A 113447-nucleotide genomic window follows, 5' to 3' on the forward strand; every position below is an offset into this window, starting at 1 on the left:
CAGAGGGGCTTGGTCCTCCAGATGCATCACTGAGATCCGCGCGGTGCGTGGATGCGCGGCGGGAATCACGCCGTAGTGACCCTGTACTGATCTGGCGCGGGACGCGACGCGCTCTGCGCGTCGCCCCACACGTTGCTGCGCAACGTGTGGGCCCCTCCCTTTGCCGGCCTCTCCCCGCCCCTGTCGGGGCAGCCCCTCAACAGAGGGGCTTGGTCCTCCAGATGCATCACTGAGATCCGCGCGGTGCGTGGATGCTGTTCCTGCTGGCAGGCTCATCCACGCATGGCGTGGATCTACCGGGGATATCCGTGCGGACGCTGCGGGTTACCATGTACGCATCACCTGCTGGAGCTTTTCCCCATGACCGCTGAAATCCTCGTTCCCGTTTCTTTCGGCGAGCTGCTGGACAAGATTTCGATCCTGCAGATCAAGTCCGAGCGCATCAGCGACGAGGGCAAGCTGGCCAACGTGCGCAGGGAGCTGTCGGCGCTGGAGCAGACCTGGATGGCACACCCGGCGGCCGTGAAGGACATCGCCAGGCTGCGTGCCGAGCTGAAGGTGGTCAACGAGCAGCTGTGGGAAATCGAGGACGACATCCGGCTGAAGGAGAAGGCGCAGGCGTTCGACCAGGGCTTCATCGACCTGGCGCGCAGCGTGTACCTGCGCAATGACGAACGCGCGCGCATCAAGAAGGCGATCAACCTGGCGCTGGGCTCGGCGTACGTGGAGGAGAAGTCCTATCAGGATTACGCGCAGCGCGTGTAATCCCGGGCGGCCTGCCGCTCACCCCAGGTGGTCGGCGACGTAGCGTTCGAAGGCAGCGATACCGTCTTCCACGGTAATCAGTTCCATCACATCGTCGAACTCGATCTTGGTGCCCCACTTCAGATCGGTGGCCTGCTTGGCGAGGTACTTGCGTGCCGCATCGTCGTAGCGGTCCACGCAATAGCGACGATCCGAGTACGGGCCGCTGCGGTTCGGATTGCTGGCCGCATGCAGGCCCAGCACCTTGGCGCCCATCGCGTTGGCGATGTGCATCGGGCCGGAATCGGGCGTCATCACGAGGTTGGCGCGGGCCAGCAGGGCGGGCAGCTGCTTCAGCGTGTCCTTGCCTACCAGGTCCAGCGCCGGCGTGTGCAGCTGTGCCTGGATGGCGTCGGCCATGCTGCGCTCAAGTTCGCTGCGGCCGCCGCACAGCACCACCTGCCAGCCGCGCGTGACCGCGTGGTTGGCCACGGCGGCGTAGCGGTCGGCGTACCAGTTGCGGCGCACGTGGCTGGAGCACGGCGAGATCATCAGCACCGGGCGACCATCGTCGTGCCACTGCGCGGCGGCCCACTCATATGCCGACTGCGGCACGGCCAGGTCCCAGCTGACCTCGGTCTGGCGCAGGCCCAGCGGTTCGCAGAAGCTGCCGATGGCATCGAGCACATGGATGCCGGGACGGTCGGGAATGCGTTCGTTGATGAAAAGCCCATGCAGGTCCTTCGAGCGGCTGCGGTCGTAGCCGATGCGGCGCTCGGCCGGAATGAAGGCCGACAGCAGGTTGGCGCGGAACGCGACCTGCATCTGCAGCAGCGCTTCGAAGCGCCCCGGCGGCAGCTGCCTGCGCAGTTCCTTGACCCCGGCCATGCCGCTCTTCTTGTCGTAGGCATGGAAGGTGACGCCGGGCAGGCCGTCGAGCAGCTTGTGGCCGACCTTGTCGATGATCCAGTGGATCGGCGTGTCCGGGCGCGCGGCCTGCAGGGTACGCACCAGGGGCACCACGTGGGTGACATCGCCAAGTGCGGACAGGCGCAGGAGGCACAAGGAGGAGGACGCTGATGCCATGTGTTGTTAGACTCAATGAAATGGTCGCATTCGACGCCAATGAAGCGCTGACGCCATGCCGCGAGGGTCGCGGCATCGGGGCCATTCTGTTCGACCGCGAGCGGCTGCGGCAAGCCGAGATCGGCCTGTTCTCGCCCCAGCACTGGGGCAGCAGGGCCCGGCCGGTGGGCGAGGGCGGCCGCGGCAGCGCCTGGTTCGTCGATGCGCCGTTCGGTGCCAGCGTGCTGCGCCACTACCTGCGCGGCGGCATGGCGGCCCGTATCAGCCATGACCAGTACCTCTGGCGCGGCTCGGACCGGACCCGCAGCTTCGCCGAATTCCGCCTGATGCGCGCCCTGCGCGAGAAAAAGCTGCCGGTGCCACGGCCGATCGCCGCGTTCTACATGCGCGAGGGCCTGCGCTACCGGGCGGCGATCCTGATGGAGCGGATCGAGGGCGTGCGCTCGCTGGCCGACCGCGCACTGGTGGCCGGCCGGGGGGCTCCCTGGGAGGAGACCGGGCGCCTGATTGCCCGTTTCCATCGTGCCGGCCTGGACCATGCCGATCTCAACGCGCACAACATCCTGTTCGATGGCAGCGGCCATGGCTGGCTGATCGATTTCGACCGCGGCGTGATCCGCATCCCGGCGACCGCCTGGCGCGAGCGCAACCTCAAGCGCCTGCTGCGCTCGCTGATCAAGCTGCGCGGCGAGCGCAGCGTGGAAGACGTGCAGAAGGACTACGCGCGGCTGCGCCGTGCCTATGACATGGCCTGGAACCGGGGCACCTGATGGACTGGGCGTTGCGTTTCCTCGGCGTCGGCAATGCGTCGGCGGTCGAGCTGGGGTCGCCGATGTCGGTGATCGAGCGCGATGGGCGCCCATGGCTGACCATCGATTGTGGTGGCGAAGGCCTGACCGCGTTCAAGGCGCACTACGGGCAGATGCCGCAGGCGCTGTTCGTCACCCATGTGCACCTGGACCACGTGGCCGGCTTCGAGCGCCTGTTCGTGGATACCTTCTTCAATGCGCACCGGCGCGGCAAGGTGCGCCTGTACGTGCCCGCCACGGTGGTGCCGCTGCTGCACAAGCGCATCGGGGATTACCCGAACGTGCTGGCCGAGGGCGGTGCGAATTTCTGGGATGCCTTCCAGCTGATCGTGGTGGGCGAGGCGTTCTGGCACGAGGGCGTGCGCCTGGAAGTGTTTCCGGTGCGCCACCACTGGCCGGAGACGGCCTATGGCCTGCGCCTGCAGGGCGCGCTGACCTGGAGCGGCGATACCCGGCCGATTCCGGAGATGCTGGCACGCTTTGCCAGTGACAACGAACTGATCGCTCACGATTGCGGCCTGCACGGCAATCCCTCGCATACCGGCGTGGACGATCTGGAGCGTGAGTACAGCGCCGAACTGCAGGCGCGGATGATGCTGTACCACTACGCCAGCGCGGCCGATGGTCTGGCGCTGGCTGCGCGTGGGCACCGCGTGGCGCAGCCGGGGCAGTGCGTGCCGCTGGCGAGCCCGACCGCCCCGCACGTGCTGGCCCAGGACCCGCCGTGAGCGGTACCGGCCAGCCCGCAGGTGCGGCGTTGGCTGCCGGGCTGGAGGCGCTGGAGCGTGCACTGCATGCGCCGCAGGTGCGTGCCGACCGCGAGCAACTGGCCGCATTGCTGGATGAGGATTTCAGCGAGATCGGCAGCTCCGGCCAGTGCTACGACCGTGCGGCCGCGCTGGTGGAGATTCCGCTGGAGCGTGCCCAGGTGCAGATCGAATCGGAGCAGTACGCCGTCTGGCTGCTGTCGCAGGACCTGGCCCAGGTGCGCTACCGCAGCCGCCATCACCTTGATGGGCAGCTGCAGCACTGGGTGCTGCGCAGTTCGCTGTGGCGCCGGCACGGGGACAGATGGCGCATGGTGTTCCACCAGGGCACGCCCGAGGCAGGGTAGCGCGGCGCCATGCCGGGCCAAGAATGCGAAGCCGGGGTCAGATCCCTTTGCCATGCAAAGGGAACTGACCCCAGTGCGGAAAAGGCGGTGGCCCCGCCGGCTGACCTCGGCGCCCGCGTCGATCGATACCGTTGCTGCCTTCCGGCCCTGGCGGGGTTTTCGACCTAGCGTCGCGAGGGGCCGACGGGGCCACCATAGAGACGTTGGCCGCCCGATGGGCGGCCAGTTCACGGATCAGGGGAAACAGCGCGCGGCGCGCCGGAGACCACAGCCGGACTGCACATCGGGCTGGCCGATGGCAGACGCGCATTCTAGCGCAGGCAGGCCCATCGACGCCAGCTTCATGCACTGAATCGGCTGTAACCCGCTCCCGGCGGCGGCGGCCGGTACCCACCCCCGTTGCTAGAATGCCGGCCAGGAGGAACGACCTCCCCCACATCGGGAACCAATGACCAGGACGGCCTGGCCCTACCAAGAGGAGGGCCGTCATGGCCTGGATCTATCTGTTGTTTGCCGGCCTGCTGGAAATCGTCTGGGCCGTGTCCATGAAGCAGTCCGAAGGCTTCACCCGGCTCACCCCCACCGTGGTCACCATCATCGGCATGATCGCCAGCTTCTGGTTGCTGGCGGTGGCCATGCGCAGCCTGCCGCTGGGAACCGCCTATACGATCTGGACCGGCATCGGCGCGGTCGGGGCGTTCGTGGTTGGCATTGTGTTCCTGGGCGAGCAGGTCAGCCCGATGCGGATCGGTGCGGCGGTGTTGATCGTTTCCGGCCTGGTGCTGATGAAACTCTCCAGCAGCTGAATTTATTTACTCATGGCGGGGAATGGATTCTCCGCCACATGCAGCAATATGCATTTTCGGCAAAACAATTTTGTCCGCCCCTGTTATTTGACGCACGTCATAAAAATAGCGCGCGTGATTCACATGCCGCTGGCACCGTCGGTCGCACAGTGCCGCCATTCGTCGGGCGAAATCGGGGAGTTTTCGCCTTGACGGACGCGCTGGCGCACCTGTCCCCGGGTGCGATCGCGTGAAGATGTGAAGATTTTCAGGAGTTAATGCCTTCAGGCCTTGTTCCCGTTCGGGGAGCCGGGGTGGGCCGCATTGTCTCCAAAAAACCTGCCAGCTGTGCCATCCGGTCTTTTCATGGAGATTTACCGATGAACCGCATTTACCGTCTGGTTTTCAATCGTGCCCTTGGGGTAATGCAGGTTGCTTCGGAGGTCGCCCAGAACCCCGGCGGAAGCGCGGTCAGCGCAGGGCGGGTGCCGCGATTGCGGGCGCACCAGCTGGCGGCGGCTTTGGCCGCCACACTGGCCAGCGGATCGGCATTCGCAGCGTGCACCGGCACCACAACCGTAAACTGCGACAGCACCACCAGCATCAACAACTACTCCAACGCGACCAACGGCCTCACGCTGAACATCGACGCGGGTGCATTGCTGCGTACGCCGCCGATCGTAGGCGGCGGCAACGCAGCAACGCTGACCGGCGACAACGTGACGGTCAACAACAATGGCACGATCGATCCGAGCTCGATCATCCTCGCCTCGCCCGGCCTGGTCATCGGCAATGGTTCTGCCAACAACAGCGCGATCGTCGTCAACAACAACGCCAGCGGACAGATCAAGGGTGTCGTCAACATCGCAACGCTGCTGGGCTTCGGTGGACAGGCGCTGGTGGCACAGAATGTCAACGGCACCACCACCATCAACAACGCCGGCCTGATCAGCACGTCGCTGATCGGTGCAGGCAGCGTTTCCGACGCGACCACGGTAGTGACCTATGGTGGTGCAGCCGCCAATGTGACCAACACAGGCACCATCGACGGACGCGTCGGCCTGGGTGCTTCTGGCGGTAACACGTTCCTCAATGCGGGGGCGGTCAGTGGCAGCGTTCACCTGGGTGATTCAACCGGTGGCAACACCTTCACCGCAGTGTCGGGTTCCAGCGTTGTGAGCGGCGGCGGCAGCGCTCTTGCCGGCGTGATTACCGGTGTCACCGGGGTAAAGGTTGCGGCTGCGGGATCGGTCGACGCCGGTACCGGCAGTGGTGCGGCCAACAACACGCTGGTGTTGCAGAACGTCGTCAGCGGTCCGGGGTCCGGCACCGGCGGAGCGGTGACCACGCTGGGCTGGAACCAGTACCTCAACTTCCAGAAGCTCACCGTCAACAGCGGCACCTGGAACCTGCAGGGTGCGTGGGCGGGTGCAGGTACGACTACGCTCAATGATGGCCTGGTCAATTTCAACAATGCCGGTTCCTTCGGCACAGGGCTGTTCACCGCCAACGGCGGTGCCATCGCCTCCGCCACGGCCGGTCTGAACCTGGCCAACCCTTTCAGCCTTGGTGGAAATCTGTCCCTGGCAGGGACCAATGCGTTCAGCCTGGGGGGCTTGCTGTCCGGTACTGGCGGGCTGACGGTCAACAACACCGGCATCGTTACTCTCGGCGGCGCAAACCTGTTCTCCGGCGGCGTCAACCTCAATGCCGGCGGCCTGGTGCTGGGCAATGCCGGTGCACTGGGCAGCGGCAACCTGACCGTGGGTGGCAGCGCTTCACTGGATACGACGGCGGGCTTCACCCTGGGCAACAATCTGGTGATCAATGGCGGGGGCTCGCTGAACCTGCTCGGCAGCAATGCGTTGTCATTGAACGGTTCGATCTCCGGTGCCGGCAACCTGACCAAGAGCGGCGCCGGCACCCTCACCTTGAACGGCGCCAATGCGCTGACCGGCAGTTTCAACCTGGCCGGAGGCGCGTTGGCGCTGGGCGCGGGCGGCAGCCTGTCACCCACCGGCGCGATCACGGTCGGCGTCGGTACCACCCTGGACCTGTCGGCGGCCGCCAACCAGACCATCGGTTCGCTGGCGGGCCTCGGCGGTTCGGTTAACCTGGGCAGCCACACGCTCACCCTCGCGGGGCTGGGCGATACCACCTACAGCGGTACGTTCGCCGCAGGCACGGGTGGCCTGGTCAAGCTGGGCACCGGCGTGCAGACCTTGTCGGGCGTGAACAACCTCAGTGGCGGCGTGGCACTCAACGGCGGTGGCCTGCTGCTGGGCAATGCTGCTGCGCTGGGCAGCGGTGCGCTCAGTGTCGGCGGCAACGTGACGCTCGATGGAACCACGGGGGCGCTTGCACTGGCCAACGCGGTCAACCTCGGTTCGGGTGCCAGCCTCAATCTGCTCGGCAACCAGGCGTTGACGTTCAACGGCGTGATCGGTGGCGCCGGTGGCCTGGTCAAGAGCGGTGCGTCGTCGCTGACGCTCAATGGCGCCAACACCTTCGGCGGCGGCGTGGCGTTCAATGCCGGCAGCCTGGTGCTGGGCAACGCTGGAGCACTGGGAACCGGTGCGCTGAATGTTGGTGGCGTGGTGTCGCTCGACACCAGCGCGGCGCTTGGGGTCGGCAATGGCATCACGCTGGGCGCGGGTGGCTCGCTCAATGTGCTGGGCTCGAACGCATTGACGCTGGGCGGCGCCATCGGTGGCACCGGCAGCCTGGTCAAGAACGGTGCCGCCACGCTTACGCTGGGTGGCGCAAATACCTTCACCGGCGGCCTGGCGATCAATGCCGGCAAGGTTGCGGTGGGCAGCGGCGGAAGCCTGGCCGCCGGCGGTGCGGTCAACCTGGCCGGCGTTGGCGCGGACCTGGACATCTCGCTCGGCGGCAACCAGACCATCGGCGCGCTGTCCGGTATTGCCGGCAGCACGGTGACGCTGGGCAGCAGCACGCTCACCTTCGGTGATGCCACCAACCAGACGTTCGCGGGCGTGATCGGTGGTACCGGCGGCCTGGTCAAGCAGGGCACGGGCATCCAGACGCTGAGCGGCGCCAACACCTTCAGTGGCGGCGTGAATCTGACGGCGGGCGGCCTGCTGCTGGGCGACAGCAGTGCGATCGGCAGCGGGGCGTTGACGGTCAGCGGCAACGGTTCGCTGGATACCACGGCAGCGTTGAACCTGGGCAATGCGATCAACCTCGGCGCGGCCCTGACCCTGCCGGGCAGCCAGAACCTGGCCCTGGCCGGCAACATCACGGGCACCGGCAGCCTGGTCAAGAACGGCGCGGCGACACTGACCTTGAACGGTACCAACACCTTCAGTGGTGGACTGAACGCAAACGCTGGCGCCCTGCTGCTGGGCAACAGCGGCGCACTCGGCACGGGGACGCTGGGCATCGGTGGCAACGTCTCGCTCGACGGCAGTGCGCCGCTGAACCTGGGCAACAACGTGGCACTGGGTGCAGGCGCCGCGTTGTCGCTGCCGGGTTCGCAGTCGATCACGCTGGGTGGGGTGGTGTCCGGTGCGGGCAGGCTGGTGAAGAACGGTGCCACCACCTTGACCCTCAATGGCGCCAACAGCTTCGGTGGCGGGCTGACCGTCAACGGCGGCGGCCTGCTGCTGGGCAATGCCGGCGCGCTGGGCACCGGTGCATTGTCGGTGGGGGCCAATACCACGCTGGACAGTTCGGTGGCGCTGGACCTGGCCAACAGCGTCAACCTCGGCGCCGGTGCGGTGCTGGATCTGCTGGGCAGCCAGAACGTGTCGCTGGGGGGCGTCATCAGCGGCACCGGCGGGCTGGTCAAGAACGGTGCGGCGACACTGGCGTTGAACGGCGCCAATACGTTCAGCGGGGGCGTCGGGCTCAACGCGGGCGTACTGCAGCTTGGCAACGCACAGGCGCTGGGTACCGGCCAGCTGGATGTGGGCGGCAACGCTTCGCTGGATGCCACTGCGGCGCTTTCCGTGGGCAACACCCTCGGCCTCGCCGCCGGCGCCAACCTCACCGTGCTGGGCAGCAATGACCTGACGCTGACCGGTCCGGTGTTCGGCGCCGGCGGGCTGATCAAGGATGGCGCGGCGCGCCTCACGCTGTCTGGCGCCAACACGTTCGGGGGTGGCACCACCGTCAACGCCGGCACGCTGGCGCTGGGGGCCGGTGGCAGCCTTGCCGCGGCCGGTGCGGTGGATCTTGCCGGTGCCGGTGCGACGCTGGACATCTCCGCAGCCGGTGCCGCGCAGACCATTGGCGCACTCAACGGCGTCGCAGGCAGCCAGCTGGCGCTGGGCGCGCAGTCGCTGACCTTTGGCGGCGCCGGCAACGGCAGCTTTGCCGGCGTGATCGGTGGCACTGGCGGCCTGGTCAAGACGGGTACCGGCGTGCAGACGCTGTCCGGTGCCAACACCTTCAGTGGCGGTGTTGCACTCAACGCGGGTGGCCTGATCCTCGGCAATGCCAGCGCGCTCGGCACCGGTGCGCTGGGCATCGGTGGCACCACCACGCTGGACAGCACGGTGGCGTTGAACCTGGCCAATGCAGTGAACTTCGGTGCGGGCACGCAGCTGACGCTGAGCGGCAGCAACGATGTCACGCTCGGTGGCGTGGTGGCCGGCAATGGCAGCCTGGTCAAGAACGGTACGGGCCTGCTGACCCTCAACAACACCAACACCTTCGCTGGCGGCCTGACCCTGAACGGTGGTGGCCTGGTCGTCGGTGCGGATGGTGCGCTTGGTACCGGCGCGCTGGCGGTGAATACCAGCACCACGCTGGATGCGGGCGCGGCAGTGACGCTCGGCAATGCGGTCACGCTGGGCTCGGGCGTTGCACTGACGGTGCCGGGCAGCAATGCGCTGACGCTGTCGGGCGTGGTCGGCGGCAATGGCAGCCTGATCAAGAACGGCGCTACCACGCTGACGCTGTCCGGTGCCAACACCTACACCGGCGGTACCACCATCAATGCCGGCACGCTGGCGCTGGGCACGGGCGGCAGCCTGGCCGCGGCGGGTGACGTCACGTTGGGGGCGGGCGCCGGCTTCGATATCTCCGGTGCCGGCAGCAGCCAGACCATCGGCGCACTCAATGGTCTGGGCGGCAGCACGCTGGCGCTGGGCGGAAACTCATTGACGTTCGGTACGGCCGGCAACGCCGCGTTCGACGGCGTGATCAGTGGCGGCGGGGGGCTGATCAAGGTGGGCGCGGGCGTGCAGACGCTGTCCGGTGCCAACACCTTTGGCGGCGGCGTGACCCTCAATGCAGGCGGGCTGGTACTCGGCAATGACGCGGCGCTGGGCACCGGTGCATTGACGGTCGGCGGTGCTGCCACGCTGGATACCACCGGCCTGGCAACGCTGGCCAACAACATCGCGCTCAACGCCGGGCTGACCGTGCTCGGGACCAACGCACTGACGCTCAACGGCGTCCTTTCCGGTGCCGGCAGCCTGACCAAGAACGGCAGCGCGACGCTGACCTTGAATGGCATCAACACCTATACCGGTGGCACCAACATCAACGCCGGCACGCTGGCGCTGGGGGCCGGTGCCAGCCTGGCGGCGAGCGGTACCGTGAACCTCGCCACAGGTGCCACGCTGGATCTGTCTGCCGGCAGCGGCACGCAGGTGTTCGGAACCCTGGTCGGCAACGGTACGGTGAACCTCGGCGCCAACTCGATCGAAGTCGGCGGCGCCACCAATGGCACCTTCAGTGGCTCGATCGCAGGCACGGGTGGCCTGACCAAGGTCGGTACGGGCATCGAGACGCTGACCGGTGCCAACACCTACACCGGCGGCACCTTCATCACTGCCGGTACGCTGGCGATTGGTCCGGGCGGCAGCCTTGCAGCCACCGGCGCGGTGACGCTGAGCGCTGCAGGCACCGGCTTCGATATCTCCACCGCAGGGGCCAACCAGACCATCGGCTCGTTGAACGGCGTGGCGGGCTCGACGGTGAGCCTGGGTGCACAGACGCTGACACTCGGTGGTGTGGGCAACAGCCTCTTCGATGGCGCGATTTCCGGCACCGGTGGCCTGGTCAAGAATGGCGCCGGCGTCCTCACACTGGGAGGCGCCAATCTGTTCAGTGGTGGCGTCGCAATCAACGGTGGTGGCCTGGTGGTCGGCAACAACGCTGCGCTCGGCAGCGGTGTGCTGGCAGTGGGCGGCAACGCGACGCTGGATGCATCGACAGGCGTCAACCTGGCCAACAACATCGGGCTCGCAGCGGGCGCGAACCTCGACCTGCTTGGCAGCCAGGCGCTGACACTGGGCGGTGTGATTTCCGGTACCGGCGGCCTGGTCAAGGACGGTGCGGCCACCGTGACCCTGAGCGGTGCCAACACCTACACCGGTGGTACCACCATCAACAACGGCACGCTGGCGATCGGCGCGGGTGGCAGCCTCGCCGCGACCGGCGCGGTGAACCTGGCCGGTGCCGGCACGTTCGACATTTCGGCGGGCAACCAGGCCATCGGCTCGCTGGCCGGCGTCGCCGGCAGTACGGTGGCGCTGGGTGGCAGCACGCTGACCCTGGGCGGCACCGTGGACAGCACCTTCAGCGGTGCGATCAGTGGCAACGGCGGCCTGGTCAAGAACGGCGCAGGCGTGCAGACGCTCAGCGGCGGCAGCACCTTCAGCGGCGGCGTAACGCTCAACGCCGGCGGCCTGGTGGTCGGCAACAATGCTGCGCTGGGCACCGGTGCGGTGACGGTCGCGGGCGCTGCGACGCTCGATTCGAACACAGCGGTCACCCTCGCCAACAACTTCACCCTCAACAACGCGTTGACTGTCCTCGGCAGCAACAACCTCACCCTCAACGGCAACCTGAGCGGCACCGGCAGCCTGACCAAGGAGGGAGCCGCAACGCTGACCCTGAACGGCACCAACACCTACACCGGTGGCACCAACATCAACGCCGGTACATTGGCACTGGGTGCTGGCGCGAGCCTGCACGCCAGTGGCATCGTCAACCTGGCCTCGGGTGCGACCTTCGATCTGTCGGCGGGCAGCGGCACGCAGCAGTTCGGCACACTGGTCGGCAACGGTACGGTGAACCTGGGAGCCAACACGCTGACGATCGGTGATGCCAGCAATGGCACGTTCAGTGGTTCGTTGGCCGGCTCGGGTGGCCTGATCAAGGAAGGCTCGGGGACCCAGACGCTGACCGGCACCAACACCTTCACCGGGGGTACCACCATCAACGCCGGCACGCTGGCGATCGGCGCCGGTGGCAGCCTGGCGGCGACCGGTGCGGTGAACCTGGCCAATGCCGGTACCACCTTCGACATCAGCGCGGGTGGTGCGCAGGCGATCGGTTCGCTGGCAGGCGTGGCGGGTTCGACCGTTGCGCTGGGCGGCAGCACGCTGACCCTCAATGGCGTGGGCAATACCACGTTCGCCGGCACCATCGGAGGGGCCGGTGGCCTGGTAAAGAACGGCGCAGGCATCCAGGGCTTGACTGGCCTCAACGTCTTCACGGGCGGCGTGACCCTCAATGCCGGTGGCCTGCTGCTGGGCAACGACGGTTCGCTGGGCACCGGCGCGCTGACCGTGGGCGGCAACGCCAGCCTGGACGGCACCAGCGCGCTGACCCTGGCCAACACCGTGCAGCTGGCCAATGGCACGCTGACCCTGGCGGGCAGCAACGCGCTGACCTTGAGTGGCCCGATCAGCGGCGCTGGCGGCCTGCTGAAAGATGGCGCGGCAACCGTCACCCTGGGCGGCGCCAGCACCTACACCGGTACCACCACCATCAACAGCGGCACGCTGGCGGTGGCGGCCGGTGGCAGCCTGTCCGGTGCCAGCACGGTGAACCTGTCCGGCGCCGGCACGTTGGACATCAGTGCCGGTGGCAGCCAGAGCATCGGTGGCCTGGCCGGCGTGACCGGATCCAGCGTGGTGCTGGGCGGTGCGACCCTGACCACCGGCGGCAACAACGGCAGCACCACCTTCGGCGGTGTGCTCAGCGGCACTGGTGGCCTGGTGCAGAGCGGCACCGGCACGCTGACCTTGAGCGGCGACAACGTCTATACCGGCGGCACCACCATCAATGGTGGCAGCACGCTGCAGATCGGCAACGGCGGCAGCACCGGCTCGGTGCTGGGCGACATCACCAACAATGGCAGCCTGGTCTACAACCTGGGCACGACGGCAACCGTGGGCGCGGTGGTCAGTGGCAGCGGCGGCCTGACCCAGGCCGGTAGTGGCACGCTGGTGCTGACCGGCAACAACACCTACACCGGCGGTACCACCATCAATGCCGGCGGCACGCTGCAGGTGGGCAATGGCGGTGCGACCGGCGCGATCGTCGGTGACATCACCAACAACGGTGCGCTGGTGTCCAACGTGGCCGGCAACACCTTGCTGGGCGGCACCATCAGCGGCACCGGTGGCCTGACCCAGGCCGGTGCCGGTACGCTGACCCTGACCGGCAACAACACCTATACCGGCGGTACCACCATCAATGCCGGTGGCACGCTGCAGGTGGGCAATGGCGGTGCCACCGGTGCGATCACCGGCAATGTCGCCAACAACGGCAGCCTGGTCTTCGACGTCGCGGGCAACACCACCGTCGGCGGCGCGATCAGTGGCAGTGGTGGCCTGACCCAGGCCGGCAGCGGGGTGCTGACCCTGGTCGGCAACAACACCTACAGCGGCGGTACCACCATCAATGCCGGCGGCACGCTGCAGGTGGGCAATGGCGGTACAACCGGCGCCATCGCCGGCGACATCACCAACAATGGTGCGTTGATTTCCAACGTGGCCGGCAACACCGCGCTGGGCGGCACCATCAGTGGCAGTGGCGGCCTGACCCAGGCCGGCAGCGGTACGCTGCTGCTGACCGGCACCAACACCTACACCGGCGGTACCACCATCAATGCCGGTGGCACGCTGCAGCTGGGCAATGGCGGTGCGACCGGTTCGATCGTCGGTGATGTCACCAACAATGGCACGCTGCTGTCCAACGTGGCCGGCAACACCACGCTGGGCGGCACCATCAGCGGCAGTGGCGGCCTGACCCAGGCCGGCAGCGGCACGCTGACCCTGACCGGCAACAACACCTATACCGGCCCGACCACCATCAACGCCGGTGGCACGCTGCAGGTTGGCAATGGCGGCGCGACCGGTGCGATCGGCGGCAGTGTCGTCAACAACGGCAGCCTGGTGTTCAACGTGGGTGGCAACAGCACCGTCGGCGGCACCATCAGCGGCAGCGGCGGCCTGACCCAGGCCGGTACCGGCACCGTGATCCTGACCGGCAACAACACCTATACCGGTGGCACCACCATCAACACCGGCGGCACGCTGCAGGTCGGCAACGGTGGCGCGAGCGGTGCGATCACCGGCAACGTCAGCAACAACGGCAGCCTGGTGTTCAACGTGGGCGGCAACAGCACCGTCGGCGGCACCATCAGCGGCAGCGGCGGCCTGACCCAGGCCGGTACCGGCACCGTGATCCTGACCGGCAACAACACCTATACCGGTGGCACCACCATCAACGCCGGTGGCACGGTGCAGGTCGGCAACGGTGGGGCCAGCGGCGCGATCACCGGCAACATCACCAACAACGGTGGCCTGGTGATCAACACCGGTGGCACCACCACGCTGGGCGGCAGCATCAGCGGCGGCGGCAGCATCGTGCAGGCCGGCCCCGGTGGCCTGAACCTCGGCGGCAACAGTGGTGGCTTCAACGGTACCGGCCAGGTCACCGGCGGCGGCCTGAATGTCACCGGCACCATCGGCGGCCAGTGGACCATCGGCAGCGGTACCACGCTGTCCGGCACCGGCACCATTGGTGGCACCGGCGGTGGCGTGACGGTGTCCAGTGGTGGCGTGCTGTCGCCGGGTAATGGCCCGGGCAACGGCAGCGGCACAGGCAATGGCACCGGCACGATCACCGTGGGTGGCAACCTGACCCTGTCGCCGGGCAGCACGCTGGGCATCGATCTGGGTGCCAGCGGCAGCGATACGGTACAGGTGGGCGGCAGCGCCAACGTGGGTGGCAGCACCGTAAAGGTGAACACCATCTCGCCGAGCACCAGCTACCAGCAGGGCCAGCAGTACACGGTGATCAACGCGGGCGGTGGGGTGAGCGGGCAGTTCGCCTCGGCGAACTCGCCGTCGGCCTTCCTGACCATCACCCCGGTCTACACCGCCAACACCGCCAACCTGCAGATCGACGTGGCGCAGACGGCGGCGTTCACCACCGTGGCCAACACGCGCAACCAGTACAACACCGCTGCGGCGCTGGACAGCCTGCCGCAGAGTGGCGCGGCGCTGGGCCTGTACAACACGGTGCTGCTGTATGACGCCAGCACTGCGCGCAGCGCATTCGACCAGCTCTCCGGCGAAGTGCACGCGGCCAGCCGCGCGGTGCTGCTGTACGACAACTACCTGGAAGAGGGCATCCGCCAGCGCCTGGGCAGTGAGCTGCCGACCGTGCGTGGTGAGCGTGCCTCGGCCTGGCTGGCCGGTAGCGGCAAGGTGTTCAAGCAGGATGGCGATGGCAATGGCGATGAGATCCGTTCCAACCGCAATGCGGTGATGGCGGGTGTGGACTGGCAGCTGGGTGAACACGTGGTGCTGGGTGCGGCGGCCGGCAACGAACGGCTGGATACGCGCCTGTACGATCGCAGTTCGCGCGCCCGCCTGCGCGGCAACACGTTCGGCCTGTATGCACAGGGACAGTGGAACAACGGCTTTGCGGTCGGTGGCAGCGTGTCGCGCGGTGACTACCGCACGCGCACCACGCGTGAAGTGCCTCTGCTGGGCCAGACCCTGTACAGCCGCCAGGATTCGGACGTGACCATCGCCCAGGTCGAAGGCAGCTGGACCTGGACCCATGGCAGGACCCAACTGCAGCCGTACGTGCAGTTCACCCGGCACTGGGTCGACAGTGATCGTGCGCTGGAGCAGGGTGGCAGTGCCGCACTGGTGCTGGAAGGCGGCAAGGACACGCTCAACGTCAGCACGGTGGGCGTGCGGGGCCGCTGGGACGTGGGTAGCGGCGCGCGCTTCCCGGCGCAGCTGACCGTCGGCCTGGGCTGGCAGCATGCATCGGGTGACACCGATGTGGCCAGCCGCAACCGCTTCGCGGTCGGTGGCGATGCCTTCGATGTCTACAGCGCGGTGATGGCACGCAATGCGCTGGTCAGCCAGCTCGGCGTGGCGGTCGGCCTGGGTCGCAACAGCCAGCTGTCGATGTTCGTGCAGGGCCAGCACGGTGATGGCCGCCGCGATGTCGGCGGGCAGATCAACCTGCGGGTAGGCTTCTAAGGGGGGCGGGCCAGCGGTAGATCCACGCGCTGCGTGGATCTACCGGCGCGGAGGGAGTGAGACCCCCGCGCCACGGTGTCGGCGCTGCAACCACCTCGCTCAGTTCGCCGCATCCTGCGTGCGTCGACGCAATCCGGCGGGCGGGTCGAACAGGCTCGACGGCACCTCATCGAAAGTGACCTCGGTAACCCGCAAGCCGCGTTCGGTACGCTGGTTGCCGGTGCGTCCGCGGTAACCCAGCAGCAGGCCCGTGCGGGTATCGATCCACAACGTGCCGGAGGTGGTGCCATCAGGGCCATGCGCACTGTCATAGCGCCAGCCGGCAGCGAGGCGACCCAGGATGAACTCGCCGGGTGCGGGAGAGCAGCGCCCTCCGATCGTGTGGCATGGGGCGGCAGGATCGTACCAGTAGGGACCACTGGCGTCGGCGACCGGCAGCGTGTAGTTGCCGCGCTCGCTCACCAGCCATGCCCGGCCGCGCTGGCCCTGGGTGGTCAGCCATGCATCGGGCGCATTGTCGCCGCGGAAATCAATACGGATGGCAGGCCCGCGCAAACGGATCTCGACCTCGACCTCACCACCAGGCGAGCTTGGACCGAGTGGGCCCAGGCCATAGGCGCGTGCCAGCAATCGCGCCTGTGGAGGTTCGTTGTCAGCAGCGTCCGTGGATTGCGCGGCGGCGGCCCAGGTTGCTGCCATCAACAGGCTGGCCAGCAGCACCTGCATGTCAGCGCGCCAGGTTGTTGCTGTCATGCACGGGGCTCTGCATGCGGACGATCGCGTAGGACTCGATCGGCATGCGGCGATGGCCGGTGATCGGGTCCTCGATCAGCATCGAGGCCGGGCGGAAGCTGTCGCCTTCGCTGACCAGGTCTGAAAGACCGGCAATCACCCGGTCGGCAAATGGAACGATCAGGGGCATCGGATAGGTGACCTTGATCTTGAGGATGTTGGCGTCCTGCACGCTGACGCGGCTGCTGCCGACACGTGCATCGCGGAAGGCAAGATTGTCGTTCGGCAGCGCATAGCGCCCATCGAACTGGCGCTCGCGGAACTCGTTGTACGCCGCGCGGCTGGGTGAAATGACCTCGATCTTCGGTGACAGCAACGGGTTCTTCCACAGCAGGGCGACCTTGGCGCGGGCGGCGACGGCACCGGCGGCATCCGGCGAGGTCGCGTACAGGGGAGCCATCGCCATTTCCAGTGCGCTGCGCATCTCGGAATGATTGACGCCACTGACCGCGCCGGCACGCGCGGCCTGCAGCGTGGCGAAATCCAGCAGCGACTTGGCGCGATAGATCAGGACGAACTGGAAGATGACCAGGATGAGGAAGACGAAGGCCGGAACCACGATGCAGAATTCAATCAGCGATTGGCCCCGCTGCTGGCGGATGGATGTGCGGATGTGCTTCATTGCAACGCCCTCGTGGATGGCGGTGCCGCAGGCGGAGAAGGGCACCATTGGAACGTCTCGCCCAGCACCGGGGCAATATGCCTGAGGCTGTCCACCGGCATTTCCAGCGTCGAGTAGGCGCCGCGGCACCAGGCGCCGCGCCATGGGCGCACGGCCTCGCGCCAGCCAACGGCGCGCTGATCGCGGTCCAGGAACAACAGGTCGAGTGGATACCCCATGGCCAGGGTGTGCACGCTCGAGCAGGGGGTTATCAGCAGGCCTTGCCCAGGCTGGAGTGGCGCGCGCAACAGCAGGCCGCGCAGCCGCTGGTGCCAGCGATCGGCATGCCAGACGCAGCTGAGCAACTGCTGGTGGTTGCGGATCAGGGCGCCGGTTCTCATGTGCGGGGACTCACAGGATGCCCTGCTGCTTCATCTGCAGGAAGATGAAGTAGGCCAGGACGACGAAGATCAGCGGGAAGAAGAACAGCACCAGCGGCAGCATCATCTTCACCGGTGCTTCCAGGGCCAGCTTCTCGGCGCGAAGGAAGCGCTCTTCGCGGCGCTGCATGGCCTGCGAGCGCAGTGTGTCACTCAGGCTGGCACCCACCCGGTCCGCCTGGATCAAGGCGCTGGTGAAGCTGGTCACCTGGGAAATGTCGGCGCGATCGGACATGCGCCGCAGCGCTTCGGCACGCGGAAGGCCGGCGCGCAGATCACGCAACATGCGCGAGAACTCCTGTGACAGCGGACCGGGTGGACCCTTGTCGACGGACTGTTCGATCGCACCGGTGATGTTCAGGCCCGCTTCGACGGCCATGGTGATGAAGTCGAGGAAGATAGGCAGGTCGCGGATCACATGCTTGGAGCGCGCTTTCCGCCGTTCGCCCAGCCACAGCGTGGGATACATCCACCCGAACGGTGCGCCGAATGCCAGGGCCATCAGCACGGAGCCGACTCCGAACCGGCCCAGCAGGATGATGGTGAGCAACAGGAAGGTACTGGCCACGGCGGCGGAGACGATGCGTGCGCCATACAGTTCTTCCGGTGACAGCACGAAGTCCTGGCCGGCCGACTGCAGGCTGCGATGCGCGCGCTCCAGCTGTGCCGAGGACAGGCGCGGCCCGGCCAGGCGCGTAGCGACCGTAATCAGCGGCCACAGGATGCGCAGCAGCAGCGGCAGCGGATCCTGGTAGTTGCGCTGGTCCACCTCGACCGACTGCACCAGTCCGCGCAGCGCGAATGCAAGCAGCCCAACAGCGGCAGCGGCAAGCAGTGCGACCAGGATGAGCAGGGCGTTCATATATCGATCGTCATGATCTTGCGGCACATGCGGTAGCCGAGGTATTCCAGTACCCCGATCAGGGCCATGACGCACCAGCCGATGAAGGTGTGGAACATGGGGTTCATCGTTTCTGGATAGAACAGCACGAGGAAGCCGACAAGGCCGGCTGGCAGCATCGCCATCACGATGCCCTGCAGGCGCCCCTGCGCGGTAAGTGCCTTGACCTTGCCTTCCATGATGAGCTTGCGCCGCAGCGTTTCGGCGAGCGTGGAGAGGCTCTCGGCGAGATTGCCACCAACCTCGCGCGAAATGCTGACGGCGGCCACGAACAGCTTCACGTCGGCAATGGGCACGCGGGCGGCGAAGTTGTCCAGCGCCTCCTCCGTGCGCACGCCCATGTGCTGCTCGCGCAGTACCAGTGCCAGCTCCTGGGCCAGCGGAGGCAGGCCGTCATGGGCCAGTGCTTCCAGCGCAGGATTGAAGCCGACGCCGGCCTTGAGGCTGCCGGCCAGCATCAGCAGCCCGTCGGGCAACTGCTGCTGGATCTGGTCGAGGCGGCGCTGCTTCAGCCACAGGTAGATCTTGCGTGGCGCTATGGCCAGCAGGATCAGGGCCAGGATCGGCAGCAGCAGGTTGCCGCCGGTGACGATCCACAGCAGCACGGGAATCGCCAGCAGCATCAGGACATTGGTCCTGAACAGCACGCGCGGGTCGACGAACAGGAACATGTCGGCCAGATTGACCCGCGCCTGGTCCATGAAGTTGGCGCGGTAACGGTCCATGAAGCCGGAGCTGGCACGCGCCAGCAACAGCACCGAGCCCGTCACGCAGGCAAAACACAGCAGGGCGATCAGCAGGATGTCACTCATTCCGCCGTCCCCCGGTACGGAAAATGTCCAGGTCAACGGCGACGCCGCGCTCGGCAAGCTCTTCATAGAACTCCGGCACTGCACCGGTCGCGACGAACTCGCCCACCACCTTGCCATCGCGTCCGGCAGTGGAGCGTGCCTTGAACAGGAACACATCCTGCAGCTGGATGGTTCCGCTTTCCATGCCCGTCAACTCAGTGATGTGGCTGACCTTGCGCGAACCGCAGGGGAAGCGCTTCTGGTGCACGATCAGGTCCACTGCCGACGAGATCTGTTCGCGCACCACCGTCATCGGCAGCTCCATGCCGGACATCATGACCATCACTTCCAGGCGCGACAGCGCCTCGCGCGGATTGTTGGCATGGGCGGTGGTCAGCGATCCTTCGTGGCCGGTGTTCATGGCCTGCAGCATGTCCAGTGCTTCGCCGCCGCGGCACTCGCCGACCACGATGCGGTCCGGGCGCATGCGCAGCGCGTTGCGCACCAGGTCGCGGATGGAAATATGGCCCTTGCCTTCCATGTTGGGAGGACGCGCTTCCAGGGCAACCAGGTTGGGCTGGACGAGCTTCAGTTCGGCCGCGTCCTCGATGGTGACGATGCGATCGGTATCGGGAATGAAGTTGGAAAGGATGTTGAGCAGGGTGGTCTTGCCGGAGCCGGTGCCGCCGGTGACGACGATGTTGCGCCGTTCGCGCACCGCAACGATCAGGAATTCCAGCATCGGCTGGCTGAGCGAACCGAAGGTGAGCAGGTCCTTTCCTTCCAGCTTGCGCTTGGCGAACTTTCGGATGCTGATGCTCGGGCCGCGCAGCGCCACCGGCGGAATGATGGCGTTGACGCGGGAGCCATCCTTCAGTCGCGCGTCGACCATCGGCGAGCTTTCGTCGATGCGGCGACCGAGGGGCGTCACGATGCGCTCGATGGCTGACAGCACCGCGCGGTCACTGGTGAAGACAATGGGGGACCGTTCGATCCGGCCCGCACGTTCAATGAAGATCTGGTCGTGCGCGTTGACCATGATTTCCGTCACCGTCGCATCGTCGATCAGGTCTTCCAGCGGGCCCAGGCCGATGGCCTCATCGAGCACCTCCTTGGCCAGCCTGCGTGGGTTGATCATCTTGGGCAGCTCGGAGAACTCCCGTTGCATCACTTCATCGATCAGCTTGATCGTGGCGTTGCGCAGCGACTCATCGTCCATGCTGCGCACGTCGAGCCGGCGCAGATCCATCTGCTTGACCAGCGAGGCATGCAGCTTTGCACGATAGACCGCCATGTCCGGCGGCAGCTGCTCCGGCCGCGCCAGCTGGCGTTCGCTGGATGGCTGCGCCGGTGCGGGTGCCGGTGCGGGCGTGGCGTCCACCGGTACATCGTTGGCGGCGCCCGCATTGAAACTTCCAGCATCGGCGGTGGGTTCGGCCGGCGGGTCGTCGTCCACCACCTGCAGCAGGTAGTCGCCGATCTGCACCCGGTCACGGCTGGTGAGCGGGCCACGGCTGCCTTTGACCTGTTCGCCATTCACCAGTACCGGCGAGCGGCCTCCCAGGCTCTCGATGAAGATGCCCTGGTCCTCGCGCTTCAGCGCCGCATGGCGTTGGGCGATGCTCCAGCCCTGCAGCACCACCAGGTTGCCGTCGCCACGGCCGATCCCGCATTCACGGTGCAGGCAGCGGACACGTCGCTGGTCGCGGTTGGGTGTGTCGATGAGGATGTTGAACATGCGACGGCTCCGGTCACTGCACGAAATCTTTGTTCCTGCGCGGCATGGCCTGCTGGCCGCGCTCCTGGATCTGTCGCGCACGCTCCAGGCCATCGAGGTTTTCCTGCGAGCCCGGCGTCACCACGCGCGGAGTAACGAACATCACCAGCTCGGTACGATTGCCACGGAAGCCATCGGAGCGGAACAGCTTTCCGAGGATCGGGATATCGCCCAGCAGCGGCAGGCGCTTGGCATCCTGCTGCGCGCTGGAGTCGATCAGCCCGGAGATGACGATGGTTTCCCCTGCGTGGACGTTGATTTCCGACTCGGTGCGGCGGGTGGTGAAGCCAGGCACGCCCTGCACGGTCACCGTCGGATCGACGCGGCTGACCTCAGCCAGGATGCGGGTGGAGATGTCCTCATTGAAGTTGACCAGGGGCTCGATGTCGAGCTTGATGCCGTATTCCTTGTAGTCGACGGTGACCTGGCCGAAGCCCTGCGGAACCGGGATCGGCACTTCGCCGCCGGCCAGGAACTTGGCCTGCCCGCCGCTGCGGGCGCTGAGTTGGGGCGAGGCCAGCAGGAACGCCTTGCCCTTGTTCATCATCAGGTTGATCGCCGAGCCGATCTGCGTGGCGATGCCAAAGAAGGCCTGGGTTCCCTGCAGCTTGTTCGGCAGCAGCACGCCGTTGGCCGGGCTCTGCTCGGGGTTGATGCGGTAGTAGTTGTTGTTGGTGAAATCCTTGACGATGCCCGCCACCGGGCCACGGATGACGTTGTCCCACTGGATGCCGAGTTCTTCCAGCGCATTGGTGTCGAATTCCATGATCTTCACGTCCATCTGCACCATCGGGCGCATGCCCACCGGGTCGGCGGTAGTGAAATTCAACACCGTCGGGTAGATCTTCTGTATCGCATCGATGCGGCTGCCGATGCCCGGGTTGATGTCCTGGCCGGTAATGACCACACGGTCGGCGACCGCATGCACATTGATCTTTTCCACGTCGGCCAGCAGGGTACGGATGGTCTCGGCCAGGCTGGCGGCATCGTTCTCGGAGATGTCCACCTGCACCTGCAGCTGCTTGCCGTTCTGCAGCCACAGGTGAACCGTGGTGGAGCCGGGCTTCATGCCCATCATGATCAGGTCGCGCGGGCCGACGTTGGTGACCTCGAGCATCTCGCCACTACCGACGGCCACGCGCTTGAGCCCGCTGGGCAGCGTGTAGACGGCGGCCTGGCCGGCATAGATCCGGGCGCGGGTGGGCAGTGGCACCGCGGGCATGGCCGACGCGCTGGTGCGATAGGCGGGATCGGGAACCGGCGCCGGGAAGGCGCTCTGCCCACCGGGTACCGGTGCATGGTTGGTATTGGGCTGCGGTTGCGCCTGGACAGCAGGGCGCGGTGCGGCCATGACCGGTACCGGGGTCAGCTGGGTGCCGGTGGTCTGTGCCACGGCCAGCAGTGGCGAGGTGACAACAGCGATGGCCGCAGTGGCGGCGATGAGGCTGCGGATTCCATTATTGCTGCGCATTCGTCGACCCTTTGCCCCCAATGATGAATTGCACGCCAGCACGACCCTGCGTGCCGTTGCCGAGCAGTTCCCTCTGCGTCATGCCACTGAGGCCGAACGCACCACGATCCTCCACCTGGCGAAGCATCACCCGCATCGAACCGGCCTTGGCGGCGACCGTGAGTCGCTGCGCCTGTGCCGGTGTCAGTTCCAGAGTGATGTTCGAATAGCCCTGCTGGTCTTCCGAGGCCGGCGTTTCGCCGACGCGGTTGCCGGTTGCCAGAACGTTGATGTCCTCAAGCAGCGGCAGCACCCGGGCACCGGTCTGTTCCTGCTCGACGGTGAGCAGGATGTCGACGTGATCCCCGGGAGCAATCATGCCGGAGATCGAGTTCGTCTCGTCCACCTGGAGGGTGTAGCCCACGTTGCCCTTGGCGATCACGCGCGAGAACTGGTCGTACAGCGGTACCAGTGCACTGGCACCCAGCGGTGCACCTTCGCGGATCGGCGCGCGCAGCATGCGGCCGCTGTACTCGGACACATTGTCCGGCGTGATCGCATCGGCAGGCGGCAGGTCGGCGGGGACTTCGCGCACTGCAAGGTCGGCAACGGTGACAATGCTGCCCGGCTCCATGTCGGTCTTGGGCACGGCTACCGGCACCATTTCCACCGGCGGAGCGGCACGCTCGTTCACTGCCTTCTGCACGTAGCGCACGGCGACCAGGGCCGCGAACAGGCCGAGCGCGAGGGCGATGATGATGAAGACGACGTTGCGGTTGGCTTTCAGCGGGAGCGCCTTCATACGACTCCCATCGACAGCATGTAGGTGAACCCCTGGTACGCCTTGCGCAGTGAATCGATCAGCTCGAGCACGATGTTCGGCTCGGCGACCAGGACCAGGACACCGACGGAAGCGACCACGGCGTACTCGATCAGTGCGGCCCCGCGCTGGCGGCGTAGGGACGGGGGAATGCGTTTTCTCATGGCGGTGGTCTCAGTGCTGCGACTGGTTGACGACAATCGAGGTTCCCTGCTCGTGCCGGTTGAAGGTCATGGTCATTTCCTGGCTGCCCTTGCTGTAGCGGACAACGCACTGCAGCGCGATCATCGAACACCCCGCAGGGCCGGAACTTCGGCTCCAGCCGTCCGCGGGGAGGCGGCTGGCATAGAAGGCATCGGTCTGGAACGGAGACAGCGTGCTTTCCATGGACAGGCTGCGCCCGGGCGTGTCCAGGTAGGTGATGTCATTGATCACCTGCGTCCCGGACGGTTTCGGGAAATCGGCGCCGGCCGCGGCATCGGGCTTGCGCTTGAGCAGGCGTGTAATGCCGATCTGTGACTGGCTGCCACTGCCCTTGGCCGATACCTCGATGGTCACGTAGTACTCGCCGTGTGCGTGGCCGATCACGGTCTTGCCGCCGACCTCGTTGATCACGGTCTGCCCGGGCCATTCGCGGTTGTAGTAGCTGACGATGGACGACACCGGCAATGCGGACGTGAAGCGCGAGATGCGCATGGGCAGGCCGTTGTAGAGCATGTCCTTGGCCACCCACTCGCTCTGCGCGCCCTCGGGCTCGGGAATGTCCGGCCAGGACGCGGCCAGCGCAGGCCAGGCGAACAGCAGCGCGGCCAGTGCCGCCAGCAGGTCAACGCGACGGCGCATAGGCAGGCAACTTGTCGACAGGCACCACGTCGGGCGCGATGTAACCGGGATCAAGCCTGCTCAGCGTCCCGATCATCGGAATGCCGGAGAGGCCGTCAAACGCCTTGGCGATGCCCGCCATGTGCTGGGATGGCACCAGTGGCTTGACCTGCGCGATCACCGAGCGTGACGAGTTGACCTTGAGCCCGGAACCGGCTGCATTCCAGGGGTCGGCCAGCACCACATGGGTGGCCTGCAGCTTCAGGCCCAGCGAATCGAAGGGTTCCAGATAGGCGGCAGCACTGCCGTTGGCACTTTTCAGATCCTGCACATCCAACCGCAGCTGGGCCTGGGTCAGGCCGTTGCGGTTGGGCGGGAACGAACCGAACATCGAGGTCACGTCGCCGATCTTCTTCATCATGCCGCCTGCCGACGTGCTGGTGTAGGAGACCAGGGCGAGGTCACCGCGCCGCACCAGCGGCTGGTTGGAGAAGGTATTCATCAGGACGTCGCCGACGGCGGCATCGCGTGCGCCGGTCTGCGCCTGGCTGACGATGGGATCGTTGGCACGCCCGAAATAGCGGTCGACGGCAAGATCGCGCTGGCGGCCGCTGGCCGGCAGCTTGTAGTCCGGCGATACGGTGGCTTCCCAGGCGATCGCGCGCGCGGCCTGCTGGGTGGCCTGGCGGGCGTGGATGTACTTGGCCAGGATCGGGATCAGCAGGAAGATCGGCACCAGCACGGCGCAGAGCACGGCGACTTCGGTGAGACTCTGGCCGCGCTGGCGACGCGCGCCGCGGAATGGGCGTTCCCTGTCCATGGCTACCTCAGCAGGTCATCGTTGGGAGGACGGTTCGCGCGGTACCTCGAGGTCGCCGCGTTCAAAGGGTTGGCCCACCGTCATGCGCTGCGTGGTCAGGCGGGTGCCATTGCCGTCGAGGGGTTCCTGCTCCAGGACAATGGCGTAGCGGCTCGGCCGGTAGTCGTTCAGCGCACCGGGGGTGAAGCCCCAGCTGGCACCAGCCGACCACACGCACTGGCTGAACCGTCCGTTCTCGTCCTTCCACACGTTGCACGGCTGGCCAGCGACCCTGCGGTTGCCCGCGCGCTGGAAGCCCGGCGAGGCGCTGCCCTCGTCGGCTTCGGCGGCAAAGCGGGTGAGCCCGTCGCTGTCGGCAGGGGACTGGCTACGCTCTCCCGTTGCCAGATCGACCTGCTCCACGCCGGAGGCGCTCTGGGTCTCCTGCAGGCCGGTGGCCTCCAGCCGGAACTGGCAGCTGGTCGCAGGGCCATCGTTGAGCAGGCGCCATTCGCGGGTACGGAACACTTCCTCTTTGCTGGAAAGCCAGGCTTCGTAACGGACGGTTCCCAGGCGGGCGACATCGGCGTCATCCAGTGCGCGGGTCGGCAATCCTGCTGCCTGGCAGTCGCTCAGTGCCTGCTGGTAGCTGGTGCGCGCCGCGTTGCGTCCATCCACCAGGGTTTCGGCAATCTGGTCAAGATGGATGCCCGGCATGTTCCTGGCAGCGGCGGGCTCGCCGTTGTCCGCCGCGCTGCCACAGCCGCTGATCAGCAGTGTGGCGATCGACAGGTGCAGGCGATTGAAAACAGCAAACGTCATGGCATCAAGGCTCCGGCTGCCGCGAGGGCAGCCTTGGTGGTGGCATCGGTCTTGACCAGTCGTGCCTGCCAGTAAGGACTGAACAGGTTTCCGGTTTCACGCTTGCGGTCATCGCGGCTGAACATGCGCAGCTGCACCGGGCGGTCGAAGAACACCTGCGCGGAGGAAAGTGCGGCGATCTTGTTGTTGGCCATCCTGTCCGGCAGTTCCATCTGCGAGCCGGCCGGGGCGCCGATGCCGGCGCCGGACGTGGTGCGCGCGCTGGTGCCGGCGGTCTCGGCATAGATGGTGAAGACCGGGCCGACCTTGTCGCGGTCACGATCATTCTCGGCGTAGGGCTGCAGTGCCTGCCCGGCCTTGACGTCGTGATAGTCGCGCAGGCCGTTGTAGCCGGTGAAGAAGGCCTTGCGATGCTGGCCATTGGCGAAGCGCACGTTGGCATCCTGGCTGCGGTCGACAATCCACGCCGCGCCGCGATTGCGGCGCACCGCTTCGCCATACGGGCGGTAGCGGCGGCGGTCCCAGTCCGAGTACCAGCCGTTGCCGTTGCCGAAGCCGTTGAGGAAGCGCTGGTTGCGATAGCTTTCCACGGCCTGCGCACCGCCCCAGCCGACCGGAATATCGATATCGGAAAGCGGCCATGGCAGCGGAAGCTCGACGGCCATGGTGTCCAGCGCTGCCCATCGGTTGTAGTCGACCATGTCGGTGCCGCCGGACTGCACCAGGAAGCCGAGGAAATCATCGCTGCGGCTCTTGCTGAAGCCATCACGCGACTGCATCACCACATTGCGGAAGCGGTCGGCGCCCTGGCGCTGCGTGGCCGAGCCACCGTTGGCGGTACGGGGAATGCTGTAGCGCTGCAGCAGCCGGTTCTCGGCCGTGGCCAGTTGCGTGCCGAGCACCGCGGTTCCGATGGTGCCCAGTTGTGCCTGCGGTGAGTTCCGCTGCAGCACATCCTTGGCGATGGTGTAGCTGTCCAGCCGCGATACGCCCTCGATGACGAGCTGCACCGAGGCGGCGAACATCATGTTGAGCTTGTCGATGGCGATGATGGCCGCCTGCGCGACAGGCTGGAACGTCTGGCGGGTGACCTTGAGAATGCGTTCGGCGACCTTGAAGGCGGTTGCCAATGCCTTGAACACCACGCCGATGTAGGGAATGGCGGAGAGCACATCCAGCGTGGTGCGGATGACGATGGAGGTGGTGTGCATCTGGTTCAGCCACGAATAGAGGCTGATCGTCTGTGCCACGGCCACTTCGTTGGCAACGCGGGCACGGTTCATGTAGGCCGCGTAGTTCAGTGCGCGTGCCTGCTGGATCGCAACGCTGTAGGCGGCGGCGTCGGCCGCATTGACCAGCTCCACCTTCTTGTTCACCACCTGCCCTGTGTTGAACAGCAGGACAATCCCGATGCATAGAACCAGAATGAGTGCCAGCCCGAGAACCATTGCTTGGCCGGCGACCGTTCGGTGGCTGGAAACGCCCCGGGCCGCACGGCTTCGTGCCAAAGCCAATGCGCTGCGCATAACGAATTCCTGGGCCGGAGGCCATGGCTGCCCGTCGCGCGCCGCGTGCGGTGCGCGCAGGGAGATTATGCTGGGAGGGCCCTGGCGGCTTCATGCCGCCAGGGCTGGGGTATTACTTGTTCTTGTACGCGTCCATGCCCTTGGTCTTGTCAGCTTCCTGCTGGGCGCTGTTGGCCTGGTTCTTGGCGCGGTTGATCGACTGCGTCGCGCTCTGGCCGGAAAGTTCCTTCGACATGCCTGCCACCTGGCTGCGGACCGTGCCTCCGAAGAAGGTGACGGCTCCGATCGCGGCGATGGCGATCAGCGCGGTGATGATGATGTACTCGGTCATGCCCTGACCGGCCTGCTTACGGGAAAAACGGATGTGACGACGGCTGCGTTCCATGTATTTCCTCCTTGATGGCAGGAATCCTCCCGGGTGTGCGGGATATTCGGCGTGTCCGCTGGGGGATCCTGATTAATGGCAGGGCGAGGTAAAGACAGGAAGCTCACACCCTGGTTCGTCGAAAATTTGTCGCTTGTTCGAGAACGGGGCCAAGCCTATCGACAGAAAATTGACGATACAAGTCAGGTTTTTCCGATATGCAATGAAATATTTGAAAATGTGATGCGCATTGCAGATTAACAATTGTCTGCACATAATCACGTCAAATTTGAGCTAGATGCACCGCTTTTCGTTAAGGAAATTAACACTTAACTGACATATTTGTGTCACGCAGGCGGCTTGTGGTGCCGGAATATTGGCGCGCCACAGAGGGCGCGTGCACGGCCTGCTGCTTGTTCGAACGGGATGAAAGATCCGCGTGTTTTTATCTCGTTGCATCCGCGGCAAAACAAATGACCGTGCGGCGCGGAAAAGAAAAAAAGCACATGCAGGGCATGTGCTTTTTCCGGAGTGCTTCAACGCAGTAATGTCGTGGTGATATCAGCGCTTGACCAGTTCCACGCGACGATTGGCGCGACGCCCTTCTTCGGTTGCGTTGTCGGCGACCGGCTGGCTCTGCCCATAGCCTTTCGCGCTCAGGCGTTCGGCTGCGATTCCACCGCCGACAAGACGCGTGCGCACCGACTCCGCACGCGCCTGCGAGAGCGTCTGGTTGTGCGATTGGCTGCCGCTGTTGTCGGTGTGTCCTTCAACGGAAAGGCGAAGCTGTGGGTCGGCCTTCAACAGCTGGGTGACCTGTGCGATCTGCGGTTCCGAATCGGGAAGGATCTCGGCAGCGTCGGTTGCGAAGTTCACCTGGATGGATACCTTGCCACTGCTGTCCAGTGCCTGTTTCAGCGTGTCCGCTTCAATGACCTTGGCCGTGATCTGCACCGGTTTTGTCTCTGCGACGAGCAGGCCGCCGGAGTTTCCACCCGAGCCCAGGTGAATCCAGATATCGCGATCTTCGCGATGGATGACATAGGTTTCTGCGGGTTCGTTGTAGATGTCGCCGATGCCGCCGACATAGGTGGTCGCCGCCTTGCTGTTGCCGATGTCACGCGATGCATCGGCCGGTATGGTGCCGGAGAAAATGCGCTTGCCCCCCAGGGCCTCGATCAGGCTCTGTACATTGCGGCTGAGCTCCAGCTGCGAATAAGGGTGATCGCTGCTGCTCTGCAGGACCGAAGAATGAACCTTGCCTTCAATCCATTCCACCCGATCGCCGGTCCAGAACGGTACGCGATCGAATTCGCTGTCTACGACGTCCTGGCTGGTGTAGCCCTGCGGCAGTCCGAGATAAGGGAAGCTGCCGATCGTTGCCTGCGATACGGGCAGCTCGGCAACATTGAATGCTGCGGCCTTCTGGCTTCCATCCGTGGCCGCAGCCGCCTGCGGTGATGGTTCGGCTGCGGTGCTGGAAGGTGCGGCCGAGGAAGCGCCACCCTCTGCAGGCGCTTCGCCAGCGCGCTTGCAGGCACCCAGTGCCAGTACCAGGCTGGCGGCCAACAGGCTCGCGCGCACTGCGGACATCGTCGATCCGTGCTTCTGCGTCATGAACGCACCTGCTTCATCAGTTCGTTGCAGACTTCGCTGGTGGGCTTGTACTGGCCCTTCTTCCAGGCATCGGTGATCTTCTTCTGTGTCTGCGCTTCGGCCGTGTCATAGGCCTGGTCGAAGCCTGCTTCGGCGCCGAACACGGTTTTTGCCTGTGCCTTGTGGCTTGCGCGCAGCTTGGCGGCCTGTTCCGGGGTTGCGCCGCACGCCAGGGCATTGCCTGCATGCGTGCCTCCCAGTGCGCCGAACTGCGCCGCACCGCCGCCCTGTGCGACTGCGGTGCCGCTGCCGATCAGCAAGGCGGAGGTGATCACTAGCTTCGTCATGAAATACCGCATGTTGATGTTCCTCATCCGGCCCGATAGCGGGCATCAATCCCCTGTGGCCCGAGCATAGCAACAGGCAGTGAGTGCCAGCGTGTCGTTGCATCGCCACGGCACGGCCAGTGGTCAGGGCGTGGACAGGAAGCGCGGGGTGCCACGACGTGGGGCAGATCCTGTCGTTGGACGGCCATCGAACGTGGAAGCGGGACGGTCGACCAGGCATCCCCGCACGACGGAAACCCATTGATGGATCTGGAGCAACAAGCCCCTCTGTTGAGGGGCTGCCCCGACAGGGGCGGGGAGAGGCCGGCAAGGGGAGGGGCCCGAACGTTGCGCAGCAACGTTTGGGGCGAAGCGCGCGCAGCGCACTTCGCATCCCCCGCCAGTGGCTTCTGCGAGGTACAGCCGACCAGGCATCCCCGCACGGCGGAAACCCATTGATGGATCTGGAGCAACAAGCCCCTCTGTTGAGGGGCTGCCCCGACAGGGGCGGGGAGAGGCCGGCAAGGGGAGGGGCCCGAACGTTGCGCAGCAACGTTTGGGGCGAAGCGCGCGCAGCGCACTTCGCATCCCCCGCCAGTGGCTTCTGCGAGGTACAGCCGACCAGGCATCCCCGCACGGCGGAAACCCATTGATGGATCTGGAGCAACAAGCCCCTCTGTTGAGGGGCTGCCCCGACAGGGGCGGGGAGAGGCCGGCAAGGGGAGGGGCCCGAACGTTGCGCAGCAACGTTTGGGGCGAAGCGCGCGCAGCGCACTTCGCATCCCCGCCAGATAACTGAAAAAGGCTGCCCGAAGGCAGCCTTTTTCAGTTATCTGGCGGAGAGAGGGGGATTGTCGGGTGCATCCATGCACCCGATCCCGGTGCGCGCTGCGCCCCGGGACCCGCCTTCGGCGGTCCGGTTCTGCTCCTGCAGAACCGTCGAACCCCGGCAGGGCTTCTCTCGCCCGATGCTCTCCGCCAGCCAAATAAAAAAGCCGCCCAGAGGGCGGCTTCTTCATTTGTCTGGCGGAGAGAGGGGGAAACAGTACCTTGACCGTCCCGCCTAGCTCCGGAGGCGTCCACAAACCGGATTTGTGTCCTGTGGTGTGTCCCGGATGCTACCCAAGTTCGCACCATGATGCGAGCAGGCGTACGGCCTGGAGTTCGTCGGCTTGGGCCGTCCTAAAGATCCCCGCAGGCGAGCCGCTATCTATGAGGGCTTCTAATCAATGGGTGTCTTTAGCTGGCGTCCTTGACCCGGCGGAGTTCTCGGTCGATGAGACGAGGCCGGTCTATGCTTGGCAACAGAGGGGTGGACTAGAAGGAAATACCGGAATGCAATTTCGGATGTGGTCAGCAGGAGTGCTTTTTCTAGGGTCGTATGCCCCGCTGGCCTTTGTACTGGCGGCGCAAGACATAAAAAAAGCGCTGTGGGGACAACCCGTATGTGGTTGGAGAGGACAGTTTGATTGCGAACTACAGATCTTCGAGCACCCTTGGGCATCCTTGGCAGCAATAGTGGTTACATCAGCCGCACTTTGGCTGACGATGTATTCCATGAAGGCTGTCCGACTGAAGAGCGAAGCTGAGGTTCTGTCCGCGAAGCCCGTTCCGAATGACCTGATTAATTATGTTTTCCCCTACGTTGTATCATTCATGGGGTTGAGTTACGGAGATCCACAGAAGTTGGCGGGATTCTTCGTTTTTCTTGTGCTCTTGTTTTTGATTACGTATAGGTCGGGGCAGATTCTGATGAACCCCGTATTGATTGCTTTCGGCTGGCGACTGTATGAGGTTGATATTGCTGTCGGTGGGAAACAGGTCCGTAAGACCGTGCGCGCGCTGAAGCAAGGAAAGCTGTTGCCTGGCAAGCAGCTTATTGAGGATGTTCAGGAAGTATATTTGATGGGGGACCCATGAGCGATTTGGCATTGAAAAGCCTCAAGGCATTTGACCTCGCCGGGTCAAACGTGTTCCTTTGGGTGTTTAAGAGGAGCGCTGGCACCAAGAAATTCAAGGCGTACTACATCAAGACGGATCCAGTCCTGGATAACGCTCTCAAGGGTTTTGCGGAAAATGAGAGGGCGCGCATTAACGAGTGGATTCCATATGGGCATCTCTCTCAGCCCACCGATGATGGATGCCTTACTATTGCTGTGGGTGATACCGACTTTCAGGTTCTAAAGGATCTCGTTGACGAGCCGGAGTCTGACCATGCGACTAATGATCTTAAGAAGCTCAAAGGCGCTGTCGGCTACCTGGTGAAGTTTGTAAAGGACGGGAAGACCCTCTACGCCACGCGGCGCACTCCGATGACGTGGAAGCCTGTCTACAAAAAGAAAAACGTGATTAATGCCATTTTTGAGAATGGACAGTTGTCCGCTGTAGCAGGTGATGAGTTCACCCTTGAGCCGCGATTTGACATCTTCGCCTTGGACGATGTTCTTCTGGTGTCGAACAAAAGGGGCTTTGAGTCAATGATGCAGTATCGCGCTGGTTACGTTCAGGCGTTTGGCGAGCTCAAGGCGGAGCCGTCTTTCTCCGCTCTATTTACTGATATGGCGCCGTTGTTGGAATATGTAGGTGAGAACGGTACGCACCTGAAGAGGATGGCGGTCATTCAGGAAAAATCCCTTTACTCTGACCCCAAGTATCTCAAGGCGCTCAAGGCCGTTGCGACGAAACGGAAGTGGGGCGTAACCTTCGATAAGGCTGGGAGAATAATTCCAACTGCAGCGACTGCGAAGGTCATCATTACTCTCTTGCTTGATCACCGTCTTGTGAGTGAGATCACTGACATCATGTATGACGTTCCTGATGGCACACCAGTAAAGTAAGATCAGCAGCAGTAAAGATTTTCAACAAGCCGCATGGCATGGAGGTTGTGGGGTGAAGTTTAAAATAAGTCTGCTTATTTCAAATGCACGGAAAAAGGTCGCTGAGGTGTGGCGGAAATTCCATCTTTTCGCAAATGGGCTGGAAGAAGTTATTGATGGTGGGCTTGATTCAATTAGTCTGCGCTGGCTCTCGCTGATCTCGGTTGTGACTTTGGGTGCCGAGATGATTATTTTATTTAACTGGGATAAATTTCCTGAAAAAGGTGTATTCGCAGCGACAAATTGGTTCTCAATATTTTTGATTGCATTCTTTTGCTCCGTCGGGTTGCGTAAGAGATTTAACTCCAGGTTGTGGACAATCATTGGGACTTTGGCGAGCCTGATGCTGTGGGCGTCGTCTTTGTGGATGAGCTAGCCGCGGCCCCTTGGCAAGTATGAGCATCCGTTCCGGGTGAGAGTGCGACGAAGGTAATGACCATTCCAAGCAGTATTCCGACCGTGAGTATGAATGTAAACATAATATTTATGGCTAAATTCGATTCTTTTTTTTCGGATTTTCTCTTGGCTTCGTTCATTCTCTGTCTCGTTAGCTGTTTGGAAGCTTTTAATTGATTTATGGAAAAAGTAAAGGGGTGGGGAATATTTGGATGGTGTCGCTACCATGTGCAGTTCGGCTCGCGCGGCATTAGATATGGCTGCTCCTTTGCCCCTGTCCCAATGGGAAAGGTGAAATAATTGACACGGACGCTTGCCGTTCCGAGTCTTGCCTGTGTTCAGCCAAGAGAAGGATCGGGGGACTGCAGCCTATGCAGGGGGCACGAGGCTGTGGGGACTGATGCCCCATCCAAGGAGAAGGAAATGAAAAAGCTGTTGCTCACCCTTGCCGCTGGTGTCGCTCTGGCGGGCTCTTTTGCTGTTTCGGCTCAGAGCCATTCGGTGAAGGGGCACTATCGCTCGGACGGTACCTACGTCCAGCCTCACCACCGTAGCAATGCGAACTCCACCAAGCTGGACAACTACAGCACCCAAGGAAATTACAACCCCTACAACGGGAAGTCCGGGACTGTAGATCCTTACAAGCCAACGCAGAGCAATCCATACGGTAGCCCCTACAACCAGCCGAGGACGCAGCCGCGTCGATCTGGTTACGGCTACTGAAGTCTAGGGCCCCGCAGACGCGGGGCCCTTTTTTGGTGCGATGCGCCAAGCGGCAGTAGTGGCCCGCGTCAGGCTGTCTCTGGCTTAGGCGCCAAGCTTACGGACCACTGCCCATTCTCTTCCTGCTTGAGTGACAGGAGATCGTAGGTCTTCACCATATTGAGAAGACCGGAATGCCCATAGATGCCAGGCGAGAAGCCGGAATCTGCTCGCTTCAGATAAGAGCCTAAAGAATTGAGGCTAACCTTGCCCTCTGGCGTGCTACCGGCAAGCAGCGAGACAGCCTCGATGACGAACCGAGGACGGCGTTTGGGGAGCGGCGCGCTGCCGTTGCTCTTTGCCTCGCTGCTGTGCTCAGCAGGGTGCGGCGGGTCCTGAAGATCTGGCGGCTCTGGCGATGAGGCTTCTTGGGCGGACCACTCGAAGAACTGGTCACAGGCATTGCGCAAAGCATCGGGAGTCTTGGCTTCGCCGACGATCAGAACCGTGGCGCCGCGCTCTCGGAGCTTCCTGCAGAGGTAGGCGAAGTCGGAGTCGCTGGTCACTAGGCAGAAGATGTCTGCCCGCTGATCGAAGAGCGCCTCCAGTGCATCCAAGGCCAGGGCGATATCGGAGGTGTTCTTCTTCGCTGCGTATTGGAACTGAAGGCATGGAGTGAAGGCCTGGCGAACCAGGGCCTCTTGCCAAGAGTTGCCCAAGGTAGCGCGATTGCCGTAGCCCCGTCGAAGCGTTACGCGCCCGGCCTGCGCAGCCATGAGGAGCGCGAAGTCCACGATTTCGGGGGCAACGTTGTCGCAGTCAATCATTACTGCGACGGTCGATTCCTGCGGTTGAGCCATGAAGGTGTCCTATGTCTTTACGCTGGTCTAGTTCGAAGTCCAGGCGCAGCGCCTATTGGTAGGAAGGCAACGCTCTCGTTTCAGGCTTGAAGTCTGGCCGCTAAAGCGTAGGTCGGGCTCGGATAGTCGGCGAACAGCTTGATGCGGATCACCGAAGCGCTGGAGCCATCACCGCCCGTCAATGGAACGTCTTGGAGAAGGTGCAAGCACTGACGATCAGATGGAAGCGGATCCTGCTCTGTGCAACCAATCCAGTTTCGCGCATCCCATCGCTTGCCAAGAATGATGGGCACCAGTGGGCTTTGCTCAATAGGAAAAGCACCGTGCACCGCGACCTGGTAGCCGTGTGCAATCTTGGCCAGCATCTGGACGAATGACCAGATGTCCATCCTGTCCTGAAACTGGATGCCGACAGAGGTGTGCTCGCGAACTGTCTCCCCCTCGCCAAGTCCCATGGTCAGCGTATCCATGGCGGAAACCTCTATGCCCTCTGCAGAAGGATCGGGCGGAAATTTTGGGTCGAGGAAACCGGGCAGAGGAAGGACGGGGAGGTGCATGACTTTGACGCTTTGATCCCAAGGGACATCGTGCTCAACCAGGGAATTATCGGCGCGTATGAAGGTCTGTTTCATCGATTCCGTGGCGGGCCGTCGATGAGATTTTCGACCCTTTATTCCCAAAGATTGGCGGCCGCGATCCAAAAATCCGCGAAGCACTCTCATTTCGAACTGGGACGTAAGCTTTGCACACGGATCGCAACTTGAATCTGGCAGTACGAGAGTTCCACCAAGGCCTTTCGGCACGATGTGCTCTTCGGTCAAGCGCCCTTGTGTAGCACCACAATAGATGCAGGCGCCGAATGGCTTGAAACGATGGGTAACAGGTGCCCGCAATCGAGTTGAATCCATTTAGCTACCAGCTCCTTCTGGGACCAGAAATGTCAGGGGCACGGCTCGGCGGCGTCCTAGCCTTGCCCATAGGCCTCGAATGTATCCCATGTAGCAAGGCTAGTCAGCGTGGAGGCTGGACTACCTCCCGGCTGGGCTGATTCTGCTTCGATGCTTAAGGATAGAACCTCTTTTTGTCCTTCAAGCATCGCTTGAATTGCCCCTTGGCATAGACTGGAAGCACCACGGCAGGCCTGTATTTCTCCAAGGTCTCTATCTGCTTCCTGCGCATCACGGCAGGCTTCTTGTGGAAGTAAGCATCGTGAAGCACGGGCACGCGCTTGCTGACAGAGTGGCCCGTGATCAGAGCAATGTCTTCGTCAGGGACGTTCTGGTGGTGGAGCTCTGTAGCGATGGTGTGGCGGAAGGCATGGAACCCGACCCCTCTAGGGAAGCCAAGGTCCTTCATGTAGCGGCTGAACTGGCTAAGCGCCGCCAGGCTGTAGCGAGCATTGGTCTCGCCGGTCTTACGGTTCACACCAGCGGATAGGTGTGGGAAGAGGCGAGGGTGGCCGCACTCTCTGATGTCATCCATGAAGTCTAGGAAGCCTGCGTCCAACAGGGGCTTCGGGATGGGGATCGTTCGGATAGATGCCTTGCCCTTTAGGCTTTGCCGACTCCTGAGCCGGGTCCGGTGCGCCAAGTCAGGATCCACAGTCTTCTGGATGCGGATACACCAGACATCGCTCTCCTGGACGATGTCGGCGACCTTCAGCTGAGCGACTTCGTTGATGCGTGCGCCTGTATACAGGCCGATTATGGGGAGCCACCATCGGTGGGGGTATTTGCTCGCCCAGGGAATGAACGTCTTCGGGTCGAAGATGCGGCGGAGGTCGTCTTCATCAAAGAGCCGCTCTGGCTTGTTGGGATCGGTGACCAGGTCTTTCTTGATCTCTGCGAACGCAGCCATGGGGGACGCATCAATAGCTTTGGTCTTGACCAGCTGATTGAAGAAGGAGACCAGGAAGCGTCGATGACGTTCAAGCGTTGCAGGGGCGAGCTGAGGAACATCTAGCTCCTTGCCGCAGGCAATTGCTTCGTCATAGCTGATCCCTCGATAGGCGGGATCAGAGAAGAGCCCTGGGGGTGACCAGCGCATGAGGTCCCAGAGGCGGTAAATGTGGGGGTGGTCAATGCGCGACACGGGGATGTCCCCGCAGGTCATCTGGAGAAGCCGCAGGGTTCGGGCCGTAGAGTCGATGGTCTCTTGTGCGAGGCAGCGGCGCTCTCTATCTCCCAGATAGTCCTTGATCTCTACGGAAAGAAGCCGGGCGGGGTGGCCTGCGGATAGGGGCTCAAGGTAGCGCGTGCCTGCGGCATTGATGCGAGAGCGTCGGGAGCGCTCCATAGCCGCGTTGAGGATCTCTTGCGCATGGATGGCCGCTTCGCGTCCGGTGATGACCAGCTCATCAATCCGGAAGCGCCCGATCCTGATGCCCTTAAGGTGAAGCGTGTCATCGGCGTCGGGATTAAAAGGGAAGTCTTGAAGGAAGTTCTTTACTGTTTTTGGCACGGCCCTGTCTCCTTGGATGATGGGAGCAGTGCTAAGGCCTGGCTTTGATTCGTCAAACGAGATCTAGAGCGTTGCCGCGTTGCTTAGGCATTCGCCGAACCGTAGAAATTAGCGCGAATACTTTTCTGGTGAATTAGTCCTCTGTGCCTTTTGGAGCCTTGTCGCGTAATGGTTTGCCTTGGGTGACCGCTTCTATCTTGCAGTCATTTGTGTACTGTACGATTTTGAGTGTGCTTACGCCTAAGCGTGCTTTATTACAGAATAGGCATGCAGGATCTTTTCGAATTTGCGATGGGCATCACCATCCTCCATTCTCTTTGTTGGGTCGCCTCGCCCAGGCTCTATGGCAAGTGGCAACCCCGGCTAGGTTGAATGGAGGGAACTCCATCCCTTCCAGACCCGGCCCGGTTGTCTAGAGGGAAAAGACCGTATAGCTTGTTTCCGGTGGAGGGACGGTGGCGCTTAGCGTCCAGAGCTTCCTATCTACCTTCTCTCTTTTCGCCACCAATTTCAGGTTTTTAAGAATGACCAAGCCGTCACTTGATTCGATTGCCTCCGCTAAAGCCAAGCTTGCAGAAGAGCTGCGCAAGTTGGAGGAGCAGGAAGTCCAGCTTCTCCAAGAGCAGGCCGCTGATGCCTTCGCGGAGGTCGCCAACCTCGTTTCCCAATACGGCAAGAGCTTCTCTGCGAAGCAGCGCGCCGAGATCGTCAGCCTACTTGGGGCTGATGCCCCTAAGAAGGCGGGAGGTGTGAAGAAGGAAGTCGCGCCCAAGTATTGGCTCCCACATACGGGCGAAACCTGGAGCGGCCGAGGCAGAACCCCTCGCGCGTTCGCTGCATGGGAAGGGACTTCCGCTTACACAACTTGGAAGGCTTCCCACCCTAACGAAAAATTCCCGGCTTTCCCTGGATAGTGCATCCAAGCAGGGGCGGCCTTGCGCCCCTGCTGTCTCATCTTGGGAGACCGCCTGATTGTCTAATGGAGCCTTGGCTCTTGGTCCGGCATAACGCTGGCGCTCAACCGTCGTATCTGGGGTGTCGAGATGAAGGTTTTCATTAGTTCGTTGATTTCCGGGATGGAAGCCGAGCGAGCCGCAGTGAAGCGTGCCGTCGAGAGGCTGGGGCACGCTCCCATCATGGCGGAGGACTTCGGCGCTAGGCCTAGCTCTCCGCAAGTTGCTTGCCTTGGCGGAGTGCGAGAGTCCGATCTTGTGATCCTGATCTTGGGGCCTCGCTACGGTGTGCCCCAAGCGGGCGGGGTTTCGGCCACTCACGAAGAAATTCTGGAAGCGCGAAACCGTAAGCCCATCCTTGTCTTCCTGCTGGCAGGTGCGGAGCCGGAAGATAGCCAGGTTGCTTTGATCAATGAAGTCGGAGGTTGGGAGGGAGGCCTCTTCCGACAGGAATTTGTGTCCCCAGAGGACTTGGAGGACAAGGTGACCCGCGCCATTCATCGGCATGAGCTAGCTCATGCCGTAGCGCCACTGAATCCTGAAGAATTGAAGGCTAGGGCGACTAGGCTCCTTCCCGCGCTGGAGCGGGGATATGGGGCGAACACACTTCAGCTGGCAATAGCCAGCGGTCCCGTCTCAGCCATCCTTCGACCCGCAGAGATGGAGGCTCCTTCCCTGATTGCGGAGATTCAGCAGAGCGCTCTCTTTGGCGCACACCCGATTTTTGATCGGGCGGCCGGTAGCCGATCTCGGTTGGAAGGTGAGGCACTCGTCGTGGATCAGGATGACGGCCACAGGTCTGGGGCATCGGTACGCCTTTGGCCAAACGGTGATCTGTTGATCAGTCTTCCCGTGCCGCCTCCGGCACGCGGGATGGGGCTGCCAGTGGTCTTGGAAGAAGACATAGCTAGCAAACTGGCCAGCGCTGTGGGGTATGCGGCATGGCTGCTCTCGCGGATCGATCCCACTGAGAGAATCACCCACATCGTGCCAGCCGTCAGGCTCAGTGGGGATGGTGGCGGCGCATGGCGCACCAGGGCGGAGCATGATGCGAGCCCCAATTCGGGACAGTTCCCATGGCGACAGGGTGAGCATGAGGAGCCTGTATTCCTGGCTCCCGCGCATCAAGTCAGGCAGGTGCTGTCGATTGACGCGCGTCGTGTGATCGAGGACTTCGTTGTTTTGCTGAGGCGGCGCTGGAATCAGGATTGATCAGGTTAGCTCACTACGGAGGAGTAGGCTCAATGGTCATAGCGGCGCAAGCTTTTTACGGAGCAGGCCATCAGTGAGCTTAAGCCAAGGAGCCTGTGTCAGAGCTTGACATTGCCCCTCCTGATGCTTTAATTGAGAGGAAAGGGGTGTTATGAATCTGCGGGCTAAGTCTAAGTCGTTCTGGCGTAACACTGGTGAGACCGAAGTGGGAGGAGGTCTCGATAGGGGCGCCCAATCTACGCTTAGCCCGTTCCTAAAATGGGCAGGGGGGAAGCGCTGGTTTGTCAGGCATCATGCGGGTCTCTTCCCGACTACCTATAACAGGTATTTCGAGCCGTTCCTTGGCGGCGGCGCAGTCTACTTTCATTTGCGGCCGCAACAGGCCGTGCTCAACGACGTTAACCCGGAAGTTATAGCCGCCTACCAGGCTATGAAGGATCACTGGGTTGGCCTCAAGAAAAGCTTGGCCTACCACCAACGACTTCACGACGCAGACGGCAATTACTATTACACCGTCCGTGCGCGAACGCCCACGAAGTTGGTCCAAAAGGCCTCGCGGATGATCTATCTCAACAGGACCTGCTTTAACGGTATCTATCGTGTGAACCGCCAAGGTGAGTTCAATGTGCCTCGCGGTAGCAAAGATAGCGTTTTGATGGAGACCGACGACTTCAAATCCATGGCTGCTTTACTGGCCACGGCCGATCTTCGTGTCGGTGACTTCGAAAGGGTGATCGATGAAGCGATGGAAGGCGATCTGGTCTTTGCCGACCCGCCATATACCGTTCGGCACAACCTTAACGGTTTCATCAAGTACAACGAAGTTCTCTTTTCTTGGGCTGACCAGGAACGACTAGCAAGAGCACTCAAGCGTGCAGCCGCGCGTGGTGCCAAAGTCGTGGCAACCAATGCCAATCATCATTCTGTCCGCGCACTGTATGAGAGCTGGGATTTTCTGACGCGTTCAGCAAGCCGGTTCTCTCAGATATCTGCTGATGGTGCGAGTCGCAAGCAATTCGAAGAGCTCATCATTACTTGCAATATTTAAAGGAGTCGCTATGTCCACGCTTGGAAGCTTGATGCATACCTCGGCCACGCAAGGCAATCCGATTGATGCCCTGCGAAGTTTCCTTGAGACGGAGGCGCGCAATGAGGCTGCAAAGCAGACAAGCAAGATGCGCTTTGTGGGCTACGTGCTAGAGCTAGGTTTCGACACTGCAAAGATCATCACGAGCGATCCCTACAAGCTGGCCGTGGGCGGAATCCCTCGCGGCTCATTTTTGATCATGACGCCGGTAAATACGGCGGCGGCACCGGCGCACTTCACCCTTCTTCGAGTGACTGGCGTGTCACCCACGCCACTGAGTAATCAAGTTCAGCAGACGTATTTTGAGCTGCACAAGAAGTCCATGCCAGAACTGGATGTTTGGACACAGAGCGAGTTGCAGTGGGGGGCTCTGGACTGTGATGTGCTGGGGATGTTTTACGCCGATCCTGCCGCTATGCAACGTCTCGCCTACTCCGGTGATGTGAACAATGTGGTGAGCGCACATCGATACAAAGTTTTTGCGCCGGATGACGCTCTGTTGAGAGTAATCGTCAATGGCATGGTCAAGCCAGAGAGCCAGATCGAAATCGGGGCGTTGAGGACGATGGAGTGCGGTCTGTCCAGCGCAACCGCAAGCAGAATCGGCGTATCAATCTCCATGCGAGATTTCAAGGGCTGCCGAACTGCGATGTTCGGCAAGACGCGGCTTGGTAAGTCCAACGTAGTCAAGCTCATTGCCAAGGGAATGCTTGATGCAACAGCAGATGACAAGTCAGTAGGCCAGTTGATCTTTGATGTGAATGGCGAGTATGCCAACGACAATCCGCAAGATGGGAACAAGTCCATCCGCTCGGCCAATGCAGACCGCTGCGAAGTCTATGCCTTGACGAGCCGAGCGGAAACTCCCTCTAAGCCTTTGCGACTGAATTTCTACGAGCAGACTGATTCAGCTATCCAGGTCATTGGCTCCATGCTTGCGCAAGCAAACAAGAGCGCAGATTACGTCAAAAGCTTCAGCAGCGTTGAGCTGCCCTCCATCGAAGGCATAAAAGCACTTCCTGATGGCGAAAAGGTCAGGCCAATTCGAAAGATTCAGATGTTCTGGGCAATTCTCTCAAAGGCTGGCTTTGAAATGGATGAGGCCAGGTTGAGGGCCTTGGGGCTTGTTTCAAAGAATGCAAAGAATTTCAATCCGCATTTCAATAAAAATTTGCGCAATGCCGCGTATCAGGCTGTTCGCGACACGGATGCGCCGGCAGCTATCGATTCACCTGATGGGTTGAGGGCTGAGCTTGAAGTTATGGCTCAGTTCGTTAGGGAGAATCCTAACCACCCAGAGCTTACTTCTTCATCTGGGAAGCCCATGTTCGAAGCGGATCATCTCGCGCTTCTAAAATTCTTCAGTCCCGGAGCCTTGGGGACAGGTCCAGCTATGCTGCGTCCTTACAGAGTCTTTCACTCTCCCCATGCTGGAGACTTCAATGCCGAAATCCTTAAGCTTTTGGACGACGGAAAGACTGTAATACTAGATCTGGGTAATGCAACGGATGAAATCCGTCGCTACTTTGCCGACATGTTGTCGAAGGCGGTGTTCGCCCATCAAGAGACTAAGTTTGTTAGCAACGCTCTGGGAGGTCGCTTCGTTCAGCTGTATTTCGAGGAGGCCCATAACCTATTTCCTCCTGATGCGCGTGATTTGACCGGAGTGTATGCTCGCTTTGCCAAGGAGGGGGCGAAGTTCCACATCGGGATGGTGTATTCGACCCAGTCACCCTCCACGATCAACAAGGACCTTTTGGCTCAGACAGAAAATTTCTTCGTCGGCCATCTATCCAGCCAGGATGAGGCCCGTGCGTTGGGACGAGTTCAGATCGCCTTCGAGGGTATCGAGCAGGACATCCTCAGAGCTAAGACACCTGGTTATATGCGCATGCTTACCATGTCGCATCGGTTCGTCATTCCAGTGCAGGCAAACAAGTTCGAGGCCATTTGACATGCCCTACAGTGCCGGAACGCGCTTACCCTTCGAATCCGCATCGAAGCTGGGTCATTTGTCAGTTGTTCAGAGCGCTTGGGTCAAGGAGTTGGTTCGCGATTTCGAACACGCCAAGCCGCTGCTGTCCGATACGTCCAGAACCTTGTGGCACTCCATCGATACCAAAGGGGCGCTTCCTCTCCGAAGTGTTTGGGCGGTCGATGGTTCGTTCGTTGCCGTTCGCTCAGAGGGCAAGCCGCCTAAAGAGGTGGCGTTCGTGAAAACGGCACTCCTATTGGTAGATCGCGCCAAACTTGATGCTATTGATAAGGAGAACCCGCACCCCCTTTTGCTGCAGGACGTTCTCAGGGGTAGTGCGATTTTCCATTCCACGGTGTTCCCGTTGAAGAATGTGCGAACCCCGCTAGGCAACAACTACGACGCTGTCCGTCACATCGTTAGGGACTCTTTTAAGATTGACCAAGATGGGGCTTTCTTTGACACTCTAAAATGGCTCGTCTACAAAAAATGGACCGATGGGACATCGTCGTCGCCCGCCTTTGAGTGCCCGCATTGTCACTCCATGATCGAAGGGCTGCCGCATGACGCAGACGAGGGGGGGTGTGCTCATTGCAATCAGACAGTCTTTGTCTCGGACCTGATTGGCTTTCATTTGGACATGGATGAGGACAGCGCTCCAGATTCAGTGGCGTCCTCCTACATGTTGGTTATGGAGCATCTGATGCTCTTTACAGCCATTCGAGTTGCGTGGGGTCATACGGATAAGTCCCTGGTAGGGGAGACCCTTTTCATCAAGGACGGGCCCCTATCGCTTCGCAGTCAGTATTCAAAGCTCGTCCCTAACATTCGTGAGTTCTTGGCATTCGCTGTGAGCCAGGGCCGTGGTGTGCACATCATCGGACAAGAAAAGAGCGGCGCCTTCGTAGATCACCTGCAATCAATTGTGCAGTTTGCGTCACCGCACGAGCGAGGAGAGCCTGGCAGCTATGCCGCACTCGATCACAACTATGTCCGTCGTGAGGTCTACCGCTCCCCGGACTTGTCCAACCCCTACGGCAAGCGGACCAACTGGGGAGAAAAGCTCTTTGTGAAGCTCGACCCAGGTATGTCTATGGTTCTTAATGTGCCAACCGGCAGCTATCTGGATGCGGGCGAACGTCCGCTTGCAGAGGATTTGATCGGGCTACAGCGGATTTTAGCCACCTTGCCATCTATCGTGAGCCATAAATTCGAAGGGGCACTGTTCCCCGTGGAGTTGGCAAATGGTATTGCCTCGATGTCCAGCTACCCGTCTGCTGCAATTCTTGCCAAGTTTTTGGAAGACCAGTCAGCGTAGATCCAAGGATAGCTGCTTGTCCGCCTGACGCCTGCCTGGGATGAACCCAGGCACTGACGGTGAGCTTTGAATCTTAAACGCCGGACTGGTAGTCATGGATCTCTTCACCAAAGGAGCCCGCATTGCTATTTTGCGAATCGTCGTGGGGCGAGACTAACCACTAACGCGCCAACAGGAGAACTGGGATGGCAGGAAAGAAGAGGGCTAGACTTTGGGAAGAATCGGTTGTGGTTGGACTTCGCGATATGCAGTGGCGCTTGCAGCTTCATGACATACTCTCCCGAGAGGATCTACTCAACTCGATTCGTGCTCGGTTTCAGGGGCAGGGCGGCGTTATCGATGATGTGGCGCTTCGCGGTGTTATTCCGCCGGGTTTCGTCACACTAGACGGCAACGCCGAGTCCTCGACTGCTGACGTAGCCCTTAGCTCGATGAAGGGATTTTGCTTCTTAGTAGAGGTTAAACCGACTAGACAAGGAATAAGAGATGAGTGGAAATTAAAAGAGAAGCGAAAGCGCAAAAGCAGAGCTAGTGTTCACTCGAAGGCAGCCTTCCGCACCTTAAAACGCTTAGTTGAGGACTTTGAAGCCAATCCTTCTGACAAGGAGAGGGCCAAGATGTTGCGACGCTCATTGAGAATTCATCAAGTTGCATACTGGGAAGGCGAAGATCGAGGAAAGCTGCGAGACGGAATGATTAAAGTTGAGCCCTATATCAACGCCTGCATCTCTATGCGCCGTGTAGATGAGCTAACCAGTGATCGGTGCATCTCAAGCCTTAAACATCTCTACTATCAGTTCAAGGGCGATACGCGTGGCACCCAGCGTCTGCCCGCGAAGGAAATGCTATCCACATCCACGCGAATTCAGTTTGACATCCAATCCAACGGATATATTGAGTCAATTGAAAGTGCGTATGGTGCAGAATATGAAGAATTCCAACAATATGTGGATTGGCTCTGCAAGAGCTGCAGCGAAGATGGCGAAGTTGATCAACCTATCAACTGCCTTGTTATGACTGACGATGGGTTTTTGCAAGCAGTGTCAAGTCTGCGAGAGCTCGCTACGTTGCTTAACATCGATTTGTCTTGCAAGCCGGAACCCGAATATTCGGACCCGACTTACTCCTGATGCCACTCACCCGTTCCAACGGGGCAGTCACTGAGGCTTGCCCATATCTGAACTTTTTTCGATAGCCTCATCCATCTTTTATTGCATGCCTCTAGCGCCCTATCTGCCTCGACCAAAGCCAATTCATGGTCCAGGCGATGAAGTGCTGCAATGTAGGCTTCAAACCAAAAATCTTTCTGACTAAGCGCTTTTCTCTTCCTCTTCATTTTTATTGCCACCCTTTAATATTGACTGGCATCGAAAGTAAGGCTATTTGATCGCACGTCAATAGATAGTTCTAATTTTCCCTGGATCATGACAAAATAAATCGTTATTCATGACTATCGCGCAAGCACTTCCGTCTTGTCAGTTAGCTTAAATTTCAGCAAGACAAAGATTGAAATGTAAACGCGATAGTTATCAATATCGACTCGTGGGTTATACGATCACTCCTTGGGTTTCATGCCCAATGCAGGTGAAGGTCTAACGGTGCGTCTGTGGCGTAGTAATCGTTGAAGCCATTTAGGCATACGTGGCGATGGTTGCGGCCACTATGAGGCGTCCATCAATCTCTTGATCAGCCCAAGTGCTTCCTTCTGCCTCCTAGCATCAAGCTGAGAAAGCAGCAGGATGGCCTCAGCCACTACATCCGACGCAGCAAGAAAGTAAGCCGCAGGAAGGTCTAGAAGCTCTGCGAGCTTCTCGATGGTCTCCAAGTCCGGCTTGTGCATTCCTCGTTCATATCTACTGATGCGAGGCGCAGTCGTGTTCGAGTCATCGACTCCCATCAACATCTCCCCTAGCTGCGCCTGCGTCCAGCCTTTGGCGACGCGCGCTGCGCGTAGGCGATGACCAAGGGCTGTAGGCGTGGGCTGAGGGGCGGGCATCCGGTAGAAACAAACACGTTGACTCTCCAGAGTTTGACCGCATAAGCTTAGCGGGTCATTTGCGTTCAACGCAAAAAATGGATCGGGAGGCAGTCGTATGGATATGAGGTGCTGGGCATTGGTGGGTCTCTTGGCGTTCGCCGCTTCTGCTGGGGCTGCGCCCAGCCTGTCGTGCCAACTGCAGAGCGGCCAGTTCAAGGTTGGTGGGGGAGGGAAGCCCAAGGTCTCCGAGTTCATCTGGTCCACAGGTCATGGCTCCGCGATCCCCACCGGTCCCGTGCGAACAAGCATTGGTCGGATCGACCCTGTGGAAGGCCGGGACTACAAACGCGCTATCAAGCTCGATGGAAAGCCGGTTCTGCTGCCTCCCGAAGCGCATAGCGTCATTGGCTTCGGCAAGGTCTATGACTTCAAGGACGCCATCGCTCTGGCTTACCTCGGCGAGCGTGAGGAGGACTCCTCTGCGCGGCCTAGTCAGATCGTGATCGTCATCAATAAGGCCGGGTCCGTGATCGATAGCGAAGTCCTGCCTGGTGCTGCAACGAATCCGGGCAGTCACTGCCTACTCATCGACTGATCTAGGAATTGACATGAAGAAGCTTTGGACGCTTTCCGCTACTGCGCTGCTGGTTGCTTGCTCGGGTGGTCCTGGGAGCGGCGATGTCGAGAGGGCGCTGACTGCATATTTCAAGGAAGCGACGGGAACGACGATGACCTTTGAACGTCTCAAGGTGGGCGAGTGCGTGCGAGGGGACAGTCCTGGCTATGCCTGCAGTGTCACTGGAACTGCGCGGTATCAGCTGGGCACTCGCACTGAGCAACAGCAGCTTGTCGGCACTTTCGTCATCGACAAGGTCGATGGCACTTGGACCGTCGTAGACCGTCGCTGAATTCAAGCTCGCCGCCAACCCCTGGCTAGGAGGTTCAGATGTGGACGTTTTTCAACGTGGTGCGTTGGCTCATCACGGTCGCGGCACTGTGGTGGCTTTGTAGCGTGGTGTTTGAGGAGGGCACTACCGCTGAAGGAGCAGTATTTGGGCTGATGCTCTTCGGCCAGGTTGTCTTCTGGCCCCTCTTGCTGTTGTGGGGGCTGCCGTGGCTACTCCGCCGCCGCTTTGCTCGAAGGGGGCGGCAGTCGATATTCTGATTGCAGTCCCGACACCTGGGTGCTTTCGAGCCGATTGTGATTGCCACCTGCTGAGGTGGCGGTCAGGTGACCTGAGGTACGGCTCATGTCTCAGTGTCCCGAGGGGCGAGGTGATCCTGGCCTGCTGAAACGGACACCAAGAGGCGATGATTTGATCGCACTTGGAGGTTCTTCATGTCATGTCTCACCCGCCGCCGCTATACGGACGACTTCAAGTCGCAAGTCGTCGCGCTGGTTGAGTCCAATGGCCCTGCCGTTGCAGCAAGGCATCTGGATATCTCGGTCAAGTCGACCTACAGGTTGATCGCATCGCGTACTGTTTAAGCCAAATGTTCTAACAAACAGCTTCCGATTAGTTTGGCTGAAGTTAGTTTTGATATTATAGTTATATGCTTAATTAAATTAAGCCGCTAGTCAAAGTCTAGAGGCTGGGTTGCTAGCAAGATCCCGGTCAGGTGCATCGCCTCATGACCCTTCTCGCGCCGTTCTCCAGTTAGCTCCAGTGAGAGCATGTTAATCATGTTTCCGTCATCATCAGAACGTTCGGTCATGATGCAACGCGGATCACGTGGATTCTTCACAATGGCAGAATGATTTGCTTCAATGATTGAAATGTTAATCCTGCGGCAAAGTCTGCCCGAATATATGAAGTCTTCAATATGGTCGCAGTGTTGGAATGGGGTGCTGCAGATCGAACAGTCGCCTATTGTGGATCGGAACGCGGGGCTGTTGAAGATCATGTTTTCAGGAAAGAGTAGTCGCCGCGTGTCTACGAGCAGTGCTTCATGTTTTCGGATTCCTTCGTAATCGTTGATCCTCAGGGCTATGTCTTTGTAGTCAATCGCATCCATAAGGGAGTGCCAAGCCTTCTCCGGCTCACTATTCTTTATGTTGATCCAAGTCTCTAGGGTGGATTGGACACTTCTGAGGAAGCACTGGAAGTGAAATAGATCGTTGGCAAATTGCTCGGCCTCCTTATCAGTGGCCCAGTTTTTGAAGCCCTTAAGTTCTGCGATGAAATCATTTATCTCTTTGATCTTTTCTTCTTGGAGTTTGCTTGAGCGAACGATGAGGTTGAGCTGGATTGCCGAGGCTATGTAGGCAAGGCACGTTTCCACGACTCCCTGAGGGGTGAAAGGAGCTGAGCCAAAAAATTTACTTTCCACGACGCACTGCCTCTTTTAGGGCGGCTTCAAGGGCGGATAGCCCGTCGACAGGCCCTTTGTAGTCCAGTTTGACGCTTCGCGCCCCCTCTTTTTCTTCTACCAAACAGGACAGTTCTACGGGTGCGCTTTCAGGTTTCCCTGAGTCTCGAATGAAGGCGATGATGATATCAAGTGTCGCCTTTACGAGTTCCTGGTTATCGATTAAGGCTTGGGCAACGAACAGTATCGGTGGCAGATAGATGGCCGAAGATCGTTGTTCATATAGGTCATCCATTTGCGTAAGGAAGTCGATCTCTACCTGTTTTTCAGCATACTTCTTCAGAGAGATGGAAGTGGATGCATATACATGGCTGCCGGATCCTAGGCTGGCCAATTCGGGTAGGATGATTACGTCTTTCTTTGCGGCCGTTTCGGAAAGGACAGGGGTAGGAATCGAGGTGATCGTGATGCGCTCATTGCTTTCCATTTTAGTCATAGCTCGCGTTCGGGAGTTGGCGGAGTCTGATAGGTGTTGCTATTTTTCATTTCCACTCAGACGGGCGTGCAACCCGCAAGAGCTGTCTGAGCATTTTGGGTGGTGGACACTAGATGCAGCCATATTGCTCTAACGATTTGTTCTAGGACGGCTGGCCATGTCCCATGCTCTCGTGCGCTCATCGTCACTCGTCAGACAACAGGCATAGCGTCGGCGGATAATAGCACTGGCCTATTTGTAGGGCGTCTCAGCCGGGGCGTCATTGGAGCAAGAGCGCACTTAGGCATTGCCCTTCGGGCAATGCGTGCGCAAGAGGCTGTGCCCCTTGACCCCCTAAAAAGCGCTTGCCAAAGCCTAAAACATAGGCATAAAGGCAAGTGCGGGGGCCGGGACGAGGAGCATCAATGGCCATTTATCACACCAGAGTAAAGACCTTCAGCCGTGCCCAGGGGCACGCATCCACCGCTGCAGCGGCCTATCGCGCAGGCCTGCTGATCCTCGATGAGCGAACGGGGCTTCGACACGACTACCGAAGGCGCGGCGGGGTCGTTGAGACCCGTTGCCTCGCTCCCGACGACGCTCCCGACTGGGCTTTCGACCCCCGACAACTCTGGCCTGCAGCCGAGGCTTCGGAGCGCCGAAAAGATGCCACGGTCGCTAGAGAGTTCGAGGTGGCCTTGCCACACGAACTGAGCAAAGAGCAGCGTTCCGATCTGGCAGCCGAGATATCGCGCTGTCTGGTCCAGCGGTACAGGTTCGCTGTCCAATCCAGCATCCATGAGCCACAGACCGCTGACGGGCTCAACTATCACGTCCACATCCTAGCCACGACTAGGCGGATGGACGCAGACGGGTTGAAGGACAAGACCAGGGAGCTGGATGGCGGCCCTTCAGGCCGAGGGGAAGTGGAATGGATTCGCCAGATGGTAGGAGAGGCTATCAATGCTCACCTGGCCGCTGCCGGTGTCTCGGCACGCGTCGATCACCGCAGCTTGAAGAATCAGGCCGCCGAGGCCGCAGAGCAAGGCGACGAGCTTACAGCGGCGGAGCTTTCACGCATCCCAGGGCTTCATTTGGGCAAAGATGCGACGGCGCTTCATCGCCGAGGCGCCGATACAGTCCTTAAGCAGGGCAATGACGGGATCCACCAGGCCAACAGCGCCGCTTGGGATCGCGCCGTGGCCGAGATGGCAGGAGAGGGCAGGTTGATGGAGCCCGCATCCGATCAAGCCACGCCGGTCGGCCCGCGCGAAGTTGCTTCGCATCCTCCCGTCCTACCAATGCTGTCACCTGGTGGAGCGACTCGTCTGGTTAACGGGGGTAGGGAAGCCATGCCGGTTGGGGCGGTTGCCGACGACGGGGCGCGGCAGCTGCAGGCCACCGCATCCAAGCAGGCGTTGAAGGCCGTGCTAGAAATTTGGGCCGAGGCGTGGATTGAGGCGCTGCGAGATCGGCTTAGATTTACGCGCAGGTTGCTGCGCAACAGTGCCACCTTGATATCCGCTCATGTCGCAGCGCCCAAGCTTCGTGGCGACTTGGAAGAGTTGCTCGTAAGACTGAAGAAGTTGAAGCGGGATGCGCTGCGTTTCAAGCGTAGGCTGAGAGCTGAAGACCGTGCTCAGCATGGGCTAGCACAGGCGGAATTTGCTCTGGAGAGCTTCGAAAGCCAGAACCCAAAGCCGGGCCTCTTGAATCGCTCAGACTGGTCGCGGCGTCGGGCGCGCCGGGTTCGGGCTTTCGAACTGGGGCGCCTGGAGTATCAACGCGCTCACGAGGCCACTGGTCCCGCCGCTCAGAAGGACTACAACCGTCAGACGGATGAGTCCCTCTCGCAGCTGGAGAATTGGAGTGAAGTGTTGCTTCGGAGATATCCGGTGTTGGAGGATGCGCCCATTGACGCTCCTGAAGCCCCTATTCCAGCGGACCCCTTGCTCGTAATGAATCCTGTCAGAAATCCTGGAGCACGGTTGCACTGATAGACAAGCGAAGGCCCCGGCGAACCGGGGCTTTAGCCAACCTCCTTTCGAAAACTCAGTGGTAGGTAGGTCCGCGAGTGGGCTTTGACGCTGCGCCACGGCGTTCTGAAATCATGTCGCTGAGCTGTACCTGGTCGCGTTCCACCACGGCTTCTTTGACCCTAACAGCAGGTTTCAGTGTGTGGTCGTCAGCAGGAGGCTTTGGGTGCATGCATCGGTTGATCAGCTCGTCGGCAATTTCGAGGGCATGGATGATGTCTTCGATCCGCTCTTGCGTGTCTCGTGTCCGGTCTTGGGCAATCAAAGGGCATAGCACTCGACTGGCGATAGCCAGCTTTCTTTCTAAGGGCATATGAAGCTCCTAACGTGGGGGAGCTTTCATAAAACCATCATTTGCGTTGATCGCAATAGTCGCGGCGTTTGTCAGTGCCAATGTTGGCCCGTTAGAGACACTCCTAGACGTTCCATGTAATTTTCCTGGCGCGGAGATCCGCTACCCCAGCAACTTCTTCAGTGCAGCGAGCTCAAGATTGAAGCTCAAGGATGAGAGCCCTGCTGTCTTGAATTCAGGGGTGACCAGCCCATTGAGCTTTTCTGCCGGGGTGAATTCCCGGCTGTAGACGGGATGGTGCTCATCATCAAGCTCGTGGCCGACGATCTGGGCGCGCATTTCTGAGGTGACACCGAAGCCCTGCATCTGCTGGATAACCGTCTTACGCAGGGAATGGAAACCGCGCTTGGCCTTGGGCCACGTTCTCCCGTGCTCAGCGAGGTGGCGGGTAAAGGCCTTGGAGATCCAGTTCCCAGCGCCATTGACGGCATTGGCCTTCGCTTGGGGGAAGAGACGGCTTGAGGTGGGCAGGCTGGCAACATAGTCGCCGAAGCCCAGGGCCATCAGGTCAGCATGGATCGGGACAGTCCGGATACTGGCCTCGCTCTTGAGGCGCTGGTGCTCCCCGTCGTCATTAATATGGATGTAGGCCACCCCTCCCTCCGTTTGCACATCGCTCACCAGCAGCTGCCCAACTTCAGAGGCACGGGCGCCCGTATACAGGCCCAACAACGCTGCCCAGCGCGCGGCAGGTGACAAGGTGGCAAAGGCCGATGGAGCAAAGAGGAGGCTGATCTGCTTCAGGTCGAAGGCCTTGAAGCCCAGCTTGCGCCGCTTTCGCTTGGCGCTATTGCCGTATGAGACATGGCTTCGGGCCGGATTGCTGTCTGTGTAATAGCCAGCGGCAATCAACCAATCGAAGAAGCCGCCCAGATAGGACTGCTTGTTCACTCGGGTCGGGGTTGAGATGCCAGCGTCGGCGAGTGACTGATAGAAGTTCGACAGGTCGATTCGGTTGATGCTCGGCAGGGGATAGTCAGGGCCGGTGACGCGCACGAACCCGTCAATGGCCGACTTCTTGATGCTGTAGGTCTTGGGGATGGTGTCTGGGGCAATGGCTTTGAGCCAAAGATCACGCGCTTCCATCAGCGACAGGACCTTGCTGGGCTGGGGCTTGGAGGGAACTGCCGGGGCGGCTGCCGCGCCGAAGAACGCAGGGTTGACCCGACCGATGCTCTCGATAGCGCGAGTCAGCGCCTCGGTGTCTTCGCCTGGCTCCGCCTGGATACGCAGGGCGCCATTGGCGTCTCGTTCCAGGGTGTAGTCCTGGAGCCGTTGTCCCCGAAGCTCCCGGAGCCATTGCTCTGCCGTCTTCTCGCCCATGCCGTTCTTCCTGATGGCGCTGAAGACCTCAGCATAGCGGGCGGCCAGCACCAGGGCGCAAGCCTGGGCGCTGCGCATTTCGCGCGTTCGAAGGCTTCGCTTGAGAATTCGGCAACCCAGAAGGGGCTGGAGGTCGACGGGCACGCGCTGACGGAACGAAAACCCCGCTGGCGTCTTGATCAAGTGATGGGGAACTCTCATCGGGATGTGTCCCGATTTGTGTCCTGCCCCTTGCTAGGCCCAGAAAAGCAAAACCCCTGATTTCTCAGGGGTTTGCAGAGTCTGGCGGAGAGAGGGGGATTCGAACCCCCGAAGCGCGGTTTAGACGCTTACACACTTTCCAGGCGTGCTCCTTCAACCACTCGGACACCTCTCCGGATCCCTGCCATCGGCAAACGCCTCAGCAGGGGCGCAGATTCTAGCGGGCGGCGCGGCCGGACACAAGCACCCTGATCAGGGGCGCATCCAGCGGCATTGTTGGCGAGGGGGCTGGACAGGCATGGCACAATGGAACATCCGATGGAAAACGGTGGCCTGATGTCCTATCTCGTCCTTGCCCGCAAGTGGCGTCCGAAGCGTTTCGCCGAGCTGGTGGGCCAGGAACACGTGGTCCGTGCGCTCAGCAACGCGCTGGACAGCGGCCGGGTCCACCACGCGTTCCTGTTCACCGGCACCCGCGGCGTGGGCAAGACCACCATCGCGCGCATCTTCGCCAAGTCGCTGAACTGCGAGCAGGGCACCAGCGCCGACCCCTGCGGCCAGTGCGCGGCCTGCCTGGACATCGACGCCGGCCGCTACATCGACCTGCTGGAAATCGACGCCGCGTCCAACACCGGTGTGGATGACGTGCGCGAGGTGATCGAGAACGCGCAGTACATGCCCTCGCGCGGCAAGTACAAGGTCTACCTGATCGACGAAGTGCACATGCTGTCCAAGGCGGCGTTCAACGCGCTGCTGAAGACGCTGGAAGAACCGCCGGAACATGTGAAGTTCCTGCTGGCCACCACCGATCCGCAGAAGCTGCCGGTCACCGTGCTCAGCCGCTGCCTGCAGTTCAACCTCAAGCGCCTGGATGAAGACCAGATCCAGGGCCAGATGACCCGCATCCTGGCGGCGGAAGCGATCGAGGCCGATGGAAGCGCCATCGTGCAGCTGGCCAAGGCCGCTGACGGCAGCCTGCGCGATGGCCTGTCACTGCTGGACCAGGCGATCGCCTATGCCGGCGGCGCGCTGCGTGAGGACGTGGTGCGCACCATGCTGGGTACCGTGGACCGCACCCAGGTGGCGGCGATGCTCGATGCGCTGGCCGACGGCGATGGCCCGCGCCTGCTGCAGGTGGTAGCCGCGCTGGCAGAGTTCTCGCCGGACTGGAGTGGTGTGCTGGAAGCGCTGGCCGAAGGGCTGCACCGCATCCAGGTGCAGCAGCTGGTGCCGGGCGCTGCCGCGGCGGAAGGCCTGGATGTCGCCGCATTCGCCGAGCGCCTGCGCCCGGAAGTGGTGCAGCTCTGGTACCAGATGGCCCTGAATGGCCGCCGCGACCTGCCGCTGGCACCCAGCCCGCGCGCGGGCTTTGAAATGGCCGTGCTGCGCATGCTGGCGTTCCGTCCAGCCGCAGCGGTACCGCCGGTGCCGAAGGCCGTCGACGGTGCGTTGGGCGGCACGCCGGGTGGCAACGCTGCCGGTGGTGGCGCCGGTACCGGTAGCCGCGATGCGACGCCGGCCGCTGCTGCCGCTTCGGGCAGCCCGGCGGTAGCGGCGCAGGCAGCCGCGCCGGTGCAGGCCGCGCCGCGCGAACCTGAACCCGAGCCCGAACCGGCCCCGCAACCGGAACCAGATCCGACGCCGGAGCCCGAGCCGGTTCCGGTGGAAGAGCCCGTGTCGCCGCCGCCGGTGAAGGCTGAGCCACAGGTGCCGGCGCCTGCCGTCACTGCAGAGGCAGGCGACGACCTGCCGCCGTGGGCCACTGACGAAGCCGAGGCGCGTGACGAGGCATTGGCGGCCGAGATGTCCGGCCCGGACGCCGCCATGGCTGCGCCCTGGCACGAACCGCCGGCTCCCGTCGCGGCTCCCAGCGAGCCTGCGCCGCCCGAGCGCCCGTTCCGCGCCGAAGGCATTGCCATTGCGCCGGCCGAACATGCCAAGCCGGCCCCGGCGCATGCCGCCGCGCCGCAGGAAGGTGTCAGCGAGCTGGCCACGGCCGAAGACTGGCTGGACCTGGTCGCCAACAGCGGCCTGAGCGGCCCCTCGCGACAGCTCGCCGCCAACGCCGCGTTCATCAGCTGCCAGCACGGGACCTTGAAACTGGGCCTTTCGCCCGGATTTGAATACCTGCGCTCGGAGCGCGCGCTGGCTGCCCTGGGCGAGATGCTGCAGAAGGCCCTCGGCCAGGCGCCGAAGATCGTGGTCGAGACCGTGGAAACCGAACACGTTCCGGCCGAGACCCTGCATCAGCGGGCCGACCGCCAGCGTGGCGAGCGGCAGCAGGTGGCAGAGGCCGTTTTCATGGACGACCCGGAAGTGCAGGTGCTGATCCAACAGCACGGCGCGCGGGTTGTTTCCGATTCCATCCGTTCTTTTGACGAGTAAGACACCATGCGCGGAAACATCGCCCAACTGATGCAGCAGGCCCAGAAGATGCAGGAAAACCTGCAGAAGGCCCAGGAAGAAATCGCCAAGATCGAAGTGACCGGCAGTGCCGGCGGCGGCATGGTCAGCGTGACCCTGACCGGTGCCAAGGAATGCCGCAAGGTGCGCATCGACCCGTCGCTGACCAGCGACCCGGAGATGCTGGAAGACCTGATCGCCGCCGCCTTCAACGACGCTTCGAACAAGATCGACGCCGAGTCGAAGTCGAAGATGGGTTCGGCCACCGCCGGCATGCAGCTGCCGCCGGGCATGAAGCTGCCGTTCTGATTGCCAGCGTGGCACCCGTGCAAGCGGGTGCCACAGAATCTGTAGCTGTCGAGCCTGCTCGACGCCATGAAAGCATGCCGCCGTGTCCGCACCCCTGCTTGAACAATTGATCGACGCACTGCGGGTGCTGCCTGGCGTGGGCCAGAAGACCGCACAGCGCATGGCCTACCACCTGCTCGAGCGCGAGCGCGAAGGTGGCCAGCGACTGGCCGAAGCCCTGGCGCTGGCGGTGGAGCGCATCGGCCACTGCGCGCAGTGCCGCGACTTCAGCGAAACCGAGCTGTGCCCGACCTGTGCCAACAGCAGCCGCGAGCGCAGCCAGCTGTGCGTGGTCGAATCGCCGGCCGACCGCCTGGCCATCGAAAACGCCACCGGCTTCCGCGGTGTCTACTTCGTGCTGCAGGGCCGGCTGTCGCCGCTCGATGGCATCGGCCCGCGCGAGCTGGGCCTGGAGCAGCTGGAGCAGCGTCTGGCCGACGGTGAGGTGCAGGAGCTGATCATCGCCACCAGTGCCACCGTCGAAGGCGAAGCCACCGCGCACTACCTGGCGCAGCTGGCGCGCGCGCGCAAGGTGCAGCCCAGCCGCCTGGCACAGGGCCTGCCGCTCGGTGGCGAGCTTGAATACGTTGACCGCGGCACGCTGTCGCACGCGTTCGGAACGCGCAGCGAATTCCGCGATTGAGCGCCACCCGGGCATCGCCCGGCGCGGCCGGCCTACAATGCGGAAGACACTCCCGCCGAGGCCGACCATGAGCAACGAAACCCTCTTCAGCAAGATCATCCGTCGCGAGATCCCGGCCACCATCGTCTACGAGGACGACGAGGTGCTGGGCTTCAAGGACATCGCACCGCAGGCGCCGGTGCACGTACTGTTCATTCCGAAGAACGAGATCATCCCGACCCTGGACGACCTGCAGCCGTCGCAGGCGCACCTGATCGGGAAGCTTGCCCTGGCTGCCGCCGAATATGCGCGCCGCGAAGGGTTCGCGCAGGACGGCTACCGCATCGTGATGAACTGCCGCGAGGATGCCGGGCAGACCGTGTTCCACATCCACATGCACCTGCTGGCCGGTGCGCCGCTGGGGCATTTCGGTACGCCGGGGCGCTGAGCGCCTGGCATCCACCATTGCCCGCAGTGGATCCATGCGATGCGTGGATGAAAAAAAGGCCGCCCGAAGGCGGCCTTTTTCGATCACGCATGGCCGGTGGCGATCACCACCAGCCCCAACGGCCGTAACCACCCCAGTACGGGCCATACGGGCCCGGGCCCCACGGGCCATAGGGGTAGGGCACCACATCGACCTGGCGCTGTTCCGGCCACAGGTAGATCACATCGGCCGACAGCTTCGGCAGGCGATAGTCGTACTCCCCGATGCGGGTGTTCTGGTAGCCGTCGATCTTGCCGATGAAGGTCACGTCGCGGCCGGCTTCAAACACGGCCGGGTCGTAGAAGCCGGCGCGGCAGGCAATGAAGCGGCCGTCGCTGGCGTCGGACGAGGTGGTGTTCGGGCGGCCACTGGCGTTGAGGGGGCGCGAGATCATCTGGAAGCAGGTCTCGCCCTGGCCGGGCTTGGTCTCAATGATGCGACCACCCCATCGGACCGGCGTGCCGACCTGCTGGGTGGCGACCGAGTCGCGCGGGGAGACCAGGCTGAACTGTCCCTGCAGCGGCTTGGGGGCCGTGGCGCAGGCCGACAGGGCCAGCGTGGCCACAGCGGTGAGGAGGAACTTGGTGTTCATGGGGAGGCTCCGGAAGTCGGGCGATGCCTGCGCAGGTCCCGCAATAATGAAGCGAGGTCGGTGCAAGTTCCAGCGTAACGCGCGTCGGCGAAACGCTGGCTGAGTGCCAGCAGGGCGGGGTCGGGGCGCACGGCGTGTACCCGTCGTGACCAGTCGCATGCCGTCTCGTGGGGTACGCGGGCCAGGCCAAGGCGTGCATAGCGCCGCCCCAGCCGGTGCCAGGCGCGCAGCAGCGGGTCGCGCTCGCGCTCGCCGCGGGCCAGCAGCCAGGCCATCCATGCCAATGCCAGCAGTGCGGCGACCACGAAGCCGGCCACCAGCTGCGCCGGCCCGAGATCATCCAGCCCGAACGGCCTGAGCAGCTGCTGCTGACGGCGTGCGTCGAAGGAAAGCACCAGGTCGTTCCAGCCACGGCGCAGCCAGTCACCCATCTGCCCCAGCTGCAGCCAGCGCTGCTGCAGCGGGGTGTCCGTGCCGGCCTGCAAGCGGTCGTCCAGCGTGTCCAGGATGCGTTCCGGTGCCACGGCCGCAGTCGGGTCGACCCGGACCCAGCCGCGCTGGGGCAGCCAGACTTCGGCCCAGGCGTGGGCGTCCATGCGCCGCACTACCCAGTAGTCCCCGATGCGGTTGCGGGTGCCACCTGCGAAGCCGGTCACCACCCGGGCCGGAATGCCGGCGTTGCGCATCAGCACCACGAAGGCCGAGCTGAAGTGCTGGCAGAAGCCGGCCTTGTAGTTGAACAGGAAATCGTCGACCGGATCGCGCCCGGCCACCGGGGTATCGAGCGTGTAGGAGAAGTCGCGGGTGATCCACTGCAGCGCTCGGCGGACGATGGCTTCGTCATCGTTGCCGGCCTCCTGCCGCCATTGCCGTGCCAGCTGGGCGGTGCGCGGATTGAAGCCGGGGGGAAGCTGCAGCGCGGCACGGCGCAGGTAGGGCGACAGATCGGTGTCGAACCGTTGCGGAGGCGCCGAATGCAACCGCCAGCGGCTGAGCGCGGACAGCGTGCGGTCGCTGCGCAGGCTCATGTCCGCATCGAAACTGCTGCCTTCCGGTGCGCGGCTGGGCAGGTCCAGGGCCACCAGCAGGCGACGGTCGGTGGGTTCGTAGTCGATCTGGTAGTCCCATCCCTGTGCGGTGGCTTCGACCACGGGGGCGGGGCGCCGGGCCGTCGCGCGATCGCGGCTCCAGCGGTGGCCATCGAAGGAAGTCAGCACCGGGCCGCGCCAATAGCGCTGCGTGGGCTCGGGCACCGCGCCGAAGAACTGCACGCGCAGCGCCGGGGTATCGTCGGCCATCAGGTCCAGCCATTGGTCCGGCGCCATGCTGTCAGCCAGGCCGGGCGTACCCACCGCTCGTTCGGGTACGCCCCACAACGGCGTGGACAAGCGCGGGAACAACCAGAAGCAGGCCAGTGCCAGCGGCAGGCCGATGCCAAGCAGGCGGCCGACGCCGCGCAGTTGACCGTGCAGTGGCAGGCGTGGGCTGCGGCCCTCGTCCTGGGCCAGGCGTTGCAGGGCCAGCAGTGCGGCAACCGCGGCCAGCGCAGCCAGTCCCGTGGTCAGCGGGCCCTGGTCGAGCAGGAAGGCCGCGAACGGCGAGAACAGCGCGAAACCGAGCAGGCTGCGCGCATCACGCAGGTTGCGCAGTTCGCTGGATTTGATGGCCAGCATCGCCGCCAGCAGCGCACAGCCGGTATCACGCCCCGGCCGCACCATGCCCATCTGCCAGACGATGGTGGCGAGCATGGCCAGCACCAGCAGCAGGCGCACCGGCATCGGCAGCACCCGCCGCCAGGAAAGCGCAGCGGTCAGCACGGCGGTGATCGCGATCACGACGGCCAGCACCGGCGGCAGCTGCAGCAGCAGTGGCAGCAGCGCCAGCGCTGCGCTGGCCAGGGTCCAGCTGCGGGCGTTGCGATCGAGCAGGACGGCAGGCTCAGTCATGGGGCATCAGCGCCAGTGCGCGCAGGCACAGGTGGTGGTGGCTGGCGCCCTGGCCGGGCCCGAACGGGGGATGGGCTGGAAGCAGCAGCGTGTAGCGCCGGCCTTCGCGCTCGGCCATGTCGACCCAGCGTGCCAACCGCGCGATGCGTGCTTCATGGCCCAGCGGCGCCAGCGTGCGCCAGTCCAGCACCACTTCGATGCCGATCGGCTTCTCGTATTCGCGTACCAGCAGGCTGTCGCGGCGTGCCGAGTGTTTCCAGGCAATGCTGCGCGGGGCGTCGCCGGCACGATAGGGGCGCAGCTGGTGCAGCTCGTCGCCACTGGCATGGGCGCGGGTGTGCAGTGGATCGCTGCCACTTTCCGGAAGGGGTGGTGCCAGTGCCTCGGCCAGTGGATAAACCAGCAGCGGCTGCTCCGGCCACACCCACGACCATGCCCGCACCAGCCCCAGAGGCTGCGTGCTGGACAGGCGGATGCGCGGCAGTTCCAGCCAGCCGCGGCGCTCGCTGGGGACATCCAGCTCCACTTCGCCGCGACCGTGTGCAGGCAGTGCGACCCACGCCTCGCTTGCGCCCAGCTGCAGGTGCAGCCCGTGGCGCGCGCGCGGGTCGCGCAACGACAGGTCCACGCGCAGGCGCAGGGGGTGCCCGGCCGGAACCGGCTCGGCGGAGATTGCATCGATCTGTATGCCGGACAGCTGCAGGTGCGCGGCAATGGCGCTGGCGATCGCTGCTGCGGCCAGCAACAGTGCCAGCAGCAGGGCCGGGTTGTTGTTGTAGTTCAATGCGCCCAGCAGCATCGCCGACAGCAGGGTGGCGACGAACAGGCCGAAGCGCGTCGGCAGTATATAGATGCGATGGCGATCCAGTCGCTGCGGCAGGGCTTCGGGCCTGCGTGGGCGTGCCAGCAGCTGCATGCGTGCCCAGCGTGTGGCCACCTTCAGTCCACCGCGACGGTCTGCAGGATCGCCCGCGCCAATGCCGGCCCGGAGCTGGATTCGGCCTCCGCCACCAGGCGATGGCCGGCCACTGCCACGAACAGGGTCTGCACGTCTTCGGGCACCACATGCCCGCGGCCGAGCAGCAGTGCATGCGCCCTGGCGGCACGCAGCAGGGCCAGCCCGGCGCGCGGTGACAGGCCCACGCGTACGCCGGCATGCTGGCGGCTGCGGGTCAACAGTGCCTGCACGTAGTCGATCAGCGCGTCGCTGGCGTGTACCTGGCCAACGGCTTCACGCAGCGCACGCACCTGGGTGTCATCCAGCTTCGGCACCGCGCGGGCGATCAGGTCGCGGCGATCGCTGCCACGCAGCAGCTCGCGCTCGGCCTGCACGCTCGGGTAGCCCATCGCCAGCCGCAGCAGGAAACGATCGAGCTGCGAATCCGGCAACGGGAAGGTGCCGGACAGGTCGACCGGGTTCTGCGTGGCGATCACGAAGAATGGATCGGGCAGTGGATGCGTCTGTCCATCCAGGGTGACCTGCTGCTCGGCCATCGCCTCCAGCAACGCACTCTGCGTGCGCGGCGGTGCGCGGTTGATCTCATCGGCCAGCAGCACGTGGGTGAACACCGGGCCGGGGTGGAACTGGAACTGGCGGCTGCCGGCCTCGTACACCGATACGCCCAGTACGTCCGCCGGCAACAGGTCGGAAGTGAACTGCACGCGCTGGAAGCTGAGGCCGAGGCTGCTGGCCAATGCATGCGCCAGCGTGGTCTTGCCCAGCCCGGGCAGATCTTCGATGAGCAGGTGGCCGCCGGAAAGCAGGGCGACAAAGGCCAGCCTGACTTCCGGCACCTTGCCCAGTACCAGTGCGTTCACCTGATCCTGTGCCTCCCGCAGGGCCTGGCGCAGTTGATCGGTTAGCATGCTGGGATTGGGGGACGAGGCTGGCATGATCGTCTCAGGTCTGGAATCCACTCGATTATCCATAGAGCAATGCAAGGCGAACAGCGCGCACGGGCAATATTTCTCTGGTTATGGACGCTGATCACAGCGGCCAAGCTGGTGGTGGCTGCACGCCTGCCGCTGTTCGTCGATGAGGCGTTCTATTGGCAGGAAGGCCAGCACCTGGCCGCCGCCTATTCCGACCTGCCGGGGTTGACAGCATGGCTTGCACGCCTGGGCGTGGAAATCGGTGGCCATCACGTGCTCGCATTGCGCCTGCCGTTCCTGGCCATCGGTGCGTTGCTGCCGTTGCTGGTGGTGCGCATCGCCACGCGCTGGTTTGGCAACGTCGCAGGGTGGCAGGCGGGCAGCCTGACCCTGCTGATGCCGCTGTCGGCCACGCTGGGCCTGCTGGCCGTGCCGGATGTGCCGATGGCGCTTGCGGCGGTGATCTGCCTGCAGGCCGGTGCGCGCCTGCTGCACAACGTGGATGCGTCGTCGGCGATGAAGCTGGCGCTGGGCCTGCTGATCGGTGCGCTCAGCCACTACCGTTTCATTGGCGTCATCGGTGTCGGCTTCATTGCGCTGCTGGCGCTGCCGCAGGGCCGCCGCATGCTGGCCGACCCGCGCGTATGGGTGGCGCTGGCGGTGGGTGTACTGGCCTGGCTGCCGTTGCTGGCGTGGAATGCGGACAACCATGATGCCGGCCTGAAGTTCCAGGTGGTCGAGCGCCACCCGTGGACGTTCGAGTGGGAAGGGCTGTGGTTCCTGGTGATCCAGCCGATGCTGGTGACGCCGATCCTGTGCATCGCGATGTGGAAGGTCGCCCTGGCGGGTACCCGCAGCGGTGGTGGTGTGCGGGTGCAATGGCGCTATTTCGGCCTGGTGGGCGGGGTGTCGACGCTGGGCATCTTCCTGCTGGGCTTCTTCACCGATGTCGAGCGGATCAGTTTCCATTGGCCGTTGCCGGGCTACCTGGCGCTGCTGGTGGCCGTGCCGGTGGTCCTCAACGGCTGGCCACGCTGGCTGCGCCGCACCGGCTGGTGGCTGGCAGCTGCAGGCACCGTACTGGCTTTCGGCTACTACCTGATGGCGTCCACGCCGGCGCTGCGCGAGCAGATGGCCGGCAGCAAGTACTACCCGCGCAACTTTGCCGGCTGGCAGCCGCTGGCCGTGGCGGTGCGCGACGAACTGCGGCAGATGCCGCCGGGCACGCGTGTGCTGGCGGGCAACTTCAAGGTCGGTGCCGAACTGGGCTTCCAGCTGGGCAACGGTGATATCGAGGTGCTGCCGCACCCGCTCAACGACAAGCATGGGCGGACCGCACAGCTGGCACAGTGGGGCCTGCTGCACGAAGGCCCGCGCAGTGCGCCGATGCTGCTGGTGCTGTCACCCAGCGACCAGCGCTACCGCGATCTGCTGGCGCGCTATCACGCGATCTGCGAGCAGGTGGGGCCGTTGCCGGCGCCGCGCGTGGTCAGCAGCGATCATGGTTTCCAGCGCTTCCTGCTGTTCCAGCTGCCGGTGCAGCGCGCGCAGGGGCCCTGCGTGACGCCGGCAATGGCCTGGCTGGATGCGCCGTCCAACGGTGAGAAGGTCTCCGGAACGCTCGCCATCAAGGGCTGGGCATTCAAGGATGGCGTGGGGTTGGCGCGCATCGAAGTGCTGGTCGATGGCCATTCGATTGGCGATGCGCGCTACGGGCGCATGTTCGACATCCGCCACACCTGGCCGGACAGCACCGATCCGCAACATCCGGCGGTGGGCTTCGACGCATCGCTGGATACCACCACGCTGGCGCCGGGGCGGCATTGGCTTGGCCTGCGCCTGCACGGCCGCGACGGCAGCGTGGAGGCGTGGCAGGAGCAGCCGTTCGAAGTTCGTTGAGGTCCCCTGGTCCTGTAGAGCCGAGCCGATGCTCGGCTGCTTCTGCTACAGATGGCGGGCAGCCTAAAAAAAAGGCGGCCGAGCAAGGGCTCGGCTCCACCGTTCACGGCACCGCGAATCCAGCCCTGCGCAGCAGGCCGCACACCGCGATCAGTGGCAGGCCGACCAGCGCGGTCGGGTCGCGGTTGTCGATTGCCTCGAACAGGCTGATGCCCAGGCCCTCGCACTTGAAGCTGCCGGCGCAGTCCAGCGGCTGCTCGGCGGCGACGTAGCGGACGATTTCCTGCGGGTCCAGCACGCGGAAGCGTACTTCGGTCAGATCCAGGGTGGCGAGGGATTCTCCATCCCGCCTGAGACTGATTGCCGTGTGAAAGCGCACCGTCTGTCCGGACATTGCCGCCAGCTGCGCACAGGCCGCCTCGACCGTGCCCGGCTTGCCCAGCGGCTGGCCGTTCAGGTCGGCCACCTGGTCCGAGCCGATCACCCAGGCGCCCGGATGGCGGGCGGCCACGTCGGCGGCCTTGGCGGCGGCCAGGCGCGTGGCCAGGGCCAGCGGGGTCTCGGCGCCCAGAGGGGTTTCATCCACGTCCGGGCGTGCGCAGTCGAAGGGCAGGCCCAGCCGTTCCAGCAGTTCGCGACGGTAGCGGGAGGTGGAGGCCAGGACCAGTGACATGTGACAATACCGGGGCAGGGCGCGGCAGTCTGGCCCCTCCACGGCGCCAGCGGCAAGTGCTGCAGGGCGGGCATTTGACAGCGGGCGGTGCGATCCTTAGTATTCAGCGGCTTATGTCCGCGAACGTGCCCGAAACGCTGGATGCCTGGCGGATGGTTGTAGCGCGAAGGCGCTTCGACGGTCAGGTCTCCCTGGCTGAATTGACCCGCCTGCAGGGGTTGGTCGCAGATACCGACGGCGAGTGTGTCTACTCGCTTGAATTCGGTCGCGACGACGTCTTGCGGGTATCCTATGTGGAACTGACCATCGACACCGCGCTGCCGCTGACCTGTCAGCGCAGCATGCAGCGATTCCTGTTGCCGGTGAAGGTGACCCAGAGGCTTGGCCTGATCCGCGACGAGGACGAGGAATCGTCCCTGCCGGAGGAATACGAGGCGTTGCTGGTGCCGGAAGACGGCCAGCTGCGTCCGCTGGATCTGGTCGAGGACGAATTGGTGTTGGCGGTGCCCGTGGTGCCGCTGTCGCCCGACGGTGAAGCAGTCGACAGGGACTGGGCACCGAGCGAAGAAGAAACGAAGAAGGCCAACCCGTTTGCGGCGTTGGCAGCACTGAAGAAACAATAGCAGCCGGATTGTCGTCGGCGGCTGCGGCGAAAGCGAAAGTGTGCTGGGCGCTGGCGTCCTGCGCGACGATACGACGAAGCAAATCGAACCGAGTTTGGAGCAATCCCATGGCTGTGCAGAAATCCCGTGTCACCCCGTCCCGCCGCGGCATGCGTCGTGCCCACGACGCCCTGAGCGCCAAGCAGCTGTCGACCGACCCGACCACCGGCGAAGTGCACCTGCGTCACCACATCACTGCCGACGGTTTCTACCGCGGCAAGAAGGTCATCCAGACCAAGACCTCGGCTGTCGAAGAAGATTGATGTGCCGGGAAGGCCGCTGCCTCCGGGCAGCGGCCTTTGCCTTCTTTCCCGGGCGTGCCGGTGATCGGCGGCCCGCGCAACAGGAAACATGATGAGCAAGCGGATCTATTCGAGGATCGCGGGCACCGGTAGCTATTTGCCGGAAAAAGTCCTGACCAACGCCGACCTGGAAAAAATGGTCGAAACCTCGGATGAGTGGATCCAGTCGCGCACCGGCATTCGTGAACGGCACATCGCGGCCGAAGGCGAAACCACCAGCGACCTTGGCTACAACGCCGCCCTGCGCGCGCTTGAAGCCGCAGGCATCGATGCCTCGCAGCTCGACATGATCGTGGTCGGCACGACCACCCCTGATCTCATTTTCCCGTCCACCGCGTGCCTGATCCAGGCCAAGCTCGGTGTGGCCGGGTGCCCCGCCTTCGACGTCAACGCAGCCTGTTCCGGCTTCGTGTTCGCGCTGGGCGTGGCCGACAAGTTCATCCGCTCCGGCGACTGCAAGCACGTGCTGGTGATCGGCACCGAAACGTTGACCCGCATGGTCGACTGGAACGATCGCACCACCTGCGTGCTGTTCGGCGATGGCGCCGGCGCTGTCGTGCTCAAGGCCGACGAAGACACCGGCATCCTCAGCACCCACCTGCATGCCGATGGCAGCAAGAAGGAACTGCTGTGGAACCCGGTCGGCGTTTCGACCGGCTTCAAGGACGGCGCCAATGGTGGTGGCACCATCAACATGAAGGGCAACGACGTGTTCAAGTACGCCGTCAAGGCGCTGGACTCGGTCGTGGACGAGACCCTGGCCGCCAACGGCCTGGACAAGTCCGACCTGGACTGGCTGATCCCGCACCAGGCCAACCTGCGCATCATCGAAGCCACCGCCAAGCGGCTGGAGATGTCGATGGACCAGGTCGTGGTGACCGTCGACAAGCACGGCAACACCTCCTCCGGCTCGGTGCCGCTGGCGCTGGATGCCGCGGTGCGTTCGGGCAAGGTCGAGCGTGGCCAGTTGCTGCTGCTGGAGGCCTTCGGCGGCGGCTTCACCTGGGGTTCGGCCCTGCTGCGCTATTGATAGTGCAAGTTACGACAATGTGAAGTCTTGTCGTTACGGCCCCTCCGGGGCCGTAACGCGTTTAAGGAGGACCTGTCATGGTTGAGCCCATCGTCATCGAAGGGCAACGTGCCTGGCTGAAGCAGTACGGCAAGGGAAGCCGGGCAATGGCCCTGGGCCTGCTCAATTTTGTTGCGCGCCGTTTCCATCTGGATGCGCTGCGCCCGCCGCCGCACCGCGGTGGCGACGCCGCACGCGAAACCGAGGCCCGCCGCCTCGCGGAACTGCAGGCGCAGGGTGTGAACGTGCCGGACGTACTGGGCACCGGTCATGCCGCGCTGGTGATCGGCGACAACGGCAGCTCGTTCAATACCTGCCTGCGCGAAGCCGACGAAGCCGGTCGCGATCAGCTGGTGATGGCGGCGATGCTGGCCATTGCTGAAGCTCATGCCCGCGGCGCCTATTTCGGGCAGCCATTGCCGCGCAACCTCACATGGGATGGCGAGAAGGTCGGCTTCATCGATTTCGAGGAAGATCCGCTGGAAGTGATGGATCTGTCCGAAGCGCAGGCCCGCGACTGGCTGATGTTCGGTTACGGCGTGGCCAAGTACTACGCCGACCGCCCCGGGCACCTGCAGGCGATGATGGCCGAGGCGATGGGTGACGTTCAGGCGCCGGTGCGCGAGCACGTGCATGCGGTCAGCGGCCGCCTGCGCAGCCTGGCCCGGGTCTGCATGAAGCTGGGCCGTTCGGCGCGCGCGCTGGCCCATTCCATCTTCATCGCCCACGGCGCCAGCACCGCCGGCGTGTTGATGCTGGTGGGCCTGTGCGTGGATTTCCTCGCCGACGGCGACCTGGACGTCCTGCAGCTGTTCTGCTGAGGCTGATAGGGGTCAGATCCCTTTTCCGCAGGAAAAGGGATCTGACCCCGTTGCGCTTGCCCGGCCATTCACCATACGCGTGCATACGCGCACGTACAGACGACACGGCATGTTCCCCCTTATCATGGGCCGCTTCGATTGCAACAAGCGGATGACCGCGTGACCGTATCCACCCTCGCTTTTGTCTTCCCCGGCCAGGGCTCGCAGTCTGTGGGCATGGTGGCCGAGCTGGCCGAACTGCACCCACAGGTGCGTGAAGCCTTCACCGAGGCATCCGATGGTGCCGGCGTCGACCTGTGGGCGCTGTCCCAGGGCGGCCCGGAGGAAATGCTCAACCGTACCGAATACACCCAGCCGGCCCTGCTGGCCGCGAGCATCGGCGTGTGGCGCGCCTGGAACGCCGTGGGCGGTCCGCGCCCGTCGGTATTGGCCGGCCACAGCCTGGGCGAGTACACCGCCCTGGTTGCCGCAGGCGCACTGAGCCTGCATGACGGTGCGCACCTGGTGCGCCTGCGCGGCCAGCTGATGCAGGAAGCCGCACCGGCCGGTGTCGGCGCCATGGCCGCCGTGCTCGGCGCTGAAGACCAGCTAGTGCTGGACGTCTGCGCCGAAGCGGCAGGCAGCCAGGTGGTGGTGCCGGCCAACTTCAATTCGCCGGGCCAGATCGTGATCGGTGGCGACGCCGACGCGGTCGACCGTGCGCTGGCGCTGCTGGCCGAGAAGGGCGTGCGCAAGGCGGTCAAGCTGGCCGTCAGCGTGCCCTCGCACACCCCGCTCATGCGCGAAGCCGCCAACCGCCTGGCCGAAGTGATGGCCGGCCTGTCCTGGCACGCGCCGCAGCTGCCGGTGGTGCAGAACGTCGACGCCCAGGTGCACAGCGGCATCGACGCGATCCGCACCGCGCTGGTCCAGCAGCTGTACCAGCCGGTACAGTGGACCGGGTGCGTGCAGGCGCTGGCTGCCCGTGGCGTCACCCGGATCGCCGAGTGCGGCCCGGGCAAGGTGCTGACCGGCCTGGTCAAGCGCATCGACAAGGCCATCGACGGCCGTTCGCTGGCCACGCCGGGCGACTTCGAAGCCGCCCGCGAGGCATGGTCGGCCTGATCCCCCCTGTTCCTGCCGACCGTACCGGTGGCCGCGGCAAGCGGCACGGGTGCGGCGGTCGCCCCAGCCTGAGGAAAACATCATGAGCAAGCCCCTGCAGGGTGAAATCGCACTGGTCACCGGCGCCAGCCGTGGCATCGGTGCCGCCATCGCCGATCTGCTGGCCGCCCAAGGCGCCACCGTCATCGGTACCGCCACCACCGAATCCGGCGCTGCCGCGATCGGCGAACGCCTGGCCGCCCACGGTGGTCACGGCCGCGCGCTGAACGTCACCGATGCCGCCGCGCTGGACAGCGTGCTCGATGGCATCGCCAAGGAATTCGGCCCGATCTCGATCCTGGTCAACAATGCCGGCATCACCCGCGACAACCTGCTCATGCGCATGAAGGACGAGGACTGGGCGTCGATCATCGACACCAACCTGACCAGCGTGTTCCGCACCAGCAAGGCGGTGATGCGCGGCATGATGAAGGCGCGCAAGGGCCGCATCATCAACATCGCATCGGTGGTGGGCGTGACCGGCAATGCCGGCCAGGCCAACTACGCCGCGGCCAAGGCGGGCATCATCGGCTTCAGCAAGTCGCTGGCCAAGGAAATCGGTTCGCGCGGCGTCACCGTCAATGTTGTCGCACCCGGCTTCATCGACACCGACATGACCAAGGCGTTGCCGGAAGAAGCGCGCACCGCGCTGATCAACGACATCGCCCTCGAACGCCTGGGGTCGCCGGAAGACATCGCCCATGCGGTGGCCTTCCTGGCCAGCCCGGCTGCCGGTTACATCACCGGCGAAACCCTCCATGTGAACGGCGGCATGTACATGCCGTAAGCAAGGGGCGCAGGGATTGCGCCGCAAGTGGTTGATCTGCGGAGGTTTTTGCTGCAATGCAAGGCCGCGCCGGTTTCCACTACACTATCCCACGGCCATCGCCTTTGATGGCGACCACTTTTGAACCACAACTCCATCTGGAGCGAGATCCCATGAGCACCATCGAAGAACGCGTCAAGAAAATCGTCGTCGAACAGCTTGGCGTCAAGGAAGAAGAAGTCACCAACAGCGCATCGTTCGTCGATGACCTGGGCGCTGACTCGCTGGACACCGTCGAGCTGGTGATGGCCCTGGAAGAAGAATTCGAGTGCGAGATCCCGGACGAAGAAGCCGAGAAGATCAGCACCGTGCAGGCCGCCATCGACTACATCAAGGCCCACGTCAAGGCCTGATGTCAGACGGCAGTGCGCGCGCGGGCCCACGCTCGCCGCGCACCGCACCCCATGGGGCCGCAGTTGCGGCCCCGTGTGTTTGAGCATCACACCGAAGCAAACCGAGTTGCCCGTTGAAATCAGCCGGGTCAGGAGAATCAGCAATGAAGCGTCGCGTCGTCGTAACCGGCCTGGGTATCGTCTCGCCGTTGGGCAATGATCTGGCCAGCAGCTGGGAAGGCATCACCCACGGTCGTTCGGGCATCGGTCCGCTGACCAACGTTGCGGATGCCTATCTGGATCGGTTCACCACCAAGATTGCAGGTGAGGTCAAGGGATTCGACATCACCGCCGACAATGAACTGTTCGGCAAATTCCGGGTCAGCGGCAAGGATGCCAAGAAGATGGACCCGTTCATCCATTACGGCCTCGGTGCCTCGTTCATGGCCCTGCACGACTCGGGCCTGGAGGTCACCGACGCCAATGCCGAGCGCATCGGCGCCATCGTCGGCGCCGGCATCGGCGGCCTGCTCGGCATCGAAGAGCAGACCATCGAGTTCCACGAGGGCAAGAAGATCTCGCCCTTCTACGTGCCCAAGACCATCATCAACATGCTGCCGGGCCAGCTGAGCATCATCACCGGCCTGAAGGGCCCGTCGTTCTCGGCGGTGTCGGCCTGCGCGACCTCGAACCATTCGATCGGTACCGCGATGCGCATGATCCAGTACGGCGACGCCGACGTGATGGTGGTTGGCGGTGCCGAACGTGGCTCGTCGCCGACCGCACTGGGTGGCTTCTGCGCGATGAAGGCCATGAGTACCCGCAACGACGCCCCGGAACAGGCCTCCCGCCCATGGGACAAGGACCGTGACGGCTTCGTGCTGGGCGACGGCGCCGGCATCCTGATCCTGGAAGAGTACGAGCACGCCAAGGCACGTGGCGCGAAGATCTACTGCGAACTGGCCGGCTTCGGCGCCAGCTCCGACGCGTACCACATGACCGCACCGAGCGAGAACGGCGAAGGCGCCGCGCGCTGCATGGCCATGGCCATGAAGGACGCGGGCGTGAGCCCGGAACAGGTGGGCTACCTCAACGCGCACGGTACCTCCACGCCGCTGGGCGACCTGGGCGAGACCATGGCGATGAAGACCGCTTTCGGCGACCACGCCTACAAGATGATGGTCAGCTCCACCAAGTCGATGACCGGCCACCTGCTGGGTGCTGCCGGCGGCGTGGAAGCGATCTTCTCGGTGATGGCACTGCAGGACAACGTCATCCCGCCGACCATCAACCTGCAGCAGCCGGGCGAAGGCTGCGACCTGGACTACGTGCCCAACGAAGCGCGCCAGGCCAAGGTGGACGTGGTGATGTCCAATGGCTTCGGCTTCGGCGGCACCAACGGCACGCTGATCTTCAAGCGCGTCTGACCGAGTTGTAGCGTCGGGCCATGCTCGACGCCGCGTTCTACGGAGCCGCCGCAAGGCGGCTTCCGTGCATCTGAACCCCCGAACTGGCCGCCATGACCCACGCACCGCTGATCCACCCGCTGCCGCACCCGATCGATCTGCTGGCCCTGCAGCAGCATGACCCGGCGCGCTTCCCGCTGCTGATGGAATCCACTGCTTCGGGCACCGCCCAGGGCCGCTGGAGCCTGCTGCTGGCCACGCAGGGCGACTGCCTGCGGCTGGATGCCGATGGCCAGGTGCGCGACCAGCACGACGCGGTGCACGCCGGCAGCTTCCTGCAGGTGCTGGACCGTGCCTGGCAGCGCGAACGCCTGCCGCATGACGGCAGCCACAGCCTGCCGTTCCGCGGCGGCTGGGCGTTGATGCTCGATTACGAAGTGGCCAGCCAGATCGAACCGGTGCTGCCGGCGCGTGCGCGCGAGGACGGCCGCCCGACCGCGCTGGCGCTGCGCTGCCCGGCCGCGGTGCTGCATGACCATCACAACGGCGCCAGCTTCGTCATCGCCGAGGCCGGCGAGCAGGCGTTGCTGGATGCGCTGGTGGCACTGGCCTCGGCCGCGCTGCCCGAGGCCGGGCAGGGCTGGCAGCCGCCGCAGGCGGTGGGCGAGGATGCGCCGCAACGTTTCACCGACGGTGTGCGCCGGGTAATCGAGTACCTGCGTGCCGGCGATGTGTTCCAGGTGAACCTGTCGCGGCGCTGGAGCGCGCAGTTTGCCGCGCCGGTCAGCCCGCAGGCGCTGTACGCGCAGCTGCGCCGCGCCAACCCGGCACCGTTCGCCGGCCTGTTCAGCGCGCACGGCCGCCATGTGGTCAGTTCCTCGCCGGAGCGGCTGGTGTCGGTGCATGCCGGCCACGCGCAGACCCGTCCGATTGCCGGCACGCGTCCGCGCTTCGAGGGGGACGATGATGCCGCGCGCATCCAGGAGCTGGTCGGCCACCCCAAGGAGCGTGCCGAGCACGTGATGCTGATCGACCTGGAGCGCAACGACCTGGGCCGCATCTGCCTGCCCGGCACCGTGGTGGTCGATGAGCTGATGACGGTGGAGAGCTACGCGCATGTGCACCACATCGTCAGCAACGTCAGCGGCCACCTGCGCCCCGATGTGACCCCGGGCGAGGTGATCGCCGCGACCTTCCCGGGCGGCACCATCACCGGCTGCCCCAAGGTGCGCTGCATGCAGATCATCAGCGAGCTGGAGCAGGTGCCGCGCGGCGCCTACACCGGCGCGTTCGGCTGGCTGAACCGCGATGGCGACCTGGACCTGAACATCCTGATCCGCACCGCCGAAGTGGATGGCCACCAGGTCAGCTTCCGCACAGGCGCCGGCATCGTGGTCGATTCGGACCCGGACAAGGAACTGGACGAGACCCGCGCCAAGGCCCGCGGCCTGCTGCGCGCGCTCGGCCAGCAGGGCTGATCCGGTCGGGGTCGGATCCCTTGCGCACCGCGCGAGGGCTCTGACCCCCGCAGTCATGCCGCCGGGCGTTCATCCACGCATGGCGTGGATCTACTGATCGACCGTTGGCCGGCACGCAGGCGCCACCCCGGTCATGACCCCAATCCACCGGCACGGTATCCTGCACGACGGAATCGAGTTCAGAGGTAGTCCATGGCGGGAGCCAAGCGCGGGTGTCTGTTCGTGGTAACGCTGGTGGTGGTGCTGGCCGCCGTCGTGGCCGGCGCGGGCGCGTGGTTCTTCTACCAGCAGACCCGGTTCGCCGATGCCCCGATCACCCCGACCGCCGAGAGCGTGGTCATCGCCAGCGGCGATGGCATGAACAGCGTGCTGCGCAAGCTGCGCGACGCCGGCGTGGACGAGGGCCAGGACACCCAGTGGCAGCTGTTGGCGCGGCAGCTTGATGCGGCCGGCAAGCTGAAGGTGGGCGAGTACGCGCTCGGTGGCGAGCTGACCCCGCGCGAGCTGCTGCTGCGCATGCGCGCCGGCAAGGTGCTGCAGCACCGCGTCACCATTGTCGAGGGCTGGAACATCCGCCAGCTGCGTGCCGCACTCAAGCGCGCCGAGCCGCTGCTGCACACCACCGACAACCTGGATGACGCCGCGTTGATGCAGCGCCTTGGCTTCGGTGGCCAGCACCCGGAAGGCCGCTTCCTGCCGGAGACCTACGTTTACCAGCGCGGCGACAGTGATCTGGACGTGCTCAAGCGCGCCCACGCCGCAATGGAAAAGGCGCTGGACGAAGCCTGGGAAAGCCGCGCGCCGGACCTGCCGATCAACACGCCCTACGAACTGCTGACGCTGGCGTCGATCATCGAGAAGGAAACCGCGCTGGCCAGCGAGCGCCCGCAGATCGCCGGCGTGTTCATGCGCCGCCTGAAGATCGGCATGCGCCTGCAGACCGACCCGACCGTGATCTACGGCATCGGTGCCGCGTATGACGGCAACATCCGCCGCCGCGACCTGACCACCGATACGCCGTACAACACCTATACCCGTGCGGGCCTGACCCCGACCCCGATCGCCATGCCCAGTCGCGACGCGCTGATGGCCGCGGCGCAGCCGGCCGCCGGTGATGCGCTGTACTTCGTCGCCGTGGGCGACGGCAGCGGCGCGCACGTGTTCTCGCCCAGCCTGGACCAGCACAACGCCGCCGTAGCCCGCTACCTGCAGCAGCTGCGCCAGCAACGTACCCAGGAGACCCCGGCGCAATGAGTCCCGCGCTGCTTCGCCACCCGCGTTTCGTCAGCCTGGAAGGCGGCGAGGGCGCAGGCAAGACCACCGCCATCAATGCCATCCGTGACTGCCTGCGCCGCCACGGCCACGAGGTGGTACTGACCCGCGAGCCGGGCGGTACGCCGCTGGCCGAGCGCATCCGCGGCCTGCTGCTGAAGCCCGATGCCGAGATCGCCGCCGAACCGCTCAGCGCCGAAGCCGAGCTGCTGCTGGTATTCGCCGCGCGCGCGCAGCATGTGCACCAGGTGATCCGGCCGGCGCTGCAGCGCGGTGCCTATGTGCTGAGCGACCGCTTCACCGATTCCAGCTACGCCTACCAGGGCGGTGGCCGCGGGCTTGACCCGCAGTGGATTGCCGACCTGGAGCGCCGCGCGGTCGGCCTGCTGCCAGGGCTGACCCTGCTGCTGGACGTGGACGTGGCCGTCGGCCGCGCGCGCGCCAACGGTCGCGACCTGTGGCCGGACCGCATCGAGAGCGAGCAGGACGATTTCTTCCAGCGCGTGCGCGCCGTGTTCCGCAGCCGCGCACAGCAGGACCCGCAGCGCTTCGCGCTGATCGACGCCGGCCAGGTGCAGGAACGCGTGGCCGCCGATGTGGTCGCACATGTCGAGCGTTGGCTGCAGGACGGGGAGGGCGCATGAGCACGTTTTCGCCGTGGCAGCAGCGTGCGTTCGACCAGACCGTGGCCGCGCTCGATGCGGGTCGCCTCGGTCATGGCCTGCTGATCTGCGGCCCGGCCGGGCTGGGCAAGCGCGAGGTAGCGCTGGCGCTGGCCGACCACGTGCTGGCGCAGGGTGATGCAACGCACGCCACGCGTACGCGCCAGCTGATCGCCGCCAGCACCCATCCGGACCTGCAGCTGGTCAGCTTCATTCCGAACAAGAGCGGCGACAAGCTGCGTACCGAGATCGTCATCGAGCAGGTGCGCGAGATCACCGACAAGCTGGCGCTGACCCCGCAGTACGGCGTGGCGCAGGTGGTGATCGTCGATCCGGCCGATGCGATCAACCGCTCGGCGGCCAATGCGCTGCTGAAGACCCTGGAAGAGCCGCAGCCCGGCCGCTACCTTTGGCTGATCAGCAGCGACCCGGCACGCCTGCCGCAGACCATCCGCAGCCGTTGCCAGCGACTGGAATTCAAGCTGCCGCCGCAGCACGAAGCACTGGCCTGGCTGCAGCAGCTGGGCCACAGTGAAGCATCGGCGCGCGAAGCGCTGGAGGCCGCCCGCGGCCATCCCGGCCAGGCCGACAACTGGCTGCGCGAAGACGGCCTGAGCCTGCGCCGCGAAGTCGGTCGAGATCTGGAACAGCTGGCCGCCGGCAAGACCGGCGCGGTGGAGCTGGTGCAGAAGTGGTGTGGTGATGACAACGCGGCGCTGCGCCTGCGCTTCGCTGCCGACCTGGCGCTGGCCCAGGCCAGCACCGATGCCTTGACCACGCCGGAGCGATTGCACAAGCTTGCAGCCTGGTTCGATGCGGCCAACCGCACCCGCGACCTGCTGCGCACCACGGTGCGTGCAGACCTTGCGGTGGTCGAGTTGCTGCTGGCCTGGAACAAGGTGAACGAGCGGCCTGCCGCAAGGGGAAATCGATGAGTGCCAGCAACGCCCGCCAGGGCATCCTGTCCCTGGCTGTGAAGGACAAAGCCGCGCTGTACAGCGCGTACATGCCGTTCGTGAAGAATGGCGGCATCTTCGTGCCCACGCCCAAGCGCTACTTCCTGGGCGACGAGGTGTTCCTGCTGCTGACGCTGCCCGATTCCAGCGAGCGCCTGCCGGTGGCCGGCAAGGTGATCTGGGTGACCCCGGCCGGCGCGCAGGGCAACCGCACCGCCGGCATCGGCGTGCAGCTGGCCGACGGTGCCGAAGGCGAGGGCGTGCGCCACAAGATCGAGACCCTGCTGGCCGGGCTGACCGGTTCGGACAAACCGACCCATACGATGTGATTCCGGTAGCGTCGGGTCATGCCCGGCTGCGTGCCCCGAAATGCCCGTGAACACGACTGTGAAAAACTGTTGACGGCCTCTGAAAAGCCCCTATAATGAGCGGCTCAGCAACACACCGGGCGGTTAGCTCAGCGGTAGAGCATTGCCTTCACACGGCAAGGGTCACAGGTTCGATCCCTGTACCGCCCACCAAATAGTAGACCTGACTTTTCAGGTGTTATGAAGAAGCCGGCTTTCAGCCGGCTTTTTCGTATGCGCAGAGTAAGTGCATGGAGGTCGTGTCGGCTCCAAGTAACCGGTGACTCGCCGTCAGATGGATATGGGACTCTACTAGCTTACCCTGGCCCGCTTTGACTTTTTCCCTAGCGAAAAGGCTTGTGCGTACATAGTCAAGCAGGTCTCTGCGTTCGATTACCCGCTCCACTATCAACTGTACGCTTTCGTACTCGAAACCCTTCGTGAACTCCACTATCCGTGTCCTTGCAAGTCGATGGTCGAAGTTCGAGGACGTCTGGATGACCGATTTTAGGTTCAGCGCTTTTCGATTCTCATTCGATTGTTGAGCGCAGCCCGACTTCAGAGGCCGATCATCGCCGATTGCGATACCGTCGTCGCTTTACTAGCTCAAATGCAGATATGGCAGCAAAGAAAACTGCATACGCCGCCCACAATCTGAATGATGCGCGAAAGGGATGCGGATTTCCTGATTGAATCGCAATGAAGTAGAGGGCGCCAAGAACGAGAATGCCCCCGGCTTGGTATGCGAGAAAGCCACGTAGTACTGGATTCACTTCTTCTTCTCCATCGTCTTTTGTGCCGCATCTACGGCGGCTCCGGCGGTGCTCTGCCCTAGCTGTGATGCTCCCGCTTGTGTGATCGACTGACGAGGAATTGCGACTCCTGTTGATGCGGTGGTGGAGGCGATGTTCGGGGCGCCGGGAGATGCGGAGCTGCTCAGCCTATTCAGAGCGCCTTTGGCGGCTGGTCCCGCGAAGTCGCCTGCTGCAGCTGCAACACCGGAACCTGCCAGACCACCAACAGCGCCTCCGGTCGCTGCCGTGAGCACTCCACCAGCGGAAATCGGCTCTCCCTTGAGGGCGCTCTCTGCGGCGGCACCGGCGCCGCCAGTGACGAAATTCGCCGCTGCTTGAATGGCAACGGCTCGGCCGACAGAAATCACTCCAGACTCCACGGCTGCGACAGCGATACCGCCCACGCCGCCTGAGACCGAACCCACCCCTGCTGCTATCAATGCCTGCGTCTGATCGATTGGTTTATCCGGATTCATCAGCTTCTGGATGGCAATATTGGACAGGCCCCCCGCTATCGCGCCATAGATGAATGGCAGGGCTGGATTTCGCCCATCTGGATCAGTGAATTTGTACGGATTCCCGTTGGCATACCGATAGCGATTGAACTGGCCTACAGGCTGGTCATACGCTGAGACCGGGTCCACTGAGAGGAAGACTCCCAGCTCCGGATCCATGTATCGCTGTTGCATGTAGCTCAAGCCCGTAGTCGAGTCGCTCACATGCCCTGTGTATCCGGGTCCGTCGGTGACCTGTCCTCCTACCAGGGTCCCATAGGGCTCGTAGTCATAACGCTTTATCACGTTGCCGTTGGCGTCGCTCTCAGCAACAAGGGAGCCAAGGGCGTCGGTATGAATGTAGGTAACCGTCTCCGGACCTGCAGCGTTCGCGGATGGAGGCAGGCCAAGCCCAATTGGCAGCGCAATGTGTAGCCAAGTACTTGCTGCAACCAGTGTTCGGAGACGAACTCCAACCCTTGATGCGCAGGCGGATTCATCGCCCGCGTTCCTTTTGAATGTATGCATCCTTTCTTTCCCCGAAAGCGCTGTCCAAGATGACTTGACTAGGCAGTATGACCGTGGCGTTCGTGCACCGATCCGAGTGGATCATATACCGCAATGGCCGCCTTCGCTGGGTAGAAGAGCCGCGTCCATCCCTGTGCCACCTACCATGTTGCAGAACAAAAAGGGCCTCCAGCAATGGGCCATCTTTGCTGCGCGTGCATCAGCCAGGTCTTCCTGCCGCGAATCCCATGGCATGGCCTAGCCCATCCTGTGCAGCGCGCGCGATCTGGCGTGCGGCAACGATCAATCCGTCCCGATGGAAGTCACCGAGTTGATCCTGCGGATCGCCATCCAGGCGCGCACGTTCGGCGGCATGCAGTAGATCCAGTACGGCATTCAAAGCGGCCAGCGAGCGGTCGAGCGAGCCGAAGCCTGTGGCGCTGAGTGTCTGCGGGGTACATGCGCGCCCGGCTTGGTCATCACCGGCGCGGATGGCATCGAGGCAGGAAAGGAACGTTGGGCGCGAAGGCGGCAGCAGTCGCTCCGCTAGAGCGCATTCGATCTCACGCGCAAGGTCTTCGGGCACGTCGGCTGCGACGTCGCCGATAAGCGCGTGCAGGCGGGGATGGATGGCGGTTCGGTTGGTCATGGCGAAACCCTCACTGGCGTAGGGCCACCTTCTGGAGTGAAGGTGGCGGACGGTGCGGGTTGGCGTGCCAAGGCAAACAAGCTTCAAGGGAGAAGAACGCCTGGCGGATCTTGCGATCCCCACGCACCGCCCGCCATTGAGGGCAGTCGGTGCATTCTCTCAACTGCGATTTCTCTCGCAGTCCTTGAAGCCTGTTCGTTTATTCGAGACGCCAATCCCGGCCAAGGCGTCTTGCCTCGGCGCGGCGATCTTCAAGCCGGGCCATCACATCAGTCTGTAAGGAAAGTTCTCAACTGGCCCTAGGCAGGCCAGACGTTTTCCGATGTGTGCCGTCGGACACCTGCGAGTAGTGCGGCCCATCACTGATGGCGCACATCGCCGCCCCTGCCGACCGTGCACGAGACGACTCCAGAGCGGCGCCGCCACGGCAATCGCGTCACCCTGCGCGGCGAGGCGGGACCATGCCACGCATGGAGCCAGAGGGTTCCATCCCTGCGCTGTCCCGCCGCCCCGGGCAGGCGTAGTCTCAGCCCGTTGCCGTGCCCATCCACTCTGGAGTGCCACCATGCCGCTCGCCCGCATCGATCTTCGCAAAGGTAAATCCGCCGACTACCTGCAACGCGTCGGCGAAACCATCTACCAGGCCATGCGCGCGGTGGGGGTGCCGGAAAATGATCGCTTCCAGATCTTCCAGGAACACGCGCCCGGCACGCTGATCCACGACCCCGGCTACCTGGGCGTGGATCGCACCGACGACTTCATCTGCATCCAGATCACCTGGAACGAAGGGCGCACGCTGGAGCAGAAGAAGGCGTTGTACCTGGGCATTGCCGATGGCCTGCATGCGGCGGTGGGTATCCGCCGCGAGGATGTGTTCATCAACCTGGTGGAGGTGAAGAAGGAGAACTGGTCGTTTGGCAATGGCGTGGCGCAGTACGTGAGTTGATGCGGGAACGGTGTCTGCGCCTGATGCGGCTGGGTCAGGCCATGCGCGGCGACGCCTGCTGTTGTGCCTGTTGCTCGTCCTGCGCCAGCCGGCTTGCGTCGCGGGATTGCTGCTGCACGTTGGCCTGCTGATACAGCGTATCCGCGTCGCCCTGCTGCGTATCGAGCAGGGACAGGCGCTGGCGATTGGCGGCAGGGTCCGGCGAGGCGGTGTCGCCGCTGCGATGCAGGAATACGTAGCCGGGTGCCTCGGCGGTGCTGTTTGAACTGAATGCCACCTGCAGCGTGTCCTTTTCGCTGAAGCCGGCCTGCACTGCCGCGTGGGTCAGATGGCCGGCCAGGCGTTCATGCTCCTGTCCGGGGGGCAGTCCCTGCTGTTCGCTGGCCTGGGCGAGTGCGGTACGCACTTTCTGGTCCAAGGCATGAAGGCTGTGCCCCGGTGCGCGCGCGTCCGCAGCCAGACGCTCGCCCAAGGGGCCATCAATGCCATCGGTTTCGCTGAGCAGTCGCTGCTTCAAGCTGCGCTCGGGCAGGGGATGGGTGATGGTGCGGTTGAGTTCGCTGTTGGGGAAGGGCGGTTCAATGCTGTCCACGCCATGGATGTTGCGCAGGGGGCGGTAACCGTCCTTGCCCTGTGACTGGATGCCCAGCGGAATGCGGACATCGGGCAGCAACTGGCCGACGGGGCCGCCGATGCTGTTCACGTCCAGGCTGTGCTTGCGCTGGATGCCGGCATGATTCAATGCGTCCCAGGTGAAGTCCACGCAGTTGTGGCGCACGTCGGCGTAGTGCTTGCTGAAGCCGTGCGCCACTGGATCGTCGCCGAACGCCTTGAGCTTGTTGTACTGGGCTTCGGTGATTTCGATGGTACGGACATGGGCGGGGTCCTTATAGACTTTCACGTCGTCTCTGACGATGCGCCCGGGACCATTCATGCTGCCATGCTCGACGGGTGCGAAGCCGAAACTCTGCGCCGCTTTACCTGGAGCGTGCAGAACATAGAACATGTGGCCAGGCCCGGAAGTATCAGGAGTGCCATCGGGCGTCAGCTGCTGCTTTCCCGAATCGGGATCGAGCAGTGGGGTGCCGGGTGCGGCAATGACAATGTCCAGGCTGTAGCGGGGCTTGTTCATGGAAACTCCTTCGTTCCTTCGAATGAATGGTGTCACTTCCCTGCAGGACGCGAGGCGTGCACGACTAGCCTTGCCGAATAGTCTTGCAGTCCTGATATGGCATGGACCGTTTGAATCTGCAGCCGGTATCTGCTGTCGAGCTCCAGCGGCAGCGCTGTCACGTTCAGGAGGTAGCTGCCGTCGCTGCCTGATGCGAGCGAGGCATAGCGCCAGCTCTCAGAGTGGTGCCACGAGGGGAGCGGCTCAACACCGTTGCGCGCGCGTGCCTGATAGCTGTCCTGTGTTGCAATCTCCTGCCAGGTAGTGCCTTCCCGACGCTGCAGGGATACTTCGAATGGGATGTTGATACTTGCTATATCGGGCGTGCCCGTTGTAGCTGGACTTCGCCGCTGCAGCTCCAGTTCCACCGCATAAGTGCGGTAGCTGGCAAAATTGCGCGCCGTGGTTTCGAACTCGAACTGCACCTGCTGGCCGGGCGCGTCCACGGCGATGGGCTGTGAGAGTTCCAGCGGCTCTGGCGGTGGGGGCGGCCCGTTGTCGGCGCAGGCGACAAGCAGCAGCCCGGACAGACCAAGCAGGCCGATGCGCAGGCGGGGCTTGATGGGGATGGTCATGCAGGTTCCTCTGGCTCCTTGCCGTGGCCTCTGAACCCTAACGTTCGCGATACGGGGCCTGCAAGCACGGGGAGCCCGGGAGCGTCACGCGGCGCGTTCACACGTCGCAGCCAACAGGGACTGCGTCACCGTGTCGCAGGGGCCAAACCCTGAACGGGGTCCAAGGTTGGCTATGGCCCCGTAGAATGGCGGCGTGCGCCATTCTGTTCTCCACCGCCGGTTCCAGGCCCTGGCATGGCTTGCCATGCTGCTGGTGCTGCTCGCCCCGCTGGTGAGCCGCTGGCTGGCGCATGGCCACGTGGCTGCCGCTGCGCCGGTGGCGGCCATGGACCACGCAATGCACGCAGAGCACGCGCTGCACGCGATGGAAGGGCACCACGACCATCACGCAATGGCCATGCCGCACGGCGGGGCCACGAAGAAGCCGCCCGCCGATCCACATGCCGATCATGAGATGGGTGTGGACTGCGATTACTGCCTGATCGCTGCACGGCTGATCACCCTGCTGGTGGCGGCCGTGCTGCTGTTGGCGCCGATGGCACCGGTGTGCCGCGCGCTGCGCGGTGCGGTGCAGACGTTGCCGCAACGGATCAGCGGCACGTTGGGAGCGCGTGGGCCGCCGGCCTTGATGGCCGCCTGAGCCGCACGCGCGCTGCATTGAACGTTCTTCCATGAGGTTGCCGGCCACGGCCGGTGCCCGCACGCGCGTGTCTGTCCCTTTCTGATTGCTGCCCTGCCATTGCGGGGTGGCCTTGCATGCCGTGAAAAAATGAAAACGAACCCCAACTCCGCGCGCCTGCGCCGGGCGACGCTGCCTGTCCTGTGCGCGTTGCTCCTGCACACCGCCCCCGTACTTGCCGCTGACGCGGCTCCACCGACCACGCTGGATACCGTGCGGGTGGTCGATACCCGCAGCGGTGAACTGTCGTCCACCGCCAGCGCGGGCTCTGCGTTGGGCCTGAGCGTGCTGCAGACACCGGCCAGCCTGACGGTGATTTCGCGCGAGCAGCTGGAGCAACGCGGCGACAGCAACCTCAACGATGCGATCAGCCGGGCGGGTGCGATCAGTGCCATGCCGCATCCGGGCAATGGCCTGAGTGCGCTGTCCAGCCGCGGCTTCACCGACGGTGCCTCGGTGATGCGGCTGTACGATGGGCTGCGCCAGTACGGCGGCGTGGGCATCACGTTCCCGTTCGATACCTGGTCGATCGAGCGCATCGAAGTGCTGCGCGGCCCGGCCTCGGTGATCCATGGCGACGGGGCGATCGGCGGCGTGATCAACATCGTGCCGAAGAAGCCCACGCGCGGCGCCATCGAGAACCAGATCAGCATGACCGTGGGCAGCGAGGACACCGCGCGGCTGGGCTTCGGCAGTGGTGGCGCGCTGACGCCTGAGCTGGCCTATCGGGTTGATGTGAGCGGCAACTACAGCGGTGGCTGGGTTGATCGTGGACGCAACAGCGACGCGACATTCTCCGGTGCGTTGCTGTGGCAGCCACGTGCGGACCTGCAGCTGATGCTCACCCATGCGCAGGGCTACCAGCAACCGATGCGCTACTTCGGCACGCCGCTGGTCGAGGGCCGCCAGCTGGAGGCGCTGCGCCACCGCAACTACAACGTGGACGACAGCGAGATCCGCTTCCGCGACCGCTGGACCCAGCTCGACGCGCTGTGGACACCGAACGCGAACGTGGAATGGCGAACCCGCGTCTACCAGATCGACAGCCAGCGTGATTGGCGCAATGCCGAGGCCTATGTCTACAACCGCGCTACCGGCCTGATTGATCGCTCGGGCAATACCGAGATCACCCACAACCAGGACCAGACCGGACTGACCTCGACGCTGCGCGTGCTGGGCAATGTGGGCGGTTGGGCGAACAGCTTCGCGGTGGGCCTGGATGCCAACCGCGCGCACTTCAAGCACACCAACAACACCTATGCCGGCAGCTCGGGCCCGGTCGATCCGTTCGATCCTGTCCCGGGCCAGTTCGCCAGCGACGCGCCGAACCTGCCGCGCTACCGCAACCGTGCCGAGCAGTACGCGCTGTTCGTGGAAGACCGGCTGGCGCTGAGCGAGCGCTGGTCGGTGCTGGGTGGCCTGCGCCACGACCGCGCGCGCATCGATCGCACCGATCTGATCAGTGGCCAGAATGCGTTCTCGAAGACCTACAGCAGCACAGGCTGGCGTGCGGGTACGGTACTCGCGCTGCAGCCGACGCTGAGCCTGTATGCGCAGTATTCGCAGGCGGCGGACCCGGTCAGTGGCCTGCTGATGATCAGCCCGGCCAACGGCGCCTTTGACCTGGCCAAGGGCCGGCAGATCGAGGTTGGCCTGAAGCAGGCCTTCGACGGTGGCGAGTGGACGCTGGCGGCGTATCGCATCCGCAAGACCGGGCTGCTCAGCCGCGATCCGCTGGTGCCGGATCGCCGGGTGCAGGTGGGCGCGCAGACCTCGCGCGGTATTGAAGCGTCGTTGAACTGGAACTTCGCGCCGCGCTGGTCGCTCGATGCCAACGCGACGGTGCTGAAGGCCGAATTCGAGGACTTCCTGGAAACCACGGGTTCGCCGGCGGTGTTGGTGTCGCGCGACGGCAACGTGCCGCCGAACGTGGCCGAGCGCCTGGCCAGTATGTGGTTGAGCTGGCAGTTCGCGCCGGACTGGAGCGCGGCGGGTGGCGTTCGCTATGTCGGCAAGCGCTACGCCGATAATGCCAACACGCTGGAGTTGCCCGGTTACAGCACCACCGACCTCGCCCTGACCTGGCAGGCGGCACCGCACACGCGGCTGTCCGCGCGATTGTTCAACGTGTTCGACAAGGGGTACTACGCCACCGCGTACTACACCAGTACGCAGTGGTTGCTGGGTGCGGACCGGCGCGTCGAATTCACCGTCGACCATCGCTTCTGAGGGCGCTGGCGATGACGATGCGTTCCACCGCCAAGCGCTGGACCTACCTGGTGCATCGCTGGCTGGGCATCGGCGGATGCCTGCTGATGCTGCTGTGGTTCGTCAGCGGCATGGTGATGCTGTTCATTGGTTACCCGAAGCTGACGCCCGGCGAGCGGCTGGCGGCGTTGCCGGTGCTGGGTGAGGCCCGCGACCTGCAGGGGCTGTCGGTACTGCCTGCCGCCGTGCAGGCCGAGCCGGAGGCTGTGGCATTGACCACGCTGCGTGGCGAGCCGGCGTATGTGGTGCGCAGTGGCAGCAACGTGGGCGCCTGGTCTGCCGTGACCGGCCAGGCGCTGCTGCCGGTGTCGGCACAGCGCGCCGAAGCATCCGCTGCGCAGTTCGCGGGCGGCCAGGCCTTCGTGGGTGCGATGCGCGTGAATGAGGATCGTTGGACGCATTCGCGTGCACTGGACGCGCATCGGCCGCTGTATAGGGTGGAGGTGGGCGGTGCGCAGCCGGGCGACCTGTATGTGTCCTCGCGTACCGGTGAAGTGGTGCTGGACGCTCCGCATGTGCAGCAGCGCTGGAACTATGTGGGCGCCTGGCTGCACTGGCTGTACTTCCTGCGCATGCAGTCGGTCGACCCGGTGTGGACGTGGGTGGTGATCGTGCTGTCCGCACTGTGCACGGTGGCGGCGATCAGCGGCATCGTGGTGGGCGTATGGCGCTGGCGTTTCCGTGGGCACTATCGTTCCGGTGCGAAGACGCCGTACGTGGAGTCGTGGATGCGCTGGCACCATCTGATCGGATTGTGTGCTGCGGCCTTCGTGTTCACCTGGATTTTCAGCGGCCTGATGTCGATGAATCCGCTGCAGGTGTTCAGCAGCCCGGCGGATGCGACGAATGCCGAGCGTTATCGCGGTGCGGTGGTGGCGCTGGATGATGCGCTGGCCCAGCCGCAGGCGTTGCTGGCCTCCGCGGCACGGGCGGGGTTTGCGCCGGTGGAGATCCAGTGGCGGCGTATCGATGGCCAGCTGTTTGCGGTGCTGCTGGACGGGCAGGGCGGTACGCGCATCGTCTCGCGCGTAGATGGGCAGCTGCAGCTTGCGAAGCAACTGCCGGTGGCGTGGCTGCAGCAGCGTGCACCGGTCTTGGGCACCGCACCGCTGCGTGCATTCACGATCCTGCATACACCGGATGCCTGGTTCTATCCCCGCGCGCCTGAGGCGATGAACGGTGCGGCGGTGCGGCGCTTCCCGGTGGCGGTGGCCGACTTCGGCGATGAACACGCCACGCGGGTGTACATCGATCTGGCCACCGGCGATCCGTTGCTGATCCTGGGCCATCGCGAACGCGTCGGCCGCTGGCTGTTCTACTTCCTGCACAGCTGGGACCTGCCGGGCATGCTACGGCAGGAGAACACGCGGCTGGGCGTGCTGTTGCTGCTGAGCGTCGCGGGTACGGGGCTGTGCGCGACTGGCGTGGTGATCGGCTACCGTCGCCTGCGGATGAAATTCGGCCGGCCGCGCCAGCGAAGGGGATGATGGCGGCCGGTCTCGCGTGGTGATACGCCCGTGCGTGATGATCGTTGCCACAGTCATTGTCATCCGCCTTCGCTATGATGGGTCGATCTGAAGTGGGTACGCATATGGAAGTACGACTCACGCGCGAGCAGGTACTCGCGCTTGCGCCGGATGCGGCGTCGGCCAAGGCCGGCGGCGGCCTGGCCATCGATGGCAAATGGGGCCTGCTGGGTGCCGATGACGAGGCGCTGTGGGGCGAATGCCAGGGCAGCGGCTCCAAGCCCTACCAGACCCAGGTGGACCTGGCCGCGCTGGTCAGCCGGTGTTCCTGCCCCAGCCGCAAATTTCCCTGCAAGCACGGGCTGGCCCTGCTGCTGTTGTATGCCGCCGGCAACCCGCGCTGCGTGCCACAGGCGCGACCGGCGTGGGTGGACGAATGGCTGAACGGACGCCGCGACCGCGCCGCGCGCAAGGAGGCTGCCGTGGAGGCGGCCGCTGTTGCGCCGCCCCCGGACCCGCAGGCGCAGGCTGCGGCTACCGCCAAGCGCGAGCAGGTGCGCTGGGGCCGCATCGAAGCCGGTGCAGCCGAGCTGCAGCGCTGGATTGCCGATCAGTTCCGCCAGGGCCTGGCCAACCTGCCCGCCGATTTCCACGCGCAGGGCCAGACCATGGTCGCGCGCATGATTGATGCGCAGGCGCCGGGGCTGGCCAGCCAGCTGGAGGCTGCGCTGGGCGAGGGCATACCGGGCCTGGCTGGCCTGGGCGAACTGGGCGCGCGGCTGGGGCTGCTGCAGCTGCTGACCCAGGCCGTGGCACGCCGTGCGCAGTACGAACCGGCGCGACTGGCCGACCTGCGCGCCGCGCTGGGCTGGCCGGTAGACCGCGAGGCGGTGCAGCGCGATGGCGAGGCGGTGCACGACCGCTGGCACGTGCAGGGGCAATGGCTGCTGGAACAGCCGGGCAACCTGGTCGAGCGCCGCGTCTGGCTGCATGGGCTGGACAGCGGGCGCAGTGCGCTGGTGCAGGATTTCAGCCACGGCGGTCGCGGCTGGCAGGAACAATGGCGCACTGGCAGCGTGCATGCGGCGCGGCTGCATTTCCATGCCGGCAGTGTGCCGCTGCGCGCTTTGGTGAGCGAATTCGAAGCGGCCCGCGCTGAAACCACCACGCCCCGCACCGATACCTTCGACGCGGCCTCGCAGGCGTACGCGCGCAACCCCTGGTTGCCGCAGGTGCCGATGCGCCTGCAGGACGTCCACATCGCCCATGACGGCACGCAGTGCTGGCTGCAGCATGCCGAAGGCGCGCTGCCGCTGCAGCTGCCGGGCCTGCAGGCGTGGGCGTTGATGGCGTTTGCCGGTGGTCATCCGGTGTGCGTGATGGGTGAGTGGGACGGCCAGGTGCTGTTGCCACTGTCGGCATGGAATGCGCGCGACGAGCGCTGGGAAAGGAGTGCCGCATGAACCAGGCCTGGTTGAAGCCGGCGTTGCTGGGCATTGACCGCCCGCAGGTGATTGCCGTGGGTGGCGCGCTGGATGTGCTGCTGCAGGCGGTGGCCGATGCGGACGAACCGGCATTGGCCTACAGCCGCCAAGTGGGCGTGCTCGCCGCCTGCGAGCGCGCCGCCGTGCGCACGGCCGCAGCGGTGAGCGTGCCGCCACCAGTGGCGGATGACCCACTGCAGTTGGCGGCCGACCACCCGTGGGTTGCGTTGCTGGCCACGGTGTTCCAGCCCGGCCAGTTCTCGCCTTGGGGCAAGCGGCTGCGGCTGCAGGCCTGCGCGCAGCTGGCCGCACACGGCCGGCACCTGCCGGTGGCGGTGCTGCCACAGGCGCTGGAGGCAGGCGCGCGCCTGGCCGTGCTGCGCGAGGCGCTGCGTGCGGTGCTGGGGGTGCGCGGTTACTGGCTGGCGGCCTGCAATCCGGAGTGGCGCTATGCGTCTGCACCGCTGGAAGCGCAGGCCAGCGCGGAGGAGGTCGAGCAGGTCTGGAAAGAGGGCAGCAGCGAGGCACGCCTGGCCGTGTTCCAGCAGCAGCGCCTGGAGGATGTAGCGGCGGCGCGTACGCGGTTGCAGGACAGCCTGAAGGAACTGCCCGCACGCGAGCGTGCCGCGTTCGTGGCCGCGCTGCAGGCGGGCCTGGGCGCGGACGATGCGCCGCTGTTGCAGGCCTTGTTGAAGGACCGCAGCCGCGAGGTGCGCGCGCTGGCCGGGCCGATGCTGGCGCGACTGCCCGACTCGGCGCACGCGGCATACCTGCAGGCGCAGATGGCGGCGTTGCTGCAGCAGTCGCGCAGCGGCCTGCTGCGTCGCCTGGCGTGGACGCTGGAGGCGCCGGCCACGCTTGACCCGGGCTGGGCCGAAGCGGCGATCGACGGCAAGCGGCCCAACGGCGAAGTGCTGGGCGAGCGGGCCTGGTGGCTGTACCAGCTGGCGCGCCAGCTGCCGCTGGCCTGGTGGTGCCGGACGCTGGAAAAGCCGGCCGCCGAGGTCGTGGCCTGGGCGCGCGAGGGCGACTGGTACCAGGCGTTGCTGCGCGCGTGGCTGGAGCGCGTGGATGCCAGCGAACCGGAGTGGGTGGAAGCGCTGGTCGCGCTGAAGGAAACCCATGCGCGCAAGAGCGAGCTGCTGGCGTTGCTGCCTGCGGCGCAGCGCGAGCGGTACTGGCCGGCCAAGCTGCAGGACCTGATCGCACAGGGCCTGCTCGATGATGTGCTGGACAGCACCGGCGCGGCGCAGTCGTTGAGTGCGGCCTATTCGCAGGCGCTGGCCCCCAGCGTGGGCGCACTGTTCGGCGATGAACGCCTGCGCTACGACTACCTGCTGCGCGACCGCCTGCTGGAACTGCTGGCGGTGCTGCATCCGTCCACGCTGGCCGGCGTGCAGATCGCCGAGCCGCCGGCCACGGCCACCGACGCGATGCTGCACTGCGCGCAACAGGCGCGTGCGCTGCTGGCCCTGCGCCAGGCCCTGTATTCCCCCTTCTGATCGAACCCCTTACACACGGAGCCACCATGACCACTGCCGTCCTGCGCCAGCACGCCGAACACCAATACGCCGAGGAACTGGAGGAGCTGCGCCGCCAGGACAACCGCCAGCGCCCGGCCAACTGGACGATGTCGCCGTGGGCGGTCGTCACCTATCTGGTGGGTGGCACGCTGGACAACGGCTTCGTGGTCAGCCCCAAGTACATCGGTGACCGCCGGCTGATGGAAATCGCCGTGGCCACCATCGCCACCGACCGCGCGCTGCTGCTGTTCGGCGTGCCGGGCACGGCCAAATCCTGGGTGTCCGAGCACATGACTGCGGCCATCAGCGGTGATTCGACCCTGCTGGTGCAGGGCACCGCCGGCACCAGCGAAGAGCAGATCCGCTACGGCTGGAACTATGCGCAGCTGCTGGCCAACGGCCCCAGCGAAAAGGCCCTGGTGCCCAGCCCGATGATGAACGCGATGCGCCTGGGCAAGATCGCCCGCATCGAGGAACTCACCCGCATTCCTGCCGACGTGCAGGATGCGCTGATCACCGTGCTTTCGGAAAAGACCCTGCCGGTGCCCGAGCTGGGCAGCGAAGTGCAGGCCGTGCGCGGCTTCAGCGTGATCGCCACGGCCAACAACCGCGACAAGGGCGTCAACGAGCTGTCGAGCGCACTCAAGCGCCGCTTCAACACGGTCATCCTGCCGGTGCCGTCCAGCGAGGAAGACGAAGTGGCCATCGTGCTCAAGCGCGTGGGTGAACTGGGTACGGCGCTGGACCTGCCGGCCGAGCCGCCGGCGCTGCAGGAAGTGGCGCGCGTGGTGCGTATCTTCCGCGAGCTGCGCAACGGCGTCACCGAGGATGGCAAGTCGAAGCTGAAGAGCCCGACCGCTACGCTGTCCACCGCCGAGGCCATCTCGGTCATCAACAATGGCATGGCGCTGGCCGGCCACTTCGGCGATGGCGTGCTGCGCCCGGCGGACATGGCCGCTGGCATGATCGGCGCCATCGTCAAGGACCCGGTGCAGGACGCGCTGGTGTGGAAGGAATACCTGGAGACGGTGGTGAAGGAACGCAGTGAGTGGAAGGATCTGTACCGCGCCTTCCGCGAACACGCCTGAGCAGGCCCGCGCCGATGAGTGAAGGGACTTCCCTGTTCGGCATCCGTCACCACGGCCCGGGCTGCGCGCGCAGCCTGCTGGCCGCGCTGGACGCGTTGCAGCCGGACTGCGTGCTGATCGAGGGTCCGGCCGGTACCGAGGACCTGTTGCCGCACGTGCTGGATGCGGCCATGCAGCCCCCCGTGGCCCTGCTGTCCTACAGCGTGGACGACCCGCAGCTGGCGGTGTTCCATCCGTACGCGCTGTACTCGCCGGAATGGCAGGCCCTGCAATGGGCCGCGCGCAATGCGGTCGAGGTGCGCTTCATGGACGTGCCACCGGCGTTGTCGCTGGAGTGGCTGGAGCAGGCGCGGCCGGCGCCGCCGCAGGACGAGGATGCCGAGGATGCCGAGGCAGACGATGCTGCTGAGGCCGCCGCCGAAGAGGCCGCCGAGGAGCGCCCGGCCGATCCGCTGGACTGGCTGGCACGGGTCGCCGGCCACGCCGATGGCGAGGCCTGGTGGAACCACATGGTGGAGGAACGCGGCGATGGCCAGGGGCTGTTCGAGGCGATTGCCGAAGCGATGACCGCGCTGCGCGAACACACCCTGGATTATCCCGGCCGCCGCGGCGAGCAGGAAGCGATGCGCGAGGCGCACATGCGCACGGCACTGCGCGCGGCAAGCAAGAACTTCAGCCGCGTGGCCGTGGTCTGCGGCGCGTGGCACGTGCCGGCGCTGCAGCCGGCGGCGCTGCGCGCCAACAGTGCGGCTGCCGACAACCGCCTGCTGAAGGGCCAGAGCCGGCGCAAAACGCAGAGCACGTGGGTGCCGTGGACCTACCGCCACCTGAGCGCAGGCAGCGGCTACGGCGCCGGTGTCGATGCACCGGGCTGGTACGACCACCTGTGGCGCAATGCCGGGGTGCATGGCCAGCGTGCGGTGGGCTGGTATGCGCGGGTGGGCCGCCTGCTGCGCGAACACGGCCTGGACTGTTCGTCCGCGCATCTGATCGAGGCGACACGCCTGGCCGATACCCTGGCGGCCCTGCGCGGGCGCCCGGCGCCTGGCCTTGAGGAGATCGGCGAGGCCAGCCGCAGCATCATCTGCAATGGCGACGATGCGCCGATGCAGTTGATCCGCGAGCAGCTGCTGATTGGCAATGCGCTGGGCCAGGTGCCTGACGGCGTGCCGGTGGTACCGCTGCAGCGTGACCTGGAAGCGCAGCAGAAGCGCCTGCGGCTGAAGCCCGAGGCACTGGAAAAGACCCTCGACCTGGACCTGCGCAAGGACAACGATCTGGCCCGCAGCCACCTGCTGCACCGCCTGCGCCTGCTGGGCATTGAATGGGGCCGGTTGGCGCGCTCCGGCCACGCTGCACGTGGCACCTTCCACGAACTCTGGCAGCTGGCCTGGCAGCCGCATTTCCTGGTGGCGCTGGTGGAAGCCAGCCGCCATGGACAGACGCTGGTGGATGCGGCGTCGAACCTGGCGGTCAGCCAGGCACGCGCAGCGGCTGACCTGCCGGCGTTGTCCGAGCTGGTCGACCAGGTGCTGCTGGCCGATCTGCCGCAGGCCGTGCAGGCCATTGCGGCCGAACTGGAAGCGCGCGCGGCCACCGATGCCGATCCGCTGGCCCTGCTTGGCGCGCTGCCGCCGCTGGCCAACATCCATCGCTATGGCAACGTGCGGCAGACCGAGGGCGTGCAGGTCGCGCACCTGTTTGACAGCATGCTGGAACGCGCGGTGATCGGCCTGTCGCTGGCGCTGACCGGACTGGACGAAGCACGCGCGGAAGCGGCCCGCGAGGTCGTGCTGGCTGCCGAGCGGGCGATCAGCCTGCGCGACGATGCCGACGGCCGCGATGCGTGGCGGCAGGCGCTGCGCCGGGTCGCGCTGTCGCAGGCCAGCACGGCGCTGCTGCGTGGTGTCAGCCTGCGCCTGCTGTTCGATACTGGCGCGCTGGACGCCGGCACCGTGCACACCCAGTTGCAGCAGCAACTCTCGCCGGGTGCCGAGCCGCTGCAGGCCGCGCAGTGGCTGGATGGCTTTCTCAACCGCAACGCCACCGTGCTGCTGCATGACGATGCGGTGTGGCGGATGATCGATGACTGGGTGGTGAGCCTGGATGAAACCCAGCTGGTGCGCGTGCTGCCGCTGGTGCGGCGCACCTTTGCCGCGTTCGAGGCGGCTGACCGCCGCGACCTGGGCACCCGGGTTGCGCGGGCCACTGTGACGAAGGCGGTGGCCAGCGAAGCCCCGGACTGGAACCTGGCACGCGCCGAGCGCGCGCTGCCGATGCTGCGCGAACTGTTGGGGATTGCCGGATGAGCACGCCAGACGACCTGTCCAATGACACAGTGGGCCAGCTGCCCACCACGCGCGAACAGCGCTGGCGGCTGATCCTGGGCCAGCAGGCCGATGGCAGCTGCGGCGCACTGCCCAAGCCCCTGCAGGGCATCGACCAGGCGCTCTCCGCGCTATACGAACCGGAGGGCCAGGGCGGCCTCAACCGGCGCGGCGGGCGCGGTGGATCGGCGCCGAACGTGGCGCGCTGGCTGGGCGACATCCGCCGCTACTTCCCTTCCTCGGTGGTGCAGGTGATGCAGCGCGATGCCCTGCAGCGGCTCAACCTGACCCAGATGCTGCTGGAGAAGGAAATGCTGGAGCAGGTGCAGCCGGACGTGCACCTGGTGGCCAACCTGATCGGCCTGGGCCAGGTCATCCCGGCGGAGACCAAGGACACCGCGCGCATGGTGGTGCGCGCGGTGGTCGACGACCTGCTGCGGCGGCTGGAAGAGCCCATGCGTTCGGCGGTGACCGGTGCATTGGACCGTGCCCGCCGCAACCGCCGGCCGCGCCTGGCCGAGATCGATTGGCACCGCACCATCCGCAGTAACCTGCGGCACTGGCAGCCGGAACTGCGCACGGTGGTGCCACAGGAACTGGTGGGTTATGGGCGCAAGGCGCGCAAGCCGCAGCGCGAGGTGCTGCTGTGCATCGACCAGAGCGGCTCGATGGCGGCTTCGGTGGTGTATTCGAGCATCTTCGGTGCGGTGATGGCCTCGCTGCCGGCAGTGTCCACGCGGCTGGTGGTGTTCGACACCGAAGTGGTGGACATGAGCGAGCAGCTGGATGACCCGGTCGATCTGCTGTTTGGCGTGCAGCTCGGCGGCGGCACCGACATCCATCGCGCGGTGAGCTATTGCCAGGGGCTTATCCGCGAACCACATGGCGCGATCCTCGTGCTGATTTCCGATCTTTACGAAGGTGGAGTGGAGGACAAGCTGCTGGCGCGTGCGCACGAGCTGGTGGAGTCGGGCGTGCAGTTCATCGTGCTGCTGGCGCTGAGCGATGAAGGTACGCCGTCCTACGACCAGCAGCTGGCAGGCAAGCTGGCCGCGTTGGGCGTACCCTCGTTCGCCTGCACGCCCGATGCGTTCCCCGGCCTGATGGCCGCTGCCATCCGACGCGATGACATCAACCAGTGGGCCGGCGCCAATGGCCTGCTGGCGACCCGTGGCCGCTGACGCGGCGCAATGACCGAACCCGATTGGATTCCATCGCATGACCCCCGCTGTCCATCACCGCCTGCGTATTGCCGGCGACCAGTACACCGGCCAGAAAGTGGTCGACCAGCAGTTCCATGAGTGCGATTTTTCCGGTGCCGACCTGACCGCCACCGAGTTCATCAACTGCAGCTTCTACGATGCCGACAGCCGCAGCGGCTGCCGCTTCAATGGCGCCACATTGAAGGAGGCCAGCTTCCGCAGCTGCGACATCAGCATGTGCCACTTCAACTTCATCAAGGCGCTGGGCCTGGAGATCAGCGAGTGCCGCGCGCAGGGTGCGGATTTCAGCAACGCCAGCTTCATGAACCAGATCACCACGCGCAGCTGGTTCTGCAGCGCCTTCATCAAGAAGTCGAACCTGCGCTATGCCAATTTCTCGCGGGTCACGCTGGAGAAATGCGAACTGTGGGAGAACCGCTGGGACGGTGCAAACGTCAGCGGCGCCAGCTTTGCCGGCTCGGACCTGTCCGGTGGCCAGTTCGAGGGAATCGACTGGAACAGCGCCAACTTCACCGACTGCGACCTGACCAATTCCGATCTGGGCGAGCTGGACCTGCGCAGCACCAACCTGCGTGGCGCCACGCTGGATGTCCAGCAGGTGGCGCTGTTGATGCAGCGCATCGGCATCACGGTGGTGCCGTAGGCATCAGCCGGCGTACGCCACCCAGCCCTTGAAGCTGAAGCCCGCATAGAACAGCTCCACATCGTCGAAGCCGGCCTCCTGCAGCAGGGCGACCTCCTGTTCGGGGGCCAGCAGCGGCAGCCGCTCGGCAATGGCGTCGATCGCGCGCTGTGCATCGGCGTGGGCAACGCCGGAGGCTTCGGCGAACGCGGCGTAGCGCTGCAACCAGCGCAGCTTGCCGGCCGGATCCTGCGGCACGCTGTGGTGGGCCACCACCAGCGGCGCGCCGGGCTGCAGGCGCCTGTGCAGCTCCCGCAGCGTGTGCAGGCGCTGCGCGCCGTCGAGGAAGTGCAGGGTCAGCAGGCAGCTGGCACCATCGAAGCGCACGTCGGGGGCATCGTCGATGTAGCCTTCCAGCAACTGCACGCGCGACATCAGCTGGCCCAGTGTCTGTTCGGCCAGGGCCAGCATCGGTGCAGCCGGGTCCACGCCCAGCAGCTGCCAGCCCGGCTGCGCCTCGGCAAATGCCTTCAGCTCCAGCCCGCCACCGGCGCCCAGCACCAGCACGCGGCCCTGCGCAGGAACGTGTTCGGCCAGCAGCAGGCGACTCATCTGCTGCAACGCGAGGAAGCCCGGCACCTGGCGCAGCGGGCCCTCGGCATAGCGGGCAACGGCCTGCGGATCGGAGAACGAAGACATGCGTGCATTCCTGCAACAGGGACATACCACTGTACCGTGGCATGCAAGTGCCTTTGCCGCGGGTCGCTCCTGCCTGCGCTGACCGGCTTGCATCCAGCTCAGCGCAACGCCCGCGCCAGCACCTGCCAGATCCTCGGGTCCTGGCACTGCGAGACGTTGAAGCGCAGATAGTCGGCCGCGCGCTGCGACTGGCTGAACGCGTTGCCCGGCGCCAGCACGATGCCCTCGCGCAGGCATTGCCGCGCCAGTGCGGCGGCGTCGCGGCCGTCGGGCAGCTGGCACCACAGGAACAGGCCGGCTTCCGGCTGCAGCCACGGCGTGATGCCCAGCGCCTGCAGTTTCCGCAGTGTGTGCCGGCGTGCATCGGCCAGGCGCGAACGTATCGACTGCATGTGGCGGCGGTAACCGCTATCGGTCAGCGCGATGTGCATCAACTGCGCGGCCAGATGGCCGCCGCCAAAGCTGGTGGCCAGCTTCAGGTCGGTCAGTGCTTCTATCCAGTCGTGGCGCGCAGCGATGTAGCCGCAGCGCGACGCTGCCGACAGCGTCTTGGAGAAACTGCCGACGTGGATCACCCGTGACAGTCCATCGAGCGCGGCCAGCCGCGGTGCCGGCTGCAGTTCGAAGTCGGCGAAGATGTCGTCCTCGACGATGATCAACTCGCTGCGTTCGGCCAGGCCCAGCAGGCGGTGCGCGGTGTTGGCCGAAAGCACCGCGCCGGTCGGGTTGTGCAGGCCGGAATTGGTGATGTACAGCCGCGGCGAATGCGCCTGCAGGGCTTGCGCGAACGCCTCCAGGTCCGGGCCGCTGTGCGTGTACGGCACGCCGATGGCCTGCACCTGGTGCGCCTTGAGCAGCGCGTGGTAATTGAAGTAGCTCGGGTCATCGACCAGCACGCAGTCGCCGGGCTTGAGCAGGAAACGGCAGAGCAGATCGACTGCGTGCGTACCGGATTCGGTCAGCAGGATCTGCTCCATCGGTGCATCGATGCCAAGCGTGGCGCTGCGCCTTTGCAGCAGCTGGCGCAACGCGGGCAGCCCGAGCGGACCGGCGTAGTCCACCAGTTGCATGGCATCGGCACGCGACAGCCGGCGCAGGCCGCGGCGCACGCCATCGTGATACAGCCAGTCACTGGGCATCCAGCCGCACCCTGGCTTGAGATCGCCCGCGGGCGTTTCCAGCGATTGCCGTGACACCCACAGCGGATCCACCGCGCGATCCAGCCGCGGCTCCATTTCGGCCAGCGCCAGCGGTGCGGCTGGGCCACTGACGTAGAAGCCCGAGCCTGCGCGCGCACTGATCAGGCCTTCGGCCGCCAGGCGCTCGTAGGCCTCGACCACGGTGGAGACTGAAACCCCCATGGTCGCCGCCTGCGCACGTACCGAAGGCAGGCGGGAGCCGGGGCCATCCACCCGTGCACTGATGCGGGTGCGGACGGTCTGGATGACCGATTCGATGCGGGTGAGCGGGCGCGGCATGGTGGAACCGTAGTGGAAGTGTGGGCAGTACAGTTACTTGCGGCTGTACTGGATTGTAGCTGGGGTCGTTCCGCGCCGGATGCTTCCATACAGGTGCAGCCGGGCATCGTCCGGCACCTTCAGGAGTACAGGCGTGGAACGGTCGGCGAGTGGTTGGATCAATGGCTTCATCGGTGTGGTGATCTTCGCCGGCTCATTGCCGGCCACCCGCCTGGCGGTGCTGCAGCTGGATGCCGGGTTCGTCACCGCCGCACGCGCCACCATCGCCGCGGTGCTCGGTCTGGGGCTGCTGCTTCTGCTGCGCCAGCCATGGCCGCGGCGCGGCGACCTGCCGGGGCTGGTGGTGGTCAGCCTCGGCGTTGTGGTCGGCTTCCCGCTGCTGACCGCGCTCGCGCTGCGTCACGCGTCGTCGGCGCACACCATCGTGTTCCTTGGCCTGCTGCCGTTGAGTACAGCGGTGTTCGGCGTGCTGCGCGGTGGCGATCGGCCGCGCCCGGCGTTCTGGCTGTTCTCGTTGCTGGGCAGTGCCTGCGTGGTCGGCTATGCCGCGCGCAACGGAATCGAAGCCTCGTTGCAGGCCGACCTGCTGATGCTGGCGGCGATCGTGGTGTGCGGGCTGGGCTACGCGGAAGGTGGTCGGCTCGCCCGTCATCTGGGCGGCTGGCAGGTGATCAGCTGGGCACTGCTGCTGGCGTTGCCGGTGATGCTGCCGCTGACGGTGCTGATGCGCCCGGCCTCGTTCACTGCGGTCGGTGCCTCGGCGTGGTGGGCACTGGGCTACGTGGCAGTGTTCAGCATGCTGATCGGCTTCCTGTTCTGGTACCGCGGGCTGGCCCAGGGCGGCATCGCTGCCGTCGGCCAGCTGCAGCTGCTGCAGCCGTTCTTCGGCCTGGCCCTGGCCGCGCTGCTGCTGGACGAGTCGGTCCGCCTCAGCATGGTGCTGGTGACTCTGGTCGCGGTGATCTGCGTCGCCGGCGCGCGCCGCTTCAGCCGCTAGGAAAAAGGGGACGGAGGGGATTAAGTCGTTTCAGGCACAGCAGGACCAATTACGACTTAATCCCCTCCGTCCCCTTTTCCGGGGGGCTGCGGAAAAGGTGCGCAACGGCGTAGTCGATGAACACCCGCAGGCGTGCACTGGGATGGCGCCCGCCGGGCCACAGCAGCGAGAACTGCCCCTGGTGCGTGGGCAGTGTGGGCAGCACCTGTTGCAGGCGGCCATCGGCCAGCGCGTCAGCGGCGAGGAAGTCAGGCATCCAGGCCAGGCCCATGCATCCGATCGCAGCGGCCAGCACGGCTTCCATGTTGTTGCAGGTCATCGCCGTGGAAAGGCGCGCCCCGGCGTCGCCTTCGATGCCGGGCAGCTGCCACGCATGCAGCTTTCCGGTGGTGGGGTAACGGAAGCGCAGCGCGGTATGCATGCGCAGGTCGCCCACATCGCCGGGCGTTCCATGCATCTGCAGATAGCCCGGCGCCGCACAGAGGATGAAACGAAAACCCCCCAGCCGCCGTGCGGTCAGGCTGGAATCAGCCAGTTCGCCACTGCGTATCACCGCATCCAGGCCTTCGCTGACCACATCGACGATGCGGTCGTTGAAGTCCAGTTCCAGCTGCACCTGCGGATAGCGTTGCTGGAAGCCGGGCAGCACCGGCAGCAGGAAGCGGTAGCCGATGGTGGGCAGGCCGATGCGCAGCAGCCCGCTGGGGGCGTGCTGTCGCTGCGCCAAGTCCGCCTGTGCTTCGGAAAGCTCGTCCAGTGCACGCCGGCAGCGCTGCAGCAGCAGTTCGCCTTCGTCGGTGAGATGCACGCGGCGGGTGGTGCGCTGGAACAGGCGCGTGCCGAGTTCCTGTTCAAGCCGGGCGATGCGCTTGCCGACGGCCGAGGCTGACAGGCCGAGTACGCGGGCGGCACCGACAATGCTGCCGGCCTCCGCGGTGCGGACGAAGGCGAGCAGGGCGGAGATGGAGTCCATGCTTGGATGATTGCGGAACATCTCGCCGCAATCAACATCCACCGAGCCTGTTTTTCTGGAATAGCGGCCTGTCCATCATCAATGCCCCTGATGGATGGAGGCCCGCATGGCCCCGGATTCGATGCTCCCTGTACCTGTCCGCGCGCAGCAGCGCTGGGCGCTGCTTGCGGTCTGCCTGGCCGCGCTGGCGTTGCCGTTGTCCTTCTCTGCCGGTGCAGTCGCGGTGCCGGCGCTGGCCCGTTCCGCGGCGGCTTCGCCCACCGCGCTGGCCTGGGTGACCAACGCCTTCATGCTCACCTTCGGCAGTCTGTTGCTCGCTGCGGGCGGCTTGGCCGATCGATATGGCCGTCGGCGGCTGTTCCTGCTGGGCACGGCGGGCTTCACCACCGCCACCGCCGCCGTCTGCCTTGCTCGCACGCTGCTATGGCTGGATCTGGCGCGCGGGTTGCAGGGCGTTGCCGCGGCGGCGGCGCTGGCATCCGGCACGGCGCTGCTAGCACAGGCCTGGCAGGGGCCGGCGCGTGCCCGTGTCTTCGCCCTGCTGGGCACCACGTTCGGCATGGGGCTGGCGCTGGGGCCCCTGCTCGCGGGCCTGCTGCTGCAGACATTGGGATGGCGCAGCGTGTTCGCCGCGGGCGGTGTGCTCACGTTGGTGGCCTTCGGCCTGGGGGCACGCGCGTTGCCTGAAAGTCATGGCGAGCGCCGACCGCTGGATATCGGCGGCATGCTGAGTTTCAGCCTGACGCTGGCGGCGTTGACCCTGGCGCTGCTGTGGCTGGGCGAGTTCGGCCTGCATGCCGCGCGCGTGCGGCTGGCGCTGCTGGTGACGCTGCTGTTGGGCGGGGTGTTCGTCTTCATCGAACGGCGGCACCCCTCACCGTTGCTGGACCTCTCACTGTTCTCACAACCGGCGTTCCTCGGTGTCCAGCTGCTGCCGGTGGCGACCTGCTTCGGCTACGTGGTGCTGCTGGTCGCGTTACCTCTGCAACTGCTGGGCGTGCATGGCCAGAGCGCGACGCTGGTGGGACTGCAGATGCTGGCGCTGTCCGCGCCGATGCTGGTCCTGCCGATGCTGGCCGCGCGTTGGGCGGAGCGCGTGGGAAGCGCGCGGTTGTGCACGCTGGGTCTGCTGGTGTGTGCCGCCGGCCTGTACCTGTTGTCGCGGCAGGCGTCGCACCCGTCGCCCGCGCAGTGGGTGCCGCTGCTGATGCTGGTCGGCGCAGGCACGGCTTTGCCGTGGGGGCTGATGGATGGACTGTCGGTGAGCGTGGTACCGGTGCAACGTGCCGGCATGGCCGCAGGCATATTCGGAACCGTGCGGGTGGCCGGCGAAGGCATCGCGTTGGCCGCAGTCACTGCCTTGCTTGCGCTGCTGATCGGCCATCAGCTGCAGGGCGCGTCGCCGGCACCGCTGGTGCGTGCCGGTGCCTATCTGGCCACGGGGGCGCGGGAACAGGCGCAGGCACTGCTACCGACGATGAGCCGCATGCAGCTGCAGCACGCCAGTAGTGAGGCGCTGGCGACACTGCTGCGTGTACTGGCGCTGCTGACCGCCGCCTGTGCCGCCGTGTTGCGCCTGTTGCTGCGGAAAAGGACAGGTGCCTTGGTCGGGGACATGGTGTAGCAGGCTCATCGCCGCCTCCGCCGTCATCCCGTTGTCGTGTCCCGCTCACGCCGCCTATGCCCACCCGGGCCTAGTGTTGATCGTCCCCGTCCCCCACGGAGACCTGCCATGTGGCTGCTCGACCATCTCTGGCCCAGCCGTCGACCGCTTCCTCCCCCGGTCGAGGACGCGCCACAGGCACCGTCACGCCGGCCCTGGCTGAAACGCCCGGCGCGGGCCGGGCGCAGCGGCGTGGCGCCCTGGCAGAAGGTGGCCACGCCACCGCGGCGCACGCGCCACTAGCCGGTGCGGTCTGATGGGTGGTTGACCCCGTCGCTGACCGGGATCACCCCCAGCGCGAACGGGTCGATGCCCTCCAGGCAGGCCACGTTGTAGCCGTACTGGTCGGGGTTGGAGCGGCGCCGGTGATGGGTGTAGATGCCGCACACCCCGCAGAAGTAGTGCTCGGCCACATGGGTGTTGAACTGGTACTTCTGCAGGTGATGCTGCCCGCGCACCACCTGCAGGCCCTGGCGGGGGACGCTGGCGGCGATGGCACCCCGGCGCCGGCACATCGAGCAGTCGCAGCGGCGCGGGTCGACGATGCCGTCCGGGAGGTCCAGCAACAGCTCGACCGTGCCGCAGTGGCAGGTGGCGCGGTGCTGGGGTTGGACCGGAACGCCGGCCACGGAAGTGATACCCATCGTTGCTCCTGTGAGGTGAACCTGGCCGCATGGACCGCCGCAGACGGTGCGCCGCGGTCCCTGAACGGGCCGTAGATGCCACGGTGAACCCGCTTGTGGCTAACTATGCGGCTTCGGGACCGCGACAGGATGCCAGTGAGAGCCGCAGGACGTTGGATGACAGGAAGTGCCATGGCGCTGGCAGCGTTGTGGGTGACCGGGCTGCTGGCCTATCAGATGCCGGGGCCGGGCTGGCTGGCCAATGGCATTGCGGTGCTGTGGCTGCTGGTTGCGCTGTGGGCGTCGTGGCAGGTCGCGCGTGGCCGTGGCCATCGTCGCCTGGGCATGGCGTTCGGCGCGTCGCTGGCGCTGGCCGGCCTGTGGTGGCTGCTGCTCACCCCGCGCCAGGACCGCGTCTGGGCCGATGACGTGGCCCAGCGCCTGCACGTGGTGTCCTTCGACGGGCGCCACGTGGTGCTCGACAACGTGCGTGATTTCACCTGGCGCAGCGAGACCGACTACGACGCGCACTGGGTGCGCCGCGCGTACGACCTGGACCAACTCCGCTCGGCCGATCTGGTGCTGTCGTACTGGATGGGCCCGGCGATCGCCCACACCCTGATCTCGTTCGGTTTCGAGGATGGGCGCCACGTGGTGTTCTCGCTGGAGATCCGCAAGGAACGCGGCGAATCGTTCTCGGCGCTGGGCGGCTTCTTCCGCAAATTCGAGATGACCCTGGTGGCCGCGGAGGAGACCGACATCATCCGCACCCGCACCAACGCGCGTGGCGAGGATGTCTACCTGTACCGCCTGCACGGCATGGACCAGGCGCAACTGAAGCAACTGTTCGCCGCGTACATCGCGCAGGCGCGCGAACTGGATGCGAAGCCGGGCTTCTACAACACGCTCACCAGCAACTGCACCACCATCGTCTTCGATCTGGCCCGCCACATCGCGCCGCGCCTGCCGCTGGACTACCGCCTGCTGCTGTCCGGCTACCTGGCCGAATACGCACAGGAGGTCGGCGCGCTCACGCCGGGCGTGCCTTATGCCGAACTGCATGACAAGGGCCGCATCACCCAGCGTGCGCTGGACCTGGGCAGCGGCGACCACTTCTCCACCGTGATCCGCCAGGGCGTGCCCGGCACCGAGCAGGACCCGCAGTAATGACCCGACTATTCCTGATCCGCTGGCAGCGCGTGCTGCCGGTGTTGTTCGCCGCCTTCCTGCTGCTGGGCAGCAGCGGCTGCGCGATGGTGACTGTCAAGCAGGTGAAGTCCAGCGATTCGCTGGTGAACAAGCGCGCCGATGTGCTCAACACCGGCAAGCTCAGCCCGGCCGCGCGCGAGACGCTCAGCGCGGCGGGCCTGGATGAGTCGCAGTGCGAGAAGGACTTCCTGGTCTGCCGCAGCACGTTGTTGATGACCGATGACCTCAACGTCGAGCAGCGGCTGTCGGCGCTGTCCGAACTGTGGGTGAAGGCCGCACTGGCGCTGACGCCGAAGAAGACCGCCGCCGGCGATCCGCCGATGAGCGATGCGGCGCTGGATGCCTGGCTGGAAGCCGCGCGCTATGCCTATGCCTACCTGTTCTACAGCGGCCGCTCGCCGTCCGACCGCGCCTTCGAGGACCGGCAGACGCAGGTGCGCGACTACTACAACTACGCCGCCGAGAAGGCGGCGGTGGTGCTGTTCGTGCGCGCGCGTGCAGCGGCACTGGCCGGCGAGGACTATACGAAGCCGATCTCGGTCGGCAGCTGGTCGCTGGCCTCCAACTACCAGCAGTTGAACCTGAAGAGCATTCCGGCGCAGTTGGTGCCGGCCGGCACGGTCAGCTTCGTCGGCCTGCGCAGCACCTATCGCCGCGATGGCTTCGGTGCTGAGCTGGTGATGGTGATGGACCCGCCCAAGCTGGTCGCGCCGGTGATCGCGGGCGATGGGCCGAAGGCGGAAACAGCGGCGGATGATGCTGACGACGAGCGCCGTGGCCGCCGCCATCGGCATGACGATTCGGTGCCGGAATTCAGCGAGATGTCCTCGATCAACGTCACCGCGCTGCTGCGTTTCGAAGGCAGCAGCCTGGAAGACGTGATGCGCACGCGCCGGGTCGAGCTGGACGCCTATTCGCCGGAGGCCACTGAACGCATCACCCTGCACGGCGAACAGGTGCCGCTGGCCGGCAATTTCACCGCTGCCTACGGCCTGTGGCTGGCGCAGAGTGGCTTCGCCCGGCAGTCACTGCGCACCCTGTTCGGCATGAGTGAGGGCATCGGCGAACCGCACATCTACCTGATGCAGCCGTGGGACCCGAACCGCCGCATCATCTTCATGCTGCACGGCCTGGCCAGCAGCCCGGAAGCCTGGGTGAACCTGGCCAACGAGATCATGGGCGACCCCGAGCTGCGCCAGCAGTTCCAGGTGTGGCAGGTCTACTACCCGACCAATGCACCGATCGCGCTGAACCGCTACGAGATCGCCAACGCGTTCAATGACACGCTCAAGCACTTCGACCCCAACGGCAGCACGCGCGCATCGAAGGACATGGTCTATATCGGCCACAGCATGGGCGGCGTGCTCGCGCGGCTGCTGGTGAGCGACTCGGGTGATGTGCTGTGGGATGACCTGCTGGCCAACTATGACCTGAAGGGTGAGCGGCTGAAGCGGGTGCAGGCCAAGCTGGGGCCACTGCTGCATTTCAAGGCGCAGCCGAACGTGGAACGCGCGATCTTCATCGCCGCGCCGCACCAGGGCACGGATATCGCCGGCAACAAGGTCGGGCGGCTGATCGGGCGCCTGGTACGCCTGCCGCTGACCATTCTCGGCAAGTTCGAGGACGTGTTCATGGCGCTGGCACAGGCCGAGCAGCAGGTCGACGGCACCGCCAAGCCGAAGATTCCCAACAGCATCGACAACCTCAAGGCCAGCGATCCGTTCGTGAAGGCCGCCGCACAGCTGCCGATCGAAGCGGGCCTGAAGTACCACTCGATCATCGCCCAGCGCAAGCCGGAGCTGCCGGTGGAGAAGTCCGATGACGGGCTGGTGCCGTACTGGAGCGCGCATCTGCCGGGCGCGCTGTCGGAGAAGGTGATCATTTCCGGCCACAGCGTGCAGGAGACCCCGCAGGCCGTGCTGGAAGTGCGCCGCATCCTGCATCGGGATATCGATGATGTGGGGGCCGGTACACGGTAATGCCGGCCTCTGGCCGTCGCCATCATGGGATTCCCGCGTGCGCGGAGGTTGCCGGCCAGCGGCCGGCACTACCGGAATCCGGCGGCGCTACACCCGCCGCGCGATCACTGCGGCCAGCACCGCCAGACCGAAGGTGATGGCCAGGCACAGCAGGTAGCCGGTGTGCGGCGCGCTTTCCACGAACATGGCGAACAACGCGCCGGACACCGCCAGCGCGGTGGTCACCGACAACGCCTCGCTCAGCTGCAGCGCCGAGGTATTGGCACCCTGCTCATGCGGTGCTGACAGCGACAGGGTCAGCACCGACAGGCTGGCGTAGATCATGCCCATGCCGAAGCCGGTCACGGCCCAGCCGACCAGCGCGACCGGCAGCGGCATCGGGTTGAACAGCACCGACAGCGTTGCGGCGATGCCGACCGTCATCATCACCGTGCCAACGCGCAGCAGCTGCTGGCGTGACCAGCCACGCTGCTGGTGGCCCTGCAGCCATGAACCGGCGAACCAGCCCAGCGCACCGAGGCTGAGCACGGCGCCGGCCCAGCTGGGCGAAAGCCCGCGTTCGCGCTGCAGCAGCAGGGGCAGATAGGCCTCGCAGGCGAAGAACGCCGCTGCAGCGATGCCGCGCAACGCGATCACGCTGGGCAGGCCGCGGCGCAGGATCAGGGTTCCGGCCGGCAGCAGCCGATGCACGCAGAACAGCAGCGCCAGCATCGCCACGCCGATGCAGAGCAGGGCGGCCATGCCCTGTTGCTGGCCGCCGACGTAGAGCAGTAGTGCGGCCAGTGAGGCGCCAGAGGCCCAGCGCACCACGTTGCTGCGCTCGCCATCGTTGCAGACCGCAACGGGAGGTTGCATGCGCGCCAGTGCCGGGCGCAGCAGCAGTGCGGCCGGTATCGCCAGCAGTGGCACTGCCAGGAATACCCAGCGCCAGCCCAGGTGCTGCACCATCAGGCCACTCAACGCCGGGCCGACCATCGAGGGCACCACCCAGCCTGCGGAGAACGCCGCGAACACCTTCGGCCGCAGGTGTTCGGGGTAGCTGCGGCCGACCATCACGTACAGCGAGACCGAAATCGCGCCCGCGCCCAGGCCCTGCATCAGGCGCCCGGCCACCAGCATGCCCATGCGCGTCGCAAAGCCGGCCAGCAATAGGCCCAGCACGAAGCAGCCCAGGCCGTACCAGAGTGGCCGCGCGGGGCCGTGGCGATCGGCCCAGCGCCCGGCCAGGGTCATGCCGATCACACTGGTGGCCAGGGTGCCGCCAAAGGCCAGCGCGTACAGGCGCAGTCCATCGAGTGCTTCGGCCACGGTGGGCATCGCGGCCGCGACGGCCAGTGCTTCGAAGGCGTGCAGCGCGACCAGCGCGACCATGCCGATGGTCGTGGCGCGGTAGCGCGCGGACAGGATCGAGCTGTCAGCCGGCAGGTGGGTGTCGGCGGGAGAGAGGGTCGGGGTCATACGGGTCAGGTGCAGGCCGCGCTTGTCAACGGGCGGCGAAGATAGCAGCATGCCACCTCAACTGTAGTTGAGGTCAAGCAATGGCATCCCAGGAACTCAGCGTTGGCGAGGTCTCCCAGCGCAGTGGCGTGGCCGTTTCCGCACTGCATTTCTACGAGCGCAAGGGGCTGATCAGCAGCCTGCGCACCTCGGGCAACCAACGGCGTTACAGTCGGGACGTGCTGCGCCGGTTGGCGGTGATCCGCGTGGCGCAGCGGGTGGGCATGCCGCTGGAAGCAGTCGGCCGTGCCTTCGAAAGCCTGCCTGACGGCCGCGCACCGACCAAAGCTGATTGGGCCAGGTTGTCCGCGCGCTGGCGCACCGAGCTGGAAGAGCGCATCCACATGCTGCAGCTGCTGCGCGACGAACTGACCGGCTGCATCGGTTGTGGCTGCCTGTCGCTGCAGCATTGCCGCCTGGCCAATCCCGGCGACGTCCTCGGCGAACGCGGCGACGGCCCGATGCGCTGGGAGTGAGCGACAAAAAGGGGACGGAGGGGATTATGTCGTTTGTGCACTTGCGACTTAATCCCCTCCGTCCCCTTTTTCTTACCATACCGTGATGGTTTCGCCGCTCTGGATGCCTTCCACCGCGCGCTGGAAGGCCAGTGCCGCGCGCTGTGCGCTTACCGCCTCGAAGCCCGGGAAGTAGGGGCCGTAGGCGGCCATCGATTCGATCAGTACGTTCGGGCTGACCACGTTGATGCGCAGGCCGCGCGGCAGCAGCTCCAGTGCGGCTGCGCGCACGAAGCCTTCCAGTGCGGCATTCACCGAGGTGGCGTTGACGCCGTCGCGGATCGGTTGTGCGCTGACGATGCCGCTGGTCAGGGTGATCGAGCCGCCGCTGTTGAGATGATGCTGCGCGGCCAGTGCCAGCCTCACCTGGCCCAGCAATTTGTCCTGCAGGCCGAGGTTGAACTGCGCCGGCGTCATCTGCTGCAGCGGGCCGAAGTGCAGCTTGCCGGCGGTGGAAATCACCGCATCGACCGGGCCGGTACGTGCGAACAGTTCGGCGACGCTGGCGTCATCGGTCAGGTCCACGCGCAGTTCGCCGCTGCTGCGGCCGGCGGCGAGAATCTGATGCTGTTGGCCGAGCTGGCGGGCGACTGCCTGGCCGAGGGTGCCGCTGGCACCAACGAGGAGGATCTTCATGGCTGTTCCTTGCGTAAGGGAGTGAGCGCAGTCTGCGCCCTCACAATGGGGTTAGGTAAGCGGCGTATGATTCGCAGATTCCTAACTAAGGATTAGTAATGGATACCCTTCGATGCATGCAGGCCTTCGTTGCCGTGGCCGAGCGTGGCAGCTTCGCCGGCGCCGCCGAACAGCTGCAGGTCTCGGCGGTGATGGTGGGCAAGTACATCCAGCAGCTGGAGGCGCATCTGGGTACCGCGCTGCTGCAACGGAACACCCGCCGCCAGCGCCTGACCGAAGCCGGCAGCGCCTATCTGGCCGGCTGCCGGCAAGTGCTGGAGCAGGTGCAGCAGGCCGAGGCCGATGTGGCCGGTCTGCAGGTACAGCCGCGTGGCCTGCTGCGGGTCAGTGCGCCGACCACCTGGGGCAGCTGCGTGCTGGCGCCGCAGCTGGCCGGCCTGCTGCGCGCGCAGCCGCAGTTGAACATCGAACTGGATCTGAGCAACCGCCGTGTGGACCTGATCGAGGACGGCTTCGACGTGGCGATCCGGGTCGGGCCGTTGCCATCGCAGGAGGTCGTGGCGCGGCCGCTGCCGCCGTATGCGATGAGCCTGTGCGCGGCGCCGTCTTACCTGCGCAGGCGCGGCACGCCACGCACGCCGGCGGACCTGCAGGGGCATGACTGCCTGAGCCATCTTGCCTGGCGTGGTGGCCATGGCTGGCAGTTGGCCAACGGTGAACAGGTGGATTGGGAGGCGCGGCTGACCTGCAACGACGGGTTCGCGCTGCGCGAAGCCGCCGTGGCCGGGGCCGGGTTGGTGCTGCAGCCGACCGCACTGCTGGCCGGCGAGATCGCGGCCGGGCGGTTGAAGCCGCTGCTGCGCGACTACCTGCCCGAACCGCGACCGATGCACCTGATCTACCTGCCCGATCGACGCCCGCGCCCGCGCCTGCAGTGCTTCGTGGATTTCGTCATGACCACATTGGGGCAATGAACATCCACGCCATGCGTGGATGATGGTAGGTGCCGACCGTTGGTCGGCACACATCGGGATCAATCATTCGCCGCAGACAATTCCTGCCCGCGCACCTGCGCAGCACGCAGCGCGTTGTCCACCAGCACTTCGAAACCACCGGCCTGGAAGCTCTCGATCGCGGCCTGGGTGGTGCCGTTCGGCGAGGTCACACGGCGGCGAAGCTCGGCCGGGCTTTCGCCGGCTTCATCCAGCATGCGCGAGGCGCCCAGCAGGGTCTGCACCACCAGCGTGCGCGCGGCGTCGGCCGGCAGGCCCTGGGCAATGCCCGCCGCTTCCATCGCTTCGGCCAGCAGGAACACGTAGGCCGGCCCGCTGCCGGACACGGCAGTGACCGAATCCATCAGCGCCTCGCGCTCGATCCACACGGTACGGCCGGCACTGGCCAATACCTGTTCGGCCTGCGAGCGCTGCTGTGCATCCACCGACGGCGTGGCATACAGGCCGGTCACGCCGGCGCCGAGCAGGGCCGGCGTGTTGGGCATTGCACGCACCACCGGCAGGTTGCCGCCCAGCCAGCGTTCCAGCTGCGCGCTGGTGATGCCGGCGGCGATCGACACCACCAGTGGCCGGCTTGCCTGGGCCAGTGCCTGCAGCGACTGGCAGACCTCGCGCAGCACCTGTGGCTTCACCGCCAGCAGCCAGGTGCGGCCCTGTGCGGCGGCATCGGCGGCATTGTCGTGCACCTGCACGCCGAAATCGGTGGCCAGCGACTCGCGCAGTGCTGCAACCGGTTCGGCCACGTGGATGTGTGCGGCGGGCACGCCCTGGCGGATCAGGCCAGCGATCAGGCTGCGCGCCATGTTGCCGCCGCCGATGAAGGTGATGGAATCAGCTGCCATGAAACTCTCCTTGCAAGATCAGGCCGGGCGCGGGCGCGCGCCGAACAGGGCGGTGCCGATGCGCACCAGGGTGGCGCCCTCGGCGATGGCGTCGGCGTAGTCGCTGCTCATGCCCATCGACAGCGTGTCGACCTGCGCGTGCTGGGCGGCCAGCGACTGGAAAAGTGTGCGCATGCGCACGAACGCATCCCGACGGCGTTCCGCCTCGGGCCATGGCGCGGGAATCGCCATCAGGCCACGCAGGCGCAGGGTGGGCTCGGCGGCAATCGCAGCGGCCAGCACCTCGACATCCTCCGACGCACAGCCGTGCTTGCTGGATTCATCGTCGATGTTGACCTGGATCAGCACATTCAGCGGACCACGCGCTGCCGGGCGATGGCGCGCCAGCGCCGTCACCAGCTTGGGCCGGTCCACGCTCTGCACCCAATCGAAGTGGGTGGCCACGGCCTCGGCCTTGTTCGACTGCAGGTGGCCGATCAGGTGCCACTCCAGCGCCAGGTGCTGCAGCGCCTGCATCTTGGCCAGCGCTTCCTGCACATAGTTCTCGCCGAAGGCCTGCTGGCCCTGCGCGGCCAGCGCAGCCACGGCCTCGGCCGGTTGGGTCTTGGAAACGGCCAGCAGGCGCGGATCGGGCCGGCCGGCCGCCTCGGCGGCGGCATGCAGGTTGCTCAGGATCTGGGGCAGGGGAGTGGCCACGTAACGCGTTCCGTTGAATCAGGAGGCTATACTGCCGCCCGGGGAAAGATCCTTCCAGTCGAAGCCGTTATTGGGGAGTAGCCGCTCATGGATATCGCCGAACTGCTGGCGTTTTCCGTAAAGAACAAAGCGTCCGACCTGCACCTGTCCGCAGGCCTGCCGCCGATGATCCGCGTGGACGGCGACGTTCGCCGGATCAACATCCCGGCCCTGGACCACAAGCAGGTCCATGCGCTGGTGTACGACATCATGTCCGACAAGCAGCGCCGCGATTACGAGGAATTCCTCGAAGTGGACTTCTCCTTCGAGATCCCGTCGCTGGCGCGCTTCCGTGTGAACGCGTTCAACCAGAACCGTGGCGCCGGTGCGGTGTTCCGTACCATTCCGTCCGAGGTGCTCACCCTCGAGGACCTGGCCTGCCCGCCGCTGTTCCGCGAGGTGATCCAGCAGCCGCAGGGCCTGATCCTGGTGACCGGTCCCACCGGTTCGGGCAAGTCGACCACGCTGGCGGCGATGATCGACTACATCAACAAGAACGAATACGGCCACATCCTCACCGTCGAGGATCCGATCGAATTCGTGCACACCTCGCAGAAGTGCCTGATCAACCAGCGCGAAGTGCACCGCGATACGCATGGTTTCAACGAAGCGCTGCGCTCGGCACTGCGCGAGGACCCGGACATCATCCTGGTCGGCGAACTTCGCGACCTGGAAACCATTCGCCTGGCGCTGACCGCCGCGGAAACCGGCCACCTGGTGTTCGGCACCCTGCACACCAGCTCGGCGGCCAAGACCATCGACCGCATCATCGACGTGTTCCCGGCCGGCGAAAAGCCGATGGTGCGTTCGATGCTGTCCGAGTCGCTGCGTGCGGTGATCTCGCAGGCGCTGCTGAAGAAGGTTGGCGGCGGTCGTACCGCAGCGTGGGAAATCATGGTCGGCACCCCGGCCATCCGCAACCTGATCCGCGAAGACAAGGTGGCGCAGATGTACTCGGCCATCCAGACCGGCCAGCAGTACGGCATGATGACCCTGGACCAGCACCTGCAGGACCTGGTCAAGCGCAGCCTGATCACCCGCAACCAGGCCCGCGAGTACGCCAAGGACAAGCGCCTGTTCGAGTAAGGCGGGACAACCACGGGCGGCGTGCACCAGTGCGGCGCCGTCTCCGTGCCGTTTCCTCCACCGACCGTTTCCTGGTACATGCCCTCTTGGGAGCCCGCCGTGAACAGCACCGCGACCACCATCGATTTCACTTCGTTCCTCAAGCTGATGGCGCACCAGCGCGCCTCGGACCTGTTCATCACGGCCGGCATGCCGCCGGCGATGAAGGTCAACGGCAAGATCTCGCCGATCACCCAGACCCCGCTCACGCCGCAGCAGAGCCGCGACCTGGTCCTCAACGTGATGACCCCGGCGCAGCGCGAGGAATTCGAGAAGACGCACGAATGCAACTTCGCCATCGGCCTGTCCGGCGTCGGCCGCTTCCGCGTCAGCTGCTTCTACCAGCGCAACCAGGTCGGCATGGTGCTGCGTCGCATCGAGACGCGCATTCCGACCGTGGAAGAACTGAGCCTGCCGCCGATCATCAAGACGCTGGCGATGACCAAGCGCGGCATCATCCTGTTCGTCGGCGCCACCGGTACCGGTAAATCGACCTCGCTGGCAGCGATGATCGGTTACCGCAACCAGAACTCGACCGGCCACATCATCACCATCGAAGACCCGATCGAGTTCGTGCACAAGCACGAGGGCTGCATCATCACCCAGCGCGAAGTCGGCATCGATACCGACAGCTGGGAAGCCGCGCTGAAGAACACCCTGCGCCAGGCGCCGGACGTGATCATGATCGGCGAGGTGCGTACCCGCGAAGGCATGGATCACGCCATCGCGTTCGCCGAAACCGGCCACCTGGTGCTGTGCACCCTGCATGCGAACAACGCCAACCAGGCGATGGACCGCATCGTCAACTTCTTCCCGGAAGACCGCCGCAACCAGCTGCTGATGGACCTGTCGCTGAATCTCAAGGGCGTGGTCGCGCAACAGCTGGTGCCATCGCCCGATGGCCGCTCGCGCAAGGTGGCGATGGAGATCCTGCTGGGCACGCCGCTGGTGCAGGACTACATCCGCGACGGCGAGATCCACAAGCTGAAGGAAGTGATGAAGGACTCGGTCCAGCTGGGCATGAAGACCTTCGACCAGAGCCTGTTCGAGCTGTACCAGGCCGGCGAGATCAGCTACGAGGACGCGCTGCGCTACGCCGATTCGCAGAACGAGGTGCGCCTGCGCATCAAGCTCAGCCAGGGCGGCGACGCACGTACCCTGTCGCAGGGGCTGGACGGCGTGGAGATCTCGGAGATCCGTTGACCTGGCCGGTATCGGTCGTGGCTGGATTGATGAATTCCGGTCATGACCGACTGCGGCCGGGCTGGCTCAATCCAGCGCCACGACAGGCGTATCGTCATCACTCCCCCTCTGGAGCACGACGATGCAGACACGCGAACTGGGCCGCAGTGGCCTGAAGGTTTCCGCCCTCGGCCTGGGCTGCATGGGCCTGACCCATGCCTACGGGCAGCCGGTGGAGCAGGGCCAGGGCATCGCCCTGCTGCAGGCCGCCGTCGAGCGCGGCGTGACCTTCTTCGACACCGCCGAGGTGTATGGTCCGTACACCAACGAAGACCTGCTCGGCCGGGCGCTGGCGCCCTACCGCGACAGGCTGGTGATTGCCACCAAGTTCGGATTCAAGGGCGCGCGCACCGATGACGGCCTGGACAGCCGCCCCGAGAATATCCGTGCCGTTGCCGAAGCCAGCCTCAAGCGCCTGCGCACCGACCATATCGACCTGTTCTACCAGCACCGCGTCGACCCGAACGTGCCGATCGAGGATGTGGCTGGCACCGTGCGCGACCTGATCGCCGAAGGCAAGGTCGGCCACTTCGGGCTGTCCGAGGCGAGCGCTGCCACCGTGCGCCGCGCGCATGCGGTGCAGCCGGTTGCCGCCGTGCAGAGTGAGTACTCGCTGTGGTGGCGCGAACCGGAGCGCGAGTTGTTGCCGACGCTGCAGGAGCTGGGCATCGGCTTCGTGCCATTCAGCCCGCTTGGCCGCGGCTTCCTCACCGGCACGATCAACGCCGACACCACCTTCGACGCCAACGACTTCCGCAATACCGTGCCGCGCTTCGAAGTGGAGGCGCGCCGCGCCAACCAGGCGCTGGTGGATCGCATCAGTACGATTGCCGCAGCACGGGGCGCGACGCCGGCGCAGGTGGCGCTGGCCTGGCTGCTGGCACAGGCGCCGTGGATCGTGCCGATCCCAGGCACCACCAAGATCCATCGCCTGGAAGAAAACCTGGGCGCGGCCGACCTGCAGCTGGCACCGGAGGAGCTGCAACGCATCGCACAGGCGCTGGACGAAGTGTCGATCGTCGGCGAGCGCTACAACGCGCAGCGCGCCGCCCAGGCCAAGGGCTGATCACCAGCTGGGTGCGGACCGTTGGTGGGTGCGCACCGTTGGTCCGCACGCCTTGCCCCTCACCCCAGCGGCCCGCGCAGCGCATCAAGCACCGTGCGCATCGCCACGGTGACGTGGCGGCGCGACGGGTAGTACGCGTAGTAGCCATCGAAGTGCGGGCACCAGTCGTCCAGCACCGACTGCAGGCGGCCATCGTCCAGCATCGGCTGCACCTGGTCTTCCGGCAGCCAGGCCAGTCCGCTGCCGGCCAGCGCAGCGGCGCGGGTCATGCCCATGGTGTTGAACGTCCATTGCCCGCCAACGCGCACACTCAGTTCGTTGCCATCCTGGCCGAAATCCCACGGCATCAGTCCCCCATGCGTAGGCAGGCGCAGGGTCACGCAGTTGTGCTTGGCCAGGTCGTCCGGATGCTGCGGCACCACGTGCTGGCGGAAGTAGCTGGGTGCACCGACCACGCGCATGCGCAGCGGCGGGCTGATCGGCACCGCGACCATGTCGCGCGCCAGGCGCTCGCCGAGGCGGATGCCGATGTCGTAGCGCTCGGCGACGATGTCGGCCAGGCCGTAGTCGGTGGTCAGTTCCACCTTCAGGTCCGGATAACGCTGCAACAACGGCGCCAGCCGCGGCCAAGCGATGTACTCGGCGGCATGGCCGGTGGCATTGATGCGGATGGTGCCGGCCGGGCGTTCGCGGTACTCGGCCAGTGCGGCCAGCCCGTCCTCGATCTCGGCCAGGCGTGGGCCCAGGGTGTCGAGCAGGCGGGCACCGGCTTCGGTGGTCGATACGCTGCGGGTGGTACGGGTCAGCAGGCGCACGCCCAGGCGCTGTTCCAGGCCGCGCATGGCATGGCTGAGCGCGGACTGGGACACGCCCAGCTGGGCGGCGGCCCGGGTGAAGCTGCCCTCGCGGGCAACGTGGACGAAGGCCTGCAGGTCGTTGAGGTTTTCGCGGGGCATGCTGGAATGATACGGCCGGGCTGCGCCCGGCACCTGCCGAAGCAACGTCAACGGCCACGTCAACTTCAAAAACTGGCTATCCGTGAGATGGCGGGGTGGGCCCGGTTGAGGGGGACGCCGTAAACCCATCCATGGGGGCTTGGTCGCGGCATCCATGCCGCTCACACCCCCCTCAACCGGACCCACCCCGCCTTCGACAGTTGGCTGCGGCCTGTCGGGCGAGGCGGGGTCGGACGTTTGGGTGTGTCGATTTCTGCGTCTGTGGTTCGTCGAATGAATGACTTCAACGGGAGCTGCACATGAGCACTGACACCAAGCCGAAAGGCCCGGCCTCGTATTTCCCCTCCATCGAGAAGACCTACGGGCAGCCGGTGGCGCACTGGTTCGGGTTGCTGGCCGGGAAGAAGGGCCTGAAACACATGGAACTGGTCAGCTTCCTGAAGAGTGAACATGGCTTGGGCCATGGCCATGCCAACGCACTGGTGGCTCACCATCTGGCCGGCAAGGGCTGAGCAGGCAACCCCGCGCTGAACGGTTGTCGGCGGCCTTGCTCCACCGGATGCAGGGGCGGGCAGACTGGGCGTCCATCCCCAGGCAGGACGCCCGCATGCAGGTCACGCTGGAAGCGATCACCCCCGACAACTACGAAGCGGTGTGCGACCTCGACGTCAGCGATGCGCAGCAGGGCTTCGTGGCCAGCAATACCTGGTCGCTGGTGCAGGCGGCGTTTCATCCCGGCTACCAGACCCGCGCCATCCAGGCCGATGGCGAGCTGGTCGGGTTCTTCATGTGGGTGCCGGAGACGCCGCAGCGGATGTCGATCTGGCGCTTCATGGTCGATCAACACTGGCAGGGCCGTGGTATCGGTCGACGCGCGCTGGAACTCGCGCTGGCGCAGATCCGGGCCACGCCCGGTCTGGCCGAGATCGAGATCTGCTACAACCCGCGCAATCCGGTGGCGGGCGCCTTCTACGGCAGCTTCGGGTTCGTCGAGACCGGGATGGACGACGACGGAGAGGACATGCTGGCCGTGCTGCCTGTAGCGGTCCCGGGATAACCTGAATGGGCGAATCTGACTGAACGATTTCATCTGCAACTGTCATGCAGATCGTGTCTAATACCGCTCCCCACCCGCTGTTCCCCACCCGCATGTCCCTTCCTTCCCATGGCCCCGCGCCGTGCGACGACGCTGACGGCCACCTGGTCACCGCCGGTCCGCTGACCCCGCCGCCCGACAGTGCTGGCACCACCGCCGACGAAAAAGCGCTGCGTCACTCGATCGCCGAGGACGTGCAGGGCATGGTGCTGGCCACGATGGTGGCTTCGCTGGGCCTGGCCATCTTCGCCAAGGGCGGGCTGATGATCGGCGGCATGGCGGGCATGGCCTTCCTGCTGCACTACGCGATGGGCTGGAACTTCGGCCTGGTGTTCGTGCTGGTCAACCTGCCGTTCTACTGGGTGGCGCTGCGGCGCATGGGCTGGGAATTCACCCTGAAGACCTTCGCTGCGGTCACCGCCTGTGGCGTGCTGACCGACCTGCTGCCGCGCTGGATCGACTTCTCGCACATCAACCCGCTGTATTCGGCGATCGTCGGTGGTGCGCTGTCAGGCCTGGGCATCCTGTTCTTCATCCGCCACCGCGCCAGCCTTGGCGGCATCGGCATCCTGGCGGTGTACCTGCAGCGCACCCGAGGCTGGAGCGCCGGCAAGGTGCAGATGTCCTACGACGCCTGCCTGATGGTAGCCGCGTTCTTCGTGCTGTCGCCATCGAAGGTGCTGTACTCGGCCATCGGCGCGGTGGTGCTCAGCCTGGTGCTGATGTTCAACCACCGCCCCGGCCGTTACATGGGCGTGTGACCGTTCAACGGGGTTGCCGGCCAGCGGCCGGCACTACCGGCACCCACGCGCGGAGATCCCTCAGCGGGCGGCGGCCTTCAGCCACGGCGGCGACAGCGTCAGCAGCCGCGCATGCACCGGGCAATCCTCGGCGTGCGCGCCGGGCAGGTAGCCCAGGCTCATCAGGAACTCGCCGGTGATCTCGCCGCCGGTGAAGCGGAAGGTCTTCTTGAACAGCTTCACCCAGTCGGCCTTGCTGCGCGGGTGGTGCGCGTCC

General features: G+C 64.7%; 101 protein-coding genes, 2 tRNA genes, 1 other RNA gene and 2 pseudogenes (1 of these 106 only partly in view). 60 read left to right on the forward strand and 46 right to left on the reverse strand.

Annotation, left to right across the window (positions count from 1 at the left end; translation table 11 throughout):
- Positions 1–360: 360 nt before the first annotated feature.
- Positions 361–765 carry a DUF6165 family protein gene (locus AC5JLE_RS19550; protein WP_014646159.1) on the forward strand — a complete coding sequence of 135 codons (405 nt, stop codon included), beginning with the start codon at positions 361–363 and terminating at the stop codon, positions 763–765.
- A gap of 18 nt (positions 766–783) precedes the next feature.
- Here AC5JLE_RS19550 and AC5JLE_RS19555 read toward each other — a convergent pair whose 3' ends face one another.
- Positions 784–1830: a glycosyltransferase family 9 protein gene (locus AC5JLE_RS19555; RefSeq protein WP_046429133.1), complete on the reverse strand. Its 1047-nt coding sequence runs from the start codon at positions 1828–1830 to the stop codon at positions 784–786.
- Between the two features lie 20 nt (positions 1831–1850).
- Between AC5JLE_RS19555 and AC5JLE_RS19560 the strand changes: the two genes are divergently transcribed.
- From AC5JLE_RS19560 to AC5JLE_RS19570, 3 genes are read left to right on the forward strand one after another with little or no spacing between them, the layout of a single operon-like run.
- The gene (locus AC5JLE_RS19560) at positions 1851–2600 is read left to right on the forward strand and encodes a 3-deoxy-D-manno-octulosonic acid kinase (RefSeq protein WP_032958195.1); all 750 of its coding nucleotides are present in this window, start codon (positions 1851–1853) and stop codon (positions 2598–2600) included.
- Entirely contained in the window at positions 2600–3367 is a 768-nt protein-coding gene (locus tag AC5JLE_RS19565; protein WP_046429135.1) for an MBL fold metallo-hydrolase, read from the forward strand. Before AC5JLE_RS19560 ends, AC5JLE_RS19565 begins: the two co-directional genes overlap by 1 nt.
- Entirely contained in the window at positions 3364–3753 is a 390-nt protein-coding gene (locus tag AC5JLE_RS19570) for a nuclear transport factor 2 family protein (RefSeq protein WP_049405685.1), read from the forward strand. The genes AC5JLE_RS19565 and AC5JLE_RS19570 overlap by 4 nt, the downstream gene beginning before the upstream one ends.
- A 90-nt stretch (positions 3754–3843) precedes the next feature.
- On the opposite strand, the gene ffs is transcribed toward AC5JLE_RS19570, so the two are convergent.
- Positions 3844–3940, reverse strand: an RNA gene (gene ffs, locus AC5JLE_RS19575) — signal recognition particle sRNA small type.
- A gap of 301 nt (positions 3941–4241) precedes the next feature.
- Between ffs and AC5JLE_RS19580 the strand changes: the two genes are divergently transcribed.
- Positions 4242–4559, forward strand: a complete 318-nt coding sequence (locus tag AC5JLE_RS19580) for a DMT family transporter (RefSeq protein WP_005415486.1) — start codon at positions 4242–4244, stop codon at positions 4557–4559.
- A gap of 359 nt (positions 4560–4918) precedes the next feature.
- Complete coding sequence (locus tag AC5JLE_RS19585) at positions 4919–15811, forward strand: autotransporter-associated beta strand repeat-containing protein (protein WP_496065555.1); 10893 nt, start codon at positions 4919–4921, stop codon at positions 15809–15811.
- A 99-nt stretch (positions 15812–15910) separates the two neighbouring features.
- Here the strand turns inward: AC5JLE_RS19585 and AC5JLE_RS19590 are convergent, their stop codons facing one another.
- The 16 genes from AC5JLE_RS19590 to AC5JLE_RS19665 form a co-directional block, all read right to left on the reverse strand.
- The gene (locus tag AC5JLE_RS19590; protein WP_238381415.1) at positions 15911–16564 is read right to left on the reverse strand and encodes a hypothetical protein; all 654 of its coding nucleotides are present in this window, start codon (positions 16562–16564) and stop codon (positions 15911–15913) included.
- On the reverse strand, positions 16539–17225 hold the full coding sequence (locus tag AC5JLE_RS19595) for a TadE/TadG family type IV pilus assembly protein (protein ID WP_032958205.1): 687 nt from the start codon (positions 17223–17225) through the stop codon (positions 16539–16541). The genes AC5JLE_RS19590 and AC5JLE_RS19595 overlap by 26 nt, the downstream gene beginning before the upstream one ends.
- A complete protein-coding gene (locus AC5JLE_RS19600; protein ID WP_041863110.1) occupies positions 17222–17605 on the reverse strand; it encodes a DUF192 domain-containing protein in 384 nt (127 codons plus the stop codon). The genes AC5JLE_RS19595 and AC5JLE_RS19600 overlap by 4 nt, the downstream gene beginning before the upstream one ends.
- 10 nt (positions 17606–17615) lie before the next feature.
- The gene (locus AC5JLE_RS19605) at positions 17616–18506 is read right to left on the reverse strand and encodes a type II secretion system F family protein (RefSeq protein ID WP_014646167.1); all 891 of its coding nucleotides are present in this window, start codon (positions 18504–18506) and stop codon (positions 17616–17618) included.
- On the reverse strand, positions 18503–19357 hold the full coding sequence (locus tag AC5JLE_RS19610; RefSeq protein ID WP_014646168.1) for a type II secretion system F family protein: 855 nt from the start codon (positions 19355–19357) through the stop codon (positions 18503–18505). Before AC5JLE_RS19610 ends, AC5JLE_RS19605 begins: the two co-directional genes overlap by 4 nt.
- Entirely contained in the window at positions 19350–21074 is a 1725-nt protein-coding gene (locus tag AC5JLE_RS19615; protein WP_496065556.1) for a TadA family conjugal transfer-associated ATPase, read from the reverse strand. Before AC5JLE_RS19615 ends, AC5JLE_RS19610 begins: the two co-directional genes overlap by 8 nt.
- Positions 21075–21087: 13 nt before the next feature.
- Positions 21088–22584, reverse strand: a complete 1497-nt coding sequence (locus AC5JLE_RS19620; protein WP_496065557.1) for a type II and III secretion system protein family protein — start codon at positions 22582–22584, stop codon at positions 21088–21090.
- Positions 22571–23365, reverse strand: coding sequence for a Flp pilus assembly protein CpaB (gene cpaB / locus AC5JLE_RS19625; protein WP_014036170.1), 795 nt, complete (start codon positions 23363–23365; stop codon positions 22571–22573). The genes AC5JLE_RS19620 and cpaB overlap by 14 nt, the downstream gene beginning before the upstream one ends.
- Positions 23362–23547 carry a hypothetical protein gene (locus AC5JLE_RS19630; protein ID WP_014646171.1) on the reverse strand — a complete coding sequence of 62 codons (186 nt, stop codon included), beginning with the start codon at positions 23545–23547 and terminating at the stop codon, positions 23362–23364. The genes cpaB and AC5JLE_RS19630 overlap by 4 nt, the downstream gene beginning before the upstream one ends.
- A gap of 10 nt (positions 23548–23557) precedes the next feature.
- Complete coding sequence (locus AC5JLE_RS19635) at positions 23558–24226, reverse strand: hypothetical protein (RefSeq protein ID WP_014646172.1); 669 nt, start codon at positions 24224–24226, stop codon at positions 23558–23560.
- Entirely contained in the window at positions 24210–25025 is an 816-nt protein-coding gene (locus AC5JLE_RS19640; protein ID WP_014036173.1) for a TadE/TadG family type IV pilus assembly protein, read from the reverse strand. Before AC5JLE_RS19640 ends, AC5JLE_RS19635 begins: the two co-directional genes overlap by 17 nt.
- Positions 25026–25040: 15 nt before the next feature.
- Positions 25041–25826, reverse strand: coding sequence for a hypothetical protein (locus tag AC5JLE_RS19645; RefSeq protein WP_014646173.1), 786 nt, complete (start codon positions 25824–25826; stop codon positions 25041–25043).
- Positions 25823–27352 carry a pilus assembly protein TadG-related protein gene (locus AC5JLE_RS19650; protein ID WP_321210539.1) on the reverse strand — a complete coding sequence of 510 codons (1530 nt, stop codon included), beginning with the start codon at positions 27350–27352 and terminating at the stop codon, positions 25823–25825. Before AC5JLE_RS19650 ends, AC5JLE_RS19645 begins: the two co-directional genes overlap by 4 nt.
- A gap of 112 nt (positions 27353–27464) precedes the next feature.
- The gene (locus tag AC5JLE_RS19655; RefSeq protein ID WP_014036176.1) at positions 27465–27737 is read right to left on the reverse strand and encodes a hypothetical protein; all 273 of its coding nucleotides are present in this window, start codon (positions 27735–27737) and stop codon (positions 27465–27467) included.
- Positions 27738–28277: 540 nt separating this feature from the next.
- Positions 28278–29333 carry an OmpA family protein gene (locus AC5JLE_RS19660; protein ID WP_164167236.1) on the reverse strand — a complete coding sequence of 352 codons (1056 nt, stop codon included), beginning with the start codon at positions 29331–29333 and terminating at the stop codon, positions 28278–28280.
- Positions 29330–29659 carry a hypothetical protein gene (locus tag AC5JLE_RS19665; RefSeq protein WP_126411778.1) on the reverse strand — a complete coding sequence of 110 codons (330 nt, stop codon included), beginning with the start codon at positions 29657–29659 and terminating at the stop codon, positions 29330–29332. The genes AC5JLE_RS19660 and AC5JLE_RS19665 overlap by 4 nt, the downstream gene beginning before the upstream one ends.
- A gap of 1314 nt (positions 29660–30973) precedes the next feature.
- Between AC5JLE_RS19665 and AC5JLE_RS19670 the strand changes: the two genes are divergently transcribed.
- The 4 genes from AC5JLE_RS19670 to AC5JLE_RS19685 all read left to right on the forward strand — a co-directional run bounded on the left by AC5JLE_RS19670 (position 30974) and on the right by AC5JLE_RS19685 (position 33633).
- The gene (locus tag AC5JLE_RS19670; protein WP_076739501.1) at positions 30974–31558 is read left to right on the forward strand and encodes a KwaA family protein; all 585 of its coding nucleotides are present in this window, start codon (positions 30974–30976) and stop codon (positions 31556–31558) included.
- Complete coding sequence (locus AC5JLE_RS19675) at positions 31555–32475, forward strand: Kiwa anti-phage protein KwaB-like domain-containing protein (protein ID WP_496065558.1); 921 nt, start codon at positions 31555–31557, stop codon at positions 32473–32475. The genes AC5JLE_RS19670 and AC5JLE_RS19675 overlap by 4 nt, the downstream gene beginning before the upstream one ends.
- A gap of 52 nt (positions 32476–32527) precedes the next feature.
- Complete coding sequence (locus AC5JLE_RS19680; protein WP_496065559.1) at positions 32528–32890, forward strand: hypothetical protein; 363 nt, start codon at positions 32528–32530, stop codon at positions 32888–32890.
- Between the two features lie 443 nt (positions 32891–33333).
- Positions 33334–33633, forward strand: coding sequence for a hypothetical protein (locus AC5JLE_RS19685; RefSeq protein WP_478445498.1), 300 nt, complete (start codon positions 33334–33336; stop codon positions 33631–33633).
- A gap of 68 nt (positions 33634–33701) precedes the next feature.
- On the opposite strand, the gene AC5JLE_RS19690 is transcribed toward AC5JLE_RS19685, so the two are convergent.
- From AC5JLE_RS19690 to AC5JLE_RS19705, 4 genes and pseudogenes are all read right to left on the reverse strand, one after another.
- A complete protein-coding gene (locus tag AC5JLE_RS19690; RefSeq protein ID WP_478445499.1) occupies positions 33702–34472 on the reverse strand; it encodes an NYN domain-containing protein in 771 nt (256 codons plus the stop codon).
- 80 nt (positions 34473–34552) lie between these two features.
- Positions 34553–35104 (reverse strand): hypothetical protein, encoded by a 552-nt coding sequence (locus AC5JLE_RS19695; RefSeq protein ID WP_478445908.1) that lies wholly within the window; start codon positions 35102–35104, stop codon positions 34553–34555.
- 120 nt (positions 35105–35224) lie between these two features.
- Positions 35225–35380 (reverse strand): annotated as a pseudogene (locus AC5JLE_RS19700) (hypothetical protein); the annotation flags it as partial.
- A gap of 154 nt (positions 35381–35534) precedes the next feature.
- On the reverse strand, positions 35535–36932 hold the full coding sequence (locus tag AC5JLE_RS19705; protein WP_496065560.1) for a site-specific integrase: 1398 nt from the start codon (positions 36930–36932) through the stop codon (positions 35535–35537).
- Between the two features lie 524 nt (positions 36933–37456).
- Here AC5JLE_RS19705 and AC5JLE_RS19710 point away from each other — a divergent pair.
- From AC5JLE_RS19710 to AC5JLE_RS19735, 6 genes are all read left to right on the forward strand, one after another.
- Positions 37457–37846, forward strand: a complete 390-nt coding sequence (locus AC5JLE_RS19710) for an H-NS histone family protein (RefSeq protein WP_496065561.1) — start codon at positions 37457–37459, stop codon at positions 37844–37846.
- 129 nt (positions 37847–37975) lie between these two features.
- A complete protein-coding gene (locus AC5JLE_RS19715) occupies positions 37976–39097 on the forward strand; it encodes a DUF4062 domain-containing protein (RefSeq protein ID WP_496065562.1) in 1122 nt (373 codons plus the stop codon).
- Between the two features lie 151 nt (positions 39098–39248).
- On the forward strand, positions 39249–40145 hold the full coding sequence (locus tag AC5JLE_RS19720) for a DNA adenine methylase (protein ID WP_005409140.1): 897 nt from the start codon (positions 39249–39251) through the stop codon (positions 40143–40145).
- Positions 40146–40155: 10 nt separating this feature from the next.
- Positions 40156–42138 carry an ATP-binding protein gene (locus tag AC5JLE_RS19725; RefSeq protein ID WP_005409141.1) on the forward strand — a complete coding sequence of 661 codons (1983 nt, stop codon included), beginning with the start codon at positions 40156–40158 and terminating at the stop codon, positions 42136–42138.
- Between the two features lies 1 nt (position 42139).
- Positions 42140–43477: a hypothetical protein gene (locus AC5JLE_RS19730; RefSeq protein ID WP_496065563.1), complete on the forward strand. Its 1338-nt coding sequence runs from the start codon at positions 42140–42142 to the stop codon at positions 43475–43477.
- A gap of 185 nt (positions 43478–43662) precedes the next feature.
- On the forward strand, positions 43663–44607 hold the full coding sequence (locus tag AC5JLE_RS19735) for a hypothetical protein (protein ID WP_005409143.1): 945 nt from the start codon (positions 43663–43665) through the stop codon (positions 44605–44607).
- A 530-nt stretch (positions 44608–45137) separates the two neighbouring features.
- Here the strand turns inward: AC5JLE_RS19735 and AC5JLE_RS19740 are convergent.
- Positions 45138–45710 carry a helix-turn-helix domain-containing protein gene (locus tag AC5JLE_RS19740; protein WP_308306881.1) on the reverse strand — a complete coding sequence of 191 codons (573 nt, stop codon included), beginning with the start codon at positions 45708–45710 and terminating at the stop codon, positions 45138–45140.
- Between AC5JLE_RS19740 and AC5JLE_RS19745 the strand changes: the two genes are divergently transcribed.
- Together AC5JLE_RS19745 and AC5JLE_RS19750 are read left to right on the forward strand one after the other, a co-directional pair.
- A complete protein-coding gene (locus tag AC5JLE_RS19745) occupies positions 45595–46050 on the forward strand; it encodes a hypothetical protein (protein ID WP_232282030.1) in 456 nt (151 codons plus the stop codon). The two genes, AC5JLE_RS19740 and AC5JLE_RS19745, sit on opposite strands and share 116 nt — an antisense overlap.
- Positions 46051–46063: 13 nt before the next feature.
- A complete protein-coding gene (locus tag AC5JLE_RS19750) occupies positions 46064–46363 on the forward strand; it encodes a hypothetical protein (RefSeq protein ID WP_099491478.1) in 300 nt (99 codons plus the stop codon).
- A gap of 667 nt (positions 46364–47030) precedes the next feature.
- On the opposite strand, the gene AC5JLE_RS19755 is transcribed toward AC5JLE_RS19750, so the two are convergent.
- Together AC5JLE_RS19755 and AC5JLE_RS19760 are read right to left on the reverse strand one after the other, a co-directional pair.
- A complete protein-coding gene (locus AC5JLE_RS19755; RefSeq protein ID WP_496065564.1) occupies positions 47031–47786 on the reverse strand; it encodes a hypothetical protein in 756 nt (251 codons plus the stop codon).
- Positions 47776–48252, reverse strand: coding sequence for a hypothetical protein (locus AC5JLE_RS19760; RefSeq protein WP_496065565.1), 477 nt, complete (start codon positions 48250–48252; stop codon positions 47776–47778). The genes AC5JLE_RS19755 and AC5JLE_RS19760 overlap by 11 nt, the downstream gene beginning before the upstream one ends.
- Positions 48253–48665: 413 nt before the next feature.
- On the opposite strand from AC5JLE_RS19760, the gene AC5JLE_RS19765 reads away from it, so the two are divergent.
- Positions 48666–50237 (forward strand): MobA/MobL family protein, encoded by a 1572-nt coding sequence (locus AC5JLE_RS19765; protein ID WP_496065566.1) that lies wholly within the window; start codon positions 48666–48668, stop codon positions 50235–50237.
- A gap of 493 nt (positions 50238–50730) precedes the next feature.
- Here the strand turns inward: AC5JLE_RS19765 and AC5JLE_RS19770 are convergent, their stop codons facing one another.
- Both AC5JLE_RS19770 and AC5JLE_RS19775 read right to left on the reverse strand, forming a co-directional pair.
- Positions 50731–52152, reverse strand: coding sequence for a DUF6538 domain-containing protein (locus AC5JLE_RS19770; RefSeq protein WP_496065567.1), 1422 nt, complete (start codon positions 52150–52152; stop codon positions 50731–50733).
- A gap of 82 nt (positions 52153–52234) precedes the next feature.
- Positions 52235–52327 (reverse strand) — tRNA-Ser (locus tag AC5JLE_RS19775).
- A gap of 143 nt (positions 52328–52470) precedes the next feature.
- Here AC5JLE_RS19775 and dnaX point away from each other — a divergent pair.
- The 4 genes from dnaX (at position 52471) to AC5JLE_RS19795 (ending at position 55973) form a co-directional block, all read left to right on the forward strand.
- The gene (dnaX, locus tag AC5JLE_RS19780; RefSeq protein ID WP_046429188.1) at positions 52471–54537 is read left to right on the forward strand and encodes a DNA polymerase III subunit gamma/tau; all 2067 of its coding nucleotides are present in this window, start codon (positions 52471–52473) and stop codon (positions 54535–54537) included.
- 6 nt (positions 54538–54543) lie between these two features.
- Positions 54544–54864 carry a YbaB/EbfC family nucleoid-associated protein gene (locus tag AC5JLE_RS19785; protein WP_005408298.1) on the forward strand — a complete coding sequence of 107 codons (321 nt, stop codon included), beginning with the start codon at positions 54544–54546 and terminating at the stop codon, positions 54862–54864.
- 82 nt (positions 54865–54946) lie between these two features.
- Positions 54947–55546: a recombination mediator RecR gene (gene recR / locus AC5JLE_RS19790; protein WP_014646178.1), complete on the forward strand. Its 600-nt coding sequence runs from the start codon at positions 54947–54949 to the stop codon at positions 55544–55546.
- 67 nt (positions 55547–55613) lie between these two features.
- Entirely contained in the window at positions 55614–55973 is a 360-nt protein-coding gene (locus tag AC5JLE_RS19795) for a histidine triad nucleotide-binding protein (RefSeq protein WP_014646179.1), read from the forward strand.
- Positions 55974–56076: 103 nt separating this feature from the next.
- Here AC5JLE_RS19795 and AC5JLE_RS19800 read toward each other — a convergent pair whose 3' ends face one another.
- The 4 genes from AC5JLE_RS19800 to AC5JLE_RS19815 are packed head-to-tail and all read right to left on the reverse strand — an operon-like array spanning position 56077 to position 60443.
- Complete coding sequence (locus AC5JLE_RS19800) at positions 56077–56604, reverse strand: Slp family lipoprotein (protein ID WP_014036182.1); 528 nt, start codon at positions 56602–56604, stop codon at positions 56077–56079.
- Positions 56601–58550: a transglutaminase TgpA family protein gene (locus AC5JLE_RS19805; protein ID WP_495233549.1), complete on the reverse strand. Its 1950-nt coding sequence runs from the start codon at positions 58548–58550 to the stop codon at positions 56601–56603. The genes AC5JLE_RS19800 and AC5JLE_RS19805 overlap by 4 nt, the downstream gene beginning before the upstream one ends.
- Positions 58543–59466, reverse strand: coding sequence for a DUF58 domain-containing protein (locus AC5JLE_RS19810; RefSeq protein ID WP_496065575.1), 924 nt, complete (start codon positions 59464–59466; stop codon positions 58543–58545). Before AC5JLE_RS19810 ends, AC5JLE_RS19805 begins: the two co-directional genes overlap by 8 nt.
- A gap of 23 nt (positions 59467–59489) precedes the next feature.
- Positions 59490–60443, reverse strand: a complete 954-nt coding sequence (locus tag AC5JLE_RS19815) for an AAA family ATPase (RefSeq protein ID WP_032958559.1) — start codon at positions 60441–60443, stop codon at positions 59490–59492.
- Positions 60444–60485: 42 nt separating this feature from the next.
- On the opposite strand from AC5JLE_RS19815, the gene AC5JLE_RS19820 reads away from it, so the two are divergent.
- The gene (locus AC5JLE_RS19820; protein ID WP_197606096.1) at positions 60486–62321 is read left to right on the forward strand and encodes a glycosyltransferase family 39 protein; all 1836 of its coding nucleotides are present in this window, start codon (positions 60486–60488) and stop codon (positions 62319–62321) included.
- 103 nt (positions 62322–62424) lie between these two features.
- On the opposite strand, the gene AC5JLE_RS19825 is transcribed toward AC5JLE_RS19820, so the two are convergent.
- The gene (locus AC5JLE_RS19825; RefSeq protein ID WP_049404888.1) at positions 62425–62994 is read right to left on the reverse strand and encodes a Maf family protein; all 570 of its coding nucleotides are present in this window, start codon (positions 62992–62994) and stop codon (positions 62425–62427) included.
- Between the two features lie 113 nt (positions 62995–63107).
- On the opposite strand from AC5JLE_RS19825, the gene AC5JLE_RS19830 reads away from it, so the two are divergent.
- The 14 genes from AC5JLE_RS19830 to AC5JLE_RS19895 all read left to right on the forward strand — a co-directional run bounded on the left by AC5JLE_RS19830 (position 63108) and on the right by AC5JLE_RS19895 (position 74444).
- Entirely contained in the window at positions 63108–63617 is a 510-nt protein-coding gene (locus tag AC5JLE_RS19830; RefSeq protein ID WP_164166527.1) for a YceD family protein, read from the forward strand.
- A gap of 107 nt (positions 63618–63724) precedes the next feature.
- On the forward strand, positions 63725–63919 hold the full coding sequence (rpmF, locus tag AC5JLE_RS19835) for a 50S ribosomal protein L32 (RefSeq protein WP_004154640.1): 195 nt from the start codon (positions 63725–63727) through the stop codon (positions 63917–63919).
- 91 nt (positions 63920–64010) lie between these two features.
- Complete coding sequence (locus tag AC5JLE_RS19840) at positions 64011–64988, forward strand: beta-ketoacyl-ACP synthase III (protein ID WP_014646186.1); 978 nt, start codon at positions 64011–64013, stop codon at positions 64986–64988.
- A gap of 77 nt (positions 64989–65065) precedes the next feature.
- Complete coding sequence (locus tag AC5JLE_RS19845) at positions 65066–65848, forward strand: BUD32 family EKC/KEOPS complex subunit (RefSeq protein ID WP_046429200.1); 783 nt, start codon at positions 65066–65068, stop codon at positions 65846–65848.
- A gap of 159 nt (positions 65849–66007) precedes the next feature.
- On the forward strand, positions 66008–66952 hold the full coding sequence (gene fabD, locus AC5JLE_RS19850; protein ID WP_032958546.1) for an ACP S-malonyltransferase: 945 nt from the start codon (positions 66008–66010) through the stop codon (positions 66950–66952).
- A gap of 82 nt (positions 66953–67034) precedes the next feature.
- The gene (gene fabG / locus AC5JLE_RS19855; RefSeq protein ID WP_005408312.1) at positions 67035–67778 is read left to right on the forward strand and encodes a 3-oxoacyl-ACP reductase FabG; all 744 of its coding nucleotides are present in this window, start codon (positions 67035–67037) and stop codon (positions 67776–67778) included.
- Positions 67779–67930: 152 nt separating this feature from the next.
- The gene (acpP, locus tag AC5JLE_RS19860) at positions 67931–68170 is read left to right on the forward strand and encodes an acyl carrier protein (protein ID WP_005415509.1); all 240 of its coding nucleotides are present in this window, start codon (positions 67931–67933) and stop codon (positions 68168–68170) included.
- A gap of 143 nt (positions 68171–68313) precedes the next feature.
- Entirely contained in the window at positions 68314–69576 is a 1263-nt protein-coding gene (gene fabF, locus AC5JLE_RS19865; protein ID WP_496065568.1) for a beta-ketoacyl-ACP synthase II, read from the forward strand.
- A gap of 92 nt (positions 69577–69668) precedes the next feature.
- Positions 69669–71033 carry an aminodeoxychorismate synthase component I gene (locus AC5JLE_RS19870; protein WP_164166523.1) on the forward strand — a complete coding sequence of 455 codons (1365 nt, stop codon included), beginning with the start codon at positions 69669–69671 and terminating at the stop codon, positions 71031–71033.
- A 192-nt stretch (positions 71034–71225) separates the two neighbouring features.
- Positions 71226–72287, forward strand: coding sequence for an endolytic transglycosylase MltG (gene mltG / locus AC5JLE_RS19875; RefSeq protein ID WP_014646191.1), 1062 nt, complete (start codon positions 71226–71228; stop codon positions 72285–72287).
- Complete coding sequence (tmk, locus tag AC5JLE_RS19880; protein ID WP_496065569.1) at positions 72284–72949, forward strand: dTMP kinase; 666 nt, start codon at positions 72284–72286, stop codon at positions 72947–72949. The genes mltG and tmk overlap by 4 nt, the downstream gene beginning before the upstream one ends.
- Complete coding sequence (locus AC5JLE_RS19885; protein ID WP_496065570.1) at positions 72946–73902, forward strand: DNA polymerase III subunit delta'; 957 nt, start codon at positions 72946–72948, stop codon at positions 73900–73902. Before tmk ends, AC5JLE_RS19885 begins: the two co-directional genes overlap by 4 nt.
- Entirely contained in the window at positions 73899–74252 is a 354-nt protein-coding gene (locus AC5JLE_RS19890) for a PilZ domain-containing protein (protein WP_005412452.1), read from the forward strand. Before AC5JLE_RS19885 ends, AC5JLE_RS19890 begins: the two co-directional genes overlap by 4 nt.
- Positions 74253–74369: 117 nt before the next feature.
- A tRNA-Val gene (locus AC5JLE_RS19895) sits at positions 74370–74444 on the forward strand.
- Between the two features lie 595 nt (positions 74445–75039).
- Here the strand turns inward: AC5JLE_RS19895 and AC5JLE_RS19900 are convergent.
- Both AC5JLE_RS19900 and AC5JLE_RS19905 read right to left on the reverse strand, forming a co-directional pair.
- The gene (locus AC5JLE_RS19900) at positions 75040–76086 is read right to left on the reverse strand and encodes an RHS repeat-associated core domain-containing protein (protein ID WP_080281850.1); all 1047 of its coding nucleotides are present in this window, start codon (positions 76084–76086) and stop codon (positions 75040–75042) included.
- Positions 76087–76285: 199 nt separating this feature from the next.
- A complete protein-coding gene (locus AC5JLE_RS19905; protein ID WP_014646194.1) occupies positions 76286–76714 on the reverse strand; it encodes a hypothetical protein in 429 nt (142 codons plus the stop codon).
- 565 nt (positions 76715–77279) lie between these two features.
- Here AC5JLE_RS19905 and AC5JLE_RS19910 point away from each other — a divergent pair.
- Positions 77280–77660: a tautomerase family protein gene (locus AC5JLE_RS19910; RefSeq protein ID WP_496065571.1), complete on the forward strand. Its 381-nt coding sequence runs from the start codon at positions 77280–77282 to the stop codon at positions 77658–77660.
- 34 nt (positions 77661–77694) lie between these two features.
- Here AC5JLE_RS19910 and AC5JLE_RS19915 read toward each other — a convergent pair whose 3' ends face one another.
- Together AC5JLE_RS19915 and AC5JLE_RS19920 are read right to left on the reverse strand one after the other, a co-directional pair.
- Entirely contained in the window at positions 77695–78792 is a 1098-nt protein-coding gene (locus AC5JLE_RS19915) for an XVIPCD domain-containing protein (RefSeq protein ID WP_496065572.1), read from the reverse strand.
- 32 nt (positions 78793–78824) lie between these two features.
- Positions 78825–79406 carry a hypothetical protein gene (locus AC5JLE_RS19920; RefSeq protein ID WP_049404899.1) on the reverse strand — a complete coding sequence of 194 codons (582 nt, stop codon included), beginning with the start codon at positions 79404–79406 and terminating at the stop codon, positions 78825–78827.
- A gap of 244 nt (positions 79407–79650) precedes the next feature.
- On the opposite strand from AC5JLE_RS19920, the gene AC5JLE_RS19925 reads away from it, so the two are divergent.
- From AC5JLE_RS19925 to smqnr, 9 genes are all read left to right on the forward strand, one after another.
- Entirely contained in the window at positions 79651–80046 is a 396-nt protein-coding gene (locus tag AC5JLE_RS19925; protein WP_134966205.1) for a DUF2946 family protein, read from the forward strand.
- Positions 80047–80175: 129 nt separating this feature from the next.
- A complete protein-coding gene (locus AC5JLE_RS19930) occupies positions 80176–82314 on the forward strand; it encodes a TonB-dependent receptor (protein WP_262216570.1) in 2139 nt (712 codons plus the stop codon).
- A gap of 11 nt (positions 82315–82325) precedes the next feature.
- Positions 82326–83840, forward strand: coding sequence for a PepSY domain-containing protein (locus AC5JLE_RS19935; protein ID WP_241884069.1), 1515 nt, complete (start codon positions 82326–82328; stop codon positions 83838–83840).
- 104 nt (positions 83841–83944) lie between these two features.
- Positions 83945–85282 carry an SWIM zinc finger family protein gene (locus AC5JLE_RS19940; RefSeq protein ID WP_049405062.1) on the forward strand — a complete coding sequence of 446 codons (1338 nt, stop codon included), beginning with the start codon at positions 83945–83947 and terminating at the stop codon, positions 85280–85282.
- On the forward strand, positions 85279–86805 hold the full coding sequence (locus tag AC5JLE_RS19945; RefSeq protein WP_049405060.1) for a DUF5691 domain-containing protein: 1527 nt from the start codon (positions 85279–85281) through the stop codon (positions 86803–86805). Before AC5JLE_RS19940 ends, AC5JLE_RS19945 begins: the two co-directional genes overlap by 4 nt.
- 26 nt (positions 86806–86831) lie before the next feature.
- Positions 86832–87914 (forward strand): ATP-binding protein, encoded by a 1083-nt coding sequence (locus AC5JLE_RS19950; protein ID WP_049405058.1) that lies wholly within the window; start codon positions 86832–86834, stop codon positions 87912–87914.
- A 14-nt stretch (positions 87915–87928) separates the two neighbouring features.
- Entirely contained in the window at positions 87929–90223 is a 2295-nt protein-coding gene (locus tag AC5JLE_RS19955) for a DUF5682 family protein (protein WP_049419215.1), read from the forward strand.
- Positions 90220–91422, forward strand: coding sequence for a vWA domain-containing protein (locus AC5JLE_RS19960; protein WP_049405055.1), 1203 nt, complete (start codon positions 90220–90222; stop codon positions 91420–91422). The genes AC5JLE_RS19955 and AC5JLE_RS19960 overlap by 4 nt, the downstream gene beginning before the upstream one ends.
- A gap of 37 nt (positions 91423–91459) precedes the next feature.
- Positions 91460–92107, forward strand: a complete 648-nt coding sequence (gene smqnr, locus AC5JLE_RS19965; protein WP_100449558.1) for a SmQnr family pentapeptide repeat protein — start codon at positions 91460–91462, stop codon at positions 92105–92107.
- 3 nt (positions 92108–92110) lie between these two features.
- Here smqnr and AC5JLE_RS19970 read toward each other — a convergent pair whose 3' ends face one another.
- The gene (locus AC5JLE_RS19970; RefSeq protein ID WP_164109383.1) at positions 92111–92785 is read right to left on the reverse strand and encodes a class I SAM-dependent methyltransferase; all 675 of its coding nucleotides are present in this window, start codon (positions 92783–92785) and stop codon (positions 92111–92113) included.
- A 98-nt stretch (positions 92786–92883) separates the two neighbouring features.
- Positions 92884–94263 carry an aminotransferase-like domain-containing protein gene (locus AC5JLE_RS19975; RefSeq protein WP_041863130.1) on the reverse strand — a complete coding sequence of 460 codons (1380 nt, stop codon included), beginning with the start codon at positions 94261–94263 and terminating at the stop codon, positions 92884–92886.
- Between the two features lie 133 nt (positions 94264–94396).
- Between AC5JLE_RS19975 and AC5JLE_RS19980 the strand changes: the two genes are divergently transcribed.
- A complete protein-coding gene (locus AC5JLE_RS19980; RefSeq protein ID WP_262216574.1) occupies positions 94397–95260 on the forward strand; it encodes a DMT family transporter in 864 nt (287 codons plus the stop codon).
- 49 nt (positions 95261–95309) lie between these two features.
- Here the strand turns inward: AC5JLE_RS19980 and AC5JLE_RS19985 are convergent, their stop codons facing one another.
- A complete protein-coding gene (locus AC5JLE_RS19985) occupies positions 95310–96233 on the reverse strand; it encodes a LysR substrate-binding domain-containing protein (RefSeq protein ID WP_262216575.1) in 924 nt (307 codons plus the stop codon).
- A gap of 106 nt (positions 96234–96339) precedes the next feature.
- On the opposite strand from AC5JLE_RS19985, the gene AC5JLE_RS19990 reads away from it, so the two are divergent.
- On the forward strand, positions 96340–97857 hold the full coding sequence (locus AC5JLE_RS19990; RefSeq protein ID WP_495202771.1) for an MFS transporter: 1518 nt from the start codon (positions 96340–96342) through the stop codon (positions 97855–97857).
- 278 nt (positions 97858–98135) lie between these two features.
- Here AC5JLE_RS19990 and AC5JLE_RS19995 read toward each other — a convergent pair whose 3' ends face one another.
- On the reverse strand, positions 98136–98540 hold the full coding sequence (locus AC5JLE_RS19995; protein WP_014646209.1) for a GFA family protein: 405 nt from the start codon (positions 98538–98540) through the stop codon (positions 98136–98138).
- A gap of 171 nt (positions 98541–98711) precedes the next feature.
- On the opposite strand from AC5JLE_RS19995, the gene AC5JLE_RS20000 reads away from it, so the two are divergent.
- Positions 98712–99686: an Lnb N-terminal periplasmic domain-containing protein gene (locus tag AC5JLE_RS20000; protein WP_014646210.1), complete on the forward strand. Its 975-nt coding sequence runs from the start codon at positions 98712–98714 to the stop codon at positions 99684–99686.
- On the forward strand, positions 99686–101707 hold the full coding sequence (locus AC5JLE_RS20005) for an esterase/lipase family protein (protein WP_046429242.1): 2022 nt from the start codon (positions 99686–99688) through the stop codon (positions 101705–101707). Before AC5JLE_RS20000 ends, AC5JLE_RS20005 begins: the two co-directional genes overlap by 1 nt.
- An 87-nt stretch (positions 101708–101794) precedes the next feature.
- Here AC5JLE_RS20005 and AC5JLE_RS20010 read toward each other — a convergent pair whose 3' ends face one another.
- Positions 101795–103216, reverse strand: coding sequence for an MFS transporter (locus AC5JLE_RS20010; protein ID WP_262216577.1), 1422 nt, complete (start codon positions 103214–103216; stop codon positions 101795–101797).
- Between the two features lie 29 nt (positions 103217–103245).
- On the opposite strand from AC5JLE_RS20010, the gene soxR reads away from it, so the two are divergent.
- Entirely contained in the window at positions 103246–103680 is a 435-nt protein-coding gene (gene soxR / locus AC5JLE_RS20015) for a redox-sensitive transcriptional activator SoxR (RefSeq protein ID WP_021202603.1), read from the forward strand.
- A 72-nt stretch (positions 103681–103752) separates the two neighbouring features.
- Here soxR and AC5JLE_RS20020 read toward each other — a convergent pair.
- Positions 103753–104382: pseudogene (locus tag AC5JLE_RS20020) on the reverse strand (short chain dehydrogenase); the annotation flags it as partial.
- Positions 104383–104453: 71 nt separating this feature from the next.
- Between AC5JLE_RS20020 and AC5JLE_RS20025 the strand changes: the two are divergent.
- Positions 104454–105329 (forward strand): LysR family transcriptional regulator, encoded by an 876-nt coding sequence (locus tag AC5JLE_RS20025; RefSeq protein WP_032958506.1) that lies wholly within the window; start codon positions 104454–104456, stop codon positions 105327–105329.
- A 59-nt stretch (positions 105330–105388) separates the two neighbouring features.
- Here AC5JLE_RS20025 and proC read toward each other — a convergent pair whose 3' ends face one another.
- Both proC and AC5JLE_RS20035 read right to left on the reverse strand, forming a co-directional pair.
- The gene (proC, locus tag AC5JLE_RS20030) at positions 105389–106210 is read right to left on the reverse strand and encodes a pyrroline-5-carboxylate reductase (protein ID WP_164166504.1); all 822 of its coding nucleotides are present in this window, start codon (positions 106208–106210) and stop codon (positions 105389–105391) included.
- Between the two features lie 18 nt (positions 106211–106228).
- Positions 106229–106906, reverse strand: coding sequence for a YggS family pyridoxal phosphate-dependent enzyme (locus AC5JLE_RS20035; protein WP_197556784.1), 678 nt, complete (start codon positions 106904–106906; stop codon positions 106229–106231).
- Positions 106907–106993: 87 nt separating this feature from the next.
- Here AC5JLE_RS20035 and AC5JLE_RS20040 point away from each other — a divergent pair, with 87 nt between their 5' ends.
- The 3 genes from AC5JLE_RS20040 to AC5JLE_RS20050 all read left to right on the forward strand — a co-directional run bounded on the left by AC5JLE_RS20040 (position 106994) and on the right by AC5JLE_RS20050 (position 110378).
- A complete protein-coding gene (locus tag AC5JLE_RS20040) occupies positions 106994–108031 on the forward strand; it encodes a type IV pilus twitching motility protein PilT (RefSeq protein WP_004147099.1) in 1038 nt (345 codons plus the stop codon).
- 78 nt (positions 108032–108109) lie between these two features.
- Entirely contained in the window at positions 108110–109273 is a 1164-nt protein-coding gene (locus AC5JLE_RS20045; RefSeq protein WP_042358565.1) for a PilT/PilU family type 4a pilus ATPase, read from the forward strand.
- Positions 109274–109394: 121 nt separating this feature from the next.
- Positions 109395–110378 (forward strand): aldo/keto reductase, encoded by a 984-nt coding sequence (locus AC5JLE_RS20050; protein WP_014646218.1) that lies wholly within the window; start codon positions 109395–109397, stop codon positions 110376–110378.
- A 59-nt stretch (positions 110379–110437) separates the two neighbouring features.
- Here the strand turns inward: AC5JLE_RS20050 and AC5JLE_RS20055 are convergent, their stop codons facing one another.
- Complete coding sequence (locus AC5JLE_RS20055) at positions 110438–111334, reverse strand: LysR family transcriptional regulator (RefSeq protein WP_014646219.1); 897 nt, start codon at positions 111332–111334, stop codon at positions 110438–110440.
- Positions 111335–111633: 299 nt separating this feature from the next.
- On the opposite strand from AC5JLE_RS20055, the gene AC5JLE_RS20060 reads away from it, so the two are divergent.
- From AC5JLE_RS20060 to AC5JLE_RS20070, 3 genes are all read left to right on the forward strand, one after another.
- A complete protein-coding gene (locus tag AC5JLE_RS20060) occupies positions 111634–111846 on the forward strand; it encodes a DUF4287 domain-containing protein (protein WP_014646220.1) in 213 nt (70 codons plus the stop codon).
- A gap of 95 nt (positions 111847–111941) precedes the next feature.
- Positions 111942–112391 carry a GNAT family N-acetyltransferase gene (locus AC5JLE_RS20065; protein ID WP_032958497.1) on the forward strand — a complete coding sequence of 150 codons (450 nt, stop codon included), beginning with the start codon at positions 111942–111944 and terminating at the stop codon, positions 112389–112391.
- A 92-nt stretch (positions 112392–112483) separates the two neighbouring features.
- Positions 112484–113191: a YitT family protein gene (locus AC5JLE_RS20070; RefSeq protein ID WP_014036228.1), complete on the forward strand. Its 708-nt coding sequence runs from the start codon at positions 112484–112486 to the stop codon at positions 113189–113191.
- A 60-nt stretch (positions 113192–113251) separates the two neighbouring features.
- Here AC5JLE_RS20070 and AC5JLE_RS20075 read toward each other — a convergent pair whose 3' ends face one another.
- Positions 113252–113447: the final stretch of a DNA-3-methyladenine glycosylase I gene (locus tag AC5JLE_RS20075; protein WP_049451061.1), read on the reverse strand. Its footprint extends 350 nt past the window's final position; the window shows 196 of its 546 coding nt (coding positions 351–546); its start codon lies off the right edge, out of view; its stop codon occupies positions 113252–113254.

The sequence above is a fragment of the Stenotrophomonas sp. genome (assembly GCF_059505245.1).

Coding starts and splice junctions, on each gene's coding strand:
- AC5JLE_RS19550 (WP_014646159.1), top strand. CDS start 361: ATGACCGCTGAAATCCTCGTTCCCGTTTCTTTCGGCGAGCTGCTGGAC.
- AC5JLE_RS19555 (WP_046429133.1), bottom strand. CDS start 1,830: ATGGCATCAGCGTCCTCCTCCTTGTGCCTCCTGCGCCTGTCCGCACTT.
- AC5JLE_RS19560 (WP_032958195.1), top strand. CDS start 1,851: ATGGTCGCATTCGACGCCAATGAAGCGCTGACGCCATGCCGCGAGGGT.
- AC5JLE_RS19565 (WP_046429135.1), top strand. CDS start 2,600: ATGGACTGGGCGTTGCGTTTCCTCGGCGTCGGCAATGCGTCGGCGGTC.
- AC5JLE_RS19580 (WP_005415486.1), top strand. CDS start 4,242: ATGGCCTGGATCTATCTGTTGTTTGCCGGCCTGCTGGAAATCGTCTGG.
- AC5JLE_RS19585 (WP_496065555.1), top strand. CDS start 4,919: ATGAACCGCATTTACCGTCTGGTTTTCAATCGTGCCCTTGGGGTAATG.
- AC5JLE_RS19590 (WP_238381415.1), bottom strand. CDS start 16,564: ATGACAGCAACAACCTGGCGCGCTGACATGCAGGTGCTGCTGGCCAGC.
- AC5JLE_RS19595 (WP_032958205.1), bottom strand. CDS start 17,225: ATGAAGCACATCCGCACATCCATCCGCCAGCAGCGGGGCCAATCGCTG.
- AC5JLE_RS19600 (WP_041863110.1), bottom strand. CDS start 17,605: ATGAGAACCGGCGCCCTGATCCGCAACCACCAGCAGTTGCTCAGCTGC.
- AC5JLE_RS19605 (WP_014646167.1), bottom strand. CDS start 18,506: ATGAACGCCCTGCTCATCCTGGTCGCACTGCTTGCCGCTGCCGCTGTT.
- AC5JLE_RS19610 (WP_014646168.1), bottom strand. CDS start 19,357: ATGAGTGACATCCTGCTGATCGCCCTGCTGTGTTTTGCCTGCGTGACG.
- AC5JLE_RS19615 (WP_496065556.1), bottom strand. CDS start 21,074: ATGTTCAACATCCTCATCGACACACCCAACCGCGACCAGCGACGTGTC.
- AC5JLE_RS19620 (WP_496065557.1), bottom strand. CDS start 22,584: ATGCGCAGCAATAATGGAATCCGCAGCCTCATCGCCGCCACTGCGGCC.
- cpaB (WP_014036170.1), bottom strand. CDS start 23,365: ATGAAGGCGCTCCCGCTGAAAGCCAACCGCAACGTCGTCTTCATCATC.
- AC5JLE_RS19630 (WP_014646171.1), bottom strand. CDS start 23,547: ATGAGAAAACGCATTCCCCCGTCCCTACGCCGCCAGCGCGGGGCCGCA.
- AC5JLE_RS19635 (WP_014646172.1), bottom strand. CDS start 24,226: ATGCGCCGTCGCGTTGACCTGCTGGCGGCACTGGCCGCGCTGCTGTTC.
- AC5JLE_RS19640 (WP_014036173.1), bottom strand. CDS start 25,025: ATGGACAGGGAACGCCCATTCCGCGGCGCGCGTCGCCAGCGCGGCCAG.
- AC5JLE_RS19645 (WP_014646173.1), bottom strand. CDS start 25,826: ATGACGTTTGCTGTTTTCAATCGCCTGCACCTGTCGATCGCCACACTG.
- AC5JLE_RS19650 (WP_321210539.1), bottom strand. CDS start 27,352: ATGCGCAGCGCATTGGCTTTGGCACGAAGCCGTGCGGCCCGGGGCGTT.
- AC5JLE_RS19655 (WP_014036176.1), bottom strand. CDS start 27,737: ATGGAACGCAGCCGTCGTCACATCCGTTTTTCCCGTAAGCAGGCCGGT.
- AC5JLE_RS19660 (WP_164167236.1), bottom strand. CDS start 29,333: ATGACGCAGAAGCACGGATCGACGATGTCCGCAGTGCGCGCGAGCCTG.
- AC5JLE_RS19665 (WP_126411778.1), bottom strand. CDS start 29,659: ATGACGAAGCTAGTGATCACCTCCGCCTTGCTGATCGGCAGCGGCACC.
- AC5JLE_RS19670 (WP_076739501.1), top strand. CDS start 30,974: ATGCAATTTCGGATGTGGTCAGCAGGAGTGCTTTTTCTAGGGTCGTAT.
- AC5JLE_RS19675 (WP_496065558.1), top strand. CDS start 31,555: ATGAGCGATTTGGCATTGAAAAGCCTCAAGGCATTTGACCTCGCCGGG.
- AC5JLE_RS19685 (WP_478445498.1), top strand. CDS start 33,334: ATGAAAAAGCTGTTGCTCACCCTTGCCGCTGGTGTCGCTCTGGCGGGC.
- AC5JLE_RS19690 (WP_478445499.1), bottom strand. CDS start 34,472: ATGGCTCAACCGCAGGAATCGACCGTCGCAGTAATGATTGACTGCGAC.
- AC5JLE_RS19695 (WP_478445908.1), bottom strand. CDS start 35,104: ATGAAACAGACCTTCATACGCGCCGATAATTCCCTGGTTGAGCACGAT.
- AC5JLE_RS19710 (WP_496065561.1), top strand. CDS start 37,457: ATGACCAAGCCGTCACTTGATTCGATTGCCTCCGCTAAAGCCAAGCTT.
- AC5JLE_RS19715 (WP_496065562.1), top strand. CDS start 37,976: ATGAAGGTTTTCATTAGTTCGTTGATTTCCGGGATGGAAGCCGAGCGA.
- AC5JLE_RS19720 (WP_005409140.1), top strand. CDS start 39,249: ATGAATCTGCGGGCTAAGTCTAAGTCGTTCTGGCGTAACACTGGTGAG.
- AC5JLE_RS19725 (WP_005409141.1), top strand. CDS start 40,156: ATGTCCACGCTTGGAAGCTTGATGCATACCTCGGCCACGCAAGGCAAT.
- AC5JLE_RS19730 (WP_496065563.1), top strand. CDS start 42,140: ATGCCCTACAGTGCCGGAACGCGCTTACCCTTCGAATCCGCATCGAAG.
- AC5JLE_RS19735 (WP_005409143.1), top strand. CDS start 43,663: ATGGCAGGAAAGAAGAGGGCTAGACTTTGGGAAGAATCGGTTGTGGTT.
- AC5JLE_RS19740 (WP_308306881.1), bottom strand. CDS start 45,710: ATGAACTCGGAGACCTTGGGCTTCCCTCCCCCACCAACCTTGAACTGG.
- AC5JLE_RS19750 (WP_099491478.1), top strand. CDS start 46,064: ATGAAGAAGCTTTGGACGCTTTCCGCTACTGCGCTGCTGGTTGCTTGC.
- AC5JLE_RS19760 (WP_496065565.1), bottom strand. CDS start 48,252: ATGGAAAGCAATGAGCGCATCACGATCACCTCGATTCCTACCCCTGTC.
- AC5JLE_RS19765 (WP_496065566.1), top strand. CDS start 48,666: ATGGCCATTTATCACACCAGAGTAAAGACCTTCAGCCGTGCCCAGGGG.
- AC5JLE_RS19770 (WP_496065567.1), bottom strand. CDS start 52,152: ATGAGAGTTCCCCATCACTTGATCAAGACGCCAGCGGGGTTTTCGTTC.
- dnaX (WP_046429188.1), top strand. CDS start 52,471: ATGGAAAACGGTGGCCTGATGTCCTATCTCGTCCTTGCCCGCAAGTGG.
- AC5JLE_RS19785 (WP_005408298.1), top strand. CDS start 54,544: ATGCGCGGAAACATCGCCCAACTGATGCAGCAGGCCCAGAAGATGCAG.
- AC5JLE_RS19795 (WP_014646179.1), top strand. CDS start 55,614: ATGAGCAACGAAACCCTCTTCAGCAAGATCATCCGTCGCGAGATCCCG.
- AC5JLE_RS19800 (WP_014036182.1), bottom strand. CDS start 56,604: ATGAACACCAAGTTCCTCCTCACCGCTGTGGCCACGCTGGCCCTGTCG.
- AC5JLE_RS19805 (WP_495233549.1), bottom strand. CDS start 58,550: ATGACTGAGCCTGCCGTCCTGCTCGATCGCAACGCCCGCAGCTGGACC.
- AC5JLE_RS19810 (WP_496065575.1), bottom strand. CDS start 59,466: ATGCAGCTGCTGGCACGCCCACGCAGGCCCGAAGCCCTGCCGCAGCGA.
- AC5JLE_RS19815 (WP_032958559.1), bottom strand. CDS start 60,443: ATGCCAGCCTCGTCCCCCAATCCCAGCATGCTAACCGATCAACTGCGC.
- AC5JLE_RS19820 (WP_197606096.1), top strand. CDS start 60,486: ATGCAAGGCGAACAGCGCGCACGGGCAATATTTCTCTGGTTATGGACG.
- AC5JLE_RS19825 (WP_049404888.1), bottom strand. CDS start 62,994: ATGTCACTGGTCCTGGCCTCCACCTCCCGCTACCGTCGCGAACTGCTG.
- AC5JLE_RS19830 (WP_164166527.1), top strand. CDS start 63,108: ATGTCCGCGAACGTGCCCGAAACGCTGGATGCCTGGCGGATGGTTGTA.
- rpmF (WP_004154640.1), top strand. CDS start 63,725: ATGGCTGTGCAGAAATCCCGTGTCACCCCGTCCCGCCGCGGCATGCGT.
- AC5JLE_RS19840 (WP_014646186.1), top strand. CDS start 64,011: ATGAGCAAGCGGATCTATTCGAGGATCGCGGGCACCGGTAGCTATTTG.
- AC5JLE_RS19845 (WP_046429200.1), top strand. CDS start 65,066: ATGGTTGAGCCCATCGTCATCGAAGGGCAACGTGCCTGGCTGAAGCAG.
- fabG (WP_005408312.1), top strand. CDS start 67,035: ATGAGCAAGCCCCTGCAGGGTGAAATCGCACTGGTCACCGGCGCCAGC.
- acpP (WP_005415509.1), top strand. CDS start 67,931: ATGAGCACCATCGAAGAACGCGTCAAGAAAATCGTCGTCGAACAGCTT.
- fabF (WP_496065568.1), top strand. CDS start 68,314: ATGAAGCGTCGCGTCGTCGTAACCGGCCTGGGTATCGTCTCGCCGTTG.
- AC5JLE_RS19870 (WP_164166523.1), top strand. CDS start 69,669: ATGACCCACGCACCGCTGATCCACCCGCTGCCGCACCCGATCGATCTG.
- mltG (WP_014646191.1), top strand. CDS start 71,226: ATGGCGGGAGCCAAGCGCGGGTGTCTGTTCGTGGTAACGCTGGTGGTG.
- tmk (WP_496065569.1), top strand. CDS start 72,284: ATGAGTCCCGCGCTGCTTCGCCACCCGCGTTTCGTCAGCCTGGAAGGC.
- AC5JLE_RS19885 (WP_496065570.1), top strand. CDS start 72,946: ATGAGCACGTTTTCGCCGTGGCAGCAGCGTGCGTTCGACCAGACCGTG.
- AC5JLE_RS19890 (WP_005412452.1), top strand. CDS start 73,899: ATGAGTGCCAGCAACGCCCGCCAGGGCATCCTGTCCCTGGCTGTGAAG.
- AC5JLE_RS19900 (WP_080281850.1), bottom strand. CDS start 76,086: ATGCATACATTCAAAAGGAACGCGGGCGATGAATCCGCCTGCGCATCA.
- AC5JLE_RS19905 (WP_014646194.1), bottom strand. CDS start 76,714: ATGACCAACCGAACCGCCATCCATCCCCGCCTGCACGCGCTTATCGGC.
- AC5JLE_RS19910 (WP_496065571.1), top strand. CDS start 77,280: ATGCCGCTCGCCCGCATCGATCTTCGCAAAGGTAAATCCGCCGACTAC.
- AC5JLE_RS19915 (WP_496065572.1), bottom strand. CDS start 78,792: ATGAACAAGCCCCGCTACAGCCTGGACATTGTCATTGCCGCACCCGGC.
- AC5JLE_RS19920 (WP_049404899.1), bottom strand. CDS start 79,406: ATGACCATCCCCATCAAGCCCCGCCTGCGCATCGGCCTGCTTGGTCTG.
- AC5JLE_RS19925 (WP_134966205.1), top strand. CDS start 79,651: ATGCTGCTGGTGCTGCTCGCCCCGCTGGTGAGCCGCTGGCTGGCGCAT.
- AC5JLE_RS19930 (WP_262216570.1), top strand. CDS start 80,176: ATGAAAACGAACCCCAACTCCGCGCGCCTGCGCCGGGCGACGCTGCCT.
- AC5JLE_RS19935 (WP_241884069.1), top strand. CDS start 82,326: ATGACGATGCGTTCCACCGCCAAGCGCTGGACCTACCTGGTGCATCGC.
- AC5JLE_RS19940 (WP_049405062.1), top strand. CDS start 83,945: ATGGAAGTACGACTCACGCGCGAGCAGGTACTCGCGCTTGCGCCGGAT.
- AC5JLE_RS19945 (WP_049405060.1), top strand. CDS start 85,279: ATGAACCAGGCCTGGTTGAAGCCGGCGTTGCTGGGCATTGACCGCCCG.
- AC5JLE_RS19950 (WP_049405058.1), top strand. CDS start 86,832: ATGACCACTGCCGTCCTGCGCCAGCACGCCGAACACCAATACGCCGAG.
- AC5JLE_RS19955 (WP_049419215.1), top strand. CDS start 87,929: ATGAGTGAAGGGACTTCCCTGTTCGGCATCCGTCACCACGGCCCGGGC.
- AC5JLE_RS19960 (WP_049405055.1), top strand. CDS start 90,220: ATGAGCACGCCAGACGACCTGTCCAATGACACAGTGGGCCAGCTGCCC.
- smqnr (WP_100449558.1), top strand. CDS start 91,460: ATGACCCCCGCTGTCCATCACCGCCTGCGTATTGCCGGCGACCAGTAC.
- AC5JLE_RS19970 (WP_164109383.1), bottom strand. CDS start 92,785: ATGTCTTCGTTCTCCGATCCGCAGGCCGTTGCCCGCTATGCCGAGGGC.
- AC5JLE_RS19975 (WP_041863130.1), bottom strand. CDS start 94,263: ATGCCGCGCCCGCTCACCCGCATCGAATCGGTCATCCAGACCGTCCGC.
- AC5JLE_RS19985 (WP_262216575.1), bottom strand. CDS start 96,233: ATGGACTCCATCTCCGCCCTGCTCGCCTTCGTCCGCACCGCGGAGGCC.
- AC5JLE_RS19990 (WP_495202771.1), top strand. CDS start 96,340: ATGGCCCCGGATTCGATGCTCCCTGTACCTGTCCGCGCGCAGCAGCGC.
- AC5JLE_RS19995 (WP_014646209.1), bottom strand. CDS start 98,540: ATGGGTATCACTTCCGTGGCCGGCGTTCCGGTCCAACCCCAGCACCGC.
- AC5JLE_RS20000 (WP_014646210.1), top strand. CDS start 98,712: ATGGCGCTGGCAGCGTTGTGGGTGACCGGGCTGCTGGCCTATCAGATG.
- AC5JLE_RS20005 (WP_046429242.1), top strand. CDS start 99,686: ATGACCCGACTATTCCTGATCCGCTGGCAGCGCGTGCTGCCGGTGTTG.
- AC5JLE_RS20010 (WP_262216577.1), bottom strand. CDS start 103,216: ATGCTGCTATCTTCGCCGCCCGTTGACAAGCGCGGCCTGCACCTGACC.
- soxR (WP_021202603.1), top strand. CDS start 103,246: ATGGCATCCCAGGAACTCAGCGTTGGCGAGGTCTCCCAGCGCAGTGGC.
- AC5JLE_RS20025 (WP_032958506.1), top strand. CDS start 104,454: ATGGATACCCTTCGATGCATGCAGGCCTTCGTTGCCGTGGCCGAGCGT.
- proC (WP_164166504.1), bottom strand. CDS start 106,210: ATGGCAGCTGATTCCATCACCTTCATCGGCGGCGGCAACATGGCGCGC.
- AC5JLE_RS20040 (WP_004147099.1), top strand. CDS start 106,994: ATGGATATCGCCGAACTGCTGGCGTTTTCCGTAAAGAACAAAGCGTCC.
- AC5JLE_RS20045 (WP_042358565.1), top strand. CDS start 108,110: ATGCCCTCTTGGGAGCCCGCCGTGAACAGCACCGCGACCACCATCGAT.
- AC5JLE_RS20050 (WP_014646218.1), top strand. CDS start 109,395: ATGCAGACACGCGAACTGGGCCGCAGTGGCCTGAAGGTTTCCGCCCTC.
- AC5JLE_RS20055 (WP_014646219.1), bottom strand. CDS start 111,334: ATGCCCCGCGAAAACCTCAACGACCTGCAGGCCTTCGTCCACGTTGCC.
- AC5JLE_RS20060 (WP_014646220.1), top strand. CDS start 111,634: ATGAGCACTGACACCAAGCCGAAAGGCCCGGCCTCGTATTTCCCCTCC.
- AC5JLE_RS20065 (WP_032958497.1), top strand. CDS start 111,942: ATGCAGGTCACGCTGGAAGCGATCACCCCCGACAACTACGAAGCGGTG.
- AC5JLE_RS20070 (WP_014036228.1), top strand. CDS start 112,484: ATGTCCCTTCCTTCCCATGGCCCCGCGCCGTGCGACGACGCTGACGGC.